Genomic DNA, 94578 nt, shown 5'->3' with positions numbered 1-94578 from the left:
CGATGGCGGTGATGGCGGCAAGGGCGGCCAGATCCAGCTGCTGGGCCGGCAGGTGGGCCTGACGGACAGGGCCGCGGTCAGCGCCTCGGGGGCCGGCGGCGGCGGCCAGGTGCTGGTCGGCGGCGGGCAGGAGGGCAAGGACGCCAGCGTGCCCAATGCCGTGGCGGCCTATATCGGCCCCGAGGTGCACATTGCGGCGGATGCCACCGAGCAGGGTTACGGCGGGCGCGTCATCGTCTGGAGCGACAAGTCGACCCGGGCCTACGGCAGCTTCAGTGCCCGGGGCGGCCCCGAGGGCGGGGACGGCGGCTTCATCGAAACCTCGGGTGGCTGGCTGGATGCCAGGCCGACCGCCATCGATACACGTGCCCCCAAGGGCAAGGCGGGCCAGTGGCTGATCGACCCGTACAACATCTATATCTCGGATACCGGCTATGGCTATGGCACCGAGCGCATTGCTGCGGGCACATTCTTCGATCCCAGTGGTGATGATTCGGTGCTGCTGAGCGGCGACATCAACGATGCGCTGAATGCGGGCCAGACGGTCGTCATCAAGACCTCGACCGGGGGCAGCCAGCAGGGCAATATCGAGTTGCGAAATGCAACGATCTCCCACAGCTCCGGGCCCAGCGGCGGCAACCTGACCCTGCTGGCCGACGGCAATATCGACATGATCGATTCGTCGATCTCGGGCCTCAACGGTGCGCTGAACGTGACCTTCGTGGCCGGCCAGGGCGGGCTGCCATCGGGCGGCACGGTGTACTTTGGCGGCGCTTCCACCATTGTTTCGGGTGGCGGCAATATCGATATCGGCGGCGGCGGCACCGGCCAGCTGGCCGGTGGCAATTCATTCGCCAACGCGGCGGTGAACACGAAAGGCTTCGGTGCGGGCATCACGCTGGAGTCCGGCACGGTGCTGGATGCCGGCAGTGGCAACCTTTCGCTGCGTGGTGCCACCGCCATGTCAGGTGCCGGCGATGGCATCGTGCTGCAAGGCTCGGGCATGGGCCAGCAACGTCAGCCCTTGCTGATCGGCCGCAACATCACGCTGCTGGGCTCGGCGGGGACGGCCGGCACGGGCGTGACGCTCGGCCCCGGCAGCAGCCTTGAGGCCACTCAATCGATCAATGTCTCCGGCTGGTCGCTGAACGGTGTGGGCGTGCAGATGGACCCCGGCACCGGCCGGGGCGCTCGCCTTGTGGTGGATCCGGGCACACCTGTGACCGACCCGAGCTACCAGCTGTATGTGCGTGGCCAGGGTACGGACGGCGTGGTCATTGCCACCGAGACGACCAGTCTGGTGGCCGCCCATGGCGCCAACATCCTGGTCGACGCGACCGGCGGCTCGCCGACCGGATCGCTGCGGGTCAACGGTGACCTGACGTCGGAGGTGATCAACTCCACAGGCGGCGGCTCGGTGACCCTGATCGGGCCCAGCCTCGCCTTGGGTCATACCCGCGTGGTGACCGACGGGGATGTGCTGATACAAGCCACCCGCGGCTCCTTTGGCGGCCTGACCATGACCAACAGCCACATCCAGGCCGGCGGAGCCATCGACGTGCAGGCCGACCGAATGCAGTTCACCTTCGGTTCGTCGCTGTCGTCAACTGCGAGCGGCCTGGCGATCGGGCTGAGTGGCTTTAACGGCGGCGCGCTGACCCACTTCGACAACCAGGCCGATGCACTCCTTACCACCCCCAATGGCAACTGGCTGATCTACGCGAGCGACCCCCAGCTCAACTGGTCGCCGAACGATCTGAACCATGACTACACCATGCATGGCTCCGCCGGTTTCTTCGACACGCCCCCCAGTCAAGCAGGCTTGAATGGAATCCTGTTTGCCACCCCTCAGGTCGCGCGGATCGAGGGCGATGTGGTTCCGCGCGAATACGACGGCACGACCGCAGCAACGTTCTTCGGAAGCCCCAGGATCACTACCCTGCCGGGCGATACGGCCATGATCCTTGCGGACATTGATCCGCCGGTGTTTCTGGACAAGAACGCCGGGGTGGACAAGCCCTTGGATGCCGGCCTGTTGATGTTCCCCATGTTCGTCGATGCCAAGCAGAAACCCGTCTTCGGCTACACCGTGCAGAACACCTTGAAGGGCACGATCACTCAGCGATCATTGCAGTACAGCCTCCAGGTTGCCGACAAGGTCTATGACGCCACCACCACCGCCACGGTCACAGGCCAGATCATCGGCGGCTTGGTGAGCGGCGAAAGCCTTGGCTTCGTTGCCAATGGCGATTTTGTGTCGAAGGACGTTGGCGAGGTCGTCTTCGTCAGTCCCCGTGTGCAGTTGGTGGATGGGAGTGGGGGGGGGCGTGCGGCCAACTACAAGCTCGATACCGGGGAAGTCGCTGTCGACTATGCTGCCGCCATCACCCGGGCCGACCTGCTGGTCACCGGACTGACCGCGGTCAACAAGACCTATGACCGTTCGACCGCGGCCACACTCAGCGGCGCGCCGACGGTCAACCCCTTGGGCGAAGACTCGGTGTTCGTTTTCTTCCAGAACAATTCCGAGCTCGCGGGCGGCAAGGGCAATGGCGCGCAAGGCGGTATCACCCCGCTGGCCACCTTCGAAGGCGTGGCGTCGTTCAGCGACCGCAACGTCGGAACCGCCAAGCCGGTGAGCGTGTTCGGTCTGCAGTTGGGTGGCGGGGACGCCAACAACTACAACCTGATCGCACCGACGCTCGTTGCCAACATCACACCGCTGGCACTGAACGTCGGCAATCTGAGTGCGGCGAGCAAGGTCTACGACGGTGGCACCTCGGTGTCGATCTCCGGTAGTTCGTCCATCACACCGCTGGAAGGCGATTCGGTCAGCCTGTCCTCCGGCTCGGGCAGTTTCGTCGACAAGAATGTGGGCAGCAACAAGACCGTGGTGTTGAATGGTTTCGGGCTGAGCGGGCCCGACGCCGGTAACTACACGGTGTCGTTCTCGGGCAACCTGAGCGCGGACATCACACCGGCCAGCGTCTCCGTCACCGGCCTGACTGCAAACAACAAGGTCTATGACGCCACCACGGTGGCGACTTTGGCCAGCACGGGCCAGGTCAACGTCTTCGGCAGCGATGTGGTGACGCTCAGCGGCGGCACGGCCAATTTCGTTGACAAGAACGTCGGCACGGCCAAGACCGTGGTGCTCAGCGGCTTTGGCCTCAGCGGTGCCGACGCCGGCAACTATGCGCTGCAGCCGATCGCCAACCTCAGCGCCAACATCACCCCGGCGACGCTGGCCATCAGCGGCCTGACCGCCAACAACAAGGTCTATGACGCCGGCACGGCGGCCACCCTGGCCGGCAGCGCGGCCGTCAAGGCCCTGGGCAACGATGTCGTCACTGTCGGTGGTACGGCCGTGGCCAATTTCAGCGACAAGAACGCCGGCACCGGCAAGAGCGTCAGCGTCAGCGGCTACACGCTGAGCGGCGCCGACGCGGCCAACTACACCGCCGCACAGCCCACCGGCCTGAGCGCCAACATCACCCCGGCCACCCTGGTCATCGCCGGACTGGGCGTGGCCGACAAGGTGTATGACGCCAGCACGGTGGCCACACTCACCGGCGGCGCCAATATCAGCGCGCTGGGCAGCGATGTCGTCAGTGTCGACGCCGCCAATGCCAACGCCCGTTTTGCCGACAAGAACGTCGGCGCCAGCAAGAGTGTCATCGTCGGCAACTTCAGCCTCACCGGGGCAGATGCTGGCAACTACACCCTGCAGGCGCCGATCAACCTGACGGCCAGCATCACCCCGGCCTCCTTGAGCGTCAGCGGCATCAGCGCCAACAACAAGGTCTATGACGCCGGCACCTCGGCTACCCTTAGCGGCAGCGCCAGCGTGCAGGCCCTGGGCAGTGATGCCGTCAGCGTCGGTGGCACGGCCGTCGCCAGCTTCGCAAACAAGAATGTCGGCAGCGGCAAGAGCGTCAGCGTCAGCGGCTATACGCTGAGCGGTGCGGACGCCGGCAACTACACGCTGAACCCGCCGGCCGATCTCAGGGCCGACATCACGCCCGCCAGCCTGACCATCAGCGGCATCAGCGCCAACAACAAGGTCTATGACGCCACCCTGGTGGCCAGCCTCAGCGGCAACGCCGTCGTGCAGGCCCTGGCCAATGACAGCGTCAGCGTCGGCGGCACGGCAAGCGCCAGCTTCAGCGACAAGAACGTTGGCAATGCCAAGCCGGTTACGGTCAGTGGCTACACCCTCATCGGTGCAGACGCGGGCAACTACCAGGTGGTCACGCCAAGCCTGACGGCCAGCATCACCCCGGCCAGCCTGCAGTACCTGGCCAGCCCGGTGAGCAAGTCCATTGGCGACGCGGTGCCGGTGCTGAGCGGCAGCGTCACAGGCTTCGTCGGCGGCGAGACCCAACAGTCGGCGACGAGCGGTGCGCTGAGCTTCAGCAGCGAGGTCGAGGTGCAGACGGCGGCGGGCAGCTACGCCATATTGGGTGCGGGCCTGAGCGCGCAGAACTACAGTTTTGTCCAGGCGCCGGGCAATGCCACGGCTTTCACCGTTACAGGAATCAGCCCTGCAGCCACCTTGAATCAGGGCACGGCCGTGGCCGTCAACTCGGTGCTCAACCCACCGCAGGCGCCCACCAACAGTGGCCTGGGCGGCCTGCTGAATATGCTGCAGGCGCCGGCTGCCGGCGCTGAGGTGGCCGGCGCTGCCTTGCTGTCCACGCTGGGTGGCAATGCCGGTGGCACGCCCTCGTTTGCGGGCGTGCGTCTGGGCGATATGTCGCAGGACGCGCTGGCCAATATGCTGGCCTCGCGTGACCGTTACAAAAAGGCCCTGTTCGCCGACGCCATCTACAAGCTGGAGCAGGACGCCGCGCTGGCCGATCTGCGCCTGTGCAAGTCGGCCAAGGATGTCGAGGCGGGCGACTGCATATTGACCGGCGAGCTCAAGCAGCAGATTCAGGCCGCCAAGCAGGCGCAACAGCAAGCGGAGCAGCAACAGCAAGCCGCACTGGCGGCACAGGCTCCTGGCAAGACCGCTGCGGCGCTGCCCGAGCCCAGGGGCCTGACGGTCAACCTCAGCCACAAGCGCAAGGTCAAGGCCGCGGCCCTGCCGCAGATCGAGCGCAAGGTCGCCGTCGTCATCGGCATCGACAACTACCAGGACAAGAGCATCCCGCAGCTGGGCAACGCGGTGAAGGACGCGCAGACCGTGGGCAGCCTGTTCGACGGGGCGCTGGGCTACGAGACCGTGGTCATCCCCAACGCCAGCAAGCAGGCGGTCGTCAGCGCGTTGAACAAGCTGGCGCTGGAGCTGGGGCCGAAGGACTCGGTGGTCATCTACTACGCCGGTCACGGCGAGCTGGTCGAATCCACCGGCCTCGGTTACTGGCAGCTGGCCGACGCCGATGCCAAGAAGCCCGAGACCTGGCTGTCCAATGCCGACATCGGCCGCATGATCGCGCAGATCGGCGCGTCGCAGGTGGCGCTGATCTCGGACAGCTGCTACTCGGGCTCGCTGGTCTCGGACGAGCGCATCCGTGCCACGCCCGGCGGCGCCGACCCGCAGGCGGTGCTGGCGCGCAAATCGGTGGTGGTGATGTCCTCGGGAGGCAATGAGCCGGTGTTCGACGAGGGCAAGAACGGCCACTCGCCGTTTGCCTGGAACCTGATGAACCAGTTGAAGCAGGTGAACAGCTGGCAGGCCGGAGGCAATGTGTTCGAGCGGGTGCGGTTTGCGGTGGCCAAGGAACTGCCGCAGCGGCCCAAGTACGGCTCAAGCAGCGCGGCGGGCCATCAGGCCGGGGGTGACTATCTGTTCGAGCAGCGCCAGCTGGAATCGAACAACTGAGCCGCGGTACCGGGTTCTCGGCTTCAGCTCAACAAAGGACGTTGCACCATGAAACTCATGCTTTCAAGTCTGTTGCTCATGCTGGGCCTGGGTCTGAGCCCCGTCGTCTCGGCGCAGACCCTGCTGAAGGGCTCCCAGGTCACCGAGGCCGCTCTGATCGAAGCCCTGGTCGTCGATGCGCCCGCCGATGGGGCCGCTGGCGATACCAAGACGCGCGGCTTCCGCCCCGCCGTACCGGGTGGCGCGGCGGCCGTGCCGGCCAATCCGAATGCCGGCAAGGCCAGCCTGCTGATCACCTTTGCGACCAATTCTGCCGAGCTGGGGGCCGAGACCAAGGGCCTGCTCGACACCCTGGCGCGGGCCCTGCAGTCCGACAAACTGGCCGGCTTCTCGTTCAGGGTCGAGGGGCATGCGGATGCGCGCGGTGACGCCGAGCTCAATCAGAAGCTGTCGCAGCAGCGCGCCGAAGCGGTGGCGGCCTATATCGTCAGCAACCACGGCCTGCTGCCCGAGCGCCTGCTGCCTCAAGGCAAGGGCGCCAGCGAACCGATGAACAGAAATCGCATCGACGCCCCGGAAAATCGCCGCGTGACGATTGTCACTGTCAAGAACTGAGCGGTCCCTACGCTGCGCCTGCTGGTGACCCGATCCGGCATGGATGTCCGCAGTTGATTCTCGCCCCCAAGCTGCGACACTCCGGTATTGGAAAAAACTGCTAGAAAGGTTACCCACCATGAAGACGCTACTGCTGGTTGCCTGCCTGGGCCTGGGCTTGGCGCTGAACTCCGGTGCTTCGGCCCAGAACGTGCTCAAGGGTTCGCAGGTGAGTGAGAACGCCCTGATCGATGCCCTGGCCATCGACCCACCCGAACTTGCGGCCAGCGGCGCCAAGACCCGCGGCTTCCGTCCTGCCGCAGCAGGCGGCGCTGCGACCAAGCCGGCCAATCCGAACGCCGGTAAGGCCAGCCTTCTGATCACCTTCCCGACGAACTCGGCCGACCTGACCGATGAAACCAAGGGCCTGCTGGACATGCTGGCGCGCGCATTGCAGTCCGACAAGCTTGCCGGCTTCGCATTCAAGGTCGAGGGCCATGCCGATGCGCGCGGCGACGCCGATCGCAATCTGAAGCTGTCGCAGCTGCGCGCCGAGTCGGTTGCCAACTATCTGGTGGCCAGCCATGGGGTGCTGCCTGAGCGGCTCACCGCCGTCGGCAAGGGTGCCAGCGAGCTGATGAACAAGGCCCAGCTGGATGCGCCCGAGAACCGGCGCGTGACCATTGTCACCGTGAAGAACTGAGCCCATCGCTGGCTGATTCGATGCCTCCTCCTATCCTATCGGCGCCGGCGGCACACCAGGGGAGGACGGACCATTGAAGGCAGCGAAGAAGCGCGCCGCCGCGGTAAGGGGGCGCACCCGCCCGCCGGTATTGACCGCCTCGGCGACCCAGCTGCTATGGCACCACCACCGGCGAGCATTGCTGTTCTGGGGCGCCGCGCTGGTGCTGGTGCTGGCCTTGGCGGCATGGCTGGCGCGGTCAGCAGCGCCGGCGGCAGACGTCGAAGCGCCCGCAACACCACCCGCGGCTGCCGCAGCCGAGTTGCCCCCGGCGATTCCGGAGGCCACGCTGGAGCAGTTGCTCGCCGCGCCCAAATCGGCCGATTGGCGCATTGCCCGGCTGGCCGGCAACACCGCGGTGATGGTGATCGAGTTCCCCAGCCTGCTGGCCCAGGGCCAGGCCTTCAACCGGGCGGCGGCCCTGCTCGAGAAGACGCGCGGCTCGCGCGACCGCGTGTTAAGCGACGCCGAACTGCAAGCCCTGGTGGCCGGCGCGGGTGACAATGTCGAGACCTTTTACCAGGGTCATGACTACACCGGCATCAATATTGCCCGCTTCTTCACCTTGGCCGCCAGCCAGAGGGTGGCTCTCAACGAGCAGGAGTTGCGTCTGCGCTCGCTGTTGCTTCAGGAGGGTGTGATGCGCGAAGAGGGCGGTGCCTACAGTGCCTTCAGCCGCCAGGCGGTGATCGGTTTCAGCGCGGTGCAGGCCGACAATCCTGCCACCAAGCAGGACGAGACCATAGATCCCGTGCGCCGCGAGTCGGTCTTGTTGCACGAGCTGAGTCATGGCCAGTTCTTCACCCGCGCCGACTATCAGAAGGCATGCTGGACCTTCTGGAAAGAGGCGCTCAGCGATGCAGAACGCCGCCTGTTCCGTGACTATCTGGCCCGCAACGACTACGACCCCGGCAACGAGGAGTTGATGGTCAATGAGACCCAGGCTTTGCTGATGCACACGCCGGATGCCCGCGCCTTCAGCGCCGTCACGCTGGGGGTCAGCGAGGCACAGCTCGCCAGCTTTCGGGCCCGTTTCAGACAGGTGGAAACGGCTGCGCAGGCGGCCGCTGCACGATAGCGACGCCTGCGATCAGCGGGGACTGATAGAGAAGGGGAAATTTGGTCGGGGTGAGAGGATTCGAACCTCCGATCTCTTCGTCCCGAACGAAGCGCCTTACCGGACTAGGCCACACCCCGATCTGTGAAACGGCCTGAGGTGATCTCAGTACCGCTTCTTGAATTGACCGCTCAGAACGAGCGATCAATCGACCGAACGCAGAATTCTAGCAGAGCTTCGCGCCATTTTGAATCTGGCAGCGAAGCAAGACATTCTTTTGCCTTGTCGGCCTCGGCGCGAGCCGCGTCGCGCGTGGCCTCTAACGCGCCAGTTGCACGCACGATGGCGACGATGTCGGCGAGGCGTTCCAGCTCTCCATGCTCGATGGCATGGCGTATCAGCGCCCGCTGTTCGGGCGTGCCGCGCTCCATCGCGATCAGCAGCGGCAGCGTCGGCTTGCCCTCGCGCAGATCGTCGCCGACGTTCTTGCCCAGTGCATGGGTGTCGCCTTCGTAGTCGAGCAGATCGTCCACCAGCTGGAAGGCCGTGCCCAGCGCGCGGCCGTAGCCGGCGCAGGCCTCTTCGAGTTCCGGTGGCGCATCGGCCAGCACGGCGCCCAGGCGGGCACTGGCCTCAAACAGCTTGGCGGTCTTGTAGCGGATCACGGTCAGATAGCGATCGACCGCGACGTCGGGGTCGTGCATATTCATCAGCTGCAGGACCTCGCCCTCGGCGATCACATTGGTCGCCTCGGCCAGCACTTCCAGCACGCGCATGCGGTTCACCGACACCATCATCTGGAAGGCGCGCGAGTAGAGGAAGTCGCCGACCAGCACGCTGGCGGCATTGCCGAACAGGGCGTTGGCGGTGTCCTTGCCGCGGCGCAGCGAGGACTCGTCGACGACGTCATCGTGCAGCAGGGTGGCGGTGTGGATGAATTCGACCACCGCGGCCAGCTCGAAGCGCTCAGGGCCTTCAAAGCCCAGCGCATTGGCAAACAGCAGCACCAGCTTCGGCCGCATGCGCTTGCCGCCGGCATGGACGATGTAGCCGGAAATCTGGTTGATCAGGGCGACGTCCGAGGTCAGGCGACGCGCGATCACGGCATCGACTTCGTGCATTTGCGCAGCCAGTGCGGCAATGACCTCGGACAGGGAAGTAGCGGGCGAGGCAGACGCGACGTGCACTTTCAGCTCTCGTGAAAGAAAGAGACGATTATAGAAACACCTGAGGCCCGCTCCCGGCAAGCCAGCCCGGGCTGAGGCATCCCGGCACAGTGCCCGGAGGATCTGGTATGCGCAAGCCGGCAATCCGTGCTAGAATCTTCGGCTCTGCGCCATGAGGGCGTGGAACATGCCTGGTCCCGTCAGAATCGTCAAGCCGCAAGGCAGGGTGGTTGTGGCAGTGGAAGTAGCCAGGTGGTTTTAATTGAAGGGGCTGATATGTACGCGGTCATAAAAACCGGCGGCAAGCAATACAAAGTTGCTGCTGGCGAAAAGATCAAAGTAGAACAGATTGCTGCGGATGTTGGCCAAGAGATCGTGATCGACCAGGTGCTCGCTATTGGTAGCGGCGCGGACCTGCAGGTTGGGACTCCCTTGGTAGCCGGCGCAAGCGTCAAGGCCACGGTGGTGGCACAGGGCAAGCACGACAAGGTGCGAATCTTCAAAATGCGTCGTCGTAAGCATTACAAGAAGAGCCAAGGTCACAGGCAGACGTTCACTGAGCTGGAAATCAGCGCAGTGCTCGCAGCCTGAACATCGTTCGGCAACTAGACAAGGAGCTAATCCATGGCACAGAAAAAGGGCGGCGGTTCCACACGGAACGGCCGCGACTCCCAACCGAAGATGCTGGGCGTGAAGGTGTACGGAGGCCAGGTGATCTCGGCCGGCGGCATCATCGTGCGTCAGCGCGGCACCAAATTCCATCCCGGCACCAACGTCGGTATTGGCAAGGACCACACGCTGTTCGCGTTGGTTGACGGCAAGGTTTCCTTCGCCATCAAGGGCCCGAAGAACCGCCAAACCGTCTTCGTGACGACGGCCTAACCGAATAGCCACCGCTTGCGGTGGCGCGGTTTGCCAAAGAGCCCCGGCTTGCCCGGGGCTTTTGCATTTCAGTAGGCCCCCTGGCCTCCTGCGTCGTCCGCCCCCTTGGGGGTGTCGCCGTCTTGGGACGGCCCGGCGACGGCTCACACTGCATTAACATTGCCACAGCGCTTGAGGCACACACCATGAAGTTCGTAGACGAAGCCACCATCGATGTCGTAGCCGGTAACGGCGGGGCGGGTTGCGCGAGCTTTCGTCGCGAAAAATTCATTCCGTTCGGCGGCCCCAATGGTGGCGACGGCGGGCGGGGCGGCAGCGTGTATGCGGTGGCCGACCGCAATATCAATACCCTGATCGATTACCGCTATGCGCGGCGGCACGAGGCGCGCAATGGCGAGCAGGGCCGCGGCTCCGATCAGTTCGGCGCCGCCGCCGAGGACATCATCCTGCGCATGCCGGTGGGCACCATCATCCGTGACGTCGAGACCGATCAGATCCTCACCGAGCTGCTGGTGCATGGCGAGCCGGTGTTGATCGTCAAGGGCGGCGACGGCGGCTTCGGCAACCTGCACTTCAAGACCAGTACCAACCGGGCCCCGCGTCAGAAGACGCCCGGCTGGCCCGGCGAGCAGAAAAAGGTCAAGCTCGAACTGCGCGTGCTGGCCGACGTCGGGCTGCTGGGTCAGCCCAATGCCGGCAAGTCCACACTGATCACGGCAGTGTCGAACGCCCGACCGAAGATCGCCGATTACCCGTTCACGACGCTGCATCCGAATCTGGGCGTGGTGCGCGTGGGCCCGGAGCAGAGCTTCGTCATCGCCGACATCCCCGGTCTGATCGAGGGTGCGGCCGAGGGTGCCGGCCTGGGCCATCAATTCCTGCGCCATTTGCAGCGCACGCGTCTGCTGCTGCATGTGGTCGATCTGGCTCCGTTCGACCCCTCGGTCGATCCGGTGCAGGAGGCCAAGGCCATCGTCAACGAGTTGAAGAAGTACGACCAAGGCCTGTACGACAAGCCGCGCTGGCTGGTGCTGAACAAGCTGGACATGGTGCCGGCTGACGAGCGCGCTGCCCGCGTGAAGGACTTCGTCAAGCGCTACAAATGGAAGGGCCCGGTGTTCGAGATCTCGGCGCTGACCCGGGAAGGGTGCGCCGGCCTGATCCAGGCCATCTACCAGCATGTGGACAAGGCCCAGCGCATTGTCGAAGAAGTTGACCCTCGCTTCCAGCCAGCCGAGGAGTCCACGCCAGGCGGTGAGGCATGAGCGCCGCGCCGGGCCGCCCCAAGCAAGCTCGCTCCCGCCCGGCGGGACAGGCCGCAGGCCGAAGGGTGCACCAATGAGCGTGTCGGTGCTGAAGGACGCCCGCCGTATCGTCGTCAAGGTCGGCTCCAGCCTTGTCACCAACGAAGGCAGGGGCGTTGACGCCGAGGCGATCGGCAACTGGTGCCATCAGCTGGCCGGTCTGGCGGCCCAGGGCCGCGAGGTCATCATGGTGTCCAGCGGCGCCATTGCCGAGGGCATGAAGCGCCTGGGCTGGACCACCCGGCCCAAGGAAGTGCACGAGCTGCAGGCCGCCGCCGCCGTGGGTCAAATGGGCCTGGTGCAGATGTACGAGACCAAGCTGCGCGAACAGGGCATGGGCAGCGCCCAGGTGCTGCTGACGCACGCCGACCTGGCCGACCGCGAGCGCTATCTGAACGCTCGCTCGACCCTGCTGACGCTGCTGGCGCACAAGGTGATTCCGGTCATCAACGAGAACGACACCGTCGTCAACGACGAGATCAAGTTCGGTGACAACGACACGCTGGGCGCCCTGGTTGCCAATCTGGTCGAAGCCGATGCACTGGTGATACTCACCGACCAGCGCGGCCTCTACTCGGCCGATCCGCGCAAGGACCCGAACGCCCGCTTCATTCACGAGGCGGTGGCCGGCACACCGGAACTGGAACAGATGGCCGGCGGTGCCGGCTCAAGCCTGGGTCGCGGCGGCATGATCACCAAGATACTGGCCGCCAAGCGTGCGGCCGGCAGCGGCGCCAGCACGGTCATCGTCTGGGGCCGTGAACCCGATGTGCTTCTGCGTCTGGCCGCTGGCGAGGCCTTGGGCACGGCGCTGACCGCCTCGACGCAAAAAATGGCCGCCCGCAAGCAATGGATGGCCGATCATCTGCAAATGCGCGGTGCGGTGCGCGTCGATGCCGGCGCGGTCGCCAAGGTCAAGCTTGAAGGCAAGAGTCTGTTGTCGGTCGGCGTGATCGATGTGCAGGGCGAGTTTCACCGCGGCGATGTGATCGCCGTGCGTGACGAGGCCGGCCAGGAGCTGGCCCGCGGCCTGACAAACTACTCCAGCTACGAAGCGCGGCTGATCGCCCGCAAGGCCTCGAGCGAGTTCGAGCGCCTGCTGGGCTATACCGCCGAGCCCGAGCTGATCCACCGAGACAATATGGTGCTTGCCTAGCAAGCACCCGTCCTCAAATGGGCTCGGTCGGAGGCGGCTGCGGCTGCTCCTGCTCCAGCTCGCCATGCCCGCTGTGCTGGCCATCATCCGGATGGCCGTCATCGCGGTGCGGGCGCATGCCCGAGCGCAGATAGCGGTTGTGATAGTTGTTGCGCGGCAGGTAGCGGGCCAGCTCGGTCAGCGCCATCTCATAGACGCCGCGCTTGAACTCGATCACCGACTCCAGCGGCACCCAGTAGTCGTTCCAACGCCAGGCGTCGAACTCCGGATGGTTGGTGGCGCGCAGGTTCAGGTCGCTGTCGCGCCCGGTCAGCTGCAGCAGGAACCAGATCTGCTTCTGTCCTCGATAGTGGCCGCGCGCGTCGCGGCGTATGAAGTGCTCGGGCACCTCATAGCGCAGCCAGTCGCGGGTGCGCGCCAGGATACGGACATGTTCAATCTTGAGTCCCACCTCTTCGTGGAGCTCACGGTACATCGCCTGCTCGGGCGTCTCGCCGTGCTTGATGCCCCCTTGCGGGAACTGCCAGGAATGGGTCCGGATGCGTTTGCCCCAGAACACCAGGTTCCTGTGGTTGAGCAGGATGATGCCGACGTTGGGTCGAAACCCCTCACGGTCGAGCATAATCAACCTCGAATCTTTAGTTGGATTGATTATTGCATTGGGTACCCATCTTGGGGCCCTCATCGCTTTCCCTCATCCGGCCACCACTCGCCCGGACAGCCACAGACCCTATGAAAGCCTCTCAGTTCTTCATTTCCACGCTCAAAGAAGCGCCCACCGACGCCGAAGTCGCCAGCCACAAGCTGATGATGCGAGCCGGCATGATCAAGCGCCTGGGCGCCGGCATCTACAACTACATGCCCATGGGCCTGCGGGTGATTCGCAAGGTCGAGGCCATCATCCGCGAGGAGATGAACCGCGCCGGGGCCGTCGAGCTGCTGATGCCAGTGGTGCAGCCGGCCGAGCTGTGGCAGGAGACGGGCCGCTTCGAGGCGATGGGCCCGGAGCTGATGCGCGTGAAAGACCGCCATGGCCGCGACTTCGTGATCCAGCCGACCTCGGAGGAGGTGATCACCGATATCGCCCGCCAGGAGTTGCGCAGTTACAAGCAGCTGCCGAAGAATTTCTATCACATCCAGACCAAGTTCCGCGACGAGCGCCGGCCCCGTTTCGGCCTGATGCGCGGCCGCGAGTTCACGATGAAGGACGCCTACTCCTTCGACCGTGATGTCGAGTCCGGCACGCGCAGCTACCAGGCGATGTACGACGCCTACTGCCGCATCTTCGACCGCATGGGCCTGCAGTACCGCGCCGTGGCGGCCGACTCGGGCGCCATCGGCGGCGATGTGTCGCAGGAATTCCAGGTCATTGCCGAGACCGGCGAGGACGCCATCGTCTACTGCCCGACCAGCGACTTTGCCGCCAATATCGAGAAGGCCGAGGCCGTGGGCCTGATCGCCCAGCGCGCTGCCGCCACGCAGGCGATGACCAAGACGCCGACGCCGGGCAAGAGCACCTGCGCCGATGTGGCCGAACTGCTGAGCCTGCCGCTGGCGCAGACCGTCAAGTCGCTGGTGCTGGCCACCGATGAGCTGAACGACAAGGGCGAGATCGTCAAGAGCGTGGTCTGGCTGCTGCTGCTGCGCGGCGATCACGACCTGAACGAGGTCAAGACCAGCAAGGTCGAGGGCCTGAAGAACGGCTTCCGCTTTGCCACCGTCGGCGAGATCGAAGACCACTTCGGCACCAAGCCGGGTTACCTTGGCCCGATCGGGCTGAAGAAGCCGGTCAAGGTGATTGCCGACCGAACCGTCGCCAATATGAGCGACTTCGTTTGCGGTGCCAACGAGGCCGACTTCCACCTCACCGGCGTCAACTGGGGCCGCGATCTGCCCGAGCCTGACGCTGTCGCCGACATCCGCAACATCGTCGCCGGTGACCCTTCGCCCGACGGCAAGGGCGTGCTGGCCATCCAGCGCGGCATCGAGGTCGGCCATGTGTTCCTGCTCGGCACCAAGTACAGCGAGCCGATGAAGGCCACCTTCCTCGATGAGAACGGCAAGCCCCAGCCTATGGTGATGGGCTGCTATGGCATCGGCGTGACCCGCATCCTGGGCGCCGCCATCGAGCAGAACCACGACGAGCGCGGCATCATCTGGCCCAACGGCATCGCCCCGTTCACTGTGGTGATCTGCCCGATAGGCTATGACCGCAGCGCCGACGTCAAGGCCGCCGCCGACAGCCTCTATGCCGAGCTGATGGCCGCCGGCGTCGACGTGCTGCTGGACGATCGTGGCGAGCGCCCCGGGGCGATGCTGGCCGACTGGGAGCTGGTCGGTGTGCCGCACCGCGTGGTGTTGGGCGACCGAGGTCTGAAGGAAGGCCATGTCGAGTACCAGGGCCGCCGCGACACCGAGGCCAGCAAGATGGCCCTGGCCGAGGTGGCCGCGCATCTGCGGGCCCAACTCGCGGCTTGAGTCGGATGGCGGTGATGGACAGGCGCAGCCTGATGGGCGCGGCGCTGGCGTGGCCGCTGGCCTCGCTGCCGGGGCCGGCCCGCGCCGGCAGCCAGGTCGAGGAGCCGCTGGCCAATTCGGTGCGCTCGGCCTTGTCGGCCGCGGTGGCCAATAGTGCGCCGCCCAAGCCCAGCTTCGACGATATCGACCAGCGCATGGCCTATCTGCGCTGGTTGGGCGAAATGAGCGAGCGCCTGAAAAGGCGCAAGAGCGAGCACGTCACCCGCATCGAGTTCCTTGAGACCGTCTGGTACGAATCCAAGCGCGCAGGTCTGGAGCCGGCCCTGGTGCTGGGCCTGGTCCAGGTCGAGAGCGGTTTTCGCAAATATGCGATCAGCTCGGCCGGCGCGCGCGGCTATATGCAGGTGATGCCATTCTGGGCGCGGCTGATCGGCGACGGCGATCCGGCCCGGCTGTTCCATATGCAGACGAATCTGCGCTTCGGCTGCGTGATCCTGCGCCACTACCTTGATGTCGAGAAGGGCGATCTGTTCCTGACACTGGGCCGCTACAACGGCAGCCGCGGTCGGCCGGAGTATCCGAACGCGGTATTCGCCAACCGAAAGCTCTGGCAATTGCCAGGCGAGCCATCGTCAGGACGTTGAGTTCCTGAGCCCGGCCCAGGACTGCGGCTGGGCGGCTGTGATGCCGGCCAGCTCCAGCACCCGCTCCACCGTGTCGCTCACCATCTCGTCTATCGACTTCGGGTGGTGGTAGAAGGCCGGCAGCGGCGGGAAGACGATGCCGCCCATCTCGGTCACGGCCGTCATATTGCGCAGATGGGCAAGATTGAACGGCGTCTCGCGCACCATCAGTATCAGGCGGCGGCGCTCCTTGAGCGTCACATCGGCGGCGCGTGTCAACAAATTGTCGCCAAAGCCATGCGCGACCGAGGCCAGCGTCTTCATCGAGCAGGGGGCGACGATCATTGCCGCGGTGGCGAAGCTGCCGCTGGCAATGCAGGCACCGACGTCGGCCGGCGCATAGGCCTGATCGGCCTCGGCTTCCAGCTCGCTGCGGCTCAGGCCCAGCTCGTGGTGCACATTGAGCACGCCGGCGGGTGTGACAATCAGATGCGTCTGCACGCCCAGGGCGCGGGCGCGCTGCAAGATCCTCAAGCCGTACACCGCGCCGGTGGCACCGGTGATGCCCAGCACCAGGCGCGGAGTCATCACCGAACTCAGGCGGCGCTGATCACTTGCTGCAACTCACCGGCCTCGTACATCTCCATCATGATGTCCGAGCCACCGACGAATTCGCCGGCCACATAGAGCTGGGGGATGGTCGGCCAGTTGGCGTATTCCTTGATGCCCTGGCGTATGCCTTCGTCTTCCAGCACATTGACGGTCTTGAGTTCGTTGACACCACAGGCCTTCAGGATCTGGATCGCGCGGCCGGAGAAGCCGCACATCGGGAACTGGGCCGTGCCCTTCATGAAAAGCACGACGTGGTTGCCCTTGACCAGGGCGTCGATGCGTTGCTGAACTTCATTCATGGGGATTACCTGCCTGCAAGCTGTTTCAGAGATTCCGGGTTTATACGGCAAAGCGTCAAAAGCCGCGCTGAATCCGGTCAAGGCCCTATTATCCCGCGCTGCCGAACAGAAAGAAGCGACAAGCCCTCCATGCAGACCGTTGCCGTGATCGACTTTGAAACCACCGGCATGTCGCCGGGCCAGGGCGCCCGCGCCACCGAGATTGCCGCCGTGCTGGTGCAGGACGGCCGTATTGTCGATCGCTTCCAGAGCCTGATGAACAGCGGCGCCTGGGTGCCGCCCTTCATCGAGCAGCTGACCGGCATCACGAACTCCATGCTGCGCACCGCGCCCGGCGCCGAATCGGTGATGCGCGATGTGGCCCGCTTCACCCGCGGCTGCCCGCTGGTGGCCCACAACGCCGCCTTTGACCGCGGCTTCTGGCAGGCGGAGATCGCCCGCGCCGATTGCGAGCCCGACCCGGCCCACCAGTTCGCCTGCACCCTGCTGCTGGCGCGGCGTCTGTATCCGCAGGCGCCGAACCACAAGCTGGGCAGCCTTGCCCGCTTCCATGCCTTGCCCTCCGCCGGCCGTGCCCACCGGGCGCTGGCCGATGCCGAGGTCACCGCGCATCTGCTGCTGCGGGTGCAGGAAGACGTGCAACTGCAGTTCGGTGCCGAGCTGGGCGGCCGCGGCGTCGATCACCGGCTTTTGATGGCGCTGCAGAAGGCCAACAAGCTGGCGCTGGCCCGCTGCGTGACGGGCCATGTCAAGGCCAGCAAGGTGCCGGCCTGAAGCAGGCACTCACCAAGCGTCAAGGCCGCCGGGCAGCAGTGGGCCAATCTTGCCGGCGGCCAGGCCCTGGCTGAGCCAGCGGCGCGAGTCGGCCGGATCTATCACCGCGTCGATCTCCAGGGTCGTCGCCATGTTCAGCGCGCTGCCGTTGTCGACCTGTTGCTGCAGCAGCGACTGGAACAGCGCCTCGCGCGCCGGTCCCTCTGCTTGCGCCTCCAGCTCCTTGCGATAGCCCAGTCGCACGGCGCCCTCCAACCCCATCGCCCCGAATTCGGCGCTGGGCCAGGCGGCCGTGGCCAGCGGCGCGTGGAAGCCGCCGCCGGCCAGCGCCATCGCGCCCAGGCCATAGCCCTTGCGTATGATCAGGGCTAGCAGCGGCACCCGCAGATGCGCGGCGGCCACGAAGATGCGGCTGACATGGCGCACCTGGGCGGTGGCCTCGGTCTCGGGGCCGACCATGAAGCCCGGCGTGTCGATCAGCGACACCAGCGGCAGGCCGTGGGTGTTGCATAGGCGCATGAAACGGGCCGTCTTGTCGGCCGCATCGGCGTCGATCGCCCCGCCCAGATGGGCCGGGTTGCTGGCCAGCAGGCCCACCGGCCGCCCCTCGAAACGGGCCAGCGCGGTCAGCACCGAGGGGCCGAAGCCGGGGCGCAGCTCCATCACCGAACCGGTGTCGGCCAGTTGGTGCATCAGTGCGCGCATGTCGTAGCTGCGCGTGCGGCTCTCGGGCAGGGCCTGGCGCAGCGCCTCGGGCGGGCCGCAGGTCCAGTCGGGCACCGATCCCTGGAAAAAGCCCAGATACTGCTTGGCCACGGCCACAGCCTCGGCCTCGTCCCTGACCAAGACGTCAATCACGCCATTGCGCGCCTGCACGTCGCTGGGGCCGATCTGTTCCGGCGCAAACACGCCCAGCCCACCACCCTCGACCATCGCCGGCCCGCCCATGCCGATATTGCTGGCCTCGGTAGCGATGATCACGTCGCAGCAGCCCAGCAGTGCCGCATTGCCGGCAAAGCAGCGGCCGGCGGCAATGCCGACCATGGGCACCTGGCCGCTGAGCCGCGCATGGCTGGCAAAGGTCGTCACATGCAGGCCGGCGACGATGGGCATGTCGGTGTCGCCGGGCCGGCCGCCGCCGCCCTCGGCGAACAGCACCAGGGGCAGCCGCTGCTGCAGGGCCACGCCCAGCAGGCGGTCGGTCTTCTGGTGGTTGCGCATGCCCTGCGTGCCGGCCAGCACGGTGGCGTCATAGGCCAGCACCGCGCAGGCCTGGCCGTTGATCGCGGCCGTGCCGCAGACCAGGCCGTCGGCCGGGGTGTTGCGCCGCAGGTCGTCGGCGCCGCGGCGGCTGGCCTGGGCGGCGACGGCCAGCGCGCCGTATTCGCTGAAGCTGCCGGCATCGCACAGATCGGCAATGTTCTCGCGTGCGCTGCGCAGGCCCAGGGCGTGGCGCTTGGCAATGGCCTGCGGGCGGTTGGCATCCTCAGTGAGCGCCAGGCGGTCGCGAAGCGCTTGCAGGTCGTTGCGGACGGCCGCCGTCGCTGCCGCCGGGCTTGCAATCGGCGCCGACGCCGTGGCCTGCGGCGACAAGCTCAGCAGCAGATCGCCTTCCTGCACCAGTTCGCCAGCGGCGGCGAGCACCTCGTTGATCAAGCCGTCCTGTTGCGCATGGATCTCGTGCTCCATCTTCATCGCCTCAAGCACCAGCAGCAATTGACCCGCGTGCACCGCCTCGCCGCCCTGTACCGCCGCCACCAGCACGGTGCAGGCCATAGGCGCATGGATTTGTATGGTTTGCATGCGAGCCACTGTAGCGCCACCGGCCTAAACTGGATGCAAACAAGATGACAGGAGACCGCGATGAACTGGCAGACACATACCTTGAGCAACCAGGTGGACGAGTTGCGCGACTACGCGCTGTTCGACACCGACCGAGCTCTTGTCGAAGGCGTACAGCGCGCCGGCGCCGACTGGCATGCCGATGCGCTCTCGTCCTACGGCCGTGTGCTGGGCAAGGCCGAGACGTATCAGCTGGCCGAGCAGGCGAATCGCTACACACCCGAGCTGAAGACCTTCGACGCTCGCGGTCGTCGCATCGACCAGGTGGACTTCCACCCGGCCTGGCATGAGCTGCTGGCGCTGTACCGTGGCCAGGGTCTGGTCTCGTTGAGCTTCGAGGAGGCCGCGCGCACCGGCCGCTGGACGGCCTTTGCTGCCGGCATGTACCTGCATGGCCAGATCGAGGCCGGCACGATGTGCCCGGCGACGATGACGCAGGCCAGCATCCCGGTGCTGCAGAGGGAGCCGGCACTCTATGCCACCTTGCGCGACAAGCTGCACTCCAGCCGCTATGACGCCCGCGATCTGCCCGTGGCGCAAAAGCACTCGATCTGGCTGGGCATGGGCATGACCGAGAAGCAGGGCGGCTCGGACGTGCGCTCCAACACCACCACGGCCACGCCGGTTGGCACGGGCGGGCGTGGCGGCGAATACCTGCTGCGCGGCCACAAATGGTTTTTCAGCGCGCCGATGTGCGACGCCCATCTGGTGGTGGCACGCAGCGCCTCCGGCCACAGCTGCTTCTACGTGCCGCGCTGGCGGCCCGACGGAACCAAGAACCCGGTGCATATCCAGCGCCTGAAGAACAAGCTGGGCAACAAGTCCAACTCCAGCAGTGAGGTCGAGTTCCTCGATGCCTGGGGCCTGATGATGGGCGAGGAGGGTCGCGGCATACCGACCATCATCGAGATGGCCGGCTACACGCGGCTGAACTGCGTGATCGGCAGCGCGGCCATCATGCGCCAGGCCCTGGTGCAGGCGCTGCACTGGGCGCGGTTGCGCGTGGTGTTCGGCAAGCCGCTGCTTGAGCAGCCGCTGATGCGGGTGGTGCTGGCCGATCTGGCGCTTGAGAGCGAGGCCGCCACGGCGCTGATGCTGCGCCTGGCCCAGGCGTTTGAGCGTGACGACAGCGCTGTTGAGCGCGCCTGGAAGCGCATCCTGACCCCGGCCGCCAAGTTCTGGGTCTGCAAGCGCGCCGTCGAGCTGACCGGCGAGGCGATGGAGGTCCTTGGCGGCAATGGCTATGTCGAGGAAGGGACGCTGGCCCGGCTGTACCGCGAGGCGCCGGTCAACTCGATCTGGGAGGGCTCGGGCAATGTGATGTGCCTGGATGTGCTGCGCGCAGCGGCACGCGAGCCCGAGGCCCTGCTGGCGCTGTTTGACGACTGGCAGCATCAGGCCCATGGCGAGCTGCGCCTGCTCGCCGCCGTGCAGGCCCTGCGGCAAGACCTGGCCCTGTCTCCCGATCAGCTGGAGGTGCGCGGACGGCGTTTCGCCCAGGATCTGGTGCTGCTGGCCCAGGCGCTGCTGCTGCGCCAGCATGCGCCGCCAGCAGTGGCTGATGCCTTCATTGCCTCGCGTTTCGATCTGGGCGCCGGGCGGGTGTATGGCACGGCTTTGATGGGGCCGGCCGAGCTGGAGACCGTGCTGCAGCGGGCCTATGTCGACTGACGGCCCAGGCGCCGCAGACCAGGGTGCGCCACCAGGGCCAGCAGGCTCAACAGGCAAAAGCCGGCGCCGGCCAGGAAGGTACTGGGCGCACCAAGGCTGTCCCACAGCCAGCCGGCCAGGCCGCTGGCCAGCAACAGGGCCAGGCCGCTGCACAGATAGAACATGCCAAAGGCCGTGCCGCGCAGATCCTCGGGCGCGGTCTTGGCCACCAGGGCGGCCAGCAGACCCTGGGTCATCGCCATATGCAGGCCCCACAGGGCCAGGCCCAGGGCCAGGTTTATCGGGGCGACGCTGCTGGCCAGCACCAGATCGGCCACCAGCAGCAGGGCGACGCCGGGTATCAGCAGATAGCTGACGGGCCAGCGGTCGGCCAGCCTGCCGCAGGGATAGGCGGCCAGCGCATAGACCACATTCATGCCCACCAGCACCAGCGGGGTATAGGCCAACGGCAGGCCGCCCTGGGTAACGCGCAGTACCAAGAAGGCTTCCGAGAAGCGCGCCAGCGTGAACAGTCCACCTAGGCCCACCACCCACCAGAACGCGGCCGGCAGCCGCCGCAGGTGCGCCCGGCCGATCGGGTTAATGCGCCTGGCCTGCGCCGGCCGCTCGGGCTCCTTCACACCAAAGAACAGCAGGGCCACGGACAGCAGGCCCGGAATCACCGCCACCCAGAACACCGCGCGAAAGTCGTTGGCCCACAGCAGCATCAGCGCCATTGCCAGCAGCGGGCCGACAAAGGCGCCGACGGTGTCCAGCGACTGGCGCAGACCGAAGGCAGCGCCTCGCATGCCGGGCGGTGCCAGGTCGGCCACCAGCGCATCTCGAGGCGCGCCGCGCAGGCCTTTGCCCACACGGTCGATCAGCCGGGCGCCCAGCACCATGCCGGCGCTGTCGGCCAGGGCGAACAGCGGTTTGGACAGGGCGCCCAGACCGTAGCCGAGCAGGGCCAGGGGCTTGCGTCGGCCGAAGTAGTCGCTCAAGGCACCGGAGAAGACCTTGACGATCAGCGCGGTGGCCTCGGCCGCGCCCTCGATCAGGCCAAGGGTCAGCGCGCTGATGCCCAGGGCGCTCACCATGAACACCGGCAGCAGGCTGTGTATCAGCTCGGATGACACATCCATCAGCAGGCTGACAAAACCAAGCGCCCAGATCGTGGTGGGCAGCGGCGGGCGGGCAGGGCGCATCGGTTGGGTTTGTGCAGCGGCGAAGGCTGATCTTGAGGCAAGCGAGCGCGAATACCAAGAGGGTGTTTGTCCGGGCTCGCGCCCGAAGTTGTGGCGATAAAGTTACAAATGTGAAGTAGCGGGCCGCGTCGGCGTATGCGGCCCGCCGCCGCATCGCTCAGACTCGACGCAATGCACGCTTCCACGCAAGGGGCCATGGCTGAACATGAGTAGAACAACCGTCGCCAAGCCCAAGTCTCGTGCCAGTCCGCACCGGTCGGGCGGCACGTTGTCGCTGGGCGCCGATCTGCTGCTCGCCGCGCTGGCGCTGCTGGCCCTGGGCGTCTTGGCGCTGACCGGACAGACTCTGTCTATCGTCGTGCAGCTCGGGCTGGCCGGCCTGGGCGCGCTGAGCGTCCTCGGATTGGGGCTGCGCGCGATGCTGGCCCAGCGCAGCGCGGTTACCGTGGCGCGGGACAGCGTGCATTCCGATCTGCTTACCGAAACCCAGCAGGCCAATCAGCGGCTGGAGGACGCGATCAACGCGCTGCCCGAGGGCTTTGCCTACTACGACCGCGATGACAAGCTGGTGGTCTGCAATCAGCGCTACCGCGAGCTCTATCCGGAGATGGCGATGCAGCTGCTGACCGGCGTCAGCTTCGAGCAGACGCTGCGTTTCGGCGTCGGCCGCGCGCAGTTCCCCGAGGCCGAGGGCAGGGCCGACGCCTGGATCGCCGAGCGCCTGGAGCGCCACCGCCGCGCCGACGGCACGCCCTTCGTCGTCAAGCTGCCGGGCAGCCGCTGGGTGCGCATCAACGAGCGGCGCACGGCCGAGGGGGCGCTGACCTCCTTTCACACCTTTGTCACCGACCTGATGCGGCGTGAACAGGAGCTGGTGGCCGTCAACGCCCGGCTGGCCGAGAGCGAGGCGCGCATCCAGTCCATCTTCGAGAGCGCCGTGGTGGCCGTGGTGGTGTTCGACGAGCGGGGCCGCATCCTCTCGGCCAATGCCAGCACGGAGCGCCTGTTCGGCTTCCCGGTGCCGGCCATCATCGGCCAGAGCGTGCTGATGTTCACCGACGCCCCCGGCGGCGTGCGCAACGAGCTGGAGCTGGCCGAATTCATGGCCGACCGCCTGCCGGCGATGCTGGGCCAGTCGCGCGACGTCAAGCTGCGCCACCGTGACGGCCATATCCTGACCGTCAATCTGGGCGTGACCGAGGCCCGCGCGGGCGAGCAGCGCCAGTTCGTGGCGATGATGCGCGACATCTCTCAACAGGTGGCCCAGCAGCAGGCGCTGCGCGATGCCAATGACAGGCTGGAGCATCTGTCCAGCACCGATGCGCTGACCGGCCTGGCAAACCGCCGCAAGTTCGAGGCACAGCTGCAGGCCGAGTGGATGCGCGGCGCCCGCCAGCGCACGCCCTTGGCCCTGCTGGTGGCCGATGTGGATCACTTCAAACGCTACAACGACCACTACGGCCATGTGGCCGGCGACGCCTGTCTGCAGCAGGTGGCCAAGGTGTTGGGGCGTTTTGCACGCCGCTCCGGCGACCTGGCCGCGCGCTATGGCGGAGAGGAATTTGCGCTGTTGCTGCCGGCCTTGGATGCTGCCGCCGCGATGCGCGTGGCCGAGGCCTGTGTGCAGGAGGTGCTGGCGGCGCAGATACCGCATGCCGCCGCGCCCGATCTGGCGGTGGTCAGCCTGAGCATCGGCGTGGTCAGCCTGCTGCCCAATGCCGAGCACACGCCCTCGCACCTGATCGAGCAGGCCGACAAGGCCCTCTACCGCGCCAAGGCCGAGGGCCGCAGCCGGGCAATGCTCCACAGCGTTGGATGAAAATTAATTTTCTGTGGTGAGTGCTGGGCGGCACGGTTGAGCTGTGCGCAGACCGCATAGGAAGACCCGCTCCGCGGGTCTTCCCTTAATCCAATAAAAAAGCGCCGCTGCTAGCATCAGTTTTCAGGATTGAAAACTAATTACCAGGGCGACCACCATGGACAGCAGCGCGGTTCTTCAAGCCCCCGAACAGGGACATCCGGTCTATCGCTTCATGCATGGCGAGCAGGGTGTGCTCAGCGCGCTGAGGCGCGAGATCCACAGCTGGCCCGAGCTGGGCTTCGAGGAGAGCCGCACCTCGGACCGCATCAGTGCCGAGCTGGCGCTGCTGGGCATAGACCACCACCGCAACATCGGCAAGACCGGCATCGTCGGCGTGATCCACGGCGAGCGCACCGACAGCGGCAGGTCGGTGGGCCTGCGCGCCGACATGGACGCGCTGGCGCTGACCGAGATCAACAGCTTCGACCATGTGTCGCGCAACCCCGGCGTCATGCATGCCTGCGGCCACGATGGCCACACCGCGATGTTGATGGGGGCGGCGCGCTATCTGTCGCGCCACCGCGGGGCCTTCAACGGCACCGTCTATCTGATCTTCCAACCGGCCGAGGAGGGGCGTGGCGGCGCGCAGGCGATGCTGGACGACGGCCTGTTCGAGCGTTTCCCGGCCCAGCAGATCTATGCACTGCACAATGCGCCGACCCTGCCGGTGGGCACGATCTCGGTGGCGCCGGGCGCCTGCATGTCATCGGCCGATATGTTCACGATGCGCATCAGCGGCCGCGGTGGCCATGGCGCCCATCCACACCTGGCGGCCGACCCGGTGGTCGCCGCTGCGCACGTGGTGACGGCGCTGCAAAGCATCGTCGCGCGCAGCGTGCCGCCGCTGGAGACGGCGGTGCTGAGCGTTTGCTCGATACGCGGCGGCGACTTCAATGCGCGCAATGTGATCCCCGATTTCGTCGAGATCGGTGGCACGGTGCGCACCTTCTCGTCGTCAGTGCAGGACCTGATGGAGCGCCGCCTGCTGGAGGTGGCCACGTCGGTGGCCCAGGCCCATGGCGCCAGCGTCAGCATGGACTACGAGCGCCTGTTCCCGCCCACCGTCAGCACCGAGCGCGAGGCGGCCTTTGCGGCTCAGGTGGCGATGCGGCTGGTCGGGGCCGAGCGCGTCATCACCAAGCCCATGCCCTCCACCGGCTCGGAGGACTTCTCCTTCATGCTGCTGCGCAGGCCCGGCGCCTATCTGCGCGTCGGCCAGGGTGGGGCCGAGGCCGGCCGCATGCTGCACAACCCGCACTACGACTTCAATGACCAGATCCTGCCGCTAGGCGCCAGCCTGCTGGCCGGCCTGGCGCTGGATGCGATGCCGGTCTGAACCTCTTCAGGGAGATACAACAATGATCAATCGCTTGTTCCGACTGAGCGCGATGGCGCTCGCTTTCGCGGCCAGTGGGCTGACCCAGGCCGCCACCTTCCGCATGGCCAACCAGGGCGATGCCACCTCGATGGACCCGCATTCGCTGCAGGAGTCCTTCCAGCTCAGCTTTCTGGGCAATGTCTATGAGCCCCTGACCACGCGCAACCGCAAGTTCGAGCTGGAGCCGGCCCTGGCCACCGCCTGGCGCAGCGTCAACCCGACAACCTGGCGCTTCGAGTTGCGCAAGGGGGTCAAATTCCACGATGGTTCCCCGTTCACGGCCGACGACGTGATCTTCAGCCTGGAGCGCACCCGCTCGGAGTCCAGCGACACCAAGCTCTATGTGGCCCAGATCAAGGAGATACGCAAGGTCGACAGCCACACCATCGACGTCGTCACCAACACCCCATTCCCCATCCTGCCCGACCTGCTGACCGGCTGGCTGATCATGAGCAAGAGCTGGAGCGAGAAGAACGGCGCCGCCCAGCCCACCGATGTGCGCAAGGGCAAGGAGAACTTCGCCACCCTGAACGCGAACGGCACCGGGCCGTTCAGCGTCAAGTCGCGACAGCCCGGCGTGAAGACGGTTCTCGTCGTCAACCCGGCCTGGTGGGGCAAGCCCGAGCACAACCTGACCGAGGTGGTGTTCACGCCAATAGGCAATGACGCCACCCGCATGTCGGCCCTGGTCTCCGGCGAGGTGGACATGATGGAGCCGGTGCCCCTGCAGGACGCCGAGCGTCTGAAGGCCAATCCGGCCCTGCGCGTGCTGCAGGCCAGCGAGCTGCGCACCGTTTACATCGGCCTGGACCAGTTCCGCGACGAGCTGCTGCACAGCAGCGTCAAGGGCAAGAATCCGCTGAAGGACAAGCGCGTGCGCCAGGCGCTGTACCAGGCGATAGACATCGAGACCATACGCGCCAAGATCATGCGCGGCGCGGCTCAACCATCCGGCATGTTGCTGGCTCCGGGCATTCGCGGCTATGAGGGCGGGCTGGACAAGCGCCTGCCCTTCAGCCCCGAGGCCGGCCGCCAGCTGCTGACCCAGGCCGGCTACCCGGAAGGCTTCGAGCTGGGCCTGCAATGCCCCAACGACCGCTATGTCAACGACGCTGAGATCTGCCAGGCGGTGGCGGCGATGTGGGCCAAGATAGGCATCAAGACCACCCTGACGGCCGAGACCAAGACGCTGTACTTCCCCAAGGCGCTGAAGCGCGAGGTCACCGCCTATATGCTGGGCTGGCAGCCGGCCGGCAATGACGGCCACAACGCGCTGTGGGCGCTGTTCAACACGCCCCAGCCGGGCGGCCAAGGGCAGTTCAACCTGGGCCGCTACAGCAATCCCAAGGTGGACGAGCTGACTCAGCAGATCGCCGTCGAGCTCGATCCGCCCAAGCGCGCCGCGTTGATGCACGATGCCTGGAAGCTGGTGGTCGATGATGTGGCGGTGCTGCCGCTGCACAACCAGCAGCTGTCCTGGGGGGCGAAGCGCAACGTGCAGCTGGTGCAGCAGCCGGACAACTCGAATCCGCTGCGCTTCGTCACCGTCAACTGAACGCCGGGCCATGGATGATGGCGGCGAGCCCTCAGCGGTCCAACGGTTGATCCGCGCCTACGCGGCGCTGACGCCGCGCCAGCGCCAGATCGCCGACCATGTGCTGGCCTATCGCTTCGAGGCCGCGACGCTGGCCATCGATGCGCTGGCGCGGCGCTGCGAGGTCTCGGTGGCGAGCGCCAACCGCTTTGTGCGGGCTTTGGGCTATGCCTCCTACGCCACATTTCGCGAGCATTGGCAGCATGAGCTGATGGCCGGTGAGGCGCCCGGCGCGCTGGCCAGGCTGCGCGCCCAGGCGCAGGCCGATGACGGCGCCGGCCCGGTGCTGCGTGGCGCACTGCGCCAGGGCCAGCAAAGCCTGCAGCGCGCCCAGACCGACCTCGATGATGAACAGGCGCAGGGCCTGCTCGATGCGGTGCTGCGGGCGCCGCGCGTGGCCGTGTTCGGCGCCGAGGTCAGCGCCTATATGGCCGGCTACTTCGTCAACTACCTGAGCCTGTTCCGGGGCGATGTCGAATGCCTGGCCGGCCTGGGCGGGGCTACCGAGCCCTATCGCCGGCTGCTGGCCTATGACGAGCGCGATCTGCTGCTGGTGCTGTCGCTGCCGCGCTATTCGAAGCTGACCCTGGAGTTGTGCGAATTCGCCGCCGCCCGCGGCATCCCGGTGGCCGCCATCACCGACCGGCCGGCCGCGCCGGTAGTGAAACTGGCGCGCCATGTGCTGTATGCGCCGGCCGGCGACAGCCTGTTGCCGGCCTCGTCGCTGTCCATGCTGGCCCTGCTGGAGGGGTTGTGCAGCGCCGTCGGCGCGCGCAGCCCGCGCCTGGCCCGGGAACTGCCCCAACTCTCGCATACGATGGCGGCCCACTATATCGATGCGACTCCATGACGACGCTTGTTCTATTGCCCGGCTTGGGCTGTGACGCCCGGATCTGGGCGGACCAACGGCCCCTGTTCGAAGGCCATGCCGTGCGCGAGGCCCAGCTTCACGCCGGCTGCGACAGCTTGCCCGAGGCGGCGCGGGCGCTGCTGGACGAGCTCCCAGGCGATCTGCTGCTGTGTGGTGCCTCGCTGGGCGGCATGCTGGCGCTGGAGGTCCATGCCCAGGCGCCGCAGCGCGTGCGCGGTCTGGCGCTGCTGGGAACATCGGCTCGCCCCGACACGCCGGAACGCACGGCCATGCGGGTGGAGGGGATACGGTTGATGCAGGCGGCTCTGGACGGCAAGCCAGCCGGCTTTGCCGCGCTGCTGCAAGCCAATCTGCCGTTCGCCATGCATGGCGAAGCGCTCGACGACAAGCCCCTGGTCGCCCGCTTCATGACCATGCTGCGCGAGGCCGGCCCGGCCGAGCTGATACGGCAGAACCGGATGTCAATGACGCGGCGCGACCACCGCTCCACCCTGGCCCGCGTGCGCTGCCCGACGCTGGTGCTGTGCGGCGACGACGATCAAGTCACACCGCCCGAGCATGCGCAGGAACTCGCCGCCAACATCGCCGGGGCGGAGCTGCGGCTGATCCCGCGCTGCGGTCATATGCTGACGATGGAAAAGCCCGCCGCGGTGAACACCGCGCTGCAGGGCTGGTTGGCGCAACTCAGTTCTTGATCGCGGGTGCCGGGGCCTGCTGGACCACCGGCGGCGAGGCCGGCATCGCCGGTTCGGCCATGGCGGGTTGAGCGTTCTGGGCATTCGGTGCCCGGGTCACCCGCGTCTTGCCGCCGGTGGTGATGATGACCACCGCGTCGCCCGGCTGCAGCGACTCATTGCCGCGGGCCTGGACGATGGCGCGGCGTTCGCCGTTGCGCAGCTGCAGCATCAGCTCCACCGCATCCTCGCGGGTGCCCTGGCGCTCGATCGCATTGCCTATCATCGCGCCGGCCACGGCGCCCAGCACGCCGACCACCTGGCCGTCGCGGCGCCCGCCGACGCTGGAGCCGGCCACGGCGCCGACCACGCCACCGGCCGCCGCGCCGACGCCGCTTTGCTGGCCTTCGACGGTGACCGAACGGACGGACAGCACGGTGGCGTCCTGCACCTGGGACAGGCGCTGCGCGTCACCGCGCTGCACCACGTCCGGGCTGGTGGTCGAGCAGGCGCTCAGCGTGGCCAGCGTTGCCACGGTGGCGGCAACAAACAGCTTTCTCATGATCAAAACCTCCGAATGGGAGGTTGATTAGACGCCGGTTTACACCGTCAAGGTGTGGGCGGGGCCAAAGGCCAGCAGCCCGACTTGATATGGCTCAGCTTTCGGTACTTTTCAGTTTCAGCCATGCAGCCGGCTGGAGCGCGGCACGCTGGCGAGCAGAAAGTCCATCTGGTCGCTCAGGATGCGGCGGCCGCGCAGGATCATGTCTTCGTGCAGGCTGGGCACATAGGGCAGATACATCAGGCTCATATGCGCCTCTTCGGGCAGCCGGCTGCCCTTGCGGCCATTGCAGCCGCGGCAGGCGGTGATGCAGTTCATCCAGCTGTCGGCGCCGCCGCGCGAGGTCGGCACGATGTGTTCGCGGGTCAGCTCGTCCATATGGAAGCGGTGGCCGCAGTAGGCGCAGACCAGCCGGTCGCGCACAAACAGCTTGGGGTTGGAAAGCGCCGGCGCCGATCGCCAGGCCCGGCTGGGCACGCTGCCCTTGACGGCGACGATGGGGTGCACCTCGATGCGCGACTGCTGGCCGGTGCGACGCTGCAGCCCGCCGCGCAAGACCTGGCACGGGTCGCCCAGGGTCCAGGCGACGCCGTCACTGGCGTAGATCACCGCCGCTTCCTTGGTGGTGATCCAGGCCTGAGGGCGGCCAGACACATCGAGTTGCAGGACATCCAAGGCCAGGCCTCCATTGCCGTCAAACCGGGGTCAGTGAACGCGATTCGGGCAAACCTGTCGCGTCAGACGCTAGCGTAATCAATTGCCAAAGCTTGCTCAATAGGTCTTATACGCCGATTGCGTGGCCACTTCTTGACAGCCTCCTAGAATGGCTCGCATGCATATTCCCTTTGCAAGGGGCTTGAAGGCCCGATTCGTTGCCGTGGTGCCGGTTCTCGCGGCGCTGTGGCTGGTGACGGATGCGGCCGTCGCTCAGCCCAAACCACCGGCTGTCGCTGCAGTTGCCGCCTCGGCTATAGAACCGGCGGCGCCGGTGTCGCTGTCGGCCCAGCGCCTGTACGAGCGTACCCGCGTCAAACTGGTGCAGATACGCACCTTGTTGAAGAGCCAGTCCAGTCAGGCCAGTGTCGGCTCGGGCTTTCTGGTCAGCGACGACGGCCTGTTGATGACCAATTACCACGTCATCAGCCAGGTGGCCCTGCAGCCCGAGCGCTACCGCCTGGTCTATACGACGGCCGACGGCAAGGAGGGCTCGCTGGAGCTGCTGGCCATCGACGTGGTGCATGACCTGGCCCTGGTGCGGGCCAAGCCGACCGAACTGGCGACGCGGGGGCATCTGAATTTCCGCCCGCAAAGCCAGCCGCTGAACAAGGGCGAGCGCATCTACTCGCTGGGCAATCCGCTGGATGTCGGTTTTGCGCTGACCGAGGGCAATTACAACGGCCTGGTCGAGCGTAGCTTCTACCCCAGCATCTTCTTCGGCGGCTCCTTGAACCCGGGCATGAGCGGCGGCCCGACCCTGGACGAGGAGGGCCGGGTGATGGGCGTCAATGTTGCCACGCGGCGTGACGGCGAGCAGATCAGCTTTCTGGTGCCCTCGATGTATGCCGAGGCGCTGCTGGCGCGGGGCCAGAAAGCGGCGCCCATCAAGACCGCGCTGTACCCCGAAATCACCCGCCAGCTGCTGGCACACCAGCAGGTGCTGGTGGACAGGTTCATCGCATTGCCCTGGCGCTCGGCCGGCCACCCGCATTACCAGATACCTGTGCCCGGCGAGGACTTCATGCGCTGCTGGGGCAGCACCTCGGCCTCGGAGACCAAGGGGCTGGACTATGAGCGCTCGGACTGCCAGCTGGAGCAGACCCTGTTCATCAGCGGCTCGCAGTTCACCGGCGGACTGACGGTGCGCCACGAGACCTACGAAGGCGCCAAGCTGGGCCTGGTGCGCTTCACCAAGCTGTTCGGCGACAGCTTCCGCAACGAGCGCTTCGGCAGCGGCTCGCTGCGCGACTTCACGCCGCCGCGGTGCAAGGAGCAATTCGTCACCCAGGGCGGCCTGCCGCTGCGCGTGGTGCTGTGCATGACGGCCTATCGCAAGCTGCCCGGCCTGTTCGATGTCAGCGTGCTGGTTGCCACACAGGACCAGGCCCGTGCCGGGGCCCAGGGGCGGCTCGATGCCCGCGGCCTGAGCTTTGCCAACGCCATGCGCCTGTCGCGTCACTACCTCGAAGGTTTCGCATGGAAAAACTAGGCGTTCTGGAACTGCTGGACCGCGACGGCAGCGTGCGCCAGTACGTGGACATCCAGCGCTGGCCGCTGCGCATCGGCCGCGATCTGCAGTCCGATCTGGTGCTGGACGATGTGCATGTCGCGCCTGAGCATGCTCAGATATCGCTGCTGCGTGCCGAGGAGGGTGGTGGCCCGGACCGCATCGAGCTGACCGTCGGCCAGACCGTCAACGGCGTGCAGGCCCAGGGCCGGCAGTTGAACAGTGGCGATGCGCTGCTCTTGAACTCCGGCGACGAATGGCAGCTGGGCCGCTCGCGACTGCGGCTTCGCCTGGCTGGCGCTGAACTGGCCCCCGAGCAGCCCTTGCAGGCCGTGGCCAGCACTTCCGCTTGGATGCTGACCCTGGCCCTGTTGGCGGCGCTGCTGTGGGTGGCCGGCGAGTCCTATGTGGGCTCCGAGCCCGACGGCTTCTGGTCCAGCTACGTCAAGGACGGCTTCACCGTGCTGGTGGGCTTGGCCGTCTGGGCGGCCCTGTGGGCGCTGGTGACCAAGCTGTTCCAGCACCGGCTGGAGTTCTGGCGCCATGTCTGGCTGGCCACGGTGGCGGGCCTGACGGTCAGCGTGGCGAGCTTTGTGCTGGCGCTGCTGGCCTATGCCACGTCGATCGAGGCCCTGGGCCGGCTGGGCGGCCTGCTGTCCAGCCTGGTGCTGTCGGCCTTGATCTATGGGCATCTGCTGGTGGTCCAGCCGCGCAAGGGCAAGACCCTGCGCTGGTTTGCCGGCGGCATGTGCGCGCTGATGCTGGCCAGCAGCCTGGGGCTGAACTGGTACCGTTTCGAACGCCTTCACCCGGAGCTGTATCTGACCTATCTGTTTCCGCCGGCACTGCGTGTCTCGCCCAGCGCCAGCGTGGATCAGTTCCTGGACGATGCCAAGCGCCTGCAGCCGGCCCTGGAGCGTAAGGCCAAGGAGCCGGTTTCCGGGTTCAGCAATGCCGCCGTGCCGGAAGAGGAAAGCTGACTTCCTAGACGACGGCCTCTAAAAATAAGCAACTTCCCCCTGTTGCGCCGACAGGAAAGTCTGCAAAATAGAACGATCGTTCGTTTTATTTTGGGATTGAAGTGTCGGCTTCCGGAGCTATCAACAGCAAGTCAGCCCAGGCCCCCCAGGCCGAGCAGCCGCGTGCCCTGCCCAAAGAGACGAGCCGCGGTCAGCAAAAGGGCCAGCAGACCCGGGCTGTGATTCTGGAAGCTGCCCTGGGCCTGGCCTCGCATATGGGCCTGGAAGGGCTGTCGATAGGCGCGCTGGCCGACGTCACCGGCATGAGCAAGTCGGGCGTCTTTGCCCACTTCGGCTCGCGTGAAGAGTTGCAGATTTCGGTCATCCGCGAGTACCACGCCCGCTTCGAGGAAGAAGTCTTCTACCCGGCCCTGACCGAGGAGCGCGGCCTGCCGCGCCTGCGCGAGCTGTTCGAGCGCTGGGTCAAGCGCGTCTCGGTCGAAGTCGATTCCGGCTGCATCTACATCAGCGGCGCGGTCGAATTCGACGACCGGCCCGGCCCGGTGCGCGACGCCCTGGCCAGCATGGTGCAAACCTGGCACAGCGCGCTGGAGCGCGCCATCCGTCTGGCCATCGACGAAGGCCATCTGGCCCAGGACGCCGACCCGATGCAGATGCTGTTCGAGGTGCACGGCTTCATCCTCGCGCTGCACCACGACGCCCGCTTCATGCGCAACCCCGGCGCGCTCGACCGCGCCCGCAAGGGTTTCGAGCGCCTGGTCCAGCACTTCGCCACGCCCGCGGGTCTGGCCAGCAGCCCCAATCTCTTTCCATCTACCTCGGCCGGCGCGCTGCGCTGAGCCCGGTCACCTTTTTGCCCAAGGAGTTTTCAATGCCCAGCTACACCCCACCGTTGCGTGACATGCAGTTCGTGCTGCACGAGTTGCTGAACATCAGCGAAGAGTTCAAGATGTTGCCGGCCCACAAGGATGTGGACGCCGACACCATCAACGCGGTGCTGGAAGAGGCCGGCAAGTTCGCGTCGCAGGTGATCGCGCCGCTCAACCTGTCCGGTGATATCGAAGGTTGCACCCTGGACAAGACCACGCACGAGGTCAAGGCACCGGCCGGCTTCAAGGAGGCCTACGCGAAGTACGTCGAGGGCGGCTGGGCCGCGCTCAGCTGCGACCCCGAGTACGGCGGCCAGGGCCTGCCGATCACGCTGAACCAGTGCCTGTACGAGATGATGAACTCGGCCAACCAGGCCTGGACCATGTACCCGGGCCTGAGCCACGGCGCCTACGAGGCGCTGCACGCGCACGGCACGCCGGAGCAGAAGTCCACCTACCTGCCCAAGCTGACCAGCGGCGAATGGACCGGCACGATGTGCCTGACCGAACCGCATTGCGGCACCGACCTGGGCATGCTGCGCTCGAAGGCCGAACCGCAGGCCGACGGCACCTACAAGATCACCGGCCAGAAGATCTTCATCTCGGCCGGCGAGCATGACCTGGCCGCCAACATCGTGCACCTGGTGTTGGCCCGTCTGCCCGACGCACCGGCCGGCTCCAAGGGCATCTCGCTGTTCATCGTGCCCAAGTTCCTGCCCAAGGCCGATGGCTCGATCGGCGAGCGCAACACCATTTTCTGCAGCGCGCTCGAACACAAGATGGGCATTCACGGCAATGCCACGGCCCAGATCATGCTGGACGGCGCCGTCGGCACCCTGGTCGGTCAGCCCAACAAGGGCCTGAACGCGATGTTCGTGATGATGAATGCCGCACGCCTGGGCGTGGGCAACCAGTCGCTGGGCCTGACCGAGGTGGCCTATCAGAACGCAGTGGCCTATGCCAAGGACCGGCTGCAGATGCGCGCGCTGTCGGGCCCCAAGGCTCCGGACAAGCCCGCCGACCCCATCATCGTCCACCCCGATGTGCGCAAGATGCTGCTCACCGCCCGCGCCTATGCCGAGGCTGGCCGCGCGATGGCCATCTGGACCGCGCTGCAGATCGACAAGGAGCTGTCGTCCGACGACGAGGACGAGCGCAAGGAATGCGCCGATCATGTGGCGCTGATCACCCCCATCATCAAGGCCTTCCTGACCGACAACGCCTGGATCGCCACCTCGCACTGCATGCAGGTGTTCGGCGGCCATGGCTTCATCCGCGAATGGGGCATGGAACAGTTCGTGCGCGACTCGCGCATCAACATGATCTACGAGGGCACCAACACCATCCAGTCGCTGGACCTCTTGGGCCGCAAGATCCTCGGCGACAACGGCGCCAAGCTGAAGAAGTTCGGCAAGCTGGTGCAGGAGTTCGTCGAGGCCGAAGGCACCAACGAGGCGATGCAGGAGTTCATCAACCCGCTGGCCGACATCGGCGACAAGCTGACCAAGCTGACCACCGAGCTGGGCATGAAGGCCTTTGGCAATGCCGACGAGGTCGGTGCCGCCGCGGTGGACTATCTGCGCATTGCCGGCCATCTGGTGTTTGCCTACTTCTGGGCCCGCATGGCCAAGGTGGCGCTGGAGAAGCAGGGTAGCGGCGATCCGTTCTACAAGGCCAAGCTGGCCACCGCACGCTTTTACTTTGCCAAGCTTTTGCCCGAGACTGCAGGCCTGATCCGCAGCGCCCGTGCCGGTCTGGCCCCGCTGATGGAGATGGAAGAGGCCCATTTCTAACCCCTGTTCGGTTCTGCCCCATAAAAGGAGACAAGCATGAAGTCATGGATTGCCGCAGCTGTTCTGACCCTGAGCGCTGGTATGGCCGCCGCACAGACCACGCCCGTGGGCCTGTGGAAGACGATTGACGACGATGGCAAGACCGAGAAGTCGCTGGTGCGCATCAGCGAGAACGCCGGCGTGCTGAGCGGCACGATAGAGAAGGTGTTCGACCCGAGCAAGCAGGACGCCAAGTGCGACAAGTGCAGCGATGAGCGCAAGGACAAGCTGGTAGTCGGCATGAACATCATCCGCAATATCAAGCAGGACGCCGATGACAAGGGCCTGTGGGCGGGTGGCGAGATCCTCGATCCCAACACCGGCAAGATTTACAAGGCACGCCTGAAGCCCGTGGATGGCGGCAAGAAGATGGAAATGCGCGGCTATATCGGCATGCCGATGCTGGGCCGTACGCAGACATGGATACGCGTCGAGTGATGTTTCAACGGCGGGCACGCCCCGCCTGTACTGATTTCTAGGAGTACCCCGTGAGTCGATTCCAAGTTCGCAAAGTCGCCGTGCTCGGCGCTGGCGTGATGGGCGCGCAGATTGCCGCCCATCTGGTCAATGTCAAGGTGCAGGTCGTGTTGTTCGATCTGCCCGCCAAGGAGGGCCCGAAGAATGGCATCGTGGCCAAGGCCGTCGATGGGCTGAAGAAGCTCAAGCCCTCGCCGCTGGGCATTGCCGAGGACGCCGCGCTGATCGGCCAGGCGAACTACGAAGAGCACCTGGAACAGCTGCGCGACTGTGACCTGATCATCGAGGCGATTGCCGAACGGATGGACTGGAAGCTCGACCTGTACAAGAAGATCGCGCCGTTCGTGGCGCCGCACGCGATCGTGGCGTCGAACACCTCGGGTCTCAGCATCACCAAGCTGGCCGAGGTGTTGCCCGAAGAAATCAAGCCGCGTTTCTGCGGCATCCATTTCTTCAACCCGCCGCGCTATATGTACCTGGTCGAGCTGATCAACACGCCGACCACCCAGCCGCAGGTGCTGGACCAGCTGGAAAGCTTCGTCACCAGCAGCCTGGGCAAGGGCGTCGTCCGCGCGCATGACACACCCAATTTCGTCGCCAACCGTGTCGGGATCGCCGGCATGCTGGCGACAATGATCGAGGCCGACAAGTACGGCCTGAGCTATGACGTCGTCGATGACCTGACCGGCAAGAAGCTGGGCCGTGCGTCCAGCGGCACGTTCCGCACCGCCGATGTGGTGGGCCTGGACACGATGGCCCATGTCATCAAGACCCTGCAGGACAATCTCAAGGACGACCCGTTCTACCCCAGCTACGCGACCCCCGCGGTCGTTGCCAAGCTGATGGAAGCTGGTGCGCTGGGCCAGAAGGCCGGCGCCGGCTTCTACAAAAAGGTCGGCAAGGACATCCTGCGTCTGGACCCGGCCAAGGGCGACTATGTGCCGGCCGGCGGCAAGGCCGAGGCGATTGTCGACCGCATGCTGAAGAAGGCTCCGGCCGAGCGCCTGAAGCTGCTGCGTGAATCGACTAACCCGCAGGCCCAGTTCCTGTGGGCCATCCTGCGCGACAGCTTCCACTACGTGGCCGTGCACCTGGCCGATGTGGCCGAGAGCGCCCGCGAGATCGACCTGGCGATGCGCTGGGGCTTCGGCACCAAGCAGGGCCCGTTCGAGCTGTGGCAGCAGGCCGGCTGGAAGCAGGTGGCCGAGTGGGTCAAGGCCGATATCGACGAAGGCAAGGCGCTGAGCAGCGCGCCGCTGCCGGGCTGGGTGTTCGAAGGCCCGGTCGCCGACAACGGCGGCGTTCACAGCGCGCAAGGCTCGTGGAGCGCATCGCGCAACGCGTTCGTCGGTGCGAGCACCCTGCCGGTCTATCAGCGCCAGCACTTCCCGGAGAGCCTGTTCGGCGCCGGTGGTGTCGATCCGCTGACTGCGGGCACCGAAGAGTTCAAGAACGAGGAGATCCGCGTCTGGAGCCTGGACGGCGAGGTGCTGATTGCCAGCATCACCGCCAAGCTGCACCTGATCAGCCCGGCCGTGACCGAGGGCCTGCTGAAGGCGGTCGAGATTGCCGAGGCCAAGTACAAGGGCCTGGTGATCTGGTCGCCGGACGATGTGTTCTCAGCCGGCGCCAACCTTGAGTCGCTGATGCCGGTGTTCATGAAGATGGGCGCCAAGGGCATTGCGCCCGAGGAGAAGAAGCTGCAGGACGCGATGCTGCGCATCCGTTACGCGACGGTGCCGGTCGTTAGCGCAATGCGCGGCCTGGCGCTGGGTGGTGGTTGCGAGCTGGCCGTCTATTCGGCCCGTCGCGTCGCGCATATGGAGTCCTATGTCGGCCTGGTCGAAGTCGGCGTGGGCCTGATCCCCGGCGGCGGCGGTCTGACGTACATCGCCCGCCGTGCGGCCGAGATGGCGGCGGCCGGCAATGCGAATGCCGACATCTTTGCCTTCGTCAAGGACGGTTTCACCAGCGCGGCCACGGCCCGGGTGGCGACCTCGGCGGTGGAAGCCCGCAAGATCGGCTATCTGCTGGACAGCGACATCATTGTCGCCAACAAGGACGAGCTGCTGTTCGTCGCCACGGCCCAGGCCAAGGCGATGGCCGACAGCGGCTACCGCCCGCCGCACAAGGCGGTGTTCCCGGCGGCCGGCCGTTCGGCCATTGCCACGATCAAGGGCCAGCTGGCGAATATGCGTGATGGCGGCTTCATCAGCGCCCATGACTTCCATATCTCGGCCCTGATCGCCGACGTGGTCTGCGGCGGCGACGTCGAGGCCGGTTCGCTGGTCACCGAAGAGTATTTGATGGCGCTGGAGCGCAAGCATTTCTGCGGGCTGCTGGAGCATCCGAAGTCGCAGGAGCGAATCATGGGCATGTTGTCTACCGGCAAACCCGTCCGCAACTGATGCATTGAGTAGCCCGGATGTAGGCGCGCAGCGCCGGAATTCGGGGCCCGCGTTGGCAAGGCCAGCACCCCCGGATTGCGCTGCGCTTCATCCGGGCTACAAACTGATGACTTGTGGGACAGACCGCCCGAGAGAAGCGAGTAGCTCTGTCCCCAACTGACTGGAGAGATCATGAGCAAGCAAGTGCAAGAAGCCTATATCTGCGCCGCGACCCGTCTGCCCATCGGCAAGTCGGGCCGGGGCTACTACCGCAACACCCGTCCGGACGAAATGCTGGCCCGTGCCATCCAGGCCGCACTGGCCCAGGTGCCGGGTCTTGACCCGGCTGCGATCGAGGACGCCATCATCGGCTGCTCCTTCCCCGAGGGCGAGCAGGGCATGAATATCGCCCGCGTCTCGGCCGTGTTGTCGGGCCTGCCGAACTCGGTGGGCGGCGTGACCGTCAACCGCTACTGCGCTTCGGGCATCACCGCGCTGCAGATGGCGGCCGACCGCATCCGCATCGGCGAGGCCGAGGTGATGATTGCCGGTGGCGTCGAGTCGATGTCCATGGTGCCCATGGGCGGCAACAAGCCCTCGCTGCCGCCGGCGATCTTCGAGCGCGACGAGAACATCGGCCTGGCCTATGGCATGGGCCTGACGGCCGAGAAGGTGGCCGCACAGTGGAAGATCAGCCGCGAGGCGCAGGACGAGTTCGCGCTGGAATCGCACCGCCGCGCGCTGGCCGCCATCGAGGCCGGCCATTTCAAGGACGAAATGACGCCGTTCGAGATCCTGGAGCGCAGCCCCAACCTCGCCGATGGTTCGATCAGCATCAAGCGCCGCACCGTCGATACCGACGAGGGCCCGCGCCGCGACACCTCGATCGAAGGCCTGGCCAAGCTGCGCCCGGTGTTCGCCGCCAAGGGCAGCGTCACCGCCGGCAACAGCTCGCAGACCTCGGACGGCGCCGGCGCGCTGATCGTCGCGTCCGAGGCCGCTGTCAAGCGCTTCGGCCTGACGCCGCTGGCCCGCTTCGTGTCTTTCGCCGTGCGCGGTGTGCCGCCCGAGATCATGGGCATTGGTCCGATCGAAGCGATCCCGGCCGCGCTGCGCCTGGCCGGCATCCGTGCCGAGGACCTGGGCTGGATCGAGCTGAACGAGGCCTTTGCTGCGCAATCGCTGGCCGTGCTGAATGATTTGGACAGCAAGGGCATCGTGCTGGATCGCGCACGAGTCAATCCGAACGGCGGCGCGATCGCGCTGGGCCATCCGCTCGGCGCCACCGGTGCCATCCGTGCGGCCTCGGTGATTCATGGCATGCGCCGCACCGGTGCCAAGTACGGCATGGTGACGATGTGCGTCGGCGCCGGCCAGGGCGCGGCGGGTATTCTCGAACGCCTCTGATGGCGATGAGCGCGGCCGCGGCCGCGCTTTTTCTTTTGCGCAGGAGGATGGCGCCATGAGCCTCAGCTTCAAAGCCTCGGATGGGTTCGAACTCCATGGCCATTGCTATGGCGAAGCCGCCACCGCCCGCGCCGGCCTGCTGATCGCCCCAGCGATGGGCGTTGAGCAGCGCTACTACGGCGAGTTCGCGCACTGGATGGCGGCACAGGGTTATCTGGTGCTGAGCTTCGACTACCGCGGTATGGGGGCATCACGGCCCCCTGCACTGAAGCACTCGCTGCGCGGGCTCGAGGCCGACATCCACACCTGGGCCGAGCTCGATGCGGCCGCGGCGCTGGACGAGCTGTCGCGCCGTCTCGGCAACGATGCCAAGCCCATCCACTGGCTGGGCCACAGCCTCGGCGGCCAGATCCTGGGCATGCTGCCCAATCGCGGGCGCGTCAGCCGCGCCATCACCGTGGGTTGCGGCAGCGGCTACTGGCGCGAGAACGCGGTCAGCCTGCGCCGCTATGTCTGGTGGCTCTGGTATGTGATCGTGCCGCTGGCGTTGCCGCTGTGTGGCTACTTCCCGGGCCGCAAGCTGCGCAAGGTCGGCGACCTGCCGCGCGGCGTGATGGCCCAGTGGCGGCGCTGGTGCCTGGACCGCGACTACATGATGGGCGAGGGCGGTGCCGGTCTACGTGCGCAGTACGCGGCCATGAAGCTGCCCATGCTGTCGTTGTCATTCACCGATGACGAGTTCATGTCGCGGCGCAACACCGAGTCGCTGCACAGTTTCTATGCCGGCGCGCAACCCGAGATCCGGCGCATCGCGCCGAAAGACATCGGCGAACGCCGCATCGGCCATTTCGGCTTTTTCCGCAAGCACTTCCAGGCCACGCTGTGGCCGCAGGTGGCGCGGTTTTTGGCATGATCAATAGTGCAGATTGAAGGAGACAGACCCATGAGCATCAAGACCGCCACCATCAACGGCGTGGCCACGATAGAAATCGCCCGGCCCGAGAAGAAGAACGCCATCACCTCGGCGATGTACCAGGCAATGGCCGACGCCATCAATGCCGCCGCCGCCGAGCCCAGCGTGCGCGCGCTGCTGATCACCGGCCAGCCGGGCATCTTCACCTCGGGCAATGATATCGAGGACTTCATGGCCCGCCCGCCTCATGACGGCGAGGCACCGGTGTTCCAGTTCATGGAGGCGTTGATCGGCTGCGACAAGCCGGTCATCGCCGCCGTCACCGGCGGGGCGATAGGCATAGGCACGACGATGCTGCTGCATTGCGACTTCGTCTATGTGGCCGACGACGCCCGCCTGGCCATGCCCTTCGTCAGCCTGGGCCTGGTACCCGAGTTCGCGTCCAGCCTGCTGGTGCCGCAGCTGATGGGCAACCGCCGCGCGGCCGAGAAGCTGCTGCTGGGCGACCCGTTCACCGGCGAGCAGGCGGTGGAGTGCGGCATTGCCAACGCCGTGCTGCCGGCCGGTGAGGTGCTGAACCATGCACGCCGCATCGCCGAGCGCTTCAACACGTTGGCGCCCAGCGCCGTGCGCGAGAGCAAGCGCCTGATGCGCGAACCGCAGCGCGCGGCCTTGCGTGCGACCTGTCAAACCGAGGCCGAGGTCTTCGGCGCCCGCTTGCGTTCGCCTGAGGCGATGGAGGCCTTCCAGGCCTTCTTCCAGAAACGCGCACCCGACTTCACCAAGTTCTCTTGATGCTGCAGGTCGCCAAGCTGGCGCTGGCGCCGCTGCTGCTGTGGCAGGGGCGGCAGGTGCGCAGGCAGGCCCTGCGCCTGCCCGAGGCCGCCGGCCCGCGCAGCGGTATGGCGGGCAGCGGCGCCTTGGCTTTGCGCCTGCTGATCGTCGGTGACTCGGGTGGTGCGGGCGTAGGTGCCGCCACGCAGGACGAAGCGCTGGCGGGCCGCTTGGCCCAGGCGCTGGCCTTGCATCTCCAGGGCAGCGTGCACTGGCAGCTGATTGCCAGGACGGGCCACACAACGGCCGATGCGATCGCTCATCTTGCCGGGGCCGCGCTGGAACCTGCCGATGTGCTGATCACGGCCTTGGGCGTTAACGACACGGTGGCTCAGGTCTCGCCGCGCCGCTGGGCGCTGCAGCTGCAGCAGCTGCACGAACTGGCCGTGCAGCGCGCCGGCGTGCGCTACAGCCTGCACAGCGCCGTGCCGCCCATGCACGCGTTCCCGCTGCTGCCGCAACCGCTGCGCTGGCTGATGGGGGCGCACGCGATGCGCATGAACCGGATGCTGGGCCGCAGCCTGCTGGGCCAGGCCCAGCGCGGCATGCAGGCCTTGCCGCCGCATCTGCACGGCAGCGCGGCCGCCGAGCTGATGGCGCCCGATGGCTTCCATCCGGGGCCTGCCGGCTACAAGGTCTGGGGCGAGAGCCTGGCCGAGCGCATTGCCCGCGACTGGGTCAAATCACATTGACCTCGACGATGGGCCGACCCGCCGCAATGCGTTGCGGCGACAGCAGGCTCAAGTCCAGGCTTTGATAGGCGCCACGGGCGATCAGCTCGGACACGCCGCGGCCCACGCCCGGCGCATGCTGCAGGCCATGGCCCGAGAAGCCGCAAGCCAGCAGCAGATTTCCGCACTCGGCCATCGCACCGACCAGGCCGTTGTGGTCGAAGGCATTCATCTCGTAATAGCCGGCCCAGGCCCGCTGCAGACGCAGCGACTCGAAGCCCGGCACTCTTGTGGCCAGCGCCGGCCACAGCGCCTCCTCGAACAGATTCGCCTCCGGGTCCAGCGGCAGGTCGTCGCTGTCATCGAGCGGCGTGCCGCCGCAGAGGAACAGGCCTTCACCCTCGGGTCGGAACCAGAGGCCGCTCGGATCGATCAGCAGGGGCGCCAGCGCCGCCGGCTCGGGCGAGCGAAAGGCATAGACGCTGCGGCGCTTGGCCCGCACCGGCACCTCCAGCCCGCCCGTGCGGGCCAGCGCACCGGACCAGGCGCCGCAGGCGAGCACAAAGACATCGGATTCAATCACCTCGTCCGAACCGGCCAGGCGGATGCCCTGCAGCGAGCCATCCGCGGCGCGGTGGAGCGCTCGAACCTCCGCCTGCTGATAGCGCACACCCTGGGCGATGGCCTTCTTGCGGAAGTGCTGCAGCAGCGCCCAGCCATCGAACCAGCCCTCGCCGCTGCGACCCCAGGCACCCAGGGCCAGGTCTTGCACCGTCAGCCAGGGCCAGCGCGCCTGAAGCTCGGACGGGTTCATCAATACGATGTCGGCGCCCTGGGCGTTCTGCATCGCCTGATTGGCGCGCAGGGTGGCCTCGCCCTCGGGCGTGGCGAGATACAGATAGCCCTGCTCGGTGAAGCCAAAGTCCTCGTCCAGCCCGCGCAGATACTGCAGGCCGTACAGCGACAGATCGATATTGAGCGGCGTCGAGAACTGCTGGCGTATCGAGGCCGCCGACAGGGCCGACGAGGCCTGTGCGTAGGTGGCGTCGCGTTCGATCACCAGGATCTCGCCCTGCCACTGCGGGTCGGCGCTCAGAAACGCGGCAATGGCGCTGCCTATCGCCCCACCGCCAAGAATCACCACTCTTTTCATCAACCCACCAACTTGAACGGCCGGGGCTGGCCCTCGTTATCTATGGCCACATAGGTCAGCTGCGCCTCGGTGACCTTGACCACGTGGGGGTCGACGGGATTGCGTTCGGCGATCACCTCGACCTGCACGGTGATCGAGGTGCGGCCGACGCGGGTCACCTGCACATAGAAGGACAGCAGGTCGCCGATGGACACCGGTTGCTTGAACAGAAACTCCTTCACCGCCACGGTGGCGACGCGGCCGCGCGACAGGCGGGCCGGCAGCACCGAGCCGGCAATGTCCACCTGGGCCATGATCCAGCCGCCGAACACGTCGCCGTTGTGGTTGGCATCGGCCGGCATCGGCATCACGCGCAAGGCCAGTTCGCGGGGGAATTGCGGTATCGCATCGGGCGAGCTGCTTGAAATCGGGGCATCGGTCATGATGTAGGCCTTCTTTTGACTGGGGGGACAGACCGCGAAGTGTTCTGTGCTCAAAAAGAGTTCTCCCTATTCTTTCACGACCAAGCCACAAGCAAGTTCTGCGCCCCACATGCCCCCCCATACCGCCGCCACCGCCAGCACCACGCCAGCCGCCACCCGTTCCGACTGGGGCACGCTGCAAAAACTGTTCCCCTATCTGTGGCGCTACCGCTGGCGGGTGAGCATTGCGCTTGGGTTTCTGGTCGCGGCCAAGCTGGCCAATGTGGGCGTTCCCCTGCTGCTCAAGCAGCTGATCGACACGCTGGCGATCAAGCCCGGTGACCCGCAGGCGCTGCTGGTGCTGCCGCTGGGGTTGCTGCTGGCCTATGGTGGCTTGAGGCTGACGACCTCGCTGTTCACCGAGCTGCGCGAACTGATCTTTGCCAAGGCCACCGAGGGCACGGCGCGCAGCATCTCGCTGCAGGTGTTCCGCCATCTGCATGATCTGAGCCTGCGTTTTCATCTGGAGCGCCAGACCGGGGGCATGACGCGCGATATCGAGCGCGGTACAAGGGCGGTGCATTCGCTGATCTCGTACTCGCTGTACAGCATCCTGCCCACGCTGCTGGAAGTGACCCTGGTGCTGGTCCTGCTGGCGGTGAAGTTCGACGTCTGGTTTGCCGGCATCACCATCATCGCGCTGGTGTTCTACGTGACGTTCACCATCCTGGTGACCGAGTGGCGCACCAAGTTCCGCAAGCTGCTCAACGAGCTGGACTCGGTGGCACACACCAAGGCCATCGACGCGCTCTTGAACTACGAAACGGTCAAGTACTTCAACAATGAAGACTTCGAGGCAAAGCGCTACGACGAAAGCCTGGAGAAGCTGCGGCGCGCGCAGCTGAAGTCACAGTCCACGCTGTCGCTGCTGAATACCGGTCAGCAGATGATCATCGCCATTGCCCTGGTGGCGATGCTGTGGCGGGCGACGCAGGGCGTGGTCGATGGCCGCATGACCCTGGGCGATCTGGTGATGATCAACGCCTTCATGATCCAGCTCTATATCCCGCTGAACTTCCTGGGCGTGATCTACCGCGAGATCAAGCAGGGCCTGACCGATCTGGACAAGATGTTCAGCCTGCTGGAGCGCGAGCGCGAGGTGGCCGATGCGCCCGGCGCCAAGCCGCTGGCCGTGCACGGCGCGACCGTGCGCTTCGAGAGGGTGCGCTTTGCCTACGACCCGGCCCGCGAGATCCTGCACGAGATCAGCTTCGAGATCCCGGCCGGCAAGAAGGTCGCCGTGGTCGGCCCAAGCGGTTCGGGCAAGTCGACCCTGGCGAGGCTGCTGTATCGCTTTTATGATGTGGACGAGGGCCGCATCACCATCGACGGCCAGGATGTGCGCCAGGTCACCCAGGCCAGCCTGCGCCGCGCCATCGGCATCGTGCCCCAGGACACGGTGCTGTTCAATGACACGGTGGCCTACAACATCGCCTATGGTCAGCCGGGTGCCTCGCGCGAGCAGATCGAGGCGGCGGCGAGTGCGGCCCATATTCACGACTTCATCGCCTCCACGCCCAAGGGCTACGAGACCATGGTCGGTGAGCGCGGCCTCAAGCTCAGCGGCGGCGAGAAGCAGCGGGTGGCCATCGCCCGCACGCTGCTGAAGAACCCACCGATCCTGATCTTCGACGAGGCCACCTCGGCCCTGGATTCCAGCAACGAGCGGGCCATACAGGGCGAGCTGGAGGCCGCGGCGCAGGACAAGACGGTGCTGGTGATCGCCCACCGCCTTTCCACCGTGGTGGACGCGCACGAGATCCTGGTCATGGAGCGCGGCCACATCATCGAACGGGGCAATCATCAGCGGCTGATGGAGATGGGCGGCAGGTACGCCCAGATGTGGCGCCTGCAACAGGCTGGAGGTGACCCGGCTCCGGCCTGACCTCGGGCCCCGGCCCGCTACACTGCCGCCGTGGACACCAAATGGTTAGAAGATTTCGTCAGTCTGGCCGAGACGCGCAGTTTCTCGCGCTCCGCCCAGCTCAGGCATGTGACCCAGCCCGCGTTCTCGCGCCGCATCCAGGCGCTGGAGGCCTGGGCCGGCGTGGATCTGGTGGACCGGTCCTTTTATCCGACCCGGCTGACGCCGGCCGGCAGCACCTTTCTGGCCCAGGCGATCGAGATCCTGGGCAATCTGCAGGCCACCCGCAATATGATGCGCAGCCACCAGGTGGCGGGCCAGGACATGATCGAATTCGCGCTGCCCCACTCGCTGGCCTTCAGCTTCTTCCCGCACTGGCTGATGGACCTGCGGCGCAGCTTCGGCGAGCTCAACTGCCGGCTCAATGCCCTGAACGTGCACGATGCGGTGATGCAGCTGACCGAGGGCAATTGCGACCTGCTGATCGCCTATCACCACCCCAGCCAGCCGCTGCAGCTGGACCCGGAGCGCTACGAGATGCTGTCGCTGGGCCATGAGACGGTGGCCGCCTATGCCAAGGCGGGCAGGGACGGCAGGCCGCTGTTCCAGCTGCCCGGCGCGCCCGGCCACAGCGTGCCCTTCCTCAGCTATGCCGCTGGAGCCTATCTGGGCCGCATGGTCGAGCTGATCGCGAAGGCCTCGCCGGTGCCGCTGAAGTTCGACGTGATCTACGAGACGGACATGGCCGAGGGCCTGAAGGCGATGGCGCTGGAAGGCCACGGCCTGGCTTTTCTGCCGGCCAGCTCGGTCAAGCAGGACCTGCAGGCCGGGCGCCTGGTGCGTGCCAGCGCTGAGGGCCAGTACGAGTTGACGATGGAATTGCGCATCTACCGCGAGCGGCCCGAGCTGGCTCGGCGGGCCAAACCCGTGGCCAAGGCGCTGTGGGCCTACCTGACGGCGCACTGATGGTCAAAGAAAGCCCCACGGTGGTGCCAGCATTCGGGCACGAAACCTGCAAATGAGTAAAACTCCGTAGACGCAAACCCGTTCCGGCGTGGTCTGCTGCGCCCTTTCAGATTGAACCTTGTTGAACTCCAGAGGAGACCCCATGAAGAAGTCACTGCTTGTTTTGGCCGCTGCCATGTCCTGCGCCACCGGCCTGGTGCATGCTGAAGACACGCTGAAGAAGATCAAGGACAGCGCGTCCGTCACCATGGGTGTGCGCGAGTCCTCCGGCCTGTCGTTCACGCTGGGCAATGGCGTCTATACCGGCTTCCATGTGGAAGTCTGCCAAAAGGCGCTGGCCGACATCCAAAAGCAGCTGGGCCTGGCCAAGCTGGACATCAAGTACCAGCCGGTGACCTCGCAGAACCGCATCCCGCTGGTGCAGAACGGCACCGTGGACCTGGAGTGCGGCTCCACCACCAACAACGCCACCCGCCAGAAGGACGTGGCCTTTGCCATCACCACCTATGTCGAGGAAGTGCGCATGGTCGTGAAGGCCAATTCGGGCATCAACTCGATCAACCAGCTCAATGGCAAGACGGTCGCCACCACCACCGGCACCACCTCGGTGCAGACCCTGCGCAAGCATGAGCGCGCCACCGGCGTGGACTTCAAGGAAGTGTTCGGCAAGGATCACGCCGACAGCTTCCTGCTGCTGGAATCGGGCCGTGCCGACGCCTTCGTGATGGACGGCTCCATCCTGGCCGCCAATATCGCCAAGGCCAAGAACCCGGCCGACTTCAAGATCGCAGGCGAAGTGCTGTCGGTCGAGCCGATCGCCATCATGATGCGCAAGGACGATCCCGCCTTCAAGAAGGCCGTGGACGACAGCATCAAGGCGATGATCAAGTCCGGTGACCTGGCCAAGCTGTGGGACAAGTGGTTCCTGCAACCGATCCCGCCCGCCAACGTCAAGGTCGGTCTGGCGCTGAACGACAACACCAAGGCTGCCTGGGCCAACCCGAACGAAAAGCCGATGGAAGACTACGCGGTCAAGAAGTAAGGCTGTGAGTTCGCGGTCGCGGTCGGATCCTCCCACTCGGAAGGCCGGCCGCGATTGTTCTTTGTGGAGCCGGCTTCAACGCGGCTGAGGAGGGCGGTTCGTGGGAATGACATGGGACTGGCAGGTATTCCTGCTCGACACCGGTGGGGGGCGAACCTACCTGGAATGGCTGATGTCGGCCTGGGGCTGGACCCTGTCCGTCGGCCTTAGCGCGCTCGTCGTCGCGCTGCTGGTGGGCACCCTGATGGGCATTCTGCGCACCGTGCCGAACAAGGCGCTTGCGATGCTGGGCGAATGCTGGACCGAGCTGTTCCGCAACATCCCGCTGCTGGTGCAGTTGTTCCTCTGGTACCACGTGCTGCCGTCGATCTTTCTGTCGCTGCGCGAGATACCGAGCTTTGTGCTGGTGGTATTTGCTCTGGGTTTCTTCACCTCGGCGCGTATCTCCGAGCAGATCAAGGCCGGCATACGATCGCTGCCCACCGGCCAGCGTTACGCCGGCCTGGCCATGGGCCTGACCCTGCCGCAGACCTATCGCTATGTGCTGATGCCGATGGCCTTTCGCGTCGTCATCCCGCCGCTGACCAGCGAGGCAATGAACATCATCAAGAACTCGTCGGTGGCCTTTGCCGTCAGCATTGCCGAGCTGACGATGTTCGCGATGCAGGCGCAGGAAGAGACCTCGCGCGGCATCGAGGTCTATCTGGCCGTGACCGGCCTGTACTTCATCTCGGCCTTTGCCATCAACCGCATCATGCTGTTCATTGAAGAGCGCGTGCGGGTCCCCGGCGCTGCAGGCGGAGGCAAATGATGCTCAATCTCGACTTTGCCTTCCTGAACTGGAGCGTGATCTCCGGCTTCATCGCCAAGGGCCTGATCTTCTCCGTCCAGCTGACCCTGGTGGCCATGATCGGCGGCATCGTGCTGGGCACGATTTTGGCGATGATGCGGCTGTCCGGCATCAAGTGGCTGGTAATGCCGGCGGCGTTCTATGTGAACACGCTGCGCTCGATCCCGCTGGTGATGGTGATACTGTGGTTCTTCCTGCTGATACCGCTGCTGATCGGCAAGCCCATGGGCGCGGAGTTGTCGGCCATCATCACCTTCACGGTGTTCGAGGCGGCCTACTACTCGGAGATCATGCGCGCCGGCATCCAGTCGGTGTCGCGCGGCCAGGTGCAGGCGGCCCAGGCGGTGGGCATGACCTATGGCCAGAGCATGCGCTTCATCGTGCTGCCCCAGGCCTTCCGCAATATGCTGCCGGTGCTCCTGACCCAGACCATCATCCTGTTCCAGGACACCTCGCTGGTCTATGCCATCGGCGCCTATGACCTGCTCAAGGGCTTCGAGGTTGCCGGCAAGAACTTCAACCGACCGGTCGAAACCTATCTCGTCGCCGCCGTCGTTTACTTCGTGATCTGCTTCAGCCTGTCGATGCTAGTCCGTCGCTTGCAGAAGAAGATCCAAATCATCCGTTGAGACTCCGCCATGATTGATATCAAAAACGTCTCCAAGTGGTACGGCAGCTTCCAGGTGCTGACCGACTGCACGACCAGCATCAAGGCCGGCGAGGTGGTGGTGGTCTGCGGGCCCTCGGGCTCGGGCAAGTCCACGCTGATCAAGACGGTGAACGCGCTGGAGCCCATACAGAAGGGCGACATCGTGGTGGACGGCATCTCGATCGCCGCACCAGGCACCGACCTGCCCAAGCTGCGCTCGCGCGTGGGCATGGTGTTCCAGAACTTCGAGCTGTTCCCGCACCTGTCGGTGACCGAGAACCTGACCCTGGCCCAGATCAAGGTGCTGGGCCGCAATCTGGACGACGCCAAAGCGCGCGGCCTGAAGATGCTGGACCGCGTCGGCCTGATGGCGCAGAAGGACAAATTCCCCGGCCAGCTGTCCGGTGGTCAGCAGCAGCGTGTGGCGATTGCCCGCGCGCTGTCGATGGACCCGATCGTGATGCTGTTCGACGAACCGACCTCGGCGCTGGACCCCGAGATGGTCGGCGAGGTGCTGGACGTCATGGTGGCCCTGGCCCAGGAGGGCATGACGATGATGTGCGTGACCCACGAAATGGGCTTTGCGCGCAAGGTCAGCCACCGCGTCATCTTCATGGACGCCGGCAGAATAGTCGAGGACTGCAAGAAGGACGAGTTCTTCGGCAACCCCGACGCGCGTTCGCCTCGGGCCAAGGACTTTCTGTCAAAGATCTTGCAACATTAAGGCTCGATCGCCGCTCCCACCAGGGCCTCGCCGCCGGCCACCGTGCCGATCAACGTCGCCTTGCCGGTGGCCAGATCGATACGGTACCAGCTGGACTTTGCGCCGCTGCTGATTGCCGTGTAGGCCGCGTTCGACAGGTCCGAGATGTCCAGGGTGGCGCGCTCGAAGCTGCCCAGGCCCAGCGAGCCCACGGTGTAGAGCCGGCCGGTGTTGGGCGACACGGCGGGCATCACGCCCTCGCGCGTGCCCTGATGCACCAGCAGGCCCTGCTTGCCGTCCAAGGCGTAGTTGGTGGTGATCTTGTCGTTAGTCTTGTTGTAGGTGTAGCCGGCGGCCACCACCGCGGGTGCCTTGCCGGCATTGGTGTCTGCTGCGTCATAGGCCAGCTTGCCGTCGAACTGCACGCCGGGCTGATCGACATTGCCGTCGACGATGGCGCCCGTGTCGGGATGCAGGCGCAGATTGAAGCCGGCATCATTGACGACGCGGATGCGGTCCACCGTCGGGTTGAAGTCGAAGCCCCATTCGGTCGCCCCGTCCTTGGGAAGGGCCGAGGGGGTGCCGATGGCGCTGACACTGCCGTCGGCGGTGTTGATGCGGTAGAGCTGACCGCTGGCGCCCAGTGCGAACAGCTGGCCGCGGGCCACGCGGTAGTCGATGCCCAGCAGCCGCTCCTGAGCGGTCAGGCCGGTCAGGGCCTTGCTGCTGAGCAGCTTCTGCGGCTGGCCGGCATTGAACTGGATCAGCTTGTTCGAGCTGGTCACGGCGTAAATCATCTCCTTGGCCGGCGGGCCCATGGTTTCGGGTGTGGCGCAGGCGGCCAGCAGCGAAACGGTGGCGACGGTGGCCAGCGAGAGGGCGGACAGGGCAAGGCGGCGATGGGGCATGGCGGCTCCGAGTGTTGATGCGCGATAGTGCGCGCTGGCTGGTACGCATGTTGCCCAAAAAGGGATGCAATGAGGGGCTAATCCCCCTCCAGAGTTTGGGACAATGCAGCATGGCCTCTACCACCACCTCGCAAGAGCTGCACCTCACCCGCCCCGACGACTGGCATCTGCATGTGCGCGACGGCGCCGCGATGCAAAGCGTCGTGCCCTACACGGCGCGCCAGTTCGGCCGTGCCATCATCATGCCCAATCTGCGCCCGCCCATCACCACGGCCGCGCAGGCCCTGGCCTACCGCGAGCGCATCGTCGCGGCGGTGCCCGATGGATCGGCCTTCGAGCCGCTGATGACGCTGTACCTGACCGACAATACCCCGCCCGACGAGATCGCCCGGGCCAAGGACGCCGGCGTGGTCGCGCTGAAGCTCTATCCTGCGGGCGCTACCACCAATAGCGACGCCGGCGTGACCGATGTGCGCAAGACCTACAAGACCCTGGAGGCGATGCAGCGCGCAGGGCTCCTGCTGCTGGTCCATGGCGAAGTGACTGCCGGTGACATCGATGTGTTCGACCGCGAGGCCGTGTTCATCGACCAGGTGATGCGACCGCTACGTGCCGACTTCCCAGAGCTGAAAGTGGTGTTCGAGCACATCACGACCAAGGAAGCGGCCCAGTATGTGGCCGGGGCCGATGCCTTCACCGCCGCCACCTTGACGCCCCAGCATTTGCTGTTCAACCGCAACGCCATCTTCACCGGGGGCCTGCGCCCGCATTACTACTGCCTGCCGGTGCTCAAGCGCGAGGAGCACCGCCTGGCGCTGCTGGCAGCAGCTACCTCGGGCAGCGAGAAGTTCTTCCTCGGCACCGATAGCGCGCCGCATGCGGCCCAGCTGAAGGAGCAGTCGGTCTGCGGTGCTGGCTGCTTCACCGCATTGTCGGCGCTGGAGCTCTATGCGCAGGCCTTTGAGCAGGCAGGCGCGCTCGACAAGTTTGAAGCCTTTGCCAGCTTCAACGGCCCGGCCTTCTATGGCCTGCCGCGCAACACCGGCACCGTGACGCTGCGCAAGGAGAGCTGGACCCTGCCTGAGGCCGTGGCCTTTGGCGACGCCCGGCTCAAGCCGCTGTGCGGCGGTGAATCCCTGGCCTGGCGCCAGATCTGAATCGAGACCCCATGAACCAAATCCCCGGCCGTGAACACCGCATCGCCCTGCTGATCGACGCAGACAATGCTCCCAGCAGCAAGATAGCCGTGATCCTTGCCGAGCTGGCCAAGAGTGGTGTGACCAATGTGCGCCGCGCCTACGGCAACTGGAAGAAGAGCGAGTTGAAGGGCTGGGAGGCGGCGTTGCACGAGTACGCGATTCGCCCGATCCAGCAGTTCGATTACAGCAAGGGCAAGAACGCCACCGATATGGTGATGGTCATCGACGCACTTGACCTGCTCTACACCGACCGGCCCGAGGCCTTCGGCATCGTCTCGTCCGACGCCGACTTCACGCCCCTGGTCATGCACCTGCGCGCCAAGGGGGCCACCGTCTATGGCTTTGGTGCCAAGAAGACGCCCGAACCCTTCGTCAACGCCTGCTCGCGCTTTCTCTATCTGGAGAACCTGGGCCAGGTGAGCGCCGCGCCGCGCGAGGCTATGGCGGCCGAGAAGCCCACGGCCGCTGCACCAGCCAAGAAGTCTGCCGCCCGCAAGACACCGGCCTCGAAGACCAAGGCCGCTGCGGTGGTGGACCCGGTGGCCGAGGTGATGGCCGACATCATCGCCAGCAGCGCGCAAGAACCGCCCCCCCCGCTGCGCCTGGACGCCACGGCACTGAAGCGCGACGCGCGCCTGGTCAGCCTGCTGCGCAATGCGGTCGAATCGGCGGCCGGCGAGGACGGTTGGTCGGCGCTAGGCTCGGTGGGTCAGCAGATCGGCAACCAGGCCTCGTTCGACCCGCGCAACTACGGTTACCGCAAGCTGATCGACCTGATCGAAGCGACCCAGCTGTTCGAGCTGGACCGCCGCGGCAGCCAGTTCGTGCTGCGCGAGAAACCTCAGCAGGCCCGCAGCGGCCGGAGGTGATGCTGGAGGGCATAGTCTGGGAACGGCCCTGGCTCGCGCCGTATCGCGAGCGGGGCCAGCGGGTTGCGGCCCAGTTGTTGCGTGGCAGCTCGGTCTCCGAGGCCTTGAACGCGCAGGCTCCTGACCTCGATCTGCCCTTGTTCGTGCCGCAATCCGAGCTGCCGGAGGGCAGTGCCTACGAGGCCTTCATCTTCGACACCGGTCGCGTGCCCACGCGCGACAATCTGCACGATTTCTTCAATGGCCTGATCTGGTTGCATCACCCGGGATTGAAGCGCCGGCTGAACGCCCTGCAGGCGGCCGAGATCGCCGCCCAGGGTTTGGGCAGCCAGCGCGGCGCGGTGCGTGATGCGCTGACGCTGTTCGATGAGAACGCTGCTCTGCTGCAAGCGCCTGAACCCTTGCTCGATGCATTGAGGCAACGGGACTGGCAGCGCCTGTTCATGCAGCTGCGCCCGCTGTGGGCTCAGGCCCGCCTGCAACTGTTCGGCCATGCGCTGCTGGAGAAGCTCGTGCGGCCGCGCAAACCCATCACCGCCCATGTCTGGGTAGACGGCGGCGCGCGGCCCGATGCCAAGCCCTTCGCGCCGCTGCCGGTGCTCGGTGTGCCGGGCTGGTGGGCCGGCAACGAGGCGCCGGGCTTCTATGCCGACGCGGCAGTCTTCCGCCCGCCCCGGGTCTTGTAGCCCGCCCGGGTGGGGCGCAGAATCCCGGCAGCCCGAGACCCGGGCGCCGAGGAGCACCACAACATGTTCAGCGCTACCCTGGATCGCCGCTTCCCGCTGATTCTGCGCATCAGCGGCATCGTCACCATGCTGGCCGGCCTGCAGTTCCTCGGCCCGGCGGAGTTCCTGGGCGCCCTGGGCATGAAGGTCGGTGACAGCACCGGCCTGTTCTATGCCCGCCACTGGGGCGCCCTGGTGCTGTGCCTGGGCGCCCTGATCGTCGCCGCCGCCAGCCGCCCGGCGCTGCGCGTGCCGGTGGTGGCCGCCGCCGCGGCCGAGAAGCTGGCCCTGGTGGTGATGGTGATGCTGGCCTGGCAAGACCCGGCCCTGGCCGGGCTGCATGGCGCGGCGGTGTTCGACGCGGTCTGTGTGCTGCTCTATGCGCTGTGGCTGCTTCAGGCCGGCAAGAAACCCTCGATCGACAGATAGCGCTCGCCGGTGTCGTAGTTGAAGCCCAGCACGGTGGCACCGGCTGGCAGGTCGGGCAGCTTCTGCGCGATCGCGGCCAGCGTGGCGCCGCTGGAGATGCCCACCAGCAGGCCCTCTTCGGTGGCGCAGCGCCGCGCATAGTCCTTGGCTGCCTCGGCCTCGACCTGGATCACGCCGTCCAGCAGGGCGGTGTGCAGATTGGTCGGGATGAACCCCGCGCCTATGCCTTGAATCGGGTGCGGGCTGGGCTGGCCGCCGCTGATCACCGGGCTGGCGCTGGGCTCGACGGCAAACACCTTCAGCTTGGGCCAGGCCGCCTTCAGCACCTGGGCGCAGCCGGTGATGTGGCCGCCGGTGCCCACGCCGGTGATCAGCGCGTCCAGGCCATCGGGGAAGTCACGCAGGATTTCCTGTGCCGTGGTCTTCACGTGGATGGCGATATTGGCCGGGTTCTCGAATTGCTGCGGCATCCAGGCGCCGGGTGTCTGGGCGACCAATTCCTGGGCGCGGGCGATAGAGCCCTTCATGCCCAGCGCGCGGGGCGTCAGATCAAAGCTCGCGCCATAGGCCAGCATCAGGCGGCGGCGCTCGATCGACATGCTGTCGGGCATCACCAGCACTATTTTGTAGCCCTTGACCGCCGCCACCATGGCCAGGCCGATGCCGGTATTGCCCGAGGTCGGCTCGATGATGGTGCCGCCGGGCCGCAGCTTGCCGCTGGCCTCTGCCTCCTCGACCATGGACAGCGCGATGCGATCCTTGATCGAGCCGCCCGGGTTGCTGCGCTCGGACTTCACCCAGACCTGATGGCTGTCACCGAACAGCCGGTTGATGCGAATGTGGGGCGTGTTCCCGATGGTGGCAAGGACGTTGTCGGCTTTCATCTCTAGGCTCCTGCGATAATGGCGATGTGAAGCAAGCCAGACCGTCGCTGGTGCAAGCATGGAAACATGGCACTGGAGGAAGGTCCGGACTGCATAGAGCAGCGTAGCAGCTAACGGCTGCCCACCGCGAGGTGAGGATTAGAGCAACAGAGACGAGCCGGTTAAGTCCGGGTGAAACGGGCAATCTCTACGCGCAGCAACACCAAGTAGGCCAGCGTTGATGCGGCTCGCAGAGCTGGCGGGTAGGTGGCACCGAGCCGGGCAGTGATGTCCGGCCAAGAGGAATGACGGTCACGCACCCGGCTTCGCAAGAGGCCGGGCGTGCACAGAATCCGGCCTATCGGCTTGCTTCACACTATTTTCCTGTCAGGAGAGCCTCTATGGTCTCCTGCACGGCCAGCGCCTCGGCAAAGCGGGGCAGGCCATGGGACTGGCCATCGACCATGGCGGCCCAGTGATCCAGCTGCGAGCGCTGGCTTTGCTGGCGCAATTGGTCGCTGCTGGCGGCCGATACCGGGGCCCAGGCGCCGTCGTTGCCCAGGCGCTGGCTGAGGCCGAACCATTCCTGCAGTCGCAGCCCGCCCTGGCTGCCGGTGACCGTGACACGGTTCACATCGGCCACATCGCCGCGCACGGCGGCGTCGATATGCACCGGCACACCGCGCATACGCAGTTCGGCTTTCAGCGAGGTCTCGGCCAGACGGCCATCGGCCGGGTAGGCGGCTTGCGCAGCCACTACTTCCGCCGGCCCCAGCACATGCTGCAGCACGAAGATGAAGTGCGAGAGCACCTCGCGCGAGAAGCCACCCTCGACCCGCTCGCTGAGCCAGGCGCCCGCGCCGCTTTGCCAGGGGCGCGGCCAGGCGGCGAAGGACAACTCGATCGTGATGCCTTGCCAGTCACCCAGCGAGCCATCCGTCCAGGCCGATTTCAAGGCCTGCAGACCGGGCGACGAGGCGAGCGAGAAGTTGACCGCGTCGCGCCGACCTTCAGCCGTGATCCGCGCGATGGTTCGGCGGGCGCCATCGAAATCGGTGGTCAGCGGCTTTTCGCACAGCACCGCCAAGTCGGCGTCGAAGGCGGCATTGGCCAGCGCCAGGTGAGCGGCCGGCGGTGTGGCGATGTAGGCGGTGTGCAGGCCGGGCGTTGCCAGCAGGGCCTCGGCGCTGTTGGCGGCGCGCAGCTGCGGATAGGCCTGCAGCGTCTGCTGCAGCGCGAGCGCGTTGGCGTCCCACACCAGGGTGGGGCGCAGGCGGTCGTGGCCTTTCAGGCGCTCCAGCATGCGCTGGCCCATCACGCCCAGGCCGATCACGCCGATGTTCAGAATCTCAGTCATGTGGTGCACCCCCAGCAGGCAAAGTCGCCCAGTTTAGGGGCGTGCGCGCAGCGATGTGTTCGTCAGCCGCCCGCGGCAGGGCGGCCGTTACACTGCCGCCAGATGAATCCGAACGCGAACACGCTGTGGCGCGCCCCCCGCTGGGCCCTGTCCGTGCTGCTGGCCTGCCTGGCCATGATCGGCCCGTTCTCGATCGACACCTATCTGCCCGCCTTTTCCGGCATCGCCGCCGCGCTGAACGCCACGCCGCTGGAGATGCAGCAGACGCTGTCGGCCTATCTGTTCGGTTTTGCCGTGATGAATCTGTTCCACGGTGCGCTGTCCGACAGCCTGGGCCGTCGGCCCGTGGTGCTAGTCGGCCTGGCCATCTTCACCCTTGCCTCGGTGGGCTGCGCTTTGAGCAGCAGCATCGGTCAGCTGGTCTTCTTCCGCGCGCTGCAGGGCATGTCGGCGGGGGCGGGCATCGTCGTGTCGCGAGCCATAATCCGTGACATGTTCCCGCCGGCCGATGCGCAGCGGGTGATGTCCCAGGTGACGATTTTCTTCGGCGTGGCGCCGGCCATCGCGCCCATAGTTGGCGGCTTTCTGTTCGTGCATGCCGACTGGCATTCGATTTTCTGGTTCCTGACCGGGGTCGGCGCGCTGCTGCTGATCGCCAACTGGCGCCTGCTGCCCGAGACCCTGCATGCCGATCAGAAGCAGCCCTTCGAGGTGCGCCACCTGATGCGCGGCTACTGGGAGCTGTGCTCCAGCCCGCGCTTTCTGCTGCTGGCCATGGCCAGCGGCATACCGTTCAATGGCATGTTTCTCTACGTGCTGTCGGCACCGGTGTTCCTGGGCGAGCTGCTGCATATGGGGCCGACGCAGTTCTGGTGGTTCTTCTGCATCACCATCGGCGGCATCATGGCCGGCGCCTTCCTGAGCGGGCGCCTGGCCGGCCGGGTCAAGGCCCGCCACCAGATCCGCCACGGCTTCGTCATCATGATCCTGGTCTCGGCCGTCAATGTGGTCCTGAACCTGCTGTTCACCCCGCACGCGGCCTGGGCGCTTCTGCCCATCGGCGTGTTTGCCTTCGGCTGGGCGCTGATGGTGCCGGTGGTGACCCTGATGGTGCTGGATCTGGCGCCGGACCGGCGCGGCATGGCCTCGTCGCTGCAGGCCTGCATAGGCAGCGCCGCCAACGGCCTGGTGGCCGGTGTGATCGCGCCGCTGGTGATGCATTCGGCCATCCAGCTGGCGCTGACCTCGATGGGCATGATGTGCATAGGATTGGTGGCCTGGATCTGGGTCAAGCCGCAGCTGCCGCGGGATTGACCTGCCGTTCGGCACGATTCAAGCTGGAGGCCGGTCCTGCCGAAAACCTCCCGACGAGCCCCGTTTCTTGAGGCGCCACCAGGCGCTGCGGGGCCAGGAGTTCAGGTGATGCGAGAGATACGATCCGCTGCGTTGAGTCTGGCCTGCTGCGTGCTGCTGGGCTCTGCCATGGCGAATGAGCCGGTGGCGCCGGTCAAGAAGGCGCCGGCCAAGGCCGCCATCAAGACCGAGACCAAGCAGGAGTCCGGCACCGAGGCCAAGCCGGCCGCCAGTGCCTCGCGCGGTGCCGATGAATCGCTGGACAGCCTGCGCATGAAGCTGGCCGAGCGCCTGGGCACCAAGCCCGATGGCGCCCCGGGCCAGATGCAGCTGACCACCAAGGGCGGGGCCGCCGCTGCCGAGCCCTCGGGCCGCAAGGGTGCGAAGCCAGCCACTGCAGCCACGGGCCATGGTGCCGAGATCCATTGGGCGTATGAGGGCCAGGGCGGCCCCGAGCGCTGGGGCCAGCTGCGCCCCGACTTCAACAAATGCGCCACCGGCACGCGCCAGAGCCCGATCGACATTCGCGAGGGCATTGCCGTCGATCTGGAGCCGATAGGCTTCGACTACAAGCCCAGCAACTTCTCGGTCATCGACAACGGCCACACGGTACAGGTCAACGTTGCCCAGGGCAATTCGATCCAGATCATGGGCCGGCGCTACGAGCTCTTGCAGTTCCACTTCCACCGCCCCAGCGAGGAGCGCATCAATGGCCGCCAGTTCGACATGGTCGCTCACCTGGTGCACAAGGACAGCGAGGGCCGCCTGGCCGTGGTCGCCGTGCTGCTGGACCGCGGCTCGACCCATGCGCTGATACAGACCGTCTGGGCCAATCTGCCGCTGGAGAAGAACGAGCTGTTGCAGGCCCAGGTCACCTTGGACCTGAACCAGCTGCTGCCGGAGAGCCGGCTCTACTACACCTATATGGGTTCGCTGACCACGCCGCCCTGTAGCGAAGGCGTGCTGTGGATGGTGTTGAAGCAGCCGGTGCAGGTGTCGAACCAGCAGATCAATATCTTCTCGCGGCTGTACCCGATGAACGCGCGGCCGGTGCAGCCGTCGCAGGGGCGGTTGATCAAGGAGTCAAACTAATGACCTTGCGGGTCAGACCTTTAGCTCTGACCCCAACTCGCTGGACGCCTTGCGGGTCAGACCTTTAGCTCTGGCCCCAACTGACTGGATGTGTCGAACCCGACACAAACCAGCGATACCACCGAAACAGCCGGCAGGTTCAATCGCGCTCTGTCGGTCGTCTGTGCCGCCACCTTGTCGGTGGGCATTGCCGCCCGATGCGCGACGAGGGAAGCCGATGATCCGATGTCTGGTGGTCGATGACGACAGCGAAATCCGCCAGGGCCTGCAGGCCTTTCTGGAGCGCTTCGGCATGCAGGTCAGCGTCGCCGCCGATGGCAGGCAGATGCGCCAGATCCTCGGAGCCTCGGCCTTCGACCTGGTCGTGCTGGACATCATGCTGCCCGATGCCAGCGGCCTGGACCTGTGCCGCTGGATCGCCCAGCAGCACGCCACGCCGGTGATCATGCTGACCGCCCAGGGCGACCCGGGCAGCCGCATCGTCGGCCTGGAAATGGGCGCCGATGACTATCTGGGCAAACCGTTCGAGCCACGCGAGCTGGTGGCCCGCATCAATGCCGTGCTGCGCCGCGCCGGCAAAGGTAGCGCCCCACAGGGTGCCGCACCACAGCCCTCGCGCCAGCTGCGCTTCGAGGGCTGGGCGTTCGACCGGTTGCTGCGCCAGCTGGTCTCGCCGCAGCAGGTGGTGGTGGCACTGTCCAGCGCCGAGTTCCGGCTGCTCAGCGCCTTCGTCGAACGCCCCGGTCGGGTGCTCAGCCGCGACCAGCTGATCGAGCTGACCCGGGCGCCCGGCGTCGAGGTCAATGACCGAAGCGTCGATCTGGCCGTTTCGCGGCTGCGCCAGAAGCTCGGCGACTCGCCGCGCGAGCCGCGCTTGATACGCACCTTGCGCGGCGAGGGCTATCTGTTCGACGTGAAGGTCAGCACATGAATTGGCTGAAACGCTGCTGGCGCGACACTCTGTTCAAGCGCCTGTTCATCCTGCTGTGGGTGACTCTGGTGGGCAGCCATTTCCTGGCCTTCTCGCTGGTCATGTCGCAGGTCGGGCGGCCCGATGTTGGGCATGAGGGTGGGCCGGCGCGTGAAGTGCCATCCGCCTGGTCGCGCCTTCTGATCTTTCCGTCGCTGCCGCCGATGGGTGGTCGAGCCGATGGCCCGCCGCGGCCGCCCGAGCACGTAGGCCCGCCATCCCCTCCACAAGTCGGCCGTGCCGAGCGGGGTCTGCCCGGCTGGTTGCTGGCCCTGGACTATGGGGTGCGCATGCTGATCATTGCGCTGGCGGCCTGGCTGGGTGCGGCCTGGCTGTCGCGGCCGATGCGGCGCCTGTCGGCCGCCGCCCACGGCCTGGGCGAGGCGCTGCAGCGCGACGCCGCGCCACCGAAGCTGGACGAAGACCAGGGCACGGTCGAGGTACGCGAGGCGGCCCAGGTGTTCAACCAGATGGCCGGCCAGCTGCAGCAGCAGTTCAAGGCGCGTGGCCTGCTGGTGGCGGCGATCTCGCACGATTTGCGCACCCCGCTGACGCGCATGCGGCTGCGTCTGGAGACGCTGGACCATGAGCCCGCCGCGCAGCGCTGCGTGGCTGACATCCATGAGATGGACGCGCTGATCGAGTCGGTGCTGCAGGTGTTCCGCGGCGCCCATGCCGGCGAGGCCATGGTCAGTGTGGATGTGCTGGCCTTGGCCCAGTCGCTGGCCGACGATCTGGTCGAGCAGGGCCACTCGCTGACGGTACATGGCGGGCCGGCCCTGGCCTGTGTGCAGCCGACGGCGCTGCGCCGCGTGCTGGGCAATCTGCTCGGCAATGCGCTGCGCTACGGTGAACGCGCCGAGCTTACGGTGGCGGTGCAGGGCGATCGCGTGCTGCTACGCATCGACGATCAGGGCCCCGGCATTCCCGAGGCGCAGCTGGAGGCGGTGTTCCAGCCCTTCTATCGCGTCGAGTCCTCGCGCAACCGCGCCACCGGCGGTAGCGGCCTGGGTCTATACATCGCGCGTGACCTGACCCTGCGCCAGGGCGGCGAGCTGCGCCTGAGCAACCGGCCTGAAGGCGGCCTGCGCGCCGAGCTGAGTTTGCGCAGAGCCTGAGCGGGCGCTAAGCCGGCGCTTAAGGCCCCGTGCGCATGAAGGCCACCAGCGCCAGCGCGACCTCGGTGCCCTTGTCCTCCTGCAGAAAGTGACCCGCCCCGCGCGTCACCGAATGGGCCTGACCCTTGGCGCCCGGCACCAGCCGGTGAAAGATCTTGTGCCCGCCGCGGGTCACCGGATCGCGGTTGCTGAACAGGGTCAGAAACGGCTTGTCCCAGTGCTTCAGCACCTCCCAGGCGCGCTCGTTGTTGGCGCGTTCAGGGTCCTTGGGCGAGGTCGGCACGAAGCCGGGGAACAGGCGTGCGGCGATGCGGTGGCGCCGGGTCGGGAACGGCGCGTCATAGGCGGCCATGGCCTGTGGGCTCAGGCCCAGCGCGCAGCCGGTCTTGACGATGCGGCCGATCGGGAACCAGGGGCTGTAGCGCGCGAAGGCGCGCCACAGCCGGAAGGCGCGCGGCACCGGCTCGGTGCCGGTGGGCAGGCCGCCATTGGCCAGCGCCACGCGGTCGAAGCGCTGCGGGGCCTCGGCCACCATGCGCAACCCGATCAGCGAGCCCCAGTCCTGGCAGAACAGCGTCATGCCACGCAGGTCCAGCGCCTCCATCCAGGCGCACATCCATTGCACATGGTTGTTGTAACTGTAGTCGGCCTTGCGGGCAGGCTTGTCGGAGCGGCCGAAGCCGACCAGGTCGGGTGCGATCACGCGATAGCCGGCGTTGACCAGCACCGGAATCATCTTGCGGTAGAGGTAGGACCAGGTGGGCTCTCCATGCATCAGGAGCACCAGCGGTGCATCGCGCGGCCCGGCGTCGACGTGCGCGATGCGCAGGCCGCCGACCTCGGTGTAGTGCGGCTCGTACGGAAAGTCGTTCAGCCCGGCGAAGCGCTCGGGCGGGGTGCGCAGGACCTTGTTGACGGTGGGCAGGGTTCGCATCGCTGGACCTCTAGAAACGGCGGCTGGCGCTGATCGCCTTGGAGCCTGCCGGCAAGCTGATGAAGTCGCCGTCCACGCCGACGCGCAGCGGGCCGCTGAAGATGCTCGGCGCATCGCCCAGGAAGGCAGCTTCCATGCCAGGCAGTGGTGGCAAGGTGGGCACGATGTGGTTGAGCAGCAGATAGCCGACCCTGGCGTCACGGGCGGTCTCTGCGGCCTGCTCGGGCGTGGCGTGGTAGTTCTCGATGTCCTTGAAGATCTGCTTCAGATTGGCGCGGCCGGCCTGGCCGGCGGCCTGCTGCAACAGGGCCATCAGCGGCAGCGACAGCGCCTCGTGCACCAGCAGGTCGGCATCCGCGGCGGCACTCTGCACCGCCGCGGACTTGACGGTGTCGCCGCTTAGCACGACGCTGCGGCCCTTGTAGCGGATGCGGTAGCCGACGGCCGGATGAATCGGCGCGTGATTGACGGCGAAGGCACTGATCTCCAGTTCGCCGTCCTTCAACAGCACCTGCGGCGCCTCGCCCTGCAGCGCGAAGGGCATGGCGCGCCCACCGAAGCCGCTGGCCGGCATGATGGCGTCGCCATGGTGGGCCACGCGGTACTGGCGGTCCGGCGCATAGGTCTGCATCAGGCCGGCCAGCAGCGGCGCCACGCCGTCCGGGCCATGTACGGGCAGCGGCTCGCGGTTCGAGGCCGAGACCCAGCGCTGCAGCAGCAACTCGCCCAGGCCGTCGATATGGTCGGAGTGGAAGTGCGTCAGGAACAGCGCCTCGATGCGGCCCGGGTTGAAGCCCAGCTTGGCGATATTGCGCGCGCTGGCATTGCCGGCATCGAAGACGAACAGCCGCTGGCCGGCCAGCACCACGGTACAGGGGCCGGAGCGCAGCTCGTCGGGGAAGGGCGAACCGGCGCCGCACAGGCCCACGTGCAGGCCGTCGGGCAAGGTGGCCTGGATGTCGGCGCTCAGGCGCTCGACGGCCAGTGGCCCGGCCAATGCCATGGCGAGGCGCGCGCGCAGCGCGTAGGCCGCGGTGCCCAGCAGCATCAGGACGATCAACAGGCCCATCAGTCGACGTCGAGTCTTGCTCATCTTGTATTCCTTGATATCAGGCGCCGAAGATGCGCGCCAGCCGGACGAACAGACCCTGTATCCAGGGCGCCACATAGCGCAGCCGCGGCCGCCGTGCCTCGGCGGCCTTGACGATCTGCCTCACGATCGAATCGGTGCTGCGCGCCTCCAGCAGCTTGAACACGCGGGCCTCGCGGGCCTTGAGCTGCTCGGCCTGGTCATGGAAATAGGATTGCGGCCCCATCCAGGCGTACTTGCTGGCCGTCATCGCCTGGTTGAAGCCGGTGTGGATGGCGCCCGGTTCGATCAGCGCCACCTGCACGCCGCAGCCCAGCTGGTCCAGCTCGGCGCGCAGGCCGGCGCCGGCCGCCGACAGCGCGAACTTGCTCATCGAATAGGGCATCAGGAAGGGCATGGGCACGCGCCCGGCGATCGAGCTGATGAACAGCACCGTGCCGCGGCTGCGCGTAATCATGCCGGCCAGCGCGAGCTGGGTCAGCTCCAGCGTGGCGAACACATTGACCTCGAACAGGCGGCGGATGCGGTCCACATCAACCTCGGCCAGTGAGCCCGACTCTCCGACGGCGGCGTTGTTGATCAGCACGTCCAGCTCCAGCCCGCGCAGGCGCTCGCGGTCGGTGGCGTCGGTGATGTCGAGCTTGAAGACCTGCAGCGGCTGCCTGCGCATCGTGCATTCAGCCCGCAGCGCCTCGGCCTGGGCTTCGCTGAAGGTGGTGGCGATGACCGCATGGCCGCGCGCGGCCAGCGCGAAGGCGGCGTCGCGGCCGATGCCGCTGCCGGCGCCGGTGATCAGAATCGTCTTGCCCATGTCCGCCCCTGTTTCGTTGTTCATTGCACAAAGATACGGGCCAGCCGGCCCATCGACGACCAGTAGCAGTCGCGGCTCCAGCCCGGGCTGGGAAAGACCACGCCCTGGGTCAGACCGCCGCTGCGCACGCGGCCGAGTTCATGGCCGCTGGCAATGTCCAGCACCACCACCTCCTCACCGCCGCGCCGGTAGTCATTGACGACCAGCTCGCCGCTGTCGGGGTAGAGCAGAGCGTGGCTGGCCATGCCGAACGGCGCTTTCTGCCACAGCGGTGTCAGCGTGCGGTCGTCCGCCTCCAGGCGCCAGGCGCGCAGCACGCGGTTGGCCGCGTCGTGGCCGACGACGATGCGCCGCCGCGCGTCGTACAGCGGTGGGTTGGTGATGCTGCCGCCGGCCAGGCCGCTGACCGGCAAGGCCTGGTGGTCGCGGGCGTCGCTCATCGACACGCGCAGCAGTCGGTTGGCCGTGCGGCCGACGCCGGAGCCGACCATCTTGTACAGGTAGCGATGCTGGCCGTTGTCCATGAACCAGGCGTTGCGGCCGTCGAGCACGATGTCCCAGCCGTAGGTCTGCGCGCTGTCGCCGATGTAATCGAAGCGCCAGTCGGCATCGAGCCGCAGGGTCTGCGCCGGCTCGTCCCACCGATAGCGCATGACGCTACGCGTGCCCACCAGATAGACCGTGTTGCCGATGGCGCTGATCCGCGCGATCGACGGCTCGGGGGCATGCACCGGCTCGCCGACCGGTTTCAGCGTATCGGCATCGATGACGCTGAGCTGGGCCGGTGTGCGGTCCGACAGGTTCTTGGTCACCAGTCGGCCGTTGTCCAGTATCACGAAAGAGTTGTAGGGCTGGTCGACCGGCAGCTGCAGCGAGGCCAGCGGCGCGCAGGCGCGGTCCAGGCGATGGGCATGGCGGCCGTAGACCACATACAGATCGCCGTTGCGATGCAGGGCCATGCCGCCCGGCCACATCGGCCCGCCGGCCAGGCGCGGCGAGCGGTCCAGCGTCTTCAAGGTCAGCGGGTCTATGCGCTCGACGCAGGCCGTGGTGGCCAGGCCCAGACGCGCGCGCAGCGCCGAGTGCGTCAGCAGATAGACCTCGCCGGGCTCGCCGAGCACCGTCATCGTCGACAGCAGCGTGTTGCGCGTCACGCAGCCCAGCGTCTCGCCGGGGCGCAGGTTCAGGCCGGCGCTGCCGGATGCCGTCTGCAGCCGCTGCGCGCCGCCGTCCTCGGCGGGCCAGGGGCTGCTCAGATAGCCGCTCATGAGGGGCGCTGACGCCTGCGCCGCCGCAGCTTCCAGATCAGCAGTGTGATCAGGCCCAGCAGGGCCAGCGCCGGCAGGGCCAGGCGCGGCACATAGACGTTGACCAGCGCATTGATCAGCACCTGCCGCGTGGGCTCGTAGCCCTCGGGCATGGGCAGCACGCCATTGGCCTTGGCATAGGCGGCATAGTCGGCCTGCATGGCCCGGAAGGCCTCGGGCCGCTGCTGCTGCAGATCGCGGGTTTCGCCGGGGTCCTGGCGGATGTCGTACAGATGCCATTGGCCATCGCCCAGCGGCGGCAGGTTCTTCACCAGCTTCAGATCACCCTTGAAAAGCGCTTGGTTGCCCGAGAGCTCGTAGCCGATCGGCTCGTCCGGTCCATGCACCGGCCCGGCCGCGCCAGTCAGCGCCGGCAGCAGGCTGGTGCCGGTCAGCGGCTCGACCGGCCGGCCCTGGTAAGTGGTGCCTGGCCGTGCCACGCCCGCCAGGTCAAGCAGCGTCGGCACGATGTCGCTGACATGGGTGAAGTCCGGCTGGATGCGGTTGGCAGGCATGCCCGGCACCCCGGCCACGATCAGAGGCACCCGCAGTCCGCCCTCGCCGGCGTAGAACTTGTAGGTGCTCAGCGGCGAGGTGGCGGCGCTGCCCCAGCTTGGGCCAATCACCGTGTAGGCGCCCTTGGCGCCCAGCGAGTCGATGTCGCGCCGGTAGTTGCGGTCCAGCCACCAGCGGCCCAGGGTCACCGCATAGGGGTCGGAGCCCTCGGCGCCGTTGTCCGACAGGAACAGGAACACCGTGTTGTCGTAGGCGCCCGTGGCCTTCAGGTGCGCGACCAGGCGGCCGACATGGAAGTCCATCGCCTCGGCCATCGCCGCATAGACCTCCATGCGGCGCGCCTGGTAGGCCTTGTCGGCATCGCTCAGCGCATCCCAGTCGGTGGTGGTGGCAACGGGGGCGAGCTGCGTGCTGGCCGGTACCAGGCCCAGGGCCACGGCCTTGTCGCGCCGGGCCTGGCGCAGCGCCGCCCAGCCGTTCTTGTAGAAGCCGCGGTATTTGGCGATGAACTCGGCCGGCGCCTGGAGCGGAATGTGGTTGGACTGGAAGCCGATGTAGGCGAAGAAGGGCTTGGCCTGGGCGGCGTCGGCCTTCAGGTACTCGATGGTCTTGTCGACGTAGAACTGCGAGGAGTAGAAGTCGGCCGGCATGACGGTCTCCTTGCCGTCCTCGTACCAGTAGACCCTGTCGGTCAGGTCCAGGTAGCGCTTGCCGGTCTCCCAGTTGTCGCTGCCGCTGTCGCCCTGCACCAGCGAGCGGTCGAAGCCGCGCGCTGGGGGCAGGTTGTGCGGCTCCTTGCCCACATGCCATTTGCCGGCCACATAGGTGCGGTAGCCGCCATCGCGCAGCAGGCTGGCGACGGTGACGACATTGCGATCGAGCACGCTCAGGTAGCCGGGCTTGCCGACATGGGACTGCGGAATCGTCTCGCGCATATTGCCCACGCCGTTGCGGTGGTTGTCCACCCCGGTGAGCAACATGGCCCGCGTCGGCGAGCAGGAGGCGGTGACATGGAAGTTCGAGAAGCGCATGCCGCGCCGCGCCAGCTCGTCGAGATGGGGGGTGGCGATCTCGCCGCCGAAGGCGCCCACATCGCTGAAACCCCAGTCGTCGGCCAGCAGCAGCACGATGTTCGGTCGCTGCGGCTGGGCCGCCACGGCGCCTGCGCAGGCCGCCAGCAGTGCCAGCAGCAGGTGTCGGAGCCGGCGAGGCATCACCTGACCCCCTTGGCGGGTGCCAGGAGCGCCTGCTGCACCAGCCCCAGCCGGTCCTGGCCCCAGACCGCCAGCGAGCCGACCTGGAACGAGGGCACGCCCCACAGGCCCAGCGCGAACAGCGCCTCGCGGTTGCGTTCGGCGCTGGCGCGCCAGGTCTCGTCCTGCAGCGCGGCGCGGGCGCCGTCCCAGGACAGGCCGGCGGTCTCGACGATGCGGCGCAGGCCGCGCTCGCTGCCGGCATCGACTCCCTGGGCCCAGACGGCGTGCATGAAGGCCAGCACATAGCGCTGGCCCAGGCCCTGGTTCTCGGCATGGGGGATCAGGGCCAGGCCGCGCTCGGTGGGCCGACCGACCGGATCGTTCAGCCGCCCGAACGGAATGCTGCGCTCGAAAGCCTCGCGGGCCGCGTCGGCGGCGATGTAGCTGCGCTTGGTTTTTGGCACCGGCAGGCCGCGCATCACCATCGGCAGCAGGTAGCGCAGGCGCACCGGCGCGCCGGTCAGGCGGCCGAGCTCGAACACGCGCGGAGCGACGATGGCCGAGTAGGGGCTGCGCAGCGAGAAGAAGAAGTCTATCGGCGGCGGCGCGTCCAGTGCGACGGCGTCGCTCAGATCGGCGTCGGGCGGGAACAGCGGGCCGCGGACCTCACCGCGGCCCGCGCCCAGCGCCTGCAGGCGCCGCTCCAGATGGTGCAGACGGTCCAGGCCCCAGTACCACTCGCCGGCATAGAAGAAGGTGGCGCCGAGATAGTGGCCCAGGCGCTGGCGCAGCGCATCAGACTCTGCCAGATGCCTTTGCACGATCTCGGGCGCGGCCGGTGTCAGCGGCAGTTCCAAGCTCGTGCCACGCCACAGTGCCACCGACAGCGGCCCGGCGAGCTCGACGAACAGGCCTTGCTGCGCGGCACTCACCAGCAGGGCGGTGGTCAGAGCCATCCGCTGCGGCGTGGGCTGCTGGCCGGGATCGTTGAAGTCCAGGCCCCAGCGCCGGGCCAGCAGCTGCGCGTCGCGGCGGCTGTAGGCGACAAGGCGCTCGCGCTCGGGCGCGGCGCTGTCCGGCGGCGGGCCCACCACATGGGCTTGCAGCGCCACGTCATAGCGCGCCAGCAGCTCCGGCAGGCAGGCCGCGGCGAGCGTGCTGTAGGGATCGTCGACCTGATGGAAGTAATGCAGCAGATGGGGCTGGCCGGCGCGCCGTCGCGCGGCCTCGGCGCTGGCGCGACGCCGCAGCAGGCGCTCGCGCGACAGCAGACGAGCACTGATTGCCGGCATCAACCACTGCTTCAAGCCCATGGCCGGGCCTACCAGGCCTTGATGAAGCGCAGCTGCAGCGCGCGTGCCACCAGCGCATTGCGGCTGGCGAAGTTCTGGCTGAAGTGCAGGTTGAAGCCGGCGTCCTTGCCGGGCAGCTTGTAGGACAGGAAGGGGCCGAAGCTGGAGTTCTGGTAGCGGCTGCCGCCGGCCGGTGCCGCGCTGCCGGAGTCGTCGGTGATCTGCTGCACGGTCAGCACATTGGCGCCGACGGCCCAGTTGCCCATCACCTTGACGATGCCGCCTTCCAGATAGACGAAGTTGCCGCTGCGGTAGTCGGTGTCCTTGTTGGTGGTGTTGAAGCCGACCGATACGCGGCCCGCGATGGTGACGCCGGCATCCCAGGCCTCATTCTTGTGGCCGGGGTTCAGCGAGTAGCTCACGGCCACGCCGGGGCGCAGTGTGTAGAAGTTGCCGAAGCCCGGGTTGGGCCCGCGAGCCTTGTCATATTTGCCGGTGGGCAGGTACAGCGACATGCCGGCCACCACCTTGAGGCGGTCCTGATGGCGTATCCAGACCGCCGACAGTTCCGTGTCACCGACGCCGGAGACGTCGACATTCTGGCTCGCCGCCTGGGCCGCCACGCCGGCCTGCACCTGGTTGTTGACGGCCGTGGCAACCGCTGCGATTGCACCGCGCGCGGCCGCCGGCAGGGCCGCATTGGGCGTGGGCGATACGGTGCCCAGTGCCTGGACCGGCACGAAGCTGCGGCTTTGCTTGATCAGCGGCACATTGATGGCGAAGGCGAAGCGGCCATCGGCATAGGTGCTCGTCGTCATGTAGCCACCCAGCAGATTGAGCTGGGTCTGGTCCTGGTCGAAGGCGATGCTGCCCGGTGCCACGTTCAAGGTGTAAGTGCCGTCGGGCACCGCCCCGCGGGTCGGCGTGCCGGTGGGCAGCGGCACGGCGCGGCCCGGCACGACGATATTGTTGCCGGCATCGTCGACCACCTTGTAGATGCTCACCGTGGTCAGCGCGGCGGTGCCGAAGAAGCCCGGGTTGTCGGCCGCGGCGGCGATCTCACCGCCGAACAGGCCCACAGCAGACTGGCGCAGCTTGTAGCCTTCACCGGCCTGCACCTGGAGCGCGCAGACGGCCAGCATCACGCCGCTGAGCGCCTGGAGTTGCCTTGGAATAGATGGGGCCGGGTTCATGGTGAGGTTCACTGTCTTGTCTCCGATGTCGTGGGCCTGCGGCGGGGCGGGGGCTTCCGGGCGGGATTGCCTCAGAAAGTTCAGTACACCTGTGTATGTTGTGATCCAATGTAGCGCAACCATACACTTGTGTTTGTTCGGGTATTCACCACAATGCGTCAAGTCTCAGCCAGGCCTCATCCATGCCAGCCAAGCCGTTGAAAGCCGCCGCCACCAAGACCCGCAACAGCGCCAAGGGCACAGAGTCCTCCCGGCTGTCGCGGGACGACTGGCTGGATGCCGCCTTCGACGCCGTGGTCGACGGTGGTTTCGACAATGTCCGGGTGCTGGCCATCGCCGACAAGCTGGGCGTCACCCGCGGCAGTTTCTACTGGCATTTCTCCGACCATGCCGACCTGATCAAGGCGGTGCTGGAGCGCTGGCGCAAGCGCGAGCTCGAGGAGGACGCGCAGCTGCAGGCCCAGGCCAGCAACGATGCCCGTGCCGACCTGGTGCAACTGCTCGACGTGGCCCTGGCCCGTGGCGGCGCCGATCTGAAGGACATGCGCTTCGAGCTGGCCCTGCGCGGTCTGGGCCGCCGTGACCCCGAGGTGGCGCGCATGCTGGTCGAGGTGGATGAGGCGCGCATGGAGCTGTTCGAAACCAAGTTCAAGCGCCTCACCGGCGACGCCAAGAGCGCCACAGATCTGGCCGTGCTGTTCTACCTGGCCGTCACCGGTGGTGTGCAGGCGCTGGCCCGGCCCTCGGGCTCGGGTCGGGTGGCCGAGTACATCCGCAGCGTAATTTCCGACTATCTGATCCAGCGCCAGGGGCCACCCCCCGATCGAGGGAACTAGGGCAGAACCTACCCTCAGTCAGGGGTGGAAATCGCATGCAGTCGCGCTTAAGCTTCGCTCACCGTTCTGGCCTGGATCACCGCGCGATGGTCCGGCCGGCATCAACCCCGACCGCAAAAGGTTAACGATGAAAAGCTTGCTCCTGGCCGTGATCCTGACTCCTCTGGCCGTCGCTTCCTGGGCCCAGACCGGCGCCCAGAAAGACAGCCCCGAGGCCTATGCGCTGCGCAGCGAATGCGCCGCCAAGACCAGCGCCAAGCTCGATGCCAAGCCCCAGGCCGCCAACGAGTTCGTGTTCGTCTACTACAAGGGCGAGTACAAGGGCGAGGCTGTGGCCGGCCGCAATCTGGACTGCACCGAGCGCCAGTACGCCGCCTACCTGAACACGGTCGATCCCTCGCGCGTGATGTCGGCCTACCCGACCGCCGCCGGCCGTCCGCAGGTCAAGCCCGCGGGCAAGTAAGTCCAGCCGCGCAGGCCGCTCCGGCCTGTACCGGCCGATCTGCAGTTCGTCGTGAAGGCCTGGCCGCTGCTGCCAGGCCTGCGTAGGCTCCCGGTGTTCATAACGCATCAACCGGGAATCCTCATGCGCTTTTCTTTCCGCCGTCCGACCCTCGCCGCCGCGCTCGTCCTTGTCGGCCTCGCCAGCCTTGGTGGCTGCGCGATCCACGTCACCACCACCGGCGACGGCGTCAGTTCCAAGCTCCAGCGCAGTGGCGGCACGAGCAAGTTCCAGTGCATCGCCAGCCCGAGCGGCCAGTGCAACTACGCGCTCTACACCAGCCGCTGCACCACCGTCGATGGCGAGGGCGGCAAGCCGGCCACCACCTGCACCCACCAGGTCTTCGACCAGTTCACGCTGGCCTCGGGACAGTCGCGCGAGATCGGCAATCTGCCCAGCGACTACAAGCAATGCATGAAGCCCGGCAGCAAGCCGGAGGTGCCGAACTGCGATTGAGTCAGTCCAGGCGCTCGACCGCCGGCATCGTCCAGCGACCGTCCAGTGCCTCGGGCGCGGGCCAGTAAAGCCTGGCGTTCAACAGAAAGTCCTGACCCCGGCGCACCGGCAACCAATTGCTGATTGGCGCCTGGGTTGGTGCCTCGGCCTGCAGCCACAGATCGAGCGAGCCGTCGGCGTTGAAGACCAGCGGATCGCGGTCGCCCAGTGCATGGCGCCGCGGCGCGTTGGCGATCAGGAAGTCGTCGGCGCCATAGGCGGTGACGGACCAGAAGGCCCGCACCGGCGGAAGCGCGCCGGCCCTGAAGTGCAGCCGGTAGCGCCGGCTGCCGTTCAGCGGCCTGCCCTGGCCATCGACGCGGGCGCTGGGGTACATCGCATCGGCCGGCAGATTGGCGCCCAGGCCCACCATGGCCACCACCGCGCGGGTGTTGTAGTCCTGACCATAGCGCCCCAGCAGGGCCGGCGGCGTTGACCAGCCGTTGACGAGACCATGCGGCGAGGCCAGTTCACGGGCCACGCGGCGCTCGGCCAGCCAGCGGGCCAGCACCATCGTGGCGCGCTGCGGCGGCGTCCAGTCGGGCGCCCGTCCAGGTGCAATGCCCAGCCGTGCCAGTTTCTGCAGCATCGGTGTGTCTTCGGTGGCCGGCGGGTTGTCCACCATCAGCCTCGCCAGCCGGGCGAAGAACTCCGTCGTGGCCATGGCCCGCATCTGGACTATCGGCGGTGACGATGTGGGCTCGGCCTTCCAGGCCGGTTCGGCCGCAGTACGCCCGGTCTGCCAATCGGCCAGGTGGCGCAGCGTCAGACCCTCCTGGAGCCGGTGCACCGGTGGGTAATCGGCCTCGCCCCGGGTCTGAGTGCGGCCAATCAGCCAGACGATACGCGTCGGCGCGCGCACCAGGCTCAGCCCGGGCGGCACCTCGCCCTGCCAGTCGGCCCCGGCCAGCAGCAGTCTGGCGCCCTGGCCGCCATTCAGGCGTGTGCCGGGCGCGGCGAACACATTCGTCCAGGCGTCCATGAAGGGCATCAGCTCGTAGCGCAGGGTGTTCGGCGGCATCTCGAACACCCAGGGCCCCTGCGCCATGTCGATGAAGGCGGTGGTGTACAGCGTGTCCACATTGGGCCGCACGACATCGCGAAAGCCGGCGCCGGGAAAGCTGCGCACCCGCAGCAGCCGGTTTTCCGGGCCCTGGGTGCGCGCCGCATGGGCGCGGGTCAGGTCCATCATCACCAGCGGGTAGCCGTAGAGATAGGTCTCCGCGCCCAGTCGCAGCTCGCCGGCTTTGGCGTAAAGCAGCAGGGCCAGCACCACAGCCAGCGCCGCCAAGCCAAGCAGCCAGCGCTTGAGGCGCCTGGGACCAGGTCTTGCCACCACGCTCAAGGCCCCGGCGCCAGCAGGATGGTGCGAAATCCCAGATGGCTGGCGGCCAGATCTTCATCCTGCGGCTGACGGGCCCCGGCGCGGTAGCGCATGCAGTAGTTGGGCGCGCAGAGGAAGGAACCGCCCTTGATGACGCGTTGGCGTGCCTGGCCGGTCGCGGTGGTGTAGGGATCGGCGGTCAGTTCCCAGACATTGCCGATCAGGTCGTACAGGCCCAGCGCATTGGGGGCATAGCAGCCCACCGGCGCCAGGCCGATGAAACCGTCCTCGCCGGAATTGAGCACCGGGAACGGCCCCTGCCAGGTATTGGCCTCGCGCGGTTGCTCATGGGCCGGCATCGGCGCGGCGCGGGCGCCGCGGGCGGCCCATTCCCACTGCGCCTCGGTGGGCAGCTGGCGGCCCTTCCAACGGGCATAGGCCTGGACGTCGGCATGGCTGATGGCCACCACAGGGAAGCTGTCGCGGCCCTTGATGTCGGTGCCCGGCCCGCCCGGATGGCGCCAGCTGGCGCCGGCCACATAACGCCACCATTGATTGGCATCGTCTCGGCCCTGCACCTTGGCCGGGCTGATGAAGACCACCGCGCCGGGCCGGCGCAGCTCGGGCGGCAGGCCCGGATGGGTGGCGGCATCAACCTCGCGTTCGGCGGTGGTGACGTGGCCGGTTGCGGCCACAAAGCGGGCGAACTCGGCATTGCTGACCTCGGTGCGGTCCATCCAGAAGCCCTCGACGCTTACCGCCCGGCGTGGCTGCTCTTCGGCATAGACGGTGTCGCCCATCTCGAAACTGCCGGCCGGCACCCAGACCATGCCCGGATGGGGCGCATTGGCGGGCTGCGCCGGCAGCGCGCAGTGGAGTCGCTCGGTTCGTGCCGCCGGTGCCGACCGAGCGGCCAGCCAGGTGGCCAGCGTCACCAGCAGCAGCGCGCCGAGGCCGAGCCAGAGCAGCCTAGTTGTACCAGTAGGTGTATTCATCCTGGGGCAGCGGCTTCTGGTCCAAGGTCTTGTCTATGCTGATCGGCATCTCGATGAAGGAGGGCCACAGCGGCGGCGGCATGCTCGCGTGGTGGGCTGTCATCAGCGCCTGTAGCCGGGCCAGCTGCAGCGGCTGATCGGCCGCCAGATTGTGCTGCTCGGTCGGGTCGCGCCGCAGGTCGAACAGCCATTGCTTCTTCGGCCGTTCGGCGCTGATCAGCTTCCAGCCGCCGTCCTGCACCGCGCGGTAGGGGCCGTCGCGCCAGAACAGCGGGCGTGGCGCCTGCGTGGCGGTCGGCCGGGCCTGCAGAAAGGGCAGCAGGTTGACTCCGTCCATGGGCCGGTCGGTCGGCAGCTGCCCCCCCGCCGCGGCCAGGACGGTGGGCAGGATGTCGATATTGGAGATCGGCTGTGCATAGCGCTGGCCGGCCGGCATGCGCGCCGGCCATTTGGCCGCGTAGGGCACGCGCAGGCCGCCCTGGAACATCGTCAGCTTCCAGCCGCGAAAGGGCTTGTTGACGTCGGGAATGCCGATATAGCCCGGCGCGCCGTTGTCGCTGGTGAAGATGACCAGCGTGTTGTCGTCCAGGCCCTCGTCCTTCAGCGCCTGCAGCACGCGGCCGACGCTGCGGTCCACCGAGCGCACCATGGCCGCATAGACGCGGCGGCGGTGGTCGGGGATGTTGGGCAGCGCGTCGTAGTCGGCCTTGCTGGCCTGCAGCGGCGTGTGCACGCCCCAGTGGGCGAGGAACAGGAAGAAGGGGCGGTGCTTGTTGCGCCGTATCGCCGTCACCGCCTCGTCGGTGAAATAGTCGGTGAGGTACTTGTTCGGCTCGAACCATTTGCCGCCGTTGTAGCTGACACCGAAACGCATATTCGGCCAGAGGAACTTGTCGATCGGGTCGAAGTCCTGCTTGGCGTTGACGACGCGGGCGTCGTTCTCGGGCAGGTACAGGCCGCTCTCCATGAACAGGCTCTCGTCGAAACCCTGCTGGTTGGGCCGCATCTCCGGCGTGCTGCCCAGATGCCATTTGCCGATGTGCATGGTGTGATAGCCGCGCGGCTTGAGCAACTCGGCCACCGTCTGCTCCGCGGCCGGCAGGCCGAGCTCGTTGAAGTCCTTGGCCTGGCCGGCCTTGTCGTGATCGACGATGACCGCATGGATGCGTGCCGGGTCGGCGTAGAGCGCGCCGGCCACGCGCGCCATGGCCCCGGGCGTCGGCGTGAACTCGACGCCGAAGCGCCAGGGGTAGCGGCCTGTCATCAGCGCCGCGCGCGACACCGTGCACACGGCGCTGCCGGCATAGCCCTGATCGAAGCGCACGCCATCGCGGGCGATGCTGTCGATATGCGGCGTCGGCACGCCCTCGGCCGCGCGGCCGCCGCCATGGGTCGTGACATCGTTGATGCCCAGGTCGTCGGCCATGATGACGATGATGTTGGGCGGGCGCTGTGCCGGCGGCAGGCTGGCGCTGGCCGGCCCCGCCTCCCAGGGCACCGGCCGATTGGGCTCGCGCGGGTTGACGATGTCGGTGTACCAGCCGAGCGAATACTGCAGCAGGTACAGGCGCTGGGTGTAGGCCAGTGCGAGCAGCGCGGCCAGCACCACGATTGCAATGAGGGCGGGCTTGCGCAATCGCATCAGATGTCCTTCGGTGCCGCTCAGTGCAGCAGCAGCACGGCGAGCGCGCCGATCAGCGCCAGCAGCGCGCCCACGGCGCCGCGCACGAAGATCAGGCTGACGATGGGGCGCAGCGGAAAGATGTGCGTCTTCTCTATCGCCGCCCATTTGTGCACGGCAATGTCGGCGGCACGCTCGATGCTGATGGCAAAGCGCAGAAAGTCGCGCCGGCTGCGGTAGCGCACCATGGCCACGTAGTGCCAGGCATCGGCCCGGGCGGGCTCGATGAAGCTGCCGCTGCGCCGCGCGATGAAAACCGGCACATTGCCGTAGCGCAGCAGGTGCGGAATGATGGCCTTGCCGTAGCGGCGGTCGGCGGCGCGCGGGTCATCACCCAGTTGCTCGTGCCCGGGCGGGTACAGGGCCTTGGCCCGGTAGCGCACCAGGTTCTGCATCACGAACTCGCGGCCATCGTCCTGCGCCAGCAAGGCGCGCACGCTGGCCAGCAGATCCTGCTTGTTGGCCTCGGTGGCTAAGGTCTCAAGCTCGGCCACGTAGGCCTCGATCTCGGCGGCCGTCAGCGGCCTGCCGCGACCGCCGTACCAGACCACGAAGGCGATGTAGAGCAGCAGCAGGGCCAGACAGATGGCCATCGATGGCGTCATGGCGCGGCGGCCTGCCCGACCACGCTGAACAGCGCCTGGTTGTCGCGCAGCCATTGCGCCGAGCGGCTGGCGTCATGCTGACTGGGGTGGAAGTCCGGGCGCAGATAGTCGCGCCAGCCGGCATAGTTGCCGCGCAGCAGGCCATCGCGGGCGAACAGGAAGCTTGCGCCGCTGCGCCAGGTGCTCCAGCGCAGCAGGCTGCCGTCGTGCCAGAGATTGCGCACCGTCTGACGCAGCACATCGCTCAGAAAGGTGACGGTGATGTAGCGGAAGATGCGCAGCCGCCACTCGTGGTTGCCGCTGATCGCGTTGTAGATGTCGAAGGCCGTGCTGCGGTGCTCGGACTCCTCTGCGCTGTGCCACAGCCACAGCGTCTGCAGGCGCGGCTCGCTGCCCTCCAGCGCCTCCGGGTGGCGCAGCATCCAGTCGGCGAACAGGGCGGTGAAGTGCTCGGTGGCGGCGGTGGCCGCGACATGGATGCGCACATCGCGGTGCGCGTTGTCCTTCAGCCGCCGCAGCGCCCGGCGCTCGATCTCGTTGCGAAAGCCGAGCTTGTCGAGGTGGTTGTTGAACAGGCTGTGAATGCGCCGGTGCGTGGCCTCCTGGCCGACGAAGCCCTGCACCTCCACGGCCAGCGGGGCGCGCTGCCCCTCAGGCAGCGACTTCAGTCCATTGCGCACCGAGTCGATGAAGTACTGCTCCCCGACCGGGAAGCTCATCGACAGCGCGTTGAAGAAGGCCGACCGAAAGGCGTCGCCGCCGTTCCAGCGGGCCGGGAAGGGCGTCTCCAGGTCGATCAACAGCCGGCGGACCATAAGCTCACTCATTTCACATGCTCCGATACATCTCAGGCCCGCTCGCGCAACTCGCGCCGCAGGATCTTGCCGACATTGCTCTTGGGCAACTCGTCGAGGAACTCGATCTGCCGCGGCACCTTGTAGCCGGTCATCTGCTCGCGGCAGTGGGCGACGACCTGCTCGGCCGTCAGGCTTGGCGTCTTCTTGACGATGTAGAGCTTGACCGCTTCGCCGGTGCCGGGGTCGGGTTTGCCTACGGCGGCCACCTCCAGCACCTCGGGGTGCTCCATCACCACCTGCTCGATCTCGTTCGGATAGACGTTGAAGCCCGAGACCAGGATCATGTCCTTGAGCCGGTCGACGATTCTCAGGAAGCCCTGCTCGTCCATCTGCGCCACGTCGCCGGTGCGCAGAAAGCCGTCGGCCGTCATCACCCTGGCGGTCTCCTCGGGCCGCTGCCAATAGCCCTGCATGACCTGCGGGCCGCGCACGCACAGCTCGCCGGCCTGGCCGAAGGGCAGTTCACGTCCCTGATCGTCGCGTATCGAGACCTCGGTCGAGGGCATGGGCAGGCCGATGCTGCCGTTGAAGGCCTTCAGGTCCAGCGGATTGCAGGTCACCGTGGGCGAGCACTCGGTCAGGCCATAGCCCTCGACCAGCGGCTTGCCGGTGATCTGCTCCCAGCGCTGTGCCACCGCGCGTTGCACCGCGGCGCCGCCGCCGATGGCAAAGCGCAGCGCCGAGAAGTCCAGCCTGGCGAAGCCGGGGTCGTGGATCAGGCCGTTGAAAAGCGTGTTGACCGCCGGAATCGAGGCGAAGCGGTACTGGGACAGCACGCGTACAAAGGCCGGCACATTGCGCGGATCGGCCACCAGCACATTGGCGCCGCCCATGCCGACGAAGCCCAGGCAGGCGCCCAGCGCGAAGACGTGGTACAGCGGGATGGCGGTGATGCTGATCAGTGCCTCGTTCGGGTCGAGGAAGGGTGCGCTCCAGACCTCGCCCTGCTTGGCATTGGCCAGCACATTCAGGTGCGTCAGCATCGCGCCCTTGGACACGCCGGTGGTGCCGCCGGTGTACTGCAGAAAGGCCAGATCGCCCGGCCGTGTAGCGACCGGCTTGAACCCGGCCGCCGCGCCCTGGCTGAGCATATCGAGATAGCCGACATGCCCGGGCAGGTTGTAGGCCGGGACCATCTTCTTGAGGTGGCGCACCGCGAAATTGCCCAGCGTGCGCTTGGCCCAGGGCAGTGCGTCGGCCAGGCCGGTGACGACGACATGCCGGACCTGGGTCGCCGCGATCACCTTGGCCAGCGTGTGGGCGAACAGCTCGACGACGATCATCGCCTCGGCGCCCGAATCCTTCAGCTGGTGCTCCAGCTCCCGCGGCGTGTACATCGGATTGACGTTGACGACCACATAGCCGGCGCGCAGCAGACCGAACAGGCAGACCGGGTACTGCAGCAGATTGGGCATCATCAGCGCCACCCGCGCGCCCGCCGGCAGCTTCAGCACGGACTGGAAATAGCCCGCCACCTGCAGGCTCAGTCGGTCAAGCTCGCGGTAGCTGATGGCCACACCGGTGGCCCCGCTGATGAAGGCCGGCCGGTCGGCGTAACGCGCCACCGCCTGCTCCAGGTAGTCCGCGATCGAGCCGATTTCGGCCAGATCAATCTCTGCCGGTACGCCGGGCGAATAGCTTTCGAGCCAGATCTTGTTGTCCATGCACCTGTCGTTTGCCGTTTGCTTGCACAAACAATACAGTAGTGTATGGAAAATGTCTCGTCAACGGGGCGGACCCTCGGAGCGCAGAGTTCAGCTGCGGCTACCAGCTGCTATGCAGGGTGAAGCCAAGCCGCCCGGAGCGCGGCCGCACCGATAGGGTGGTCTGGGCGCTCAGCTCCATGCGCAGGCCCTGGCGCAGGTCGGCATACTTGTTGCGGGTCTGGAACACCAGGCCCATGCGCAGCTGCCGCGCGTCTTGCTGCAACAGCCCTTCTTCCGGGGGCGCGCGTGCAGTCGATGTCAGCAGTGGAGTTTGCAAGGTCAGATACGAGTGCTTGCCGGTGGCCACGGACAGACCCATCAGCATGCCGGCTTGGCGTGTTGTCGGATCGAACGAGAGGCGTTGCGCGGCCAGGCTGCCGAATGCTGAGCTGCGCTGCTCGACACCGAAGCCCAGACCCAGTCCAGACGGATGCACCGCCCACAGCATGGTTTGGCGAGCGGTATGCGACTGGCCGGTCAAGGCATCCACCATCGGCGTTGAACCGGCAGTGGCCAGCGGCTCCGCCTGGCTTTGACTCAGGCGCAGCGCGGCTGGCGCCAGGTTCGCCTGCGCGGTTTCTGTCCAGCCGCTCATCTGCGCCTGCGTGGTCAGGGCGCTGGCGGTGAGCAGCAGGCAGATGCATTGGGCAGGGCAGGGTGCTTTCATCGCTGGCTCCTGGCGACGACCGAGTTCGGGGCTTGATGTTTCAAGCCTAGACCGGTGAGTGCCTGGGGGCAATCGGTGCGCGGCCCCTTCCTTCGTCAGACAACGCCTCGATCTACTCGGCCTCGATCTTCGCGGCGCTGATCACCTCGCCCCAACGCTTGATGTCGCTGGACAGCAGTGCCTGCGCCTGCTCGGGCGTGCCGGCCTGCAGCCGCATGCCCAGCTTCTCGAGCTTGGCGATGACGGGCGCCGAAGCAATCGCCTCGCGTATCGCGCGGTTGAGTCGCTCGACGACCGCCGGTGGCGTGGCGGCCGGCACGGCAATGGCATTCCAGGAGCTGACGTTGTAGCCGGCGACGCCTGCCTGCTGCAAGGTCTGCACCTCGGGCAGGGCCGGGTTGCGCTGGTTCGTCGTGACGGCCAGCGCCTTCACCGCGCCGGCGCTGAGCTGCGGCAACATCGGGCCGACGATCTCCAGCGCCAGGTCGATCTCGCCGCTGCGCAAGGCCATCAGCACGGCCGGCGAGCCCTTGTAGGGGATCGTCAGCAGGTCGGCGCCGCTGACAGTCTCGAACAGCTTGGCGGCCAGGTGCTGGGTGGTGCCCACCGAAATTGTCCCCATCTTCAGTTGGCCTGGGTTGGCCTTGGCGAACTGCAGCGCCTGCTGCACGGTGCCGAAGCGCGTGTTGGCCGGCGCGAACAGGGCCAGGTCGAAGAAGCCCAGGGTCGAGACCGGCACCAGGTCCTTGACCGTGTCATAGGGCAGCTTCTTGAACAGGCCGACGCTGACCGCGTTGCTATTGCTCATCAACAGCAGGGTGTGTCCGTCCGGCCTGGCGCTGACCACGGCCTGGGTGGCCACGATGCTGCCGGCGCTGGGCCGGTTGTCCACCACCACGGCCTGGCCCAGGCTCTTGGCCATGGCCTCCGCCACGGCGCGCGCCATGACATCGGCAATGCCACCGGGTGCGAAGGGCACGATCAGGGTGATTGCGCGATTCGGGAAAGTCGTCTGGGCCTGGAGCGCGCCCGGCAGGCCCGCCAGCAGGGTGGCTGCGAGCAGCAGGCGGCGGTTCACGGTTTTGTTCATCATTTGAGGCTCCAGCAGGGATTAGAAGCGATGGCGCAGGCCGACCGTGAGCGCGCTCTGGTCGCCCTTGGCGCCCATGAAGGCCGGCTTGGCATAGCCGCCGTCGACCTGGTTTCCGTCCACGACCGCATAGATGTCGGTGCGTGGCGAGAAGCGATAGCTGGCGGAGGCATAGCTGACCTTGCGCGAGCCCTTCAGCGCCGTGCTGCCGGTCTGACTGTCGGACAGGTGTGCGAGGCTCAATGTCACGTTGGGGCGGAGTTCGACATTGATGCCCAGGGTCCAGACCTTGTTGGACTGCGGGCTGACCGCATCGGTGCGACGCATCGCACCGGCGAACAGGGTGAACATCGGCGAGACCTTGTAGTTGCCGCCCAGGCCGAGGATCTTGCGGGTTTCGGTGCCGGCCAGGTTCTTCAGCTGCTGCACATAGCCGCCCACGAAGAGCGGTCCGCTGGCGTAGCCGGCGGACATCGCCCAGGAGCCATTGGCATCGCTGCCGGCCACTTCGCCGAGAGTCCTGGAGGCGGCCAGGTCAACGCCGCCCAGCTTGGCGTCGACGCGCAGCATATTGTCCTGGCGCGCGATGTGATGGCTGCTGAAGATCGAGTGGGCCGTGCTGTTCGGATTGCCCAGCGGCTGGAAGCGCGCTGCAACGGCATGGGCCAGCGTGTATTGCCGGCCCAGCAGCACGCCCCAACCCTGGCTGCTGCGCAGGCCCAGGTGGACTTCGCGTCCCCAGAAACGCGGCGAGGCCTGCGTCTGGCCAAAGTCGGCCGTCGGCGTGGCCTGCAAGGACACACCGCTGCTCGGGTCGAAGCCCGACTCCATCGTCAGCGCGGCGGCCAGGCCGTTGCCCAGGTCCTCTCGCACCCGTAAGCCCAGCCGGCTGCCGGTGAAGATGCCGTCCTCCATCGTGGTGCGCGACTCCCGGCCCGCGCCGACATTGGTGGCGTAGCGGGTGGCGGCATCGAACAGGCCGTAGATCGTGACGTTGCTCTGCGCCGCGCCCGGCAGTGGCAGGCTCAGGCAGGCGAGGCCGGCGGCGCCGGATGCAATGCGGCGGATGGATTTCTTCATGTCGTCTCCTGGTGGGTAGGCAATGCGGCGGCTCGGCTGTGCCTGGGCAAGGCCACAGCAGCGCTACCGTTCTTCTCTAGGGAATCAGTCGGGTCTGACCTGGCCGGCCCTGACCACCTCCGCCCAGCGCGGCAGTTCGCGGGCGATCAGGTCGGCATAGGCCTTGGGCGTGGTGGGCGTGGCGATGGCGCCTTCGGTGGCCAGCTGCTGGGCGACCTCGGGCAGGCGCAGGATCTTGTTGATCTCGTTGTTCAGACGGGCAACGATGGGCGGCGGCGTGCCCGCCGGTGCGACGAAGCCGTACCACTGGTCCGCGTCAAAGCCGGGAAAACCGCTCTCCGCCACGGTCGGCACATCGGGTAGTGGTGCCAGGCGTTGCGTGCTGGACACCGCCAGTGCGCGCAGCCTGCCATTGCGCACATGGGGCAGTACGGCCGGCGCGCCGGTGAAGGTGGCGTCCACCTGGCCGCCCAGCAGATCGGTGACCGAGGGGGCCGTGCCGCGATAGGGGATGTGCAGCATGAACAGCCTGGCCTGCAGCTTCAGGTACTCGAAGGTGATGTGGGCCGCACTGCCGTTGCCGCCGGACGAGTAGGTCAAGCGCCCCGGCTTGGCGCGCGCCAGCTCGAGAAACTCCTTCAGCGTCCTGGCCGGCGAGCCGGTGTTGACGACCAGGATGTTGGGCACGCGGGCAACCCAGGCCACCGGCGTGAAGCTCTTGACTGGGTCGTAGGGCAGTTTCGGGTACAGCGCGGGATTGACGGCCAGCGTGCCGATATGGCCCATCAGCAGGGTGTTGCCGTCCGGCTCGGCACGGGCCGCCTCGCCGGCGCCGGTCGAGCCACCGGCGCCCGGCTTGTTCTCTATCACCACGGTCTGGCCCAGGGCCGTGCCCAGCGTGTTGCCGACTGCACGGGCCAGGATGTCTGTCGAGCCACCGGGCGGGAAAGGCACGATGATGCGCAGCGGCCTGGTGGACTGTGCCCCGGCGGTGGGCCAGACGGCGGCGCCTAGGCCGGCCAGCAGCAGCGCGCGGCGGTCGAGAGAGTGGGTCATTGATGCGTCTCCTTGTTGTTTGAGTTGTGGTGCTGCGACTCAGCGGCGTTCCGGCTCGGCGAGGCCGCGCAACCCGGCGCGGGTGGCGGCCTGCTGCACCAGGCCCTGCGCACGCACCGCCTCGACGAATTGCTTCAAAAACTCCGCGCCCTGCGTGCGACCCTTGGGCACGGCCAGGGCCAGCGACTCCAGGCCCCAGCGGCCGTCAAGCACGCGGGCGCCGGGCAGGCCGTCGGCGAGCTCGAACAGAATGCCCTTGTTGGTGGCGAAGGCGTCGATGCGCCGGTCCTTCAGCATCTCGGCCGCCTCCTTCAGCGAAGCCGCCGGCACGATGCCGGCCTGCTTGAAGACGCGGGCAAGCGCCGCTTGCGAGCTGCTGCCCTGGCTGACGCCGATGCGCCGGCCGGCCTGGTCCACCTGGTCCAGCATCGTGACCGGCGATCCCGGCAGAGCCAGATAGCCCAGTTCAAGGCCGACCAGTGGAGTTGTGAAGTCCACCAGCACGGCACGGGCCGGCGTGGCATTGGTGATGGTCATGTCCACCTGGCCGGCCTGCAGTGCCTCGATGATCTGGGCGACGCGCTCGAACACCACCAGCTCGGCTGGCACGCCCAGGCGCCGCGCCAGCTCGCGACCGACCTCGACCGTGAGGCCTCCGTCCTGCGGACTGCCGGATGAGCGCACCAGCGAGGTCGGACTGCCAGGATAGACCGCGATGCGCAGCCGACCGGTGGGCGCCAGGGCGGCGCGGGCTTGCGCCGACGCGACCACGGCTTGAGGTGCTGCCGCGGTCGCCGGCAGCGAGGTACAGCCTAGCTGCAGGGCAACGACGAAGAGCAGGGCGCTCAGTCGCCCGGTGATGGGATAGCGCATGGCGGACCTCGCTCAGTCGGGGGTGATGCGGGCTTCGCGGATCAGCTTCTCGTAGCGCTGCCTCTCGCTGTCCAGCAGCTTGGCGAACTGGGCTGTGGGGCCGGGTCTGACCTCGCCCCCGGCGCCGGCCAGTCGCTCGCGCACGGCCGGTGCGGCCAGCGCCTTCTGCACCTCCTGGTGCAGGCGGCTGACCAGGGCCGCCGGCACACCCTTGGGCGCGATCAGGCCGTACCAGACCGAAGCCTCGAAGCCGGGGAAGCCCGACTCGGCGATCGTCGGCGCATCGGGGTAGATGGCCGAGCGCTTGTCGCTCAGCACGGCCAGCACCTTGAGCTTGCCGCTCTTCGCATGGGGCAGCACTTCGAGCGCATTCACCGCCACCGTCTGGATGTGGCCGGCGATCACATCGTTCATCGCCTGCGAGCCACCCTTGTAGGGCACATGGGTGAAGCGCACGCCAGCGGCATGGGCGAACAGCTCGATCGCCAGGTGCGGTGTCGAGCCATTGCCCGGCGAGCCGTAAGTAATCGAGTCCGGCTTGTTCTTGAGCTGTGCGATCAGGTCCTTGACCGACGAGATGGCGGCTTGGGCGTTGGCGGCCAGCACCACCGGCACGCTGCCGATCTGGGCAATCGGCGTGATGTCGCGGCCGAGGTCGTAAGGCGCGGGTTGGTACAGCGAGACATTGGCCGCCAGCGCATTGGCGGCCAGCATCAAGGTGTAGCCATCGGCCGGGCTGTCGATCAGCGTCTTGTTGGCGATATTGGTGCCGCCGCCCGGCTTGTTCTCGACGATCACCGCCTGACCGAGGCCCGCGGCCATCTGCTCGGCGATGGCGCGGGCGATGATGTCCACCGCGCCACCCGGGCTGTAGCCGACGAGGATCTTGATAGTCCGGCTCGGATAGGCCTGGGCCTGCGCGCTGCCCATATTGCCAATGGCGCCCAGTGCCAGCAGGCTGGCCAGGGCGATGCGTCGGGTCAAATTCTTGTTCATGCTGTTGTCTCCTCGGGCCAGTAAAGGCGCATCGGGTTGCTGACCAGCAGACGCTGCTGCTGCTCGGGTGTGGGCGCGAGGTGCGCGACGAAGTCCACCAGCAGGCCGTCGTCGGGCATGTGGTCCTTCAGGTTCGGATGGGGCCAGTCCGTGCCCCACAGCACGCGGTCGGGGAATTCGGCCAGCACGCGCTGCGCGAAGGGCAGCACGTCGCGATAGGGCCTCGCCTCCCCGTTCAGCGCCCGTGGGCCGCTGACGCTCAGCCGCTCGGGGCAGCTCAATTTGGTCCAGACATTCGAGTGCTCGCGCATCAGCCTCAGGAACAGCGCGAACTCGGGGCCATCGACCGGCTGGCTGACGTCGGGCCGGCCCATGTGATCGACGACAATCTGGGTCGGCAGTGCGGTGAAGAAGTCCCACAGGTCCGGTAGGTCCGCGGCCTCGAAATAGACCACCACATGCCAGCCCAGGCGGGCGATGCGTTGGGCGATCTCGACCAGCTCGTCCTTGGGCGTGAAATCCACCAGCCGGCGCACGAAGTTGAAGCGCACGCCGCGTACGCCCAAGGCATGCATGCGATGCAGCTCCGCTTCGCTGACGCCGCGTCGAACGGTGGCCACGCCACGTGCGCGGCCGTCGGCGTGGGCCAGTGCATCGAGCATCGCGCTGTTGTCGGCGCCGTGGCAGGTCGCCTGCACGATCACATTGCGGCTGATGCCCAGCTGGTCGCGCAGCGCGAACAGCTGCTGCCAGCTGGCATCGCAGGGCGTGTACCTGCGCTCGGGCGCAAACGGAAACAGCGCGCCGGGGCCGAAGACATGGCAGTGGGCGTCGACGGCACCGGCCGGCAGCTTGAAGCGGGGCTTGCTGGGGCCTGCATACCAGTCCAGCCAGCCGGGGGTCTTCTCGAAGGTGATCATGGTTTGTTGTGGTTCAAGAGGCGGTCGGCCTCGACGCGCCAGTCACTGCTGCGCGCAAAGCTCGGCTCACCGCGCGGGCCGAACACGCCCAGGTCGGCCAAGTTGGCGACCCAGGCCTGGCGCTCGGCGGTGCCGGCGGCGCTCCAGGGGCTCAGGCCCGCTTCGCGCACGGTCTGGGCGACCTCGCGCACCTCCTCGCTGCGGCGCCGGCCATGCTCGATCACGCGCTGGAAGAAATAGCTGGCCTGCCTCTCCCAATCGATGGAGGGAAAGGTCTCCTGCAGTGAGGCGATCAGCGCGTCCTCGACGCCGTAGTGGCGTGCGGTCGTGAAGCTCTCGATCACCATCGCCTCCAGGCCCTTGATCATCACGCTGCGGCACATCTTGGTGGCCGAGGCCACGCCCAGCTGCTCGCTGGCGACCTTTGCTGCGAAGCCCAGCGTATTCAGCGGGGCTAGCAGTGCCTGCGCATCGGGCCCGCCCAGTAGCAGGGGCACCTTGATGCGATAGGGCGGCACGCTGGTCATCAACGCGCCCTCGACATAGCGGCCACCGGCGGCGTAGATGCAATCGGCCGCGCGGGCCTTGGCGCCGGGCGAGGCGGAGTTGAAGTCCAGGAAGAAGCAGCCCTTCTTCAGGCCCGCGCTGGCGGCCTCGGCCACGGCGACCGTCTGGCTGGCCGTCACGGCGCTGATCAGCAGATCGCTCTGCGCCGCCAGTTCGCTGGCCGAGCGGGCCAGCGGGACGCCGCGGGCCTGGGCGTGTGCACTCAGCTCAGGGTCCCGCTTCAGGTCGTAGGCCGCCACGGCCAGACCCTGAGCGCGAAGATCCTCGGCCAGGATGCGGCCGACCTCGCCATAGCCTATCAATCCGACGTTCATGGCGATGTCCATGACCATCAGTCGATGTAGCGCAGACCGGCCTGGGCCAGCGGCTCGCGCATCTGATACATGTCCAGGCCCAGCACGCCGGAGGCCAGCTTGGCTCGTTTCTCGCCTTCGAAGCTCTCGCGCTTCATTGCGGCGGCCAAGGTCTCGGCGGCACGGGCGGCGGGCACGCAGACCACGCCATCGTCATCGGCCACGATCACATCGCCGGGTGTCACCCACATGCCGGCGCAGACCACGGCGATGTTGACCGAGCCGAGCGTGGCCTTGATCGTGCCCTTGGAGCTGATGGCCTTGCTCCAGACCGGGAAGCCCATCTGCTGCAGCGTCTTCACATCGCGCACCCCGGCGTCGATGATCAGCGCGCGGGCGCCGCGGGCCATGAAGGAGGTGGCCAGCAGGTCGCCGAAGTAGCCGTCGCAGCAGTCGGCGGTGACGGCCGCAACGACGATGTCGCCGGGTTGAATCTGCTCCGCCGCCACGTGCATCATCCAGTTGTCACCGGGCTGCAGCAGCACGGTCACGGCCGTGCCGGAGACCTGGGTGCCGGGGTAGATCGGCCGCATATAGGGCTTCAGCAGGCCGACCCGCCCCATCGCCTCGTGCACGGTGGCCGAGCCGAGGGGGGCCATGCCATCGGCGCTTGCACGATCGGCGCGCCGGATATTGCGATAGACCACACCGAGCTCGTGCATTTCAGAGCCCCTTGATCTTCAGCGCGGCATCGAGGCGCGGGAACACGCGTCTGGCATTGCCTTCGTAAACCATGAACCGCTCTTCCTCGCTGAGGTTTGCCGTGGCCTCGACATAGCGCTTGGTGTCGTCGTAGAAGTGGCCGGTCTCGGGGTCGATGCCGCGCACCGCGCCAATCATTTCGCTGGCGAACAGGATGTTCTTGACCGGTATCACCTGGGTCAGCAGGTCGATGCCCGGCTGGTGATACACGCAGGTGTCGAAGAAGATGTTGTTCAGCAGGTGCTCGCTGAGCAAGGGCTTCTTCAGCTCTTGTGCCAGGCCGCGGAAGCGCCCCCAGTGGTAGGGCACGGCGCCGCCGCCGTGAGGGATCAGGAATCTGAGCGTTGGGAAGTCCTTGAACAGATCGCTGGTCAGGCACTGCATGAAGGCCGTCGTATCGGCATTCAGGTAGTGGGCGCCGGTGGTGTGGAAGCAGGCGTTGCAGCTGGTGCTGACATGGATCATCGCCGGGACGTCGTACTCGACCATCTTCTCGTAGATCGGGTACCAGTGGCGGTCCGGCAGCGGCGGGCTGGTCCAGTGACCGCCGGACGGATCGGGGTTCAGGTTGATGCCGACATTACCGTATTGCTCCACGCACTTGACCAGTTCGGGGATGCAGGAGGCCGGGTCCACACCCGGCGATTGCGGCAGCATCGCGGCCGGCACGAAGTGATCAGGGAACAGCTGGCTGACCCGGTAGCACAGCTCGTTGCAGATCGCGGCCCAGGCGCTCGAGGTCTGGAAGTCGCCAATGTGGTGGGCCATGAAGCTGGCTCGCGGGCTGAAGATCGTCAGGTCGCTGCCGCGGGCTCGCATCAGCTTCAGCTGGTTGGCTTCGATTGATTCGCGCAGCTCGTCGTCGCTGATCTTCAGGTCGGCGACCTTGGGCGCCTTGGCGGGGTCGGCGAGGCCGGCGATCTGCAGATCGCGCCAGGCGCCGAGGGCTGCCGGGGCGGTAGTGTAGTGGCCGTGGACGTCGATGATCATGGTGGTCGTGGGGTTCAAATGGTTTGGCGTGGCGCGTCCATGCCATGGCGCCGCTTCACAGCAGCAGTGTCAGGCGTGGTCAGGAAATCGAGCAGGGCGCGGGCCGAGTCCGCCTGGGTCGAACGAGCACCGATTGCGCCGGCGAAGCTCGTGACGATCTCCAGCCCGCGCGGCAAACCGCCCAGCACGGAGATGCCGTCCAGCTGCATCAGCTCGCTGAGCTGCTGGATGCCGATGTCCACCTCGCCGGCGGCAATCAGGCTGCCAACCGATACACCTGGCCTGGCCTGCACCAGGCGGGCGCTCAGCACCTCGGTCAGGCTCCAGCGCTCGAACAGGCGAAGCAGGGCCGTGCCGCTGGGGCCAGTGGAGTAGCCGATGGCGCGGGCGGCAAGCAGGGTGTTGCGCAGCGCTGTTTCGGAGCCGATGTCGGGCCGCGGGGCACCGGCCGGCACCGCCAGGGCTGCGGCGGAATCCGCCAGAGCGCGCCGGCTGTCGGCGAGCAGATGACCGCTGGCGATCGGTCCATCGATGGCGTCGCCGGCCAGCACGACCAGATCAAAGGCCTCGCCAGTCTGTACCCGCCGCGCCGCCTCGACGCCACCGACCGACTCGAAGCCGACCGGCACGGCCGTGGCTGCCGTGTAGGCCTGGGCCAGTTCGGCGAGCAGCGGGCGGGTTGCCATCGAGGAGATGCAGCGGAGGGGGGCCATGAATTGATGGGTGACGGGTTGCTTGGGTCGCATTCTGTGAACGTTCGGTACCATCAGCCAAGTTCTGACTGGCACTAGCTGCTATGCAGTTTCGGCATGGCTTGACGCCTGCGAACAATGAGTGAACCGTTGGAGCGGCTATGAACCTGAACCAGATCGAGACCTTTGTCCATGTTGCCGAGCACGGCAGCATCAGCAAGGCGGCCCTGGTGCTGGGTGTGGCGCAACCGGCGCTGAGTAGGCAGGTGCGGGCGCTGGAGGCCGAGTTGCGCGAGACCCTGCTGCTGCGCAACGGTCGCGGCGTGCAGCTGACCGAGGCAGGGCGGCGGCTGCTGACCCATTGCCACGACATCCTGCAGCTGGTCAACCAGGCCAAGGAGGACCTGACGGCGCAACGCCATGAACCAGTGGGCCGTATCACCGTTGCCATGCCACCCACCCTGGCCCGGCTGCACACGCTGCCACTGATCGAGGCCTTTCGCCGCGAGATGCCGCAGGCCCGGCTGGCCCTGATGGAGGGCTTCTCGACCCATATCACCGAATGGCTGCTGACCGGTCGTGCCGACCTCGGCCTGGTCTACAACCCCGAGGCGCTGCCGACCCTGGAGATACTGCCGCTGCGTGACGAGCAGATCTGCCTGATCAGCGCTGCGTCACAGGCGCCGAAGCGTCCGCCGACCTTGCAGCAGCTGGGTAGCTTTCCGCTGGTGATGCCGCAGCGTGGCCAGATCTTTCGCACCTTGATGGAGTCGGCGGCGGCGCTGTCCGGCGTGCAGCTGAACGTGGCCTGGGAGGTCTCCAGCGTGCCGGCCATCCTGGACCTGGTGGCCGCCGGCATCGGCCACGCGGCCTTGGGTGAGCTGGCGCTGCGCAGCTATGAGCACCCCGAGCGACTGCGCGTCACACCGTTTGACGGCGCCGATATCCGCACCACGCTGTGCCTGGTCACGCCGACGCAGCGCCGCTCGACACCGCTGCTGCAGCGCACGGCGGGCTTGTTGACAAGGCTGATGCGCGCCGGCTGAGGGGAAGAGATCTTTTGCGCCGTTGAAACTTCTTTCTGCTGCGCGGCCGCCGTGCGCGTCGTTGCCAACGCCACTATCCGGATTCCCCGTGGCGCACCGAAAAAGCTAATCCACCACTTGCAGACCACTCTGCAAGTCCTTATTCCATAACGATATTTGCCTCTGACCTGCCTTAGCTTTCGACGCTAAGTGATTGATTTCATTGGGAAATTCTTACATTTCGTCCTTGACCAGGTCGCGGGCAATGGCTAAAGTGGGAGAAAGTGCACTTTAGTGGGTGAATGTGGCCAATTTCATGTTTCAGGGACCAGCAGCGCTCGCGCTGGACGCGAAGGGGCGGTTGACCGTCCCTGCGCGCCATCGCGAGGTGCTGCAGGCCATGGCACAGGGCCAATTGACCGTCACCAAGCATCCCGAGGGCTGCCTGATGGTCTTTCCCCGTCCGACCTGGGAGTCGTTCCGGGAGCGCGTGGCCGCGCTGCCGATGTCGGCCAGTGGCTGGAAGCGGGTGTTCCTGGGCAATGCGATGGATGTGGAGATAGACAACGCCTCGCGCGTGCTGATCTCGCCGGAGTTGCGTGCCTCGGCAGGTTTGAGCAAGGACGTGATGTTGCTGGGCATGGGTAGTTATCTGGAGCTGTGGGACGCAGCCACCTACGCCGCGCATGAGGCCAAGGTGATGGAGTCCGAAGTGCCGGACGCCATCAAGGACATGAGCTTCTGATGAGCATCGTCCAAGCCCCCGACGATTTCAAGCACACCACGGTACTGTTGGATGAAGCCGTCGATGCTCTGCTGACCGATCCGAACGGCATCTACCTCGACGGCACCTTCGGCCGTGGTGGCCATTCTCGCCTGCTGCTGTCCCGCCTCGGCCCGCAGGGACGACTGATCGCCATCGACCGTGATCCCGAGGCGGTGGCCGAGGCGACGACCGGCGCCAACCGCATTGACGACCCCCGTTTCACCATCGTGCACTCGGCCTTTGCCGATATGCGCGCCCAGCTCGACGCCCTGGGTGTGCAGCAGATCCAGGGCCTGCTGCTGGACCTGGGTGTCTCCAGCCCGCAGATCGACAACCCCGAGCGTGGCTTCAGCTTCCGTTTCAACGGCCCGCTGGACATGCGCATGGACACGACCCGGGGCGAAAGCGCCGCGGATTTTTTGGCCCGCGCCGATGAGCGCCAGATTGCGGAGGTGATACGCAACTATGGGGAAGAACGGTTTGCTGTATCGATTGCAAAGGCGCTTGTTGCTCGCCGGGAGAGCGGGAGTGCTGTTCGAAGCACCGACGAACTATCCGAAGTCGTGGCTCGTGCGGTCAAGACCCGCGAGCCGGGCCAGAACCCTGCAACGCGCACATTTCAAGCTCTTCGGATTTTCGTCAACGCCGAGCTTGAGGAGCTCGAGCAGGGGTTGAGTGCGGCCATGCAATTGCTGGCCCCCGGGGGGCGCATGGCCATCATCTCCTTCCACTCGCTGGAAGACCGTATCGTCAAGACCTTCATTGCCCGTGAGAGCAAGGAGGAGTACGACCGTCGCGCCCCGTTCGCCGCACCGAAGGCGATGCGGCTGCGGGCGCTGGGCCGCATCAAGCCCGGCGAGACCGAGGTCCGCGCCAATCCGCGTTCGCGCTCGGCCATCATGCGTGTGGCCGAACGGATGGAGTCGCAGACATGACCCGGCTGAATGTGCTGCTGATGGCGGCGGTGCTGCTCAGCGGCATGTATCTGGTGCGCACGGCCTATGACTCGCGGCGCCTGTTCAACGAGATCGACCGCGCGCAGAACGAGGCACGCCGGCTCGAGATCGACCTGCAGCGCCTGCAGGCCGAGCGCCATGCGCAGGCGACCAATCTGCGCGTCGAGCAGGTGGCGCGCGAGCGCCTGAAGATGCGGGCTATCACGCCTGCCATCACCCAGCCGGTCACCGATACACGTGTTGCGAGCCCGACGGGAGGCAAGTCGTGAGTTGGTTTAAGCGCGGCGCAGGCAACGGCCCGAAAAGCGGTGCCACCTCGGCCCGCAGCAGCCTGCGCTCCAACAGCGCGCGCAGCGTCAACTATTCGAGCAGCCCGCTGCTGGCCTCGAAGACGCCTCCCTGGCGCTCGCGCATGCTGGTGGCTGCCGTCGGCCTGGGCTTTTGCATTCTGCTGGGCCGGGCGCTCTATATCCAGGTCATAGGCACCGACTTCTTCCAGAAGCAGGGTGAGAGCCGCTACAAGCATGCGCTGGAGCTCCCGGCCAGCCGCGGGCGCATTGTCGACCGCACTGGCCAGGTGCTGGCGGCCAGCGTCGCCGTGCCTTCGATCTGGGCGATACCCAAGGACGTGGACGCCACGCCGCAGCAGCGCAAGGCCCTGGCCAAGCTGCTGGAGATTACGCCGCAGGAGCTGGATGCCAAGCTGGCCAGCAGCCCCAAGTTCGTCTGGCTGCGTCGTCAGGTCGACACACAGGTGGCCTTGGAGATCAAGCAGCTCAAGCTCAAGGGCGTGTTCCAGGAGGGCGAGTTCAAGCGCAAGTACCCGGAAGGTGAGGCCGCCGCCCATGTGGTGGGCTTCACCAATATCGAAGAGCGCGGCCAGGAGGGCATAGAGCTGGCCTTCCAGAAGGAGCTGCAGGGCCGTGACGGCAGCCGCAATGTGGTCAAGGACCGGCTGGGTCGCGTCGTCGAGGACATCGGCGAGCGCATTCCGCCCAGCAATGGACAGGACATCGACCTGTCGATCGACTCTAAGGTGCAGTTCTTCGCCTATCAGCGCATCCGCGATGCGGTGGCCGAGCACAAGGCCAAGGCCGGCAGCGTGGTCGTGCTGGACGTGAAGACCGGCGAGATCCTGGCCCTGGCCAACTATCCCAGCTTCAACCCGAGCGACCGGCGCAATCTGTCGGGCAACCAGCTGCGCAACCGCGCGCTGACCGACACTTTCGAGCCCGGCTCGACGATGAAGCCGCTGATCGCCGCGCTGGCGATGGAGACGGGTCGCGTCACGCCCGACACGATGATCCAAACCGCGCCGGGCCATATCAGCATCACCGGCAGCACGATCTCCGACGCTCACCCCAACGGTCTGCTGAGCGTGGCCCAGGTGATACAGAAGTCCAGCAATGTCGGCGTGGTCAAGTTGGCGATGCAGATGCAGTCGCGCGAAATGCACGAGATGTTCACCCAGGTGGGCCTGGGTCAACGGCCGCAGATCAACTTCCCCGGCGCGGTGACGGGCCGGCTGCGGCCCTACAAGACCTGGCGCCCGATCGAGCAGGCCACGATGTCCTACGGCTACGGCCTCAGCGCCTCGCTGCTGCAGCTAGCCCGCGCTTACACGGTGTTCGGCCGCGATGGCGAACTGATTCCGATCACCATGACCAAGCAAGCCGATGGTGTGGACGTGGCCGGCGTGCGCGTGTTCTCGCCCAAGACCGCTCAGGCCGTGCGCCTGATGCTGCAGATGGCCGCCGGCGATGGCGGCACCGGCCCGCTGGCGCAGACCCAGGGCTATAGCGTGGGCGGCAAGTCGGGCACGGCGCACAAGCAGGAAGGCAAGGGCTATGCCTCGAACAAGTACCGCTCCTGGTTCGTCGGCCTGGCGCCGATCAGCAACCCGAGGCTGATCGTTGCGGTGATGGTGGACGAGCCGACCAATGGCAAGTACTACGGCGGCCTGGTGGCCGCTCCGGTGTTCAGCCAGGTGGTGCAGCAATCGCTGCGTCTGCTGGGCGTTCCGCCCGATCTGGAGGTCAAGCCGCAGATCGTTGCCCGCCATATCGAAACCGTTCCGGAAAGCTTCTAGCGTGGCATTGACCCACCTCAAATCCCCCGAAGCCGCCGCTCGCTGGCTGCAGGAATGGACCACCGGCGTGCTGCGCACGGACAGCCGTGCCGTGGCCGCAGGAGATGCCTTCATCGCCTGGCCGGGCTATGCAAGGGACGGCCGCGAATACGTGCGCGCGGCGCTGGCCGCCGGGGCCGCGACCTGTCTGGTCGAGGAAGAAGGCGTCGAAGCCTATGGCTTTGCCGATGCCCGTGTGGCCTCGCTGCCGGGCCTGAAGGCCAGGACGGGTCTGATCGCCGCCGCCTGCTACGGCGCAGCGAGCGAGCAGCTGGCGGTGATCGCCAGCACCGGCACCAACGGCAAGACCTCGACAGCCTGGTGGATGGCGCAGGCCTTGAGCCTGCTGGGCCAGCGCTGCGGCGTGGTGGGCACGCTCGGCGTGGGCGAGCCGCCGCTGCCTGGCAGCAACAAGCCGGCCGAGATCGAGTACACCGGCCTCACAACACCCGACCCCGTGCTGCTGCAGGCCAACTTCCGCCGCATGGCCGATCAGGGCTATGCCGCCTGTGCCATCGAGGCCTCGTCGATAGGCATCAGGGAGCAGCGTCTGGCCGGCACGCGCATACGCGTCGCGCTGTACACCAACTTCACGCAGGATCATCTGGACTATCACGGCAGCATGGACGCCTACTGGGCGGCCAAACGCGAGCTGTTCGACTGGCCTGGACTGCAGGCCGCGGTGCTGAACCTCGACGATGCCAAGGGCGCCGAGCTGGCGCTCGAACTGGCGGGCAGGCTCGATGTCTGGACCTACGGACTGAATCGCACCGATGCGCGGCTGTCCGCCCTTGATCTGCACTACCGCGCCGGCGGCCTGGCCTTCACCTTGAAGGAAGGCGGCGATTCGCTGCTGGTCGAGACCGGTCTGATCGGCGAGTACAACGTGGCCAATCTGCTGGCCGTGATCGGCGGCTTGCGTGCGCTGGGCCATACGCTTGCCGATGCGGCGCGCGTGGCAGCCCAGGTCACACCGGTGCCCGGCCGCATGCAGCGCGTCGGCAACGGCCGCGAGCTGCCGCAGCTGGTGGTGGACTATGCCCACACGCCCGATGCACTGGACAAGGCCCTGCAGGCGCTGGCCCCGCTGGCGGCCGCACGCGGCGGCAAACTGAGTTGCGTGTTCGGCTGCGGCGGTGACCGCGACCGGACCAAGCGTCCGCTGATGGGCGCCATCGCCGCGCGCCTGGCCGCCCAGGTGATCGTCACCAGCGACAACCCGCGCACCGAGGAGCCGGGGCAGATCCTGGCCGACATCGCGGCCGGCATGCCTGCCGATGCGACCCGTGCAATGGTCGTGGACCGCCAGGCCGCCATCCTGCAGGCCGTGCTGGGCGCCGACGCCCGCGACGTGATCCTGGTGGCAGGCAAGGGCCACGAGGACTATCAGGAAATTGCCGGTGTGCGCCGGCCCTTCTCCGATGTCGAGGAAGCCCGTGATGCGCTGATCGCGAGGGCCGGCCTGTGAGCGCTGCGCCCATCATGACCCTGGCCCAGGCCCTGCATCTGCTGCAGCCGACCGTGCCGCAGGCGCGCCTGATCGGCAACGGCGAGCTGGAGTTCGTCCGCGTGCACAGCGACACACGCAGCCTGCAGGCCGGTGATCTGTTCGTCGCGCTGCGCGGCGAGCGATTCGATGCCAATGACTTCCTGGCCCAGGCCAAGGACTCGGGCGCCATTGCCGCACTGGCCGAGCGCGGCCTGGACGCCGCCGGCCTGCCCGGCATCGAAGTGCCGGACGCCAAGGCGGCGCTTGGCGCGCTGGCTCATGCCTGGCGCCGCCACTGCCATCTGCCGCTGATAGCAGTCGCCGGCAGCAATGGCAAGACCACGGTGACGCAGATGATTGCCAGCATCCTGCGCGCCTGGGTCGGTGATGCGGCACTGGCCACGCAGGGCAACTTCAACAACGACATCGGCGTGCCGCTGACGCTTATGCGCCTGCGCCAGGACGATGCTCAATGGCACCGTGCGGCCGTGGTCGAGATCGGCATGAACCACCCGGGCGAGATCGCCCCGCTGGCGGCGATGGCCCAGCCAACTGTGGCCCTGGTCAACAAC

88 protein-coding genes, 1 tRNA gene and 1 other RNA gene (1 of these 90 running past the window's edge) are annotated in these 94578 nt (G+C 66.8%); 52 read left to right on the top strand and 38 right to left on the bottom strand.

Going from position 1 to position 94578, the window contains the following annotated elements; all coding sequences use genetic code 11:
* The 4 genes from DES47_RS21065 to DES47_RS21050 form a co-directional block, all read left to right on the top strand.
* On the top strand, positions 1-5827 hold a 5827-nt coding region (locus tag DES47_RS21065; RefSeq protein ID WP_133702697.1), incomplete at its 5' end, for a YDG domain-containing protein.
* Positions 5828-5875: 48 nt separating this feature from the next.
* Positions 5876-6442 carry an OmpA family protein gene (locus DES47_RS21060; protein ID WP_133702696.1) on the top strand — a complete coding sequence of 189 codons (567 nt, stop codon included), beginning with the start codon at positions 5876-5878 and terminating at the stop codon, positions 6440-6442.
* Between the two features lie 118 nt (positions 6443-6560).
* A complete protein-coding gene (locus DES47_RS29625) occupies positions 6561-7124 on the top strand; it encodes an OmpA family protein (RefSeq protein WP_208115071.1) in 564 nt (187 codons plus the stop codon).
* Positions 7125-7197: 73 nt separating this feature from the next.
* Positions 7198-8241: a hypothetical protein gene (locus tag DES47_RS21050; protein ID WP_133702694.1), complete on the top strand. Its 1044-nt coding sequence runs from the start codon at positions 7198-7200 to the stop codon at positions 8239-8241.
* Between the two features lie 42 nt (positions 8242-8283).
* On the opposite strand, the gene DES47_RS21045 is transcribed toward DES47_RS21050, so the two are convergent.
* Together DES47_RS21045 and ispB are read right to left on the bottom strand one after the other, a co-directional pair.
* Positions 8284-8360: transfer RNA gene (locus tag DES47_RS21045), tRNA-Pro, on the bottom strand.
* A 51-nt stretch (positions 8361-8411) separates the two neighbouring features.
* Complete coding sequence (gene ispB, locus DES47_RS21040; RefSeq protein ID WP_425057471.1) at positions 8412-9413, bottom strand: octaprenyl diphosphate synthase; 1002 nt, start codon at positions 9411-9413, stop codon at positions 8412-8414.
* Positions 9414-9662: 249 nt separating this feature from the next.
* Here ispB and rplU point away from each other — a divergent pair, with 249 nt between their 5' ends.
* The 4 genes from rplU to proB all read left to right on the top strand — a co-directional run bounded on the left by rplU (position 9663) and on the right by proB (position 12728).
* On the top strand, positions 9663-9977 hold the full coding sequence (gene rplU / locus DES47_RS21035; protein ID WP_133702738.1) for a 50S ribosomal protein L21: 315 nt from the start codon (positions 9663-9665) through the stop codon (positions 9975-9977).
* 33 nt (positions 9978-10010) lie between these two features.
* A complete protein-coding gene (gene rpmA, locus DES47_RS21030; RefSeq protein ID WP_133702693.1) occupies positions 10011-10268 on the top strand; it encodes a 50S ribosomal protein L27 in 258 nt (85 codons plus the stop codon).
* 185 nt (positions 10269-10453) lie between these two features.
* Positions 10454-11533, top strand: a complete 1080-nt coding sequence (gene cgtA, locus DES47_RS21025) for an Obg family GTPase CgtA (RefSeq protein WP_133702692.1) — start codon at positions 10454-10456, stop codon at positions 11531-11533.
* A 73-nt stretch (positions 11534-11606) separates the two neighbouring features.
* Positions 11607-12728: a glutamate 5-kinase gene (gene proB, locus DES47_RS21020; protein ID WP_133702691.1), complete on the top strand. Its 1122-nt coding sequence runs from the start codon at positions 11607-11609 to the stop codon at positions 12726-12728.
* A 13-nt stretch (positions 12729-12741) separates the two neighbouring features.
* On the opposite strand, the gene DES47_RS21015 is transcribed toward proB, so the two are convergent.
* On the bottom strand, positions 12742-13350 hold the full coding sequence (locus DES47_RS21015; RefSeq protein ID WP_133702690.1) for an RNA pyrophosphohydrolase: 609 nt from the start codon (positions 13348-13350) through the stop codon (positions 12742-12744).
* 110 nt (positions 13351-13460) lie between these two features.
* Here DES47_RS21015 and DES47_RS21010 point away from each other — a divergent pair, with 110 nt between their 5' ends.
* Both DES47_RS21010 and DES47_RS21005 read left to right on the top strand, forming a co-directional pair.
* The gene (locus DES47_RS21010; RefSeq protein ID WP_133702689.1) at positions 13461-15206 is read left to right on the top strand and encodes a proline--tRNA ligase; all 1746 of its coding nucleotides are present in this window, start codon (positions 13461-13463) and stop codon (positions 15204-15206) included.
* Between the two features lie 14 nt (positions 15207-15220).
* Positions 15221-15850 (top strand): lytic transglycosylase domain-containing protein, encoded by a 630-nt coding sequence (locus tag DES47_RS21005; protein WP_243748404.1) that lies wholly within the window; start codon positions 15221-15223, stop codon positions 15848-15850.
* Here the strand turns inward: DES47_RS21005 and DES47_RS21000 are convergent.
* Together DES47_RS21000 and grxD are read right to left on the bottom strand one after the other, a co-directional pair.
* Positions 15839-16417 (bottom strand): UbiX family flavin prenyltransferase, encoded by a 579-nt coding sequence (locus DES47_RS21000; RefSeq protein ID WP_133702687.1) that lies wholly within the window; start codon positions 16415-16417, stop codon positions 15839-15841. The two genes, DES47_RS21005 and DES47_RS21000, sit on opposite strands and share 12 nt — an antisense overlap.
* Positions 16418-16425: 8 nt before the next feature.
* On the bottom strand, positions 16426-16740 hold the full coding sequence (grxD, locus tag DES47_RS20995) for a Grx4 family monothiol glutaredoxin (protein WP_133702686.1): 315 nt from the start codon (positions 16738-16740) through the stop codon (positions 16426-16428).
* Between the two features lie 129 nt (positions 16741-16869).
* Here grxD and DES47_RS20990 point away from each other — a divergent pair, with 129 nt between their 5' ends.
* Positions 16870-17514, top strand: a complete 645-nt coding sequence (locus DES47_RS20990; protein ID WP_133702685.1) for a 3'-5' exonuclease — start codon at positions 16870-16872, stop codon at positions 17512-17514.
* A gap of 9 nt (positions 17515-17523) precedes the next feature.
* Here DES47_RS20990 and DES47_RS20985 read toward each other — a convergent pair whose 3' ends face one another.
* Positions 17524-19326 (bottom strand): carboxyl transferase domain-containing protein, encoded by a 1803-nt coding sequence (locus DES47_RS20985; protein ID WP_425057469.1) that lies wholly within the window; start codon positions 19324-19326, stop codon positions 17524-17526.
* 51 nt (positions 19327-19377) lie between these two features.
* On the opposite strand from DES47_RS20985, the gene DES47_RS20980 reads away from it, so the two are divergent.
* Entirely contained in the window at positions 19378-21027 is a 1650-nt protein-coding gene (locus DES47_RS20980; protein WP_133702683.1) for an isovaleryl-CoA dehydrogenase, read from the top strand.
* On the opposite strand, the gene DES47_RS20975 is transcribed toward DES47_RS20980, so the two are convergent.
* On the bottom strand, positions 21015-22211 hold the full coding sequence (locus DES47_RS20975) for an MFS transporter (protein WP_133702682.1): 1197 nt from the start codon (positions 22209-22211) through the stop codon (positions 21015-21017). The two genes, DES47_RS20980 and DES47_RS20975, sit on opposite strands and share 13 nt — an antisense overlap.
* Positions 22212-22416: 205 nt before the next feature.
* Between DES47_RS20975 and DES47_RS20970 the strand changes: the two genes are divergently transcribed.
* The 5 genes from DES47_RS20970 (at position 22417) to DES47_RS20950 (ending at position 28610) form a co-directional block, all read left to right on the top strand.
* Positions 22417-24030, top strand: coding sequence for a GGDEF domain-containing protein (locus DES47_RS20970; protein WP_133702681.1), 1614 nt, complete (start codon positions 22417-22419; stop codon positions 24028-24030).
* Between the two features lie 157 nt (positions 24031-24187).
* Entirely contained in the window at positions 24188-25408 is a 1221-nt protein-coding gene (locus DES47_RS20965) for a M20 aminoacylase family protein (RefSeq protein WP_243748403.1), read from the top strand.
* A gap of 22 nt (positions 25409-25430) precedes the next feature.
* A complete protein-coding gene (locus DES47_RS20960; RefSeq protein WP_133702680.1) occupies positions 25431-27005 on the top strand; it encodes an ABC transporter substrate-binding protein in 1575 nt (524 codons plus the stop codon).
* A 10-nt stretch (positions 27006-27015) separates the two neighbouring features.
* On the top strand, positions 27016-27894 hold the full coding sequence (locus DES47_RS20955; RefSeq protein WP_166652108.1) for a MurR/RpiR family transcriptional regulator: 879 nt from the start codon (positions 27016-27018) through the stop codon (positions 27892-27894).
* On the top strand, positions 27891-28610 hold the full coding sequence (locus DES47_RS20950; protein ID WP_133702678.1) for an alpha/beta fold hydrolase: 720 nt from the start codon (positions 27891-27893) through the stop codon (positions 28608-28610). Before DES47_RS20955 ends, DES47_RS20950 begins: the two co-directional genes overlap by 4 nt.
* Here DES47_RS20950 and DES47_RS20945 read toward each other — a convergent pair.
* Together DES47_RS20945 and DES47_RS20940 are read right to left on the bottom strand one after the other, a co-directional pair.
* On the bottom strand, positions 28600-29151 hold the full coding sequence (locus DES47_RS20945; RefSeq protein ID WP_133702677.1) for an outer membrane lipoprotein: 552 nt from the start codon (positions 29149-29151) through the stop codon (positions 28600-28602). The genes DES47_RS20950 and DES47_RS20945 overlap by 11 nt on opposite strands.
* A gap of 117 nt (positions 29152-29268) precedes the next feature.
* The gene (locus DES47_RS20940) at positions 29269-29826 is read right to left on the bottom strand and encodes an HNH endonuclease (protein ID WP_133702676.1); all 558 of its coding nucleotides are present in this window, start codon (positions 29824-29826) and stop codon (positions 29269-29271) included.
* A gap of 157 nt (positions 29827-29983) precedes the next feature.
* On the opposite strand from DES47_RS20940, the gene DES47_RS20935 reads away from it, so the two are divergent.
* The 10 genes from DES47_RS20935 to DES47_RS20890 all read left to right on the top strand — a co-directional run bounded on the left by DES47_RS20935 (position 29984) and on the right by DES47_RS20890 (position 41766).
* Positions 29984-31357, top strand: coding sequence for a S1 family peptidase (locus DES47_RS20935; protein ID WP_133702675.1), 1374 nt, complete (start codon positions 29984-29986; stop codon positions 31355-31357).
* Entirely contained in the window at positions 31345-32355 is a 1011-nt protein-coding gene (locus DES47_RS20930) for an FHA domain-containing protein (RefSeq protein ID WP_133702674.1), read from the top strand. The genes DES47_RS20935 and DES47_RS20930 overlap by 13 nt, the downstream gene beginning before the upstream one ends.
* Before the next feature lie 167 nt (positions 32356-32522).
* Positions 32523-33194, top strand: coding sequence for a TetR/AcrR family transcriptional regulator (locus DES47_RS20925; protein WP_133702736.1), 672 nt, complete (start codon positions 32523-32525; stop codon positions 33192-33194).
* A gap of 32 nt (positions 33195-33226) precedes the next feature.
* Entirely contained in the window at positions 33227-35017 is a 1791-nt protein-coding gene (locus DES47_RS20920; protein WP_133702673.1) for an acyl-CoA dehydrogenase C-terminal domain-containing protein, read from the top strand.
* A gap of 36 nt (positions 35018-35053) precedes the next feature.
* The gene (locus DES47_RS20915) at positions 35054-35494 is read left to right on the top strand and encodes a DUF2147 domain-containing protein (RefSeq protein ID WP_133702672.1); all 441 of its coding nucleotides are present in this window, start codon (positions 35054-35056) and stop codon (positions 35492-35494) included.
* A gap of 50 nt (positions 35495-35544) precedes the next feature.
* The gene (locus tag DES47_RS20910; RefSeq protein WP_133702671.1) at positions 35545-37941 is read left to right on the top strand and encodes a 3-hydroxyacyl-CoA dehydrogenase/enoyl-CoA hydratase family protein; all 2397 of its coding nucleotides are present in this window, start codon (positions 35545-35547) and stop codon (positions 37939-37941) included.
* Between the two features lie 171 nt (positions 37942-38112).
* The gene (locus DES47_RS20905) at positions 38113-39327 is read left to right on the top strand and encodes an acetyl-CoA C-acyltransferase (protein WP_208115070.1); all 1215 of its coding nucleotides are present in this window, start codon (positions 38113-38115) and stop codon (positions 39325-39327) included.
* A gap of 55 nt (positions 39328-39382) precedes the next feature.
* Positions 39383-40240: an alpha/beta hydrolase family protein gene (locus DES47_RS20900; RefSeq protein ID WP_133702669.1), complete on the top strand. Its 858-nt coding sequence runs from the start codon at positions 39383-39385 to the stop codon at positions 40238-40240.
* Positions 40241-40270: 30 nt separating this feature from the next.
* On the top strand, positions 40271-41035 hold the full coding sequence (locus DES47_RS20895) for an enoyl-CoA hydratase (protein ID WP_133702668.1): 765 nt from the start codon (positions 40271-40273) through the stop codon (positions 41033-41035).
* Positions 41035-41766, top strand: a complete 732-nt coding sequence (locus DES47_RS20890) for an SGNH/GDSL hydrolase family protein (RefSeq protein ID WP_133702667.1) — start codon at positions 41035-41037, stop codon at positions 41764-41766. The genes DES47_RS20895 and DES47_RS20890 overlap by 1 nt, the downstream gene beginning before the upstream one ends.
* On the opposite strand, the gene DES47_RS20885 is transcribed toward DES47_RS20890, so the two are convergent.
* Together DES47_RS20885 and DES47_RS20880 are read right to left on the bottom strand one after the other, a co-directional pair.
* Entirely contained in the window at positions 41753-42898 is a 1146-nt protein-coding gene (locus tag DES47_RS20885) for an NAD(P)/FAD-dependent oxidoreductase (RefSeq protein ID WP_133702666.1), read from the bottom strand. The two genes, DES47_RS20890 and DES47_RS20885, sit on opposite strands and share 14 nt — an antisense overlap.
* Entirely contained in the window at positions 42898-43320 is a 423-nt protein-coding gene (locus DES47_RS20880) for an acyl-CoA thioesterase (RefSeq protein ID WP_133702665.1), read from the bottom strand. The genes DES47_RS20885 and DES47_RS20880 overlap by 1 nt, the downstream gene beginning before the upstream one ends.
* Before the next feature lie 109 nt (positions 43321-43429).
* Between DES47_RS20880 and DES47_RS20875 the strand changes: the two genes are divergently transcribed.
* The 6 genes from DES47_RS20875 to DES47_RS20850 all read left to right on the top strand — a co-directional run bounded on the left by DES47_RS20875 (position 43430) and on the right by DES47_RS20850 (position 49454).
* Positions 43430-45244, top strand: coding sequence for an ABCB family ABC transporter ATP-binding protein/permease (locus DES47_RS20875; protein WP_133702664.1), 1815 nt, complete (start codon positions 43430-43432; stop codon positions 45242-45244).
* A gap of 30 nt (positions 45245-45274) precedes the next feature.
* Positions 45275-46189, top strand: a complete 915-nt coding sequence (locus DES47_RS20870) for a LysR substrate-binding domain-containing protein (RefSeq protein ID WP_133702663.1) — start codon at positions 45275-45277, stop codon at positions 46187-46189.
* Between the two features lie 142 nt (positions 46190-46331).
* Positions 46332-47231 carry an amino acid ABC transporter substrate-binding protein gene (locus DES47_RS20865; RefSeq protein WP_133702662.1) on the top strand — a complete coding sequence of 300 codons (900 nt, stop codon included), beginning with the start codon at positions 46332-46334 and terminating at the stop codon, positions 47229-47231.
* Positions 47232-47337: 106 nt separating this feature from the next.
* Complete coding sequence (locus DES47_RS20860) at positions 47338-48042, top strand: amino acid ABC transporter permease (RefSeq protein ID WP_133702735.1); 705 nt, start codon at positions 47338-47340, stop codon at positions 48040-48042.
* Positions 48039-48710, top strand: a complete 672-nt coding sequence (locus tag DES47_RS20855) for an amino acid ABC transporter permease (protein ID WP_133702661.1) — start codon at positions 48039-48041, stop codon at positions 48708-48710. Before DES47_RS20860 ends, DES47_RS20855 begins: the two co-directional genes overlap by 4 nt.
* A 9-nt stretch (positions 48711-48719) precedes the next feature.
* Entirely contained in the window at positions 48720-49454 is a 735-nt protein-coding gene (locus DES47_RS20850; RefSeq protein ID WP_133702660.1) for an amino acid ABC transporter ATP-binding protein, read from the top strand.
* On the opposite strand, the gene DES47_RS20845 is transcribed toward DES47_RS20850, so the two are convergent.
* Entirely contained in the window at positions 49451-50341 is an 891-nt protein-coding gene (locus DES47_RS20845) for a DUF4394 domain-containing protein (RefSeq protein ID WP_133702659.1), read from the bottom strand. The genes DES47_RS20850 and DES47_RS20845 overlap by 4 nt on opposite strands.
* Before the next feature lie 110 nt (positions 50342-50451).
* Between DES47_RS20845 and pyrC the strand changes: the two genes are divergently transcribed.
* The 4 genes from pyrC to DES47_RS20825 all read left to right on the top strand — a co-directional run bounded on the left by pyrC (position 50452) and on the right by DES47_RS20825 (position 53563).
* Positions 50452-51498 carry a dihydroorotase gene (gene pyrC, locus DES47_RS20840; protein WP_133702658.1) on the top strand — a complete coding sequence of 349 codons (1047 nt, stop codon included), beginning with the start codon at positions 50452-50454 and terminating at the stop codon, positions 51496-51498.
* Positions 51499-51509: 11 nt separating this feature from the next.
* On the top strand, positions 51510-52409 hold the full coding sequence (locus tag DES47_RS20835; RefSeq protein WP_208115069.1) for an NYN domain-containing protein: 900 nt from the start codon (positions 51510-51512) through the stop codon (positions 52407-52409).
* Positions 52409-53095, top strand: coding sequence for a DUF3025 domain-containing protein (locus DES47_RS20830; RefSeq protein WP_208115068.1), 687 nt, complete (start codon positions 52409-52411; stop codon positions 53093-53095). The genes DES47_RS20835 and DES47_RS20830 overlap by 1 nt, the downstream gene beginning before the upstream one ends.
* A gap of 63 nt (positions 53096-53158) precedes the next feature.
* Positions 53159-53563 (top strand): hypothetical protein, encoded by a 405-nt coding sequence (locus tag DES47_RS20825; RefSeq protein WP_133702656.1) that lies wholly within the window; start codon positions 53159-53161, stop codon positions 53561-53563.
* Here the strand turns inward: DES47_RS20825 and cysK are convergent.
* Positions 53530-54447, bottom strand: a complete 918-nt coding sequence (cysK, locus tag DES47_RS20820; protein WP_133702655.1) for a cysteine synthase A — start codon at positions 54445-54447, stop codon at positions 53530-53532. The two genes, DES47_RS20825 and cysK, sit on opposite strands and share 34 nt — an antisense overlap.
* Positions 54448-54475: 28 nt before the next feature.
* Between cysK and rnpB the strand changes: the two genes are divergently transcribed.
* An RNA gene (gene rnpB, locus DES47_RS20815) (RNase P RNA component class A) lies at positions 54476-54803 on the top strand.
* On the opposite strand, the gene DES47_RS20810 is transcribed toward rnpB, so the two are convergent.
* Complete coding sequence (locus DES47_RS20810) at positions 54803-55783, bottom strand: Gfo/Idh/MocA family protein (RefSeq protein WP_133702654.1); 981 nt, start codon at positions 55781-55783, stop codon at positions 54803-54805. The genes rnpB and DES47_RS20810 overlap by 1 nt on opposite strands.
* A 102-nt stretch (positions 55784-55885) precedes the next feature.
* On the opposite strand from DES47_RS20810, the gene DES47_RS20805 reads away from it, so the two are divergent.
* The 4 genes from DES47_RS20805 (at position 55886) to DES47_RS20790 (ending at position 60316) form a co-directional block, all read left to right on the top strand.
* Positions 55886-57097, top strand: a complete 1212-nt coding sequence (locus DES47_RS20805) for a multidrug effflux MFS transporter (RefSeq protein WP_133702653.1) — start codon at positions 55886-55888, stop codon at positions 57095-57097.
* A 108-nt stretch (positions 57098-57205) separates the two neighbouring features.
* Positions 57206-58228, top strand: coding sequence for a carbonic anhydrase (locus DES47_RS20800; protein ID WP_133702652.1), 1023 nt, complete (start codon positions 57206-57208; stop codon positions 58226-58228).
* Between the two features lie 217 nt (positions 58229-58445).
* The gene (locus tag DES47_RS20795) at positions 58446-59159 is read left to right on the top strand and encodes a response regulator (RefSeq protein ID WP_133702651.1); all 714 of its coding nucleotides are present in this window, start codon (positions 58446-58448) and stop codon (positions 59157-59159) included.
* Positions 59156-60316: an ATP-binding protein gene (locus DES47_RS20790; RefSeq protein WP_133702650.1), complete on the top strand. Its 1161-nt coding sequence runs from the start codon at positions 59156-59158 to the stop codon at positions 60314-60316. The genes DES47_RS20795 and DES47_RS20790 overlap by 4 nt, the downstream gene beginning before the upstream one ends.
* A gap of 19 nt (positions 60317-60335) precedes the next feature.
* Here the strand turns inward: DES47_RS20790 and DES47_RS20785 are convergent, their stop codons facing one another.
* Genes DES47_RS20785 through DES47_RS20755 form a run of 7 tightly spaced genes read right to left on the bottom strand, consistent with a single transcriptional unit; the run spans position 60336 to position 68667 of the window.
* Positions 60336-61250 (bottom strand): haloalkane dehalogenase, encoded by a 915-nt coding sequence (locus DES47_RS20785; RefSeq protein ID WP_133702649.1) that lies wholly within the window; start codon positions 61248-61250, stop codon positions 60336-60338.
* Positions 61251-61260: 10 nt separating this feature from the next.
* Complete coding sequence (locus DES47_RS20780) at positions 61261-62343, bottom strand: MBL fold metallo-hydrolase (protein ID WP_133702648.1); 1083 nt, start codon at positions 62341-62343, stop codon at positions 61261-61263.
* A gap of 16 nt (positions 62344-62359) precedes the next feature.
* Positions 62360-63151: an SDR family NAD(P)-dependent oxidoreductase gene (locus DES47_RS20775; protein ID WP_208115067.1), complete on the bottom strand. Its 792-nt coding sequence runs from the start codon at positions 63149-63151 to the stop codon at positions 62360-62362.
* Between the two features lie 20 nt (positions 63152-63171).
* Positions 63172-64419, bottom strand: coding sequence for a YncE family protein (locus DES47_RS20770; RefSeq protein WP_133702646.1), 1248 nt, complete (start codon positions 64417-64419; stop codon positions 63172-63174).
* Positions 64416-66188 (bottom strand): arylsulfatase, encoded by a 1773-nt coding sequence (locus tag DES47_RS20765; RefSeq protein WP_133702645.1) that lies wholly within the window; start codon positions 66186-66188, stop codon positions 64416-64418. Before DES47_RS20765 ends, DES47_RS20770 begins: the two co-directional genes overlap by 4 nt.
* A complete protein-coding gene (locus DES47_RS20760) occupies positions 66188-67462 on the bottom strand; it encodes a DsbA family protein (RefSeq protein WP_243748402.1) in 1275 nt (424 codons plus the stop codon). Before DES47_RS20760 ends, DES47_RS20765 begins: the two co-directional genes overlap by 1 nt.
* 29 nt (positions 67463-67491) lie before the next feature.
* Positions 67492-68667: a SphA family protein gene (locus tag DES47_RS20755; protein WP_166652106.1), complete on the bottom strand. Its 1176-nt coding sequence runs from the start codon at positions 68665-68667 to the stop codon at positions 67492-67494.
* A gap of 170 nt (positions 68668-68837) precedes the next feature.
* On the opposite strand from DES47_RS20755, the gene DES47_RS20750 reads away from it, so the two are divergent.
* The 3 genes from DES47_RS20750 to DES47_RS20740 all read left to right on the top strand — a co-directional run bounded on the left by DES47_RS20750 (position 68838) and on the right by DES47_RS20740 (position 70449).
* Entirely contained in the window at positions 68838-69491 is a 654-nt protein-coding gene (locus DES47_RS20750) for a TetR/AcrR family transcriptional regulator (RefSeq protein ID WP_133702642.1), read from the top strand.
* A 127-nt stretch (positions 69492-69618) separates the two neighbouring features.
* Positions 69619-69954 (top strand): hypothetical protein, encoded by a 336-nt coding sequence (locus DES47_RS20745; RefSeq protein WP_133702641.1) that lies wholly within the window; start codon positions 69619-69621, stop codon positions 69952-69954.
* A gap of 123 nt (positions 69955-70077) precedes the next feature.
* Complete coding sequence (locus DES47_RS20740) at positions 70078-70449, top strand: hypothetical protein (RefSeq protein WP_133702640.1); 372 nt, start codon at positions 70078-70080, stop codon at positions 70447-70449.
* 1 nt (position 70450) lies between these two features.
* Here DES47_RS20740 and DES47_RS20735 read toward each other — a convergent pair whose 3' ends face one another.
* From DES47_RS20735 to DES47_RS20655, 17 genes are all read right to left on the bottom strand, one after another.
* Positions 70451-71824, bottom strand: a complete 1374-nt coding sequence (locus tag DES47_RS20735) for a DUF1254 domain-containing protein (RefSeq protein ID WP_133702639.1) — start codon at positions 71822-71824, stop codon at positions 70451-70453.
* 5 nt (positions 71825-71829) lie between these two features.
* A complete protein-coding gene (locus DES47_RS20730) occupies positions 71830-72807 on the bottom strand; it encodes a formylglycine-generating enzyme family protein (protein ID WP_133702638.1) in 978 nt (325 codons plus the stop codon).
* Positions 72782-74449, bottom strand: coding sequence for a sulfatase-like hydrolase/transferase (locus tag DES47_RS20725; protein WP_133702637.1), 1668 nt, complete (start codon positions 74447-74449; stop codon positions 72782-72784). The genes DES47_RS20730 and DES47_RS20725 overlap by 26 nt, the downstream gene beginning before the upstream one ends.
* A 20-nt stretch (positions 74450-74469) precedes the next feature.
* Positions 74470-75081 (bottom strand): hypothetical protein, encoded by a 612-nt coding sequence (locus tag DES47_RS20720; protein ID WP_133702636.1) that lies wholly within the window; start codon positions 75079-75081, stop codon positions 74470-74472.
* An 8-nt stretch (positions 75082-75089) separates the two neighbouring features.
* Positions 75090-75920 carry a metal-dependent hydrolase gene (locus DES47_RS20715; RefSeq protein ID WP_133702635.1) on the bottom strand — a complete coding sequence of 277 codons (831 nt, stop codon included), beginning with the start codon at positions 75918-75920 and terminating at the stop codon, positions 75090-75092.
* A gap of 20 nt (positions 75921-75940) precedes the next feature.
* The gene (locus DES47_RS20710) at positions 75941-77614 is read right to left on the bottom strand and encodes an AMP-binding protein (RefSeq protein WP_133702634.1); all 1674 of its coding nucleotides are present in this window, start codon (positions 77612-77614) and stop codon (positions 75941-75943) included.
* 100 nt (positions 77615-77714) lie between these two features.
* On the bottom strand, positions 77715-78323 hold the full coding sequence (locus DES47_RS20705) for a hypothetical protein (RefSeq protein ID WP_133702633.1): 609 nt from the start codon (positions 78321-78323) through the stop codon (positions 77715-77717).
* 112 nt (positions 78324-78435) lie between these two features.
* Complete coding sequence (locus DES47_RS20700; RefSeq protein ID WP_133702632.1) at positions 78436-79416, bottom strand: tripartite tricarboxylate transporter substrate binding protein; 981 nt, start codon at positions 79414-79416, stop codon at positions 78436-78438.
* A gap of 18 nt (positions 79417-79434) precedes the next feature.
* Positions 79435-80493 carry a porin gene (locus DES47_RS20695; RefSeq protein ID WP_133702631.1) on the bottom strand — a complete coding sequence of 353 codons (1059 nt, stop codon included), beginning with the start codon at positions 80491-80493 and terminating at the stop codon, positions 79435-79437.
* A gap of 84 nt (positions 80494-80577) precedes the next feature.
* Positions 80578-81549: a Bug family tripartite tricarboxylate transporter substrate binding protein gene (locus DES47_RS20690; RefSeq protein ID WP_133702630.1), complete on the bottom strand. Its 972-nt coding sequence runs from the start codon at positions 81547-81549 to the stop codon at positions 80578-80580.
* A gap of 39 nt (positions 81550-81588) precedes the next feature.
* Positions 81589-82422, bottom strand: coding sequence for a transporter substrate-binding domain-containing protein (locus DES47_RS20685; RefSeq protein ID WP_133702629.1), 834 nt, complete (start codon positions 82420-82422; stop codon positions 81589-81591).
* A gap of 12 nt (positions 82423-82434) precedes the next feature.
* Complete coding sequence (locus tag DES47_RS20680) at positions 82435-83418, bottom strand: Bug family tripartite tricarboxylate transporter substrate binding protein (RefSeq protein ID WP_133702628.1); 984 nt, start codon at positions 83416-83418, stop codon at positions 82435-82437.
* Positions 83415-84338 (bottom strand): amidohydrolase family protein, encoded by a 924-nt coding sequence (locus DES47_RS20675; protein ID WP_133702627.1) that lies wholly within the window; start codon positions 84336-84338, stop codon positions 83415-83417. Before DES47_RS20675 ends, DES47_RS20680 begins: the two co-directional genes overlap by 4 nt.
* Positions 84335-85219, bottom strand: a complete 885-nt coding sequence (locus tag DES47_RS20670; RefSeq protein ID WP_243748401.1) for a DUF1932 domain-containing protein — start codon at positions 85217-85219, stop codon at positions 84335-84337. The genes DES47_RS20675 and DES47_RS20670 overlap by 4 nt, the downstream gene beginning before the upstream one ends.
* A gap of 17 nt (positions 85220-85236) precedes the next feature.
* Positions 85237-85920 carry a 4-carboxy-4-hydroxy-2-oxoadipate aldolase/oxaloacetate decarboxylase gene (gene ligK, locus DES47_RS20665; protein WP_133702625.1) on the bottom strand — a complete coding sequence of 228 codons (684 nt, stop codon included), beginning with the start codon at positions 85918-85920 and terminating at the stop codon, positions 85237-85239.
* A gap of 1 nt (position 85921) precedes the next feature.
* The gene (locus DES47_RS20660) at positions 85922-86950 is read right to left on the bottom strand and encodes an amidohydrolase family protein (protein WP_133702624.1); all 1029 of its coding nucleotides are present in this window, start codon (positions 86948-86950) and stop codon (positions 85922-85924) included.
* 14 nt (positions 86951-86964) lie between these two features.
* On the bottom strand, positions 86965-87663 hold the full coding sequence (locus DES47_RS20655) for a substrate-binding domain-containing protein (protein ID WP_133702623.1): 699 nt from the start codon (positions 87661-87663) through the stop codon (positions 86965-86967).
* A 140-nt stretch (positions 87664-87803) separates the two neighbouring features.
* On the opposite strand from DES47_RS20655, the gene DES47_RS20650 reads away from it, so the two are divergent.
* The 7 genes from DES47_RS20650 to DES47_RS20620 form a co-directional block, all read left to right on the top strand.
* Positions 87804-88688 carry a LysR family transcriptional regulator gene (locus DES47_RS20650; protein ID WP_133702622.1) on the top strand — a complete coding sequence of 295 codons (885 nt, stop codon included), beginning with the start codon at positions 87804-87806 and terminating at the stop codon, positions 88686-88688.
* Positions 88689-88983: 295 nt separating this feature from the next.
* Positions 88984-89412 (top strand): division/cell wall cluster transcriptional repressor MraZ, encoded by a 429-nt coding sequence (gene mraZ / locus DES47_RS20645; protein WP_133702621.1) that lies wholly within the window; start codon positions 88984-88986, stop codon positions 89410-89412.
* Positions 89412-90368, top strand: a complete 957-nt coding sequence (gene rsmH, locus DES47_RS20640; protein WP_133702620.1) for a 16S rRNA (cytosine(1402)-N(4))-methyltransferase RsmH — start codon at positions 89412-89414, stop codon at positions 90366-90368. The genes mraZ and rsmH overlap by 1 nt, the downstream gene beginning before the upstream one ends.
* Positions 90365-90658, top strand: a complete 294-nt coding sequence (ftsL, locus tag DES47_RS20635; protein WP_133702619.1) for a cell division protein FtsL — start codon at positions 90365-90367, stop codon at positions 90656-90658. Before rsmH ends, ftsL begins: the two co-directional genes overlap by 4 nt.
* A complete protein-coding gene (locus DES47_RS20630) occupies positions 90655-92478 on the top strand; it encodes a peptidoglycan D,D-transpeptidase FtsI family protein (protein WP_425057467.1) in 1824 nt (607 codons plus the stop codon). The genes ftsL and DES47_RS20630 overlap by 4 nt, the downstream gene beginning before the upstream one ends.
* Before the next feature lies 1 nt (position 92479).
* On the top strand, positions 92480-93985 hold the full coding sequence (locus tag DES47_RS20625; RefSeq protein ID WP_133702618.1) for a UDP-N-acetylmuramoyl-L-alanyl-D-glutamate--2,6-diaminopimelate ligase: 1506 nt from the start codon (positions 92480-92482) through the stop codon (positions 93983-93985).
* Positions 93986-93999: 14 nt separating this feature from the next.
* A protein-coding gene (locus DES47_RS20620) for a UDP-N-acetylmuramoyl-tripeptide--D-alanyl-D-alanine ligase (protein ID WP_166652110.1) crosses the window boundary here: on the top strand, positions 94000-94578 show its 5' portion. The gene runs 828 nt beyond the window's last position; the window shows 579 of its 1407 coding nt (coding positions 1-579); it begins with the start codon at positions 94000-94002; its stop codon lies off the right edge, out of view.

This window comes from Roseateles toxinivorans (genome assembly GCF_004362525.1).
Classification (GTDB): domain Bacteria; phylum Pseudomonadota; class Gammaproteobacteria; order Burkholderiales; family Burkholderiaceae_C; genus Paucibacter; species Paucibacter toxinivorans.
Note: the sequence above shows the minus strand (reverse complement) of the source record. Positions and strands in the feature narration are given on the sequence as shown.

Bases quoted from the DNA above. Each gene is read 5' to 3' on its own strand.
- DES47_RS21060 (WP_133702696.1), top strand. From the start codon at position 5,876: ATGAAACTCATGCTTTCAAGTCTGTTGCTCATGCTGGGCCTGGGTCTG.
- DES47_RS29625 (WP_208115071.1), top strand. From the start codon at position 6,561: ATGAAGACGCTACTGCTGGTTGCCTGCCTGGGCCTGGGCTTGGCGCTG.
- rplU (WP_133702738.1), top strand. From the start codon at position 9,663: ATGTACGCGGTCATAAAAACCGGCGGCAAGCAATACAAAGTTGCTGCT.
- rpmA (WP_133702693.1), top strand. From the start codon at position 10,011: ATGGCACAGAAAAAGGGCGGCGGTTCCACACGGAACGGCCGCGACTCC.
- cgtA (WP_133702692.1), top strand. From the start codon at position 10,454: ATGAAGTTCGTAGACGAAGCCACCATCGATGTCGTAGCCGGTAACGGC.
- proB (WP_133702691.1), top strand. From the start codon at position 11,607: ATGAGCGTGTCGGTGCTGAAGGACGCCCGCCGTATCGTCGTCAAGGTC.
- DES47_RS21015 (WP_133702690.1), bottom strand. From the start codon at position 13,350: ATGCTCGACCGTGAGGGGTTTCGACCCAACGTCGGCATCATCCTGCTC.
- DES47_RS21010 (WP_133702689.1), top strand. From the start codon at position 13,461: ATGAAAGCCTCTCAGTTCTTCATTTCCACGCTCAAAGAAGCGCCCACC.
- DES47_RS21005 (WP_243748404.1), top strand. From the start codon at position 15,221: ATGGACAGGCGCAGCCTGATGGGCGCGGCGCTGGCGTGGCCGCTGGCC.
- DES47_RS21000 (WP_133702687.1), bottom strand. From the start codon at position 16,417: ATGACTCCGCGCCTGGTGCTGGGCATCACCGGTGCCACCGGCGCGGTG.
- grxD (WP_133702686.1), bottom strand. From the start codon at position 16,740: ATGAATGAAGTTCAGCAACGCATCGACGCCCTGGTCAAGGGCAACCAC.
- DES47_RS20990 (WP_133702685.1), top strand. From the start codon at position 16,870: ATGCAGACCGTTGCCGTGATCGACTTTGAAACCACCGGCATGTCGCCG.
- DES47_RS20980 (WP_133702683.1), top strand. From the start codon at position 19,378: ATGAACTGGCAGACACATACCTTGAGCAACCAGGTGGACGAGTTGCGC.
- DES47_RS20975 (WP_133702682.1), bottom strand. From the start codon at position 22,211: ATGCGCCCTGCCCGCCCGCCGCTGCCCACCACGATCTGGGCGCTTGGT.
- DES47_RS20970 (WP_133702681.1), top strand. From the start codon at position 22,417: ATGAGTAGAACAACCGTCGCCAAGCCCAAGTCTCGTGCCAGTCCGCAC.
- DES47_RS20965 (WP_243748403.1), top strand. From the start codon at position 24,188: ATGGACAGCAGCGCGGTTCTTCAAGCCCCCGAACAGGGACATCCGGTC.
- DES47_RS20960 (WP_133702680.1), top strand. From the start codon at position 25,431: ATGATCAATCGCTTGTTCCGACTGAGCGCGATGGCGCTCGCTTTCGCG.
- DES47_RS20955 (WP_166652108.1), top strand. From the start codon at position 27,016: ATGGATGATGGCGGCGAGCCCTCAGCGGTCCAACGGTTGATCCGCGCC.
- DES47_RS20950 (WP_133702678.1), top strand. From the start codon at position 27,891: ATGACGACGCTTGTTCTATTGCCCGGCTTGGGCTGTGACGCCCGGATC.
- DES47_RS20945 (WP_133702677.1), bottom strand. From the start codon at position 29,151: ATGAGAAAGCTGTTTGTTGCCGCCACCGTGGCAACGCTGGCCACGCTG.
- DES47_RS20935 (WP_133702675.1), top strand. From the start codon at position 29,984: ATGCATATTCCCTTTGCAAGGGGCTTGAAGGCCCGATTCGTTGCCGTG.
- DES47_RS20930 (WP_133702674.1), top strand. From the start codon at position 31,345: ATGGAAAAACTAGGCGTTCTGGAACTGCTGGACCGCGACGGCAGCGTG.
- DES47_RS20920 (WP_133702673.1), top strand. From the start codon at position 33,227: ATGCCCAGCTACACCCCACCGTTGCGTGACATGCAGTTCGTGCTGCAC.
- DES47_RS20915 (WP_133702672.1), top strand. From the start codon at position 35,054: ATGAAGTCATGGATTGCCGCAGCTGTTCTGACCCTGAGCGCTGGTATG.
- DES47_RS20905 (WP_208115070.1), top strand. From the start codon at position 38,113: ATGAGCAAGCAAGTGCAAGAAGCCTATATCTGCGCCGCGACCCGTCTG.
- DES47_RS20900 (WP_133702669.1), top strand. From the start codon at position 39,383: ATGAGCCTCAGCTTCAAAGCCTCGGATGGGTTCGAACTCCATGGCCAT.
- DES47_RS20895 (WP_133702668.1), top strand. From the start codon at position 40,271: ATGAGCATCAAGACCGCCACCATCAACGGCGTGGCCACGATAGAAATC.
- DES47_RS20890 (WP_133702667.1), top strand. From the start codon at position 41,035: ATGCTGCAGGTCGCCAAGCTGGCGCTGGCGCCGCTGCTGCTGTGGCAG.
- DES47_RS20885 (WP_133702666.1), bottom strand. From the start codon at position 42,898: ATGAAAAGAGTGGTGATTCTTGGCGGTGGGGCGATAGGCAGCGCCATT.
- DES47_RS20880 (WP_133702665.1), bottom strand. From the start codon at position 43,320: ATGACCGATGCCCCGATTTCAAGCAGCTCGCCCGATGCGATACCGCAA.
- DES47_RS20875 (WP_133702664.1), top strand. From the start codon at position 43,430: ATGCCCCCCCATACCGCCGCCACCGCCAGCACCACGCCAGCCGCCACC.
- DES47_RS20865 (WP_133702662.1), top strand. From the start codon at position 46,332: ATGAAGAAGTCACTGCTTGTTTTGGCCGCTGCCATGTCCTGCGCCACC.
- DES47_RS20860 (WP_133702735.1), top strand. From the start codon at position 47,338: ATGACATGGGACTGGCAGGTATTCCTGCTCGACACCGGTGGGGGGCGA.
- DES47_RS20855 (WP_133702661.1), top strand. From the start codon at position 48,039: ATGATGCTCAATCTCGACTTTGCCTTCCTGAACTGGAGCGTGATCTCC.
- DES47_RS20850 (WP_133702660.1), top strand. From the start codon at position 48,720: ATGATTGATATCAAAAACGTCTCCAAGTGGTACGGCAGCTTCCAGGTG.
- DES47_RS20845 (WP_133702659.1), bottom strand. From the start codon at position 50,341: ATGCCCCATCGCCGCCTTGCCCTGTCCGCCCTCTCGCTGGCCACCGTC.
- pyrC (WP_133702658.1), top strand. From the start codon at position 50,452: ATGGCCTCTACCACCACCTCGCAAGAGCTGCACCTCACCCGCCCCGAC.
- DES47_RS20835 (WP_208115069.1), top strand. From the start codon at position 51,510: ATGAACCAAATCCCCGGCCGTGAACACCGCATCGCCCTGCTGATCGAC.
- DES47_RS20830 (WP_208115068.1), top strand. From the start codon at position 52,409: ATGCTGGAGGGCATAGTCTGGGAACGGCCCTGGCTCGCGCCGTATCGC.
- DES47_RS20825 (WP_133702656.1), top strand. From the start codon at position 53,159: ATGTTCAGCGCTACCCTGGATCGCCGCTTCCCGCTGATTCTGCGCATC.
- cysK (WP_133702655.1), bottom strand. From the start codon at position 54,447: ATGAAAGCCGACAACGTCCTTGCCACCATCGGGAACACGCCCCACATT.
- DES47_RS20810 (WP_133702654.1), bottom strand. From the start codon at position 55,783: ATGACTGAGATTCTGAACATCGGCGTGATCGGCCTGGGCGTGATGGGC.
- DES47_RS20805 (WP_133702653.1), top strand. From the start codon at position 55,886: ATGAATCCGAACGCGAACACGCTGTGGCGCGCCCCCCGCTGGGCCCTG.
- DES47_RS20800 (WP_133702652.1), top strand. From the start codon at position 57,206: ATGCGAGAGATACGATCCGCTGCGTTGAGTCTGGCCTGCTGCGTGCTG.
- DES47_RS20795 (WP_133702651.1), top strand. From the start codon at position 58,446: ATGATCCGATGTCTGGTGGTCGATGACGACAGCGAAATCCGCCAGGGC.
- DES47_RS20790 (WP_133702650.1), top strand. From the start codon at position 59,156: ATGAATTGGCTGAAACGCTGCTGGCGCGACACTCTGTTCAAGCGCCTG.
- DES47_RS20785 (WP_133702649.1), bottom strand. From the start codon at position 61,250: ATGCGAACCCTGCCCACCGTCAACAAGGTCCTGCGCACCCCGCCCGAG.
- DES47_RS20780 (WP_133702648.1), bottom strand. From the start codon at position 62,343: ATGAGCAAGACTCGACGTCGACTGATGGGCCTGTTGATCGTCCTGATG.
- DES47_RS20775 (WP_208115067.1), bottom strand. From the start codon at position 63,151: ATGGGCAAGACGATTCTGATCACCGGCGCCGGCAGCGGCATCGGCCGC.
- DES47_RS20770 (WP_133702646.1), bottom strand. From the start codon at position 64,419: ATGAGCGGCTATCTGAGCAGCCCCTGGCCCGCCGAGGACGGCGGCGCG.
- DES47_RS20765 (WP_133702645.1), bottom strand. From the start codon at position 66,188: ATGCCTCGCCGGCTCCGACACCTGCTGCTGGCACTGCTGGCGGCCTGC.
- DES47_RS20760 (WP_243748402.1), bottom strand. From the start codon at position 67,462: ATGCCGGCAATCAGTGCTCGTCTGCTGTCGCGCGAGCGCCTGCTGCGG.
- DES47_RS20750 (WP_133702642.1), top strand. From the start codon at position 68,838: ATGCCAGCCAAGCCGTTGAAAGCCGCCGCCACCAAGACCCGCAACAGC.
- DES47_RS20745 (WP_133702641.1), top strand. From the start codon at position 69,619: ATGAAAAGCTTGCTCCTGGCCGTGATCCTGACTCCTCTGGCCGTCGCT.
- DES47_RS20740 (WP_133702640.1), top strand. From the start codon at position 70,078: ATGCGCTTTTCTTTCCGCCGTCCGACCCTCGCCGCCGCGCTCGTCCTT.
- DES47_RS20730 (WP_133702638.1), bottom strand. From the start codon at position 72,807: ATGAATACACCTACTGGTACAACTAGGCTGCTCTGGCTCGGCCTCGGC.
- DES47_RS20725 (WP_133702637.1), bottom strand. From the start codon at position 74,449: ATGCGATTGCGCAAGCCCGCCCTCATTGCAATCGTGGTGCTGGCCGCG.
- DES47_RS20720 (WP_133702636.1), bottom strand. From the start codon at position 75,081: ATGGCCATCTGTCTGGCCCTGCTGCTGCTCTACATCGCCTTCGTGGTC.
- DES47_RS20715 (WP_133702635.1), bottom strand. From the start codon at position 75,920: ATGAGTGAGCTTATGGTCCGCCGGCTGTTGATCGACCTGGAGACGCCC.
- DES47_RS20710 (WP_133702634.1), bottom strand. From the start codon at position 77,614: ATGGACAACAAGATCTGGCTCGAAAGCTATTCGCCCGGCGTACCGGCA.
- DES47_RS20705 (WP_133702633.1), bottom strand. From the start codon at position 78,323: ATGAAAGCACCCTGCCCTGCCCAATGCATCTGCCTGCTGCTCACCGCC.
- DES47_RS20700 (WP_133702632.1), bottom strand. From the start codon at position 79,416: ATGATGAACAAAACCGTGAACCGCCGCCTGCTGCTCGCAGCCACCCTG.
- DES47_RS20695 (WP_133702631.1), bottom strand. From the start codon at position 80,493: ATGAAGAAATCCATCCGCCGCATTGCATCCGGCGCCGCCGGCCTCGCC.
- DES47_RS20690 (WP_133702630.1), bottom strand. From the start codon at position 81,549: ATGACCCACTCTCTCGACCGCCGCGCGCTGCTGCTGGCCGGCCTAGGC.
- DES47_RS20685 (WP_133702629.1), bottom strand. From the start codon at position 82,422: ATGCGCTATCCCATCACCGGGCGACTGAGCGCCCTGCTCTTCGTCGTT.
- DES47_RS20680 (WP_133702628.1), bottom strand. From the start codon at position 83,418: ATGAACAAGAATTTGACCCGACGCATCGCCCTGGCCAGCCTGCTGGCA.
- DES47_RS20675 (WP_133702627.1), bottom strand. From the start codon at position 84,338: ATGATCACCTTCGAGAAGACCCCCGGCTGGCTGGACTGGTATGCAGGC.
- DES47_RS20670 (WP_243748401.1), bottom strand. From the start codon at position 85,219: ATGAACGTCGGATTGATAGGCTATGGCGAGGTCGGCCGCATCCTGGCC.
- ligK (WP_133702625.1), bottom strand. From the start codon at position 85,920: ATGCACGAGCTCGGTGTGGTCTATCGCAATATCCGGCGCGCCGATCGT.
- DES47_RS20660 (WP_133702624.1), bottom strand. From the start codon at position 86,950: ATGATCATCGACGTCCACGGCCACTACACTACCGCCCCGGCAGCCCTC.
- DES47_RS20655 (WP_133702623.1), bottom strand. From the start codon at position 87,663: ATGGCCCCCCTCCGCTGCATCTCCTCGATGGCAACCCGCCCGCTGCTC.
- DES47_RS20650 (WP_133702622.1), top strand. From the start codon at position 87,804: ATGAACCTGAACCAGATCGAGACCTTTGTCCATGTTGCCGAGCACGGC.
- mraZ (WP_133702621.1), top strand. From the start codon at position 88,984: ATGTTTCAGGGACCAGCAGCGCTCGCGCTGGACGCGAAGGGGCGGTTG.
- rsmH (WP_133702620.1), top strand. From the start codon at position 89,412: ATGAGCATCGTCCAAGCCCCCGACGATTTCAAGCACACCACGGTACTG.
- ftsL (WP_133702619.1), top strand. From the start codon at position 90,365: ATGACCCGGCTGAATGTGCTGCTGATGGCGGCGGTGCTGCTCAGCGGC.